This window comes from Aeromonas sp. V90_14 (assembly GCF_029967615.1).
GTDB lineage: Bacteria > Pseudomonadota > Gammaproteobacteria > Enterobacterales > Aeromonadaceae > Aeromonas > Aeromonas hydrophila.
Window position 1 is genome coordinate 1 of record NZ_JASCAS010000001.1, and the last position, 115,343, is coordinate 115,343.

Sequence of the window (115,343 nt, forward strand, 5' to 3'; positions counted from 1 at the left end):
CGTCGGCCCCGAAGGCCGGGTTGAACTGGGCCTGCACATTGGCCGCGCTCAGGGTGGCACTGGCCACTCCGTCGCTGCCGGCACCACCCAGGCTGACCAGGCTTTCGTCTACGGACACAGAGCCCAATCCTTCAGAATTGGTAGTAAGGGTGGCGCTGGGAACATCATCCAGAATGACCACATCCAGGCTGCCGCTGGTATTGTCACCATCGGTATCAACCAGTACGACACTGAAACTCTCACTAAGCGAATTATCATTGGCAGGTTGGGTATGGGTTTCACTCCCTCCCAAGGTGTAGCTGTAGTTCACGCTACCAGTGCCGGTCACGGGATTGTAATTAATGCCGTTAACGATCAGTTGGTTACCTAGTGGGCTGGTAATGGTTTGCGGGAAGGCTGTAACGGCTTGCCCATTGGTGACCAAGGCGACGCCTCCCAGCGTCAGACTCTGCACACCATCGGCAGCACTGAAGGTAAAAATACCGCTCTGAGTCACAGCGGCTGCATTCGGATTACTCCCTCCTGCCAATGAGGCTTCATTTAATGTCAGTTCTCCGCCCTCCAGCTGCAGACCGGCAAGCTCAACCGGCTCATCAACAGGAGTGATCGTGATAGTCAGTATGGACTGTACTGAATCTGCACCATCTGTGACGGTGTAACTCACCGCCGGCACTGGGCCATCATAATTGGTGGCTGGCGTAAATTGATAACTGCCATCAGCATTGACCAACAGGGTACCGACCCCTGCCAGAGTGACGGGTGTACCCAGAGTCGTGTTGGCAACCCCACCCCAGCTAAATCCGGTGACAGTAGCAGCCTGAGGCCCATCATTATTAACTGTGTTGTCAAGTAAATTGCCCGATACTGCCGCATCCTCCGTCACCACGACGTTCTCATCCTGATCAGCAAGATCATTGACTGGCGTGATAGTGAGTTCCAAGGTGGATTGGACCGTATCGGTGCCATCGGTAACCGTGTACACGACAGGGGGAACAGCACCGTCGTAGTTGGGTGCAGGGGTAAATGTGAAGCTGCCATCGCCATTGACGACAAGCGTACCGATCCCGTCGATTGTCACACTGGTTCCGACAGCCACATTGGCGTTGCCTCCCCAGCTGAAGAGCAGAACCGACGCAGCTGACGGCCCATCGGTATTGACCGTGTTGTCCAGCAAATTGCCGTTCAATACACCGTCTTCCGCCACAACCAGCTGCTCGCCCTGATCCGTCAGTTCATTCACCAGCAAGGGCTCTACTACTTGCTGTGTATCTACGACCGGCTCTGTCTGATATGTGGTGTCAAAGCCTGCAGCAGCAATGGTTGCATCACCAATACGGTCAATGGTGACAAAGCCACCATTGCCACTGGCACCGGCCACACCACCGATCCCGCCACCACCACCACCGGCGGCAGGTGCCCCACCGGCAGCAGAAGCTTCAAAGTTTTGTGTCGGGTCTACCCCTTGCAGAATTGATTTTTGCAATGCAGCGATATCAGGAGAAGCCGCAGTACCCGCATCAGGGGCTTGAGGTTGACCAGGGGCTGGTGCGTCATGAGCGGGAGCATCTGGAGTAGCGGCGGCAGGAGAATCGTCATAGGGAGCCAATACCAGTTTGGCGTCATCTGCAATATTAAGCTTGGCTCCCGGCTGGAGGATCTCGCCTTTTTGCAATGGGCGGCTGCTTCCATCAGCCAGCACGATTTGAACATTGCCTTCAATGGAAGAAACCACAACCGTTTTGTCGATGATTTGAGTGCGCATATCCTTTGCTCCAACGTGACAGATCTCGATGCCTACACCATAGATGTCTGTACGCTTCGCATCCGTTGCAAAAATGTATTGGATTTGTTCCGTCTTAGGGGGGGGCAATGTATTAAATCGAAGGGTCTTTTTTATAATGTCAAATCAATCACTTGGTTGAACCTCAAGCGAATCCCAAACAGAGAGGTGCCCTAAAAATACCTATTCTTATTCATCTTTAGAATAAAAAAAGGGCCCTTATGGGCCCCTTTTGATTTGATAACGTTCAAGCTAGTGGGAATGCGGGATGAACAAAACCCTGATAACCATCGATATGCAATTTGGCAAGCAGCTCAACCTGATGTTGATCTTCAACCCGGGTCGCAATGGTTGTGACTCCTGCATTGTGAGCGGCGCGGCACACTGCTGCCAAGAAAGAGGTATCCGCCCCCGGCTCCATCACCTGACTGGTATAGCCATGATCAACCTTGACATAGGCTGGAGCCAGCTCTTCCAGATATCCCAGTGACTGGAAGTGACGTCCATAATGATCCACCCCCCACTGGAATCCATGTTCTTGCAAGGCCTTCACCAAGGCGGTGACATGATCTTTATGCTTCATGATGGCGGCTTCCGGGATTTCAAACAGCAGCCGTTCTTGCAGCTCTGCATGATCCGTCAGATAGCTGGTCAACCACGCCCTGAACTCATCGGAGCACAACGAGCCAGCGGTAATATTGACCGCCAAGACCAGATCCGCCTGTTGCTGGAGCAATGGAATAGAAGCTTCAAGTATCGCCTGATCGAATTCGCCGCCCAATTTGAACTGTTCGATGGCCGGCAAGAATTGACCGGCAAAATAATCGGTGCCATCACGAGAAATAGAGGCAAACAATTCCGCATGCAAACGAACGCCGTTATCAAATCTGCAGGCAGGTTGCGCCTTGAAGCGCCACAAGTGCCGAGCGATGGCATCTTGTACCAGATCGCGCCAAGCCAAACGTCCCATCAGTCCTTGATCAACACCGCCCTCCATGACTACTGCGCCACGACGTTCATTACGCGCTTTGCCCAAGGCGTTGTCGGCCTTGGTCAGCAGCGCTGACAAATCGTCATTGCCATCCCTGCCTGCAATACCGATAACGGAGAGTGCACCGCCCTCCCCCATGGGGTTCACAACCAGGTCGGCAATGCGACTATTGATCACTTCCGCCAAATCTTTCAGCTGTGCCAGATCATCGGTAGGACACAGCAAGGCATATTCCGTGGCCGAAATCCGCGCCAGTGCCGACCCATCCCAGCCTTTCAACTGCTCCTTCAGAGCCTGTGCTATCGACTTGACCATGTTGTCACGAGCGGCAAACCCCTCCTCACGGTACAGGTCATCCAGCATATCGACAGCGACCAGCATGACGCCGCCTTGTCCCGCCTCGGCAATCCATGCGTTTACCTGACCCACGAAATAAGCCCGGTTGCCCAGGCCGGATACGGCGTCCACATAAACCCGCTCCCGCAATTTTTCAGCCTCATCAGCCTGTTCCTTGAACTGCAGGGCCAGCTTGCTGGAAAGCGTATTGATGGCTTGTACCACCTGTTTCAATTCATGGGTTTTTGGTTCAGGAATGGCGTGGCCAAAGTGGTGCAGTTCGATCTCCACTGCCTGCTCGCAGATCTGCTTGAGCGGCTTGAGCAAATAGTTGAGCGCACGCATCAACAAAATGGTGGTGATGAGAAAACCTATCAGAAACCAGCTCGCCAGTTCGCTCATGCCACGCCACAGCTCGTAGTAGGCTTGCCCGGGGTGACCAACAACCTTCAATTTGCCCAGTTGCAGCCAGCCGGAGGTCAGAATCGATTCGTTGGATACTTCCGGAAACAGACCCAAATTAATGAACCACTGCGGCACCCCCTGAATATTGTTGGTATTTTCCTGCTCAATGACATCCTTGGAAGCCAACAAGTCCAGACGGACCAAGCGATAATATCCCCCATCAAATATCGCCTGGATGACGGATTCAGCCCCCACCTTGTCACCATTTTCCAGATAAGGTGTCAACGCCAATCCCAGGGATGTGGCGGTGTTGATGACTGTGGTTTCCTGCTGCTGCGCCAGATAGGTACGAGTCGAGTTGAATTGCACCCAATAGGTGGCTGCAAACAACAACCCGAACAGGATCAACATGGTGGCCAGTAATTGTCTGTAGAGCGTCATAGGTTAATCATCCAAATTCAACACAGGCTGAGCCAATCGCCCCGAAGTCATGCGATTGCGTAAATCATTCCATAATCCCAGGCGTGAGGACTGTCCAGCCAGTTCCCCTTGACCACGCGCCTTCATCAACCACAAGTGACTACCGTTAAAGCTGTATATCGGCATCAGATCCCGGCGCTGGCTGGCTGGCCGGATCGACCCAATCAAGTTATCCAAAATCACGGGGACTGAGGATGGCGTGTCATAGTAAGCAACCACCATATGAAACTGGTTGTAATCCAGTGCCTTGACATAGACCATCCGCATTTTTTCATCCGGCACCCCCAATTCCAGCAGGGTAAAGTACTTTGAAATGCTGAAGTCTTCACAATCACCACCCGCCGCGCCTAAAAATTCCAACGGGGTCGCCCAATAGTCTTTTTTGCGCCACAACTTGATGTCGTCAATAAAACGCATCTGGTTGAAAAACTGGTTTACCTTCTCCAGTTTCTGGCGATCCGTCAGACCGGCGGCACGATTCTGCATGACCAGCGTACGCCAAGTCGTGACCCGTTTGCCGGCTCTGACACCGTACGTTTCCTGTGCCCGCTGTACCAGTTTGAGATCTTCGGGGGTAAGAGGCTGGCTGGCAGAAAGCAGCAGAGGTAGAGAAACCAACAGCAGCCAGAGTGACCAGCGCAACCAGCGCGCGCGCAAAAACGGAGCCAAACCGAAGCTTGACGCCATGTCGACACTGCCTGCCCGATACTGCTCAGTCACATGCATCTTCAAAAGATCCATTGGCTGTTACTACGCTGGCCAGAAGTGGCCGTCAGAGACAAGGGATGGCGGCAGCCCGGCTGCAGCCATCCCTTTCACTCGCATCAAACCTGATGCGCACTCCATTACTGTTTAGCTTGCCAATCGGCCGGCTGCTTCACATTAAACGCATTGAGCAGACTGCCAGTGGCATTGAGGATCCGATAATCCGCCAGCAAGGAGTCGTACTCTGCCGTGATGTAGCTGCGACGGGCCTCAAACAGTTCGTTCTCGGTGTTCAGTACGTCCAGCAAGGTACGCTGGCCCAATCCGAACTGCTTCTTGTATGCCTGTACGGTGTCATAGCTGGCATCCACGTGCTCTTTCAGGAAGGTCTTCTGTTTGGTCAAAGACTCTTTGGCGTTCCAAGCGAGGCGGGTTCCCTCTTCAACCTGACGGAAAGCATTCATATGAATATCTTTCGCCTGAGAATAGAGAGCGGACGTCGCCTTGCTTTGCGCCAGATCGGAACCACCACGGAACAGGTTGTAACGCATGCGCACCATGGCGGTCAGATCGTCATTGCGTCCCTTGACTGCATCAATGTCCTCGTTCCAGTTCTGATCCACTTCAAACGTGACGTTGGGATAAAAACCGGACTTGGAGCCTTCATGCTGATACTTGGCGGCTTCGATATCCTGCAAGGATGACAGCAAGGTCGGATGCACCTCGGTCGCCGTCTTCAATGCGGCATCCAGGCTGCTCGGAATGAGCTGAGCATCCGGCACCGGCTGTACCAAATCTTTTGGCATCTCGTTGACTACCCGGATGAACTCGCTCTCGGCATCCCGGTAGTTGTTTTCGGCAGCAGCCTGATTGGCATAGGCTCTGGCAACACGACCATCAATCTGAGTCTGGTCTGCCGTGGATCCCAAGCCAGAATCGGTTCGCTTGCTGATGTCGCTGCGGATCTGCTCGTGAGTTTCCAGGTTCTGTTTGGACAGCTCCAAAATCTCCTGCTGACGCAGCATGTTGAGGTAAACCTCAGCCACGCGCAGGGCTGTATTCTCCGCCTCGGAGATCATGGCCAGACGCTGGGCATTGGCTTCAGCATCGGTACGAGCCACGTTGCTGCTGACGTTGAAACCATCAAACAGCATCTGGCGCAGACTGATGCCGGCCTCTTTACGGGTCATGGAATCATCGATGGTGGTCGAATTCGCACCGGCTGCACGAGTTGACGGGCTGTCAGTCTTCTCATAGCCGACACCGCCGCGCAGATCGATGGTGGGATAGTAACCACCTTTGGCCCCATCATGCTGATACAGTCGCGCCTGATAGAGATCAAAAGCTTCCTTGATTTTGGGATGGGTAGCCAGTGACTGTGCCACTGACTGTTCCAGTGTTTGGGCCTGGGTAAGGCCCGGGAACAGCACGGCGCCACTTACTAACATGGCAACAATCGTCTTCTTCATGGTATCTCCAGTCATGTTGTTTTTAGATTGTTGGCTTATCGTTCTCTCAGTGCCGACTGCTTTGCCCGTAAAATCGGCTTAAGCAAATAGTCTAGGACACTTTTTTTACCAGTAATAATATCTGCACTGGCTAACATACCGGGGATGATGGGAAGTGCGTTAAGCTCATCGCCCAAGTAACTTTTCTCGGTGCGTACTCGTACCAGGTAAAAGGAGTTGCCATCTTCATCCTGGATCGAGTCAGCACTTATCTGTTCAACCTTGCCATGTAATCCTCCATAAATTGTGAAGTCATAGGCAGTAATCTTGACCACGGCCTCCAGCCCTGGCCGCAAGAACGCGATATCTTTGGGCGACACTTTGGCCTCGACCAGCAGAGTGTCTTCCAGTGGAACAATTTCCATCAGATCCATACCGGGTTGCACCACACCACCCAGCGTGTTGATCTTGAGCTTCTTGATGGTGCCCTTGAGCGGCGCAATGACGCTGGTGCGATCCACTCGATCCCGCAGCCCAACCTGGCCTTCGGACAGCTGGCTCAATTTGCCTTGCCGTTCATTGAGCTCGGTCTGTGAATCGGCCCGGAATTTCAAGGCAATGTCGTTGCGCTTGGAGATGGTCTCCCGCAACACGGAATCGAGCTTGGGAATAAGCAGCCGGTTGCTCTCCAATTCCCCCTGCATTTCGTTGACCTGACGTTCCAGCTTGATGAGCTCGACCTGAGGTACTATCCCCTCCTTGGCCAAGGGGCGGCTGATATTGAGCTCCTGCCGCGCCAGATCCACGCTACGCGCCACCGTCCTGATCTTGGCGTTGAGCTCTATGGTCTCCTGCTCTTTCTGTTCAATCTGTTGCCCCAGAATATAGAGCTGGTTGTTCAAATTGTTGAGACGCTCATCCTGAACTGATTTTTCTCGAGCCGCATATTCGGCAAAGACGTTTTCGAAACCATCAGGGAAATCGATGGGCTGCTTGTCGACCACGACCTGTTCGCGCCACCCCAGATTGGGGCCGGTCTTGACCACCACGCTCTGGATTTCGGAGCGCAGCCTGGCAATATCCCCCTTGAGGGTCACCAGCTCCTGCTCCCGTTCACGAAAATCGGAGCGGAAGCGGGTGTCATCGATGCGCAAGAGCGGCTGCCCTTTTTCAACGATGTCACCCTCTTTGACGAAGATCTCCTTGACGATCCCCCCCTCCAGATTCTGGATCACCTGCAACTGACGGGAAGGGATGACCTTGCCCTGTCCAACGGTGACCTCATCGAGCTCGGCCCAGGCGGCCCAGACGATGGCGCTCATGAAAAACAGGAAGCAGGCCCACAGCAATGCCCTGGCTCGAGTCGGGGTACTCAGCAGTACCGCAGCCGCACCGTCATCGACGAATTCGAGGTGCTCCGGCGCCGGCAGTACGGTATCGGATGGCGCCTTCTTGAACAGTCCAAATTTAGCCATTGGACGCCTCCTGCACACGCACCTTGCCCTCTTTCAACTGTTGCAGCACAGCCTCTTTGGGCCCATCGGCCACCACCTGCCCCTGTTCAACCACGATGACCCGTGAAGCGACATCGAGCATGGAGGTTTTGTGAGTGATCAGGATCAGGGTCGTTTCCGGCCCCAATCGTGCCAACTCATGCTTGACCTGCATCTCGGACTGGTTATCCATGTTGGAGGTGGGTTCGTCCATCACCAGAATGGGGGGGTCGTTGAGCAAGGCTCGCGCCAGCAGGATGGCCTGACGCTGACCACCCGAGAGCTGGCGGCCCCCCTCGCCGATCTGCCGATCCAGCCCGTTGGGATCCCGATTGGTAAAATTGGTAACGCCGGCCCGTTTGGCGGCCCGCATAACCCGCACATCGTCCACTAGCGGATTGCCCAGCATGATATTGTCGCGTACCGAGCCAAAAAACAGGGTCACGTCCTGCGGGACACAACCTATGTTGCGCCGGATCACCGAGGCCGGCAGCTGATCCAGTTCAAACCCATCGAGTCGTACCGAGCCATCGGTGGGCCGATACAAGCCCATCAAGATCTTCTCGAGCGTGGTTTTGCCCGCCCCGATCCGGCCTATGATGGCCACCTTCTCGCCCGGCTCGATCCGCAGATTGATGTTGTGCAGGGTGCTGGTTTCCATCCCCGGGTACTTGAACGATACATTGTCAAACTCGATCCGACCGGAGATCACGGGATGGTGGATGTACTGTTTGCCCTCTTCCTGCTCACCCGGCGTCACCATGATCTTTTCCAGGATTTCCAGTGCGGACTTGGCTTGGTTGTAGCGGGTGGAGAGCACCGACAACTGCACCATGGGCGCAATGGCACGGCTTGACAACATGACGGCAGCAATCATGCCCCCCATGGTGACCAACCCTTCCGAGATCTGATAAACGCCGACAATCACCAGTGCCACCGTCACCACCTGCTGGATGTAACTGGCCAGCGAAGACATGGAGTTGGTGATGCGGCGGGTCTGTACGCCCCAAGTCGAGATATGGGAGACGGCCTGCTCCCAGCGATGCTGGAACATGCTCTCGGCCCCGAAAATCTTGACGGTCTCAAGGCCTGAAATGCTCTCGATCAGATTGGCATTCTTCTGGGAGGCAAGCCGCGATCCCTCTTCGATGGACTGCTTGAGCGGCGCTTGAATATAGAAGCTGTAAATAATGAGGATCAGCATGGCGACGATCGGTACCACGACCATGACCCCGGCGAAAATCCAGATGATGAACAGGAAGAAGACAGCGAACGGCAGGTCAATGAGGGTAGAGACGGTGGCGGAGGTAAAAAATTCCCGTACCGATTCAAACTCCTGCAGATGTTTGGCAAACGCACCGGTGGAGGCCGGCCGCGACTCCATCCGCATTCCCATCACCTTGGCGAAGATCTTGGCCGACAACAGCACATCCGATTTTTTACCGGCGATGTCGATGAAATAGCTGCGCAGCTGGCGCATCACGAAATCGAAGGTGAACACTACCATGGCCCCGACGGCGAGCACCCAAAGGGAATCAAATGCCAGATTGGGCACTATCTTGTCGTAGACGTTCATGGTGAACAGCGGGCTGGCGATGGCAAACAGGTTGATCAGGATGGACGCGATCAGTACGTCCCGATAGATGCCACGGGATTCAAACAGAGTGCTCCAGAACCAGTGCCCGTCACGGGTCTCCAGTACCTTGGGGGAGCGCTCATCAAATTTGAACTGCTTTTTGACAAAAAACAGTCGACCCAGATACTCATCACCCAGCTGGGCCGCACTGAGCCACTGGGCTGCATCTCCCGCCTGAGGAAAGATGACCTTGCCTTGACTCCTGTCTTCATTCCACTCCAGCAGAATGCAGGCGCCGCCATTGCGCATCTGCAACACGCAAGGCAGCAACAAGGGGGAGATTTCGGCAAGCGGCTGGATCACTTCCCGGGCCGACAGCCCGCCCCGCTCGGCGGCACGGCTAAACAGGTTGGGCGTCAGCAGGCCGGACACCAGTGGCAAACCGGTCGTCAGGGCATCCTTGCTGTTGGGCACCCCATAAAAGCGGGTCAGAAAGACCAGGCACTCCAACAACTCGTCAATACGGTTAGTTTCTGCTTGCATAGCATCCTGTCACTGCATGATTGGGCCGGCTCTATCGCCACACCGATATTCAAGCTTCACGGGCGCAGTTTGGCGCAGACGATCCCGTGACATAAAGAACAGAGCTCCCCGAGAAGGGATCAACAGCCTGATACACATTAAGCACAGGTACATGACACTGAATGTCATTGGCAGACCTGATAGGCATTACACCCAAAGGCGAGACGGGCAGTTTGGTTGCGGATCGCGACACAAGATGGCGCCATATCCGATATATCCCGTCCAAATTGGAAATAATACAAGCTTATTGATAATGATATCTTTTTCAAGCCAAGTACTATATCAAGACAATTTTACCGAAACTATACCGCAAAGACTGAATTTCATCTAATAACTCACTGTTTTTTTGATGAAATCTGATTACCTAGTCGATATTGCCGGAAATCGAAAAAGGGCGCCCCAGCGCATGACCCTGGGCGCCGGAGCGGGCCAGTTCACTAGCAATGTCAGCCATGGCTGTCCAGCGATTCTCGCACCAAGCCGGCGCCAACAGAGTCGGACGGCGTGCCGACGCCGAGATCCGGTGGTACACCACCTCGGGCGGCGTGTGCTGGATCATGGCAACCGCCGCTTCCACATACTGCGCCAGGCTCGGCACCTCCAGTCGACCCGCCTGCCACGCCTTGCCAAGGGTACTTCCCGCTACCACGTGCAGCGGGTGCATTTTTATCCCCTCCACGCCCGTCTCCACGATGCGCTGCAGCGTATTCAGGCTGTCCATGGCGACTTCACCGGGCAGACCGACGATCAGGTGGGCGCACACCTTGATGCTCCGTTGATGGGCCCTGGTCACAGCATCAACATAGGCAGCATAGCCATGGCCCCGGTTGATGCGCTGCAGCGTCTTGTCGTTGGCACTCTGCAGCCCCAGCTCCAGCCACACCTCGTAACCCCGGGCCTGATAACCGGCCAGCAGGTCCAGTACCGCATCCGGCACGCAATCTGGGCGCGTCCCCACGCACAAGCCCACCATGTCGCTCACCGACAGCGCCTCTTCATACATGCGCTGCAGGTACTCCACCTCGGCATAGGTGCTGGTATAGGCCTGAAAGTAGGCGAGATAACGTTTGGCCCGGGTCACTTCATCCCGGCGAGCCAGCAGTTGCTGCACCACCGAAAGCTGCTGGGCCGACTCGTCGGCAAAGGAGGAGACATTGCAGAAGGTGCAGCCGCCACGGCCCAGCGTACCGTCCCGATTCGGGCAGGTGAAGGCACCGTGAATGGAGAGCTTGTGGATCTTCTGGCCATGGCGTTGCTTGAGATCCTGGCCGAATGTATTGACGAGTTCGTGTAACTGCATGACACCTCCAGTAAAGGGGCGTCATTGTACGAGCTTGGCCGCGCGCAGCGCTGCGCTGGATCAAGGGAGGAGAGGGTCGGGAAAACATATAAATATTCACCAATAACCGGATAAATATCAGCAAATGGGTAGTTATCGACGCTTTCGAGACTCATCCCCAATTTGACGAAGGCTCAACACCACCACAAAACCATCTTCTAACAGTTTGTTGAATAATGAAAATTTCCTCATAGACGGTGGTTTGGCAAATGCAAGTCACCTGCTTCGTTATTGTGATCTCGGCCATTCACTTGTCGAGTGGATTGGTAAAATTACTACAAATCCTTGCCCCCATTGAGTCAACCAGCAAAGTCCAATATGACAATACAAAATTCCACAAAAACAAAAATAACCAGAGCAATCGCCAGTTAATACCCCATATAGACCCGCACCCCGACATTTTGTTATGAGTTTGTGATAATGAAAACAGCCGGGATGTCCAATTGACCTTGCCGAAAAATCCCATTAGTTTGGAGATTCGCCACCTCAGGCGGACGGAACCACAAGAGCCAATCGCAATTTATGCAGTCTGTTGATGACAGTGCGATGCAAGGCCGAGCAAGGGAGAAATGCAATGTCACTATATGATCCAAAGCTGGAGAGGGATAACTGTGGCTTCGGCCTGTTGGCCCACATGGAAGGTGAAGCCAGCCACAAGCTTGTCCGTCTCGCGATGTCAGCATTGGCTCGCATGCAGCACCGTGGCGGTATCTCCGCCGACGGCAAGACCGGCGACGGCTGCGGTCTGTTGCTGCAAAAACCCGACAGCTTCTTCAGAGCTGTCGCCGAAGAGAAGGGATGGCACCTGGGCCGCAACTACGCGGTCGGCATGCTGTTTCTCAACCCCGATCCCGTCTTGGCGCAAGCCACTCGCGACATCATCGACGAAGAGCTGGAAAAGGAAACCCTGAGTCTGGTCGGTTGGCGCAAGGTGCCTATCGATACCAATGTACTCGGCCCCATCGCCAAGGCCTCCCTGCCCAGTATCGAACAGGTCTTTGTCAACGCCCCGCCCGGCTGGGTCGACAAGGATCTCGAGCGCCGCCTTTATATCGTGCGCCGCCGCATCGAGAAACGCATCAGCGACGACTACTTCTATGTGGTCAGCCTTTCCAATCTGGTCACCGTCTATAAAGGACTGTGCATGCCGGTGGACTTGCCACGTTTTTATCTGGATTTGGCCGACATTCGCATGCAGGCGGCCATCTGCGTGTTCCACCAGCGTTTCTCCACCAACACCAGCCCGCGCTGGCCGCTGGCGCAGCCGTTCCGCTATCTGGCCCACAACGGCGAGATCAACACCATCGCCGGCAACCGCCAGTGGGCCAAGGCGCGCAGCTACAAGTTCGCCACCCCGCTGATCCCCGATCTGCAAGAGGCCGCCCCCTTCGTCAACACCACGGGGTCGGACTCCTCCAGCCTCGACAACATGCTGGATCTGTTCCTGGCCGGCGGCATGGATCTGTTCCGTGCCATGCGCCTGTTGATCCCGCCTGCGTGGCAGAAGCACCCGAACATGGATGACGACCTGCGCGCCTTCTACGACTTCAACTCCATGCACATGGAACCCTGGGATGGCCCGGCCGGCATCGTCATGACCGACGGTCGCTACGCCACCTGCGCGCTCGATCGCAACGGCCTGCGTCCGGCCCGCTACGTCATCACCAAGGACAAGTTCATCACGCTGGCCTCCGAAGTGGGCACCTGGGATTACACCCCGGACGAAGTGCTGGAGAAGGGCCGGGTCGGCCCGGGCGAGCTGTTCGTGGTGGATACCAGCAACGGCAAGATCTGGACCAGCTTCGAGATCGATGACGATCTCAAGAGCCGTCACACCTACAAGCAGTGGATGGACAAGCACTGCAAGCGGCTGGTGCCGTTCGAGCAGATGGATGACGCCAGCACCGGCGCCCGCGAGTTCTCCGACGATCAGCTGAAAACCTATCAGAAGCTGTTCGGCTACTCCTATGAGGAGCTGGATCAGATCATCCGGGTACTGGGTGAAAACGGCCAGGAAGCGGTGGGCTCCATGGGGGATGACACCCCGATGGCGGTGCTCTCCTCCAGCCAGCGCACCCTGTACGACTACTTCCGCCAGATGTTCGCCCAGGTCACCAACCCGCCCATCGATCCGCTGCGGGAAAACCACGTGATGTCGCTGGCCACCTGTATCGGCCGCGAGCAGAACGTGTTCAACGAGACCTTCGGCCACGCCCACCGGGTGCTGTTCCAGTCGCCGATCCTGCTCTACTCCGACTTCCACCAGTTGCTGGCACTGGAAGGGGAGCACTATCGCCATCAGGTGATCAGCCTCAACTTCAAACCCGAAGAGGGATTGGAAGCGGCCATCCTGCGCATCTGTGAAGAGGCCAAGGCTGCCGCCAAGGCCGGTACCGTGCTGTTGATCCTCTCGGATCGGGACGTCAGTGCCGACACCCTGCCCATCCCGGCCGCCATGGCGGTGGGGGCGGTGCAGCGCACCCTGGTGGACAACAACCTGCGCTGCGACGCCAACATCCTGGTGGAGACCGCCAGCGTGCGCGACCCGCACCACTTCTCGGTGTTGCTGGGCTTTGGCGCCACCGCCATCTACCCCTACCTCGCCTACGAGACGCTCGCCAAGCAGGTAGAAGAGGGCGTGCTCAAGATGAGCCTGCGCCAGGCCATGCTCAACTACCGCAACGGCATCAACAAGGGGCTCTACAAGGTGATGTCCAAGATGGGCATCAGCACGGTGGCCAGCTACCGCTGCTCCCAGCTGTTTGAAGCGGTGGGTCTGGCCAAAACTGTGGTCGAGATGTGTTTTCGCGGCGTATCGAGCCGCATCCAGGGCGCCGATTTTGCCGACATCCAGCAGGATCAGTTCAATCTGGCCCGTCAGGCCTGGCTGGCTCGCAAGGCCCTCACTCAGGGCGGCCTGCTCAAATTCGTCCACGGTGGCGAGTACCACACCTACAACCCGGACGTGGTGCAGACCCTGCAAGTGGCGGTGCGCTCCGGCAACTACGCCGATTACAAGGAGTACGCCCGTCTGGTGAACGAGCGGCCCGTCGCCACCCTGCGCGATCTGCTCACCCTGAAGAAGGTCGACAACCCGGTGGCACTGGAGCAGGTGGAGCCGGCAGCCAAGCTGTTCCCCCGCTTCGACTCCGCCGCCATGTCCATCGGCGCGCTGGGCCCGGAAGCCCACGAGGCGCTGGCGGTGGCCATGAACCGTTTGGGCGGTCAGAGCAACTCGGGTGAAGGCGGCGAGGATCCCAAGCGCTTCGGCACCGAGAAGAATTCGCGCATCAAGCAGGTGGCCTCGGGGCGCTTTGGCGTCACCCCCCACTACCTGATGAACGCCGACGTGGTGCAGATCAAGGTGGCCCAGGGCGCCAAGCCCGGCGAAGGGGGCCAGCTGCCCGGTGACAAGGTGACGGCCCAGATCGCCAAGCTGCGTTACTCGGTGCCCGGCGTGACCCTGATCTCGCCGCCGCCTCACCACGATATCTACTCCATCGAGGATCTGGCCCAGCTCATCTTCGACATCAAGCAGATCAACCCGAACTGCCTGGTGTCGGTGAAACTGGTGTCCGAGCCCGGCGTTGGCACCATCGCCTGCGGCGTAGCCAAGGCCTATGCGGACTTCATCACCGTCTCCGGCTACGACGGCGGCACCGGCGCGAGCCCGCTCACCTCGGTCAAATACGCCGGCTCCCCCTGGGAGCTGGGCCTGGCCGAGACCCAGCAGGCGCTGGTCGCCAACGGCCTGCGTCACAAGGTGCGGCTGCAGGTGGATGGCGGTCTCAAAACGGGTCTCGACATCATCAAGGCGGCCATCCTCGGCGCCGAGAGCTTCGGTTTCGGTACCGGCCCCATGGTGGCGCTTGGCTGCAAATACCTGCGTATCTGCCACCTGAACAACTGCGCCACCGGCGTCGCCACTCAGGATGAGAAGCTGCGCCGCGAGCACTTCACCGGCCTGCCGGAGATGGTGATGAACTACTTCAAGTTCATCGCCGAGGAGACCCGCGAGCTGATGGCCCAGCTCGGCGTCACCCAGCTGACCGACCTCATCGGTCGCACCGACCTGCTGGAAGCGCTGCCCGGCCTCACCGCCCGTCAGGCCAAGCTGGATCTCTCCGGCATTCTGGCCAGCCCGGTGGCACCGGCAGGCTCCAGCCTGTTCAGCCAGCAGCACAACCCCACCTTCGACAAGGGACCTTTGAACCTCAAGATGGTGGAAGATCTACTGGAGGCGGTGGAAAACATGAGCGGCGGCGAGTTTCGCTACGACATCCGCAACACCGACCGCTCGGTGGGGGCGCGCCTGTCCGGCGAGATCGTCAAGCGGCACGGCAACCAGGGGATGGCAGCCGATCCGGTGAAGGTTCACTTCAACGGTACCGCAGGCCAGAGCTTCGGCGTCTGGAACGCTGGCGGCCTCGAGATGATCCTCACGGGTGATGCCAACGACTACGTGGGCAAGGGGATGACCGGCGGCAAGCTGGTGATCAAGCCCCACGTCGGCGTGGCGTTCAAATCCCACGAGGCGGCCATCATCGGCAACACCTGCCTCTACGGCGCCACCGGCGGCAAACTTTACGCTGCGGGTACCGCCGGCGAGCGCTTCGCGGTGCGCAACTCCGGCGCGCTGGCGGTAGTCGAGGGAATTGGCGACAACGGTTGTGAATACATGACCGGCGGCATCGTCACCGTGCTCGGTACCACGGGCGTCAACTTCGCGGCGGGCATGACCGGCGGCTTCGCCTACGTGCTCGACGAGTGCGGTAACTTCGCCAAGCGCACCAACCCCGAGCTGGTAGAACTGCTGGACGTGGCGGACCTCGCCATCCATCAGGAACACCTGCGCGGCATCATCACGGCGCACCTCAACGAAACCGGCAGCTCGCGCGCCGAGGAGATCCTGGCCAACTTCGACTCCTATGTGCCCAAGTTCAGGCTGATCAAACCCAAGTCCAGCGACGTCAAATCGCTGCTTGGCCACACCAGCCGTTCCAGTGCAGAACTCAGAATCCAGGCGCAATAAGGAGGGAACCCTATGAGCCAGAACGTATTTCAGTTTATCGACGTGCAGCGGGTCGACCCGCCCAAGAAGCCGCTCAAGATCCGCAAGATCCAGTTCGTGGAGATCTACGAGTCCTTCAACCAGGCCCAGGTCGGCATGCAGGCGGATCGTTGCCTCGACTGCGGCAACCCTTACTGCGAGTGGAAGTGCCCGGTGCACAACTACATCCCCAACTGGCTGAAGCTGGCCAACGAGGGTCGCATTCTGGAGGCGGTGGAGCTCTCCCACCAGACCAACAGCCTGCCGGAGGTGTGTGGCCGGGTCTGCCCGCAAGACAGACTGTGTGAGGGGGCCTGCACCCTCAACGATCGCTTCGGCGCCGTCACCATCGGCAACATCGAAAAATACATCACCGACAAGGCGTTCGAGATGGGCTGGAAACCCGATCTCTCCAAGGTGGTCAAGACCGGCAAGCGAGTCGCCGTCATCGGCGCCGGCCCGGCCGGCCTCGCCTGTGCCGACGTGCTGGCACGGGGCGGCGTCACCCCGGTGGTGTTCGACAAATATCCGGAGATCGGCGGTCTGCTCACCTTCGGCATCCCCTCCTTCAAGCTGGAAAAAGAGGTGATGCAGCGTCGGCGCGAGATCTTCGAGGGGATGGGCGTAGAGTTTCGCCTCGAGACCGAAGTGGGCCGCGATGTCACCTTCGCCGACCTGCTCGGCGAGTTCGATGCAGTCTTCCTCGGGGTCGGCACCTACAAGTACATGAAGGGCGGCTTTGCCAATGAAGAGGCACCGGGAGTCTATGACGCCCTGCCCTACCTCATCGCCAACGCCAACCGGCTGCTGGGCTTTGAGAAGGCGCAAGCCGATTACATCGACTTCGCCGGCAAGCAGGTCGTGGTGCTCGGCGGTGGTGATACCGCTATGGACTGCGTGCGTACCGCCATCCGTCAGGGGGCCGACAAGGTGATCTGCGCCTATCGCCGCGACGAGGAGAACATGCCGGGCTCCAAGCGGGAGGTGAAGAATGCCCGCGAAGAGGGGGTTGAATTCATGTTCAACCTGCAGCCGGTCGGCGTCGAGCTGGACGCCCAGGGCCGCACCTGCGGCATCAAGGTGGTGAGCACCGAGCTCGGCGCCCCCGATGCCAATGGCCGCCGCAACCCGGTGGTGATCGCCGGCTCCGAGCAGGTGCTGGCTGCCGATGCGGTGGTGATGGCGTTCGGCTTTCAGCCCAACCCCCAGCCCTGGATGGCAGAGCACGGCATCGAGCTTGATGGCCGGGATCGCATCAAGGCCTCGGAGCAGGCCGAGCATGCCTTCCAGACCAGCAACCCCAAGGTGTTCGCCGGTGGCGACGCGGTGCGTGGCTCCGATCTGGTGGTCACCGCCATCTATGAGGGCCGCAAGGCGGCCGAAGGGATCATGGACTACCTGGCCGTGTGATCTGCCGTCGCAACCAAGCCATCATGCAAACAGCCCCGCTCGTGCGGGGCTGTTTTTTATGTCGCTCTCGATCAGGCAGTACCGGCTAGATGCTCCAGCTCTCCGGCAGCCGCTCGGTGAGGGTGGAGATGTATTCGAAGGTACGTGCCCGCTTGGGGGTGGTGAACATCTGGCGCGCACTGCCCGCCTCCACCACCTCACCCGCCTCCAGAAAGATCACCTGCTGGGCGATCTGGGCCGCCAAGCGCAAGTCATGGGTGGCGATCAGCATGGTGGTGCCCTCACTGGCCAGCTGGCGCAGCACGGCCACCACCTCCTGGGCAAGCTCGGGATCCAGCGCCGAGGTGGGTTCGTCACAGAGCAGCACCTTGGGGGCCGGTGCCAGTGCCCGGGCAATGGCCACCCGCTGCTGCTGACCGCCGGAGAGGGTGGCAGGCACCGCCTGGGCCTTGTGCCTGAGCCCCACCTTGTCGAGCAGTTGCAGGCCGCGCGCCGCCGCCCTCTCCCTGGGCCACTGCAACACGGTCACCAACCCTTCCATCACGTTCTCCAGCACCGTCATGTGCGGGAACAGCTGGAAGTTCTGGAACACCATGCCGGTCTGCTGGCGCAGGGCCAGCACGCTTTGCCGTGACAGATGCCGGGTAAAGTCGAGCTCGCTGCCCCCCAGCACCAGCTGGCCCGCGTCGGGTCGCTCCAGCAGGTTCACGCAGCGCAGCAAGGTACTCTTGCCGCTGCCGGAGGGGCCGATCAGGGCGGTGACGCTGCCCGCGGCCATCGCCAGCCCCACCCCTTTCAACACTCGCTGCCCCGCAAACTGTTTCTCGATGCCACTCAAGCGGATCATAGGGTGACCTCCCGGGTCTCTTTATATGCCAGTCGCTGCTCCAGCTTGTCTTGCAGGGTGGAGAGCACCGAGCTGAACAACAGGTAGATGAGGGCCGTCTCGACATAGAGGATGAGCGGTTCATAGGTGACGGAGGCGAGCCGCTGAGCCGCCTGAAACAGCTCGGGCACGGTCACCGCCGCCGCCAGTGAAGTGTCCTTGACCAAGGAGATGAAGGTGTTGGAGAGCGGCGGCACCGCGATGCGCGCCGCCTGCGGCAGGATCACCCGCCACATCACCTGGGGCCAGTTCATCCCAATGGAATAGGCCGCCTCCCACTGCCCTTTCGGGATCGCCGCCAGGGTGGCACGGATGATCTCCGAGCTGTAGGCACCGATGTTGAGGGTGAAGCCGATCACCGCGGCGGTGAAGGCATCCAGCACTATGCCGGCGCTCGGCAGACCGTAAAAGATCAGAAACAGCTGCACCAGCAGCGGGGTGCCCCGAATAAGCCAGACATAGAAGCGGACCAGCATCATCAGCGGGGCCGGACCATATAATCTGGCCAGCGCCACCGACAAGCCGAGCACGATTCCCAGCACGAAGGTGATCAGGGTGAGTGGCACGGTAAAAATAAGCCCCGCACTGAGCAGGGGCCAAAAAGAGTCGATCATTAACTGCAACCAGGCCGGCACGTTAATATCCTCAGTTGTTATTATGTTGCCGCGATATTATTGCGAGACGTCGGTACCGAAATATTTCTGCGATATTTTCTGATATTCGCCATCCTGCTTGGCATTGCGCAGCGCCTGATTGATGGCGGCCAGCAACTCGGGTTGTCCCTTGGCGAGCAGGGCGGCAGATTGATCCCCCTTGGCCTCGGTGGCCGCCACCTTCAGCTTGGCGTCCGGCTTCTGTTTCTTGAAGTCGAGGAAGGAGAGACTGTCGTTGATGGTGGCATCTACCCGCCCGGTCAGCACCAGTTCAAGGGACTGGTTGAATCCCTCGGTGGCCACCACCTCGGCGCCCGATGACTTCGCCAGCTGGGCAAAGTTGCTGGTCAGCGACTGGGAGGATTTCTTGCCCTTCAGATCGGCAAAACTCTTGATGCTGTGGTTGTCGCTGTGCACCACGATCACCGCCTTGGAAGTGATGTAGGGGTCTGAAAAATCATATTTTTTCAGCCGCACAGGGGTGATGGCTACTTCGTTGAGCACCAGGTCGTAGCGCTTGGCGTCCACCCCGGCGATGAGCCCGTCCCACTTGCCCTCGACGAACTGCGGCTTCACGCCGAGACCGCTTGCAATCAGCTCGCCGATCTCCACGTCAAAGCCCACCAGCTTGCCGCTCTTGTCGTGATAGGTGAAGGGAGGATAGGCCCCTTCGGTGCCGATCTTGATTACCCCGGCCCGCTGGATCTCGGCAAGGCTTGACTGTGCCTGTACCGAGGTCATCAGTGCCAGCGGAAGTGCCGCCATTAAAAACAGGGAGTGTCGTTTTTTCATTATTCACCTCGTTATATTTATGAACATCCAGAACGCTTGCCAACCACCACAAAATAAAACCAGCCGGTTATCATGTGTAAATTAATTATCGGCAGAGATAACTTGCATAATGCTTGCTGGCGGTATGGATGAAACATAACGTGGCTCATGGCATGACCCAACCATGAAATACGGGGATATTTAGCGAAATAATGGATAACGGAAAATAATGGCCGGACTGGCCGAGGAATAGCCCGCTGGCGGCGCTCCGCCAGCGGAAACCATATCAGGCGGGTTGCGACTCCCGTGGGATGGCGGTGACCCAGTGACGACGCCAGTGCGGCGCCTCGTAGAGATCGGGCCAGAATTCGGTCTGATGGCAGATGGTATTGCCACGCACCGTGTGGAAGGTGATGGCACGCGCCTCGACTTCACCGTCGGTGATCACCACTTCGGTCACCACCTCCCGCCCCTGCTCCAGCAGGCGGACGACGTCGAAATTCCAGGGCCCGGCCGCCGGGTAGCGTCGATTGATCTCGACGAAGTTGGCCCGCCCCTCGATCCGCTCCCCCGACTGGGGCCAGTCACAGAGGAAGTCATCGCTCAGCCACCTGGAGGCCTTGACGAAATCGTTGCTCTGCATGGCCTGCCAATAGGCCTCCACCACTGCTTTTGGTTCCATGGTCTTCTTTTCCATGCCTCTCCCCTACAACCGCACCACCAGCCACTCCCCCTTGCCCACCGGCACCAGCGAGGTCGCGAAGGCCGGCTCCTGCTCCACCTCTGCCATCCACTCGGCCAGCTCCTCCCGATGGGAGATGGCATTGTCCACCACCAGTAACCCGCGGGGGGCCAGCAGGCGCTGGATCTCGGGCCACCAGGCCTGGTAGTGCTGGCGATCGGAGTCGAGGAAGATGAGCGGGTAAGCGGCCGTCGGCAGGGTGGGCAACAGCGTACCGGCTTCCCCTGCCAACTGCTCAATCCAGGGTTCGAGCCCGGCCCGCTGAAAGTTGGCGGCCGCCATGGCCCGTTTGCCCTCGTCCAGCTCGATGGTGGTGACCCGGCCTCCCAGCCGTTTGACTGCCTCGGCCAGCCAGAGGGTGGAGTAACCGTTGGAGGTGCCGATCTCCAGCACCGCATCGGCCCCCCTAGTTTGTACCAGCACCGCCAGCAGCTCGCCGGTATCGCGGGTAATGTTGAGCATCTTGCTGCCACGGGACTGTTGCGCGCCGTCATTCTGCTCGCCAAACAGCTCCAACTCCCGTTTCAGTTGTTCCAGTGCCATGTCTCCTCCTTGACGGTGTAAACGAGTCGGCCCGGTGCATGGCATGGCTGGACCGCCCCTCATGTTCATCATTTTGCTGCCGGCCCGCTCGGTGGCGTATCCCCCAGCAGGTAGCGGGGACCCTCGCCCTGCCCGGCGGCCTGATCATCCGGATTGTAAAGTGCGCAGTGCTCCAGCGAGAGGCAACCGCAGCCAATGCAGGCGCCGAGCTTCTCCTTGAGCTGCTGCAGAGCCGTGATGCGCCGATCGAGCAGGCTCTGCCACTGGCCGGCAATGCCGTCCCAGTCGCGGCGATCCGGGGTGCGCCCCTCGGGCAGACCGGCCAGGGCCTCCCCTATCTCGCCCAGACTCAGCCCCATGCCCTGCGCCACCCGGATGAAGGCGATGCGGCGCAGCACATCCTGCGGATAGAGCCGCTGGCCCCCTTCGCTGCGCACGCTGCCAATCAGCCCCTTCTGCTCGTAGAAACGCAGGGCGCTGGCCTTGACGCCCGAGCGTTTGGCTATCTGGCCGATGGCCAGCCATTTGCGTTCCATCGCCACGCTTGACCTCAAGTTAGCTTTAACTTGCACAATCCTGTCTCCCCTTATGAAAGGAGTCAAATGATTATGCATCATCTTCATCATCTGCTCGATGCCAATCGAGCCTTTGCCCTCAACGGACGCGGCACCACCAACCACTGCCCGATGGCATTGCACGCCCTGCACGAGATGGGCGCCAATCCCCGCCAGCTGCAGCAGTTCTTCGCACACTGGCAGGCCAACTATGCCCTGCCGGGGGGTGAACAACAGCAGGGGGATGAGGAGGAGCTGCAGTTTGTCCGGCTGCGTCAGCAGTTGGCAACACGGCTGGCCGACGAGGGGTGGCTGCCCACCTTTGCCACCCTGCTGGAGCAGGGTCTCTCGCCGGCCGGCGGCGCCTTCCATCCGCTGATCCGCTTTGCCTGCGCGCTGGAAAATGGCCATCAGGGAGAGCAGGCCGCCGCATTGGCCGCCTGGCAGTGCCGACCCTTGCAGGTGCCGGCCGGGCAGCGGGCGCCGGTGCCGGATATCGACGCTCTGCTAAGCGCGCTGGCCCGGCAATGGGAAGGCGCACGCTGGCAGGGCGAGTGGATCACCGAGCGACTGCGGCAGGTGACGGATGCGCCGACCTGGGCGAGCGGGTTGCCGAGCGGGGTATCATCATCGGATCTGCTGGTGCAGCTGGCCGACGCGGCCCTCGCCCTCTACTGGCAGACCGGCAATTTTACCGTGCTGCACATGGTGACCGGCAGCCGCGCCGCCGCCATCGTCGCCAGCCACCTGCCCGCGCCATGGCAAGGGTGCTGGCAAACCCTGATGTGGCAGGCGGTGGCGGCCGCCTATGTCACGGTCGGTGCGCCGTCACTGCAGGTGCCGGTCTGGCCCGATACCGGCAAGTTGTCGTGGCAAAAGGTGCTGGCCCGGGCAGTGGCGAGTCTCGACGACCATGTGATCAAGCTGGTGCATTGCTGCTGGCGAGAGGGGCTCGCCAGGCCTTTGCTGGCAGACCGTTATCTGGCGGTGGCCGCCCGCGCGGCAGGGCTGCTGGCGCCGCTCACCGGGCCGGATGCCATCTAGGTAGTACGCAGGGGCCGCCCTAGGAGGCGGGCAGCCGGGTGAAGTGAATGACGGGGCAGCGGGGAGCCACGCCCCGGGTCAGGGTCAGCGGCTGGGCGCGGTAGCTCAGTTGGTAGCGGCCGGGGCGGGAGAGATCGTAGACCAGGGTCAGATCCGCGTCGGCCTGGCTCTGCTGACCGGCTCCCAGCAAGAAGAAATCCTCGCCGCCCGGGTTGCCCCGCTTGGCCAGCGGGCCCTTGTAGGGTATCGGCCTATCATCGAGGGTGAGATCGATGGCATCGGCAAACCAGCCTTCGAACGGTGTGAACCAGCTCAGCACCTCGAGCGGCCCCTCCCCCCGATTGGTCAGGGTCATCACCAGCGGCAGCGGCTCGTTGACCCGGCTTTGTGCCTTGACCGACAGATCGCACTGCAGGGGGGCCAGCGCCAGGGTGGTCAGCAAGAGTGTCATCATGGTCGCTCCTTCCTGTGACAAACGGCATGGACAAGAAGGGGCCTTGCGGCCCCCGGTCGGCAAATCAGTTTTCGCTCGGCGTATTCTCGGCGAAGTACTCGTGGTTGTCGGCGTTGTTGAGCGCCTTGACCGGATCCGTCTTCGCCAGGTTGCGGGCATTGGCCTGACCGTAACCCAGATCGTCGGTGCCCGCCACCACGTTGAAGTGGCTCAGCTCGTGGACGATGGTGCCGGCACGGGAATCGGTCCCGCTGACCGGTGCGGTCCAGAAGCTCTTGCACAGGTAAACCTTGTAGGGCTGATCCGGATAGACATAGGCAAAGTAGCTCTGCTTGCAACCGCAGTCGAAGGTGAGCGGCTTGTTGTCGATGGCATCCTTGATCTTGCTGAAGTGGGTCTCGGCCTGATCCCAGCGCGATGCATCATAGGCACCAAACCAGCTGCGATAACGCTGGCCTTCCGGCTTGTCCACCGCCAGGTAGCTGCTGGAGTTGTTGGTGATGCCGCTGGCGGCATCAAGCGCTGCCAGGATATCGCTCTTCTGGGTGTTGGTGCAGCGACCGCTGAAGCTGACCGAGGCGGTCACCGCCTGCGGCTCGGCCAGGGGGGCCGCCTTGGCCAGCACCCGCTCGTCACTCACTCCGTCCACCCACAGGGTCACCGCATTGGATTCGCTCGCCTGGGCCTGCTTGGCCTTGGCGACTTTCGCCTCTTGCGGCAACGTCGGCAGCAGGTAGCGGATGCTGTACTGGCCCTGGGCGCTCATGTCGTAGAGACCGGAGACCTCGGCCTGCACCGTCAGGCTCTGGCCGGCCTTGAGCAGCTGGAAGTCCTTGTCGGTCGGGGCTGCCCGCTTGATCAGGGCCCCCTCGTAGCTGACCGGCTGGCCGTCCCGCTCCACCAGGAACAGGGGGGCATCTTCGCTGCCCGGCAATTGCCATTTGAGCAGGCGGACCGGCTTGTCCCCGCTGTTGGTCAGGGTCAGGTTGACGCGCACGTCGTCACTGTTGCCATCCACCAGGGTGAGCTGGGCATCGAGCCCTGCGGCGCAGAGCGGGGAGGCCAGCACGCCGGCCAGCAACAGGGCAATGGGAGTCGCTTTCATCATGTTTCCTCATTCATTGAGTGTCGCCTTGTCAGGCGGTTTGCTTCCTTCAAGGCCCTCTTTGGGGCCCACTCACCCTAGAGCAGTTTTTTTCCGCGACCATCCCACCATATGGGGGACGCCCCCCAGGATAGGGGGGAATGCCCAATGTCCCCGCTTGCTGCGACAAGAGTCGCGGCCCCCTCCCCTTTCCCCTGCCTGCCACCCCACCCCGCGCTCATAAAAAACCCCGGCACCGGGCCGGGGTCTCAGACAGATGGAGCACTCCCTGTTCAGGGGCCCACCAGCAGCGCCAGCGCTGGCTGCGCGTTGCCCGGCACCAGCCGGTAAGCCTTGTGGTGCTTGACCAGGGTGGTCTTCTTGTTGCCCTGGCTCAGCAGCAGGCGGTGGGCAAAGGCCGCCCGTGCCAGCCGGGCCTCGTCGCCGCGCACATAGAGGGTGAGCGGCTTGATAAGCTCGCCCGCCTCGATGTGGCCCTGATACTCACTGGCGCTGATGATGAGGCTCGGCTGACCGCCCGATTGCAGACGCAGCTTGGCGCTCACCTCGCTGTCGGTAATCACTAACCAACCCTCGGCCGCGAGCTCGGCCAACAGGGCGGCCAGCCGGCTGCCAAGCCCGGTCGGCTCGGCCATGGCCCGCTCATACTGGCCCATGATCCGCTCAAGCAGTCCCTTGAGATCGGCGCCGGCCCCCAGGGTGCGGCCAAGCTGCACCCAATCCTTCAAATCCTCCATCACCAGCCGGGAGAAGCGTTTCTCCTTGAGGGAGTCGGCCATCCAGGTGCAGAGAAAGTGGCTCTCTTGCGCCGGGGTACGCTTGCCAGCCTTCTGCTCGGCGGTACGGGCCAGTTCGGCCAGACTCTGGCTGGCCATCTCGAACAGGGCCTGATTGTAGGTAGGAGCGGTCATAAGCAATCCTTGAGTCGACCACCAGGGGTCAACACCGATGACAGAGATGGCAAAGGCGCCAGTGGCGCCTTTGCGGTTCAATAGAGCGGCCTGCGCGCCTTATTTCGGCTGGCGCGGCTTCTTGGCGGCAGCCAGGCGCTTGAGGCGCTGGCCCTGCAGCTTGGCCTCGGCCATGGCCTGGGCGGCGGCGTTGTCTTCCCGCTGCGGGCGCTTGCCGAAGCGGCGACGCTCCTGTAGCTGCTTGATCAGCTCGTCGCGGCTGCTCACCTCGTAGCCCGGCACCATGATGCGGCGGATCTTCTGGCCGATCAGCGCCTCGATCTCCAGCAGGGTGCGCTCTTCCTCGCGGCTGACGAAGGAGATGGCCATGCCGCTCTTGCCGGCGCGGCCGGTACGGCCGATGCGGTGCACGTAGTCTTCCGCCAGGAACGGCAGATCATAGTTGACCACGTATTCGAGATCCGGGATGTCCAGGCCACGGGCGGCCACTTCGGTGGCCACCAGCACCCGCAGCTTGCCCTCGGTGAACTCGCGCAGGGCGCGGCGACGGCTGCCCTGAGCCTTGTCGCCGTGCACCACGGCCGACTTGATGCCGTCGAGGTTCAGCTCGGCCACCAGCTCGTCGCAGCTCTCGCGGGTACTGGCAAACACCAGCACCTGCGGCCAGTTCTGCTTGCCGATGAGCTCGGAGAGCAGCTCGCGCTTGCGCTTCTGCTCTACCGGATAGACAGTGTGGCTGACGGTATCGGCGGTGGAGTTCTGCTTGTTGACGCTCACTATCTGGGGCTTGTCCAGCATCAGGTTGGCCAGTTTTTTCACCGCCTCGGAGAAGGTGGCGGAGAACAGCAGGTTCTGACGGGTCTTGTTGACCGCCTGCAGGATCTGCTGCACATCGGCACTGAAGCCCATGTCGAGGATGCGGTCCGCTTCGTCCAGCACCAGGCACTCGACACCGGAGAGGCTCAGGTTGCAGGCGGTGAGGTGCTCCAGCAGCCGACCCGGGGTCGCCACTATGATGTGAGCGCCCGCTTTCAGCTTGCGCGCCTGCACGTCTTGCTTGCCGCCGCCCACCAGGGTCAGCACGCTGATGTCCAGATATTTGGCGAAGTCATTGATATTACCAGCGATCTGGGCAGCCAGCTCGCGGGTCGGGGTCAGGATCAGCACCCGGGCGTTGGAAGGCTGCACCGGCGCCGGATTGTCCACCAGCCGCTGCAGGATGGGCAGGGCAAAGGCAGCGGTCTTGCCGGTGCCGGTCTGGGCGCTGGCCAGCACGTCACGACCGCGGCGAATGGCCGGGATCGCCTGCTGCTGCACAGGGGTCATCTCCTGATAACCGCACTCTGAGATGGCGCGCAAAATCTCTGGGGCAAAATCGAACGATTCAAATCTCATAATGGGTTCCTGTGTTCCAGCTGGACTGTGGCTGGCTTGGTTAGCTCGGCATGAGCGAAAAGTCGGTGCAGACCACCGACGGCTGTGCCTGACATCAAGTCAGAGAGTGGCCGGAAAATGGCGGGCGCGAAGTGTAACAGATAGATGGCGCAAATTCTGCCTCAAATACGCGCCCTTTTCATGGAGCCAGGGCCGCCTGGCTGGCAAGGCGAACACGCCCCGCCAGCAGCCCTTCATGCCCGTGCGGGAGTTCAGCCACCTCGACCATTCTGGGCCAGGAAGTCTCTTTGGAACAGGCACATGCGAATGGCGGTGCGATATTGACCATCGATGAAGAACTCCTCTTTGAGCTCCCCTTCCGGCTCGAAACCCAGCTCCTGATAGATGTGGATCGCCCGGGCGTTGTCCCGATCGACGATGAGATAGAGCTTGTGCAGGTTGAGCACGTTGAAGCCGTACTTCATCGCCTTCAAGGTGGCGGTCTTGGCATAGCCCTTCCCCTGATGGGCAGGGGCGATGATGATCTGGAATTCGGCGCGGCGATGGATGCTGCGGATGTCCACCAGCTCCACCAGCCCCACGTTGTCCCCCGCCACCTCGAGGATGAAGCGGCGCTCGTGCTGGTCGTGGATGTGCTTGTCATAGAGCTGGGCCAGTTCCATGTACGCCTCGTAAGGCTCCTCGAACCAGTAGCGCATGATGCTGGCGTTGTTGTTGAGTTGATGGACGAACTTGAGATCCTCGCGCTCGAGGGGGCGAAGGGTCAAGGTGTCATGGGATGACATAGAGTACCTGCTTGCAGAGTGAAGGGACGCCGGCCAGCCAGGGGCGGCGGCGCCATGAAGAATGAGAGCAACAGATGGCAGGGCCCCTGCCCCGGCCGGTCAGCGAATGCGGTTGGTCGGGCGTTTGAGCAGCCGGATGGCAATGGCGGCCATGGCGATGACGAACAGACCGAGGGAGGTCACCAACAGGCACTTGGTCAGCAGCTCGTGATACTGGGCAAACACCGGGGCCGCCATCACCGCCTTGCCCACCAGGCTCAGCACCAGGGCCCAGAGGAAGGCGCTGGCAAAACTGGCGATCATCACCCGCGGCAGGTGCAGCCGCGAGACCCCCATCAGCATGGGTGTCAGCACCCGCACGAAGGGCACGAAACGGGAGGAGAACATGGCCCAGAAGCCGTAGTTGTGCAGCAGGCGGGAGGCCCGTGGCAGGCTGCCATCCGGGATCATCCGCTCCACGTGCCCCATGAAGGCGGTGCCGTGCAGCGCTTGCCCCTGCACATAGGCGATCAGGCTGCCAAGCCCCGCCGCCAGCGGCATGTAGAGCAGCGTCACCTCGGGGCCGAGCACCCCCATCCCCACCAGCCCGCCGGCCAGCAGCACCAGGCTGTCGCCGGGCAGAGGCAGAAACACGAAACTCGATTCAAGAAAAAGGATCACCACCAGGCAGGTGACGAGCAGGCCCACCGCCTGCATCTGGATCAATTGGTCAAAGTCCTGTTGCCATATGGCAAGCAGCATGTCCTGCATCTGGTGACTCCCATCAACTTCGTGAGCATCCATCCTGGACGGCCTGACGGCCTCCGGTGCGGCAGACCCTCCCTGTCGCCAACCCCTTTTCTCCCTGAGGGTGGCCCGTTATACACCCGGCCAAGTGAACAAGAAATTAATACAGGTCATGGATAGGGGAGATAATCGGCCAGGGCCATCAAAAAAATCGGGCCAGCTCCGGCTGGAGGGGCCCAGACAGCAAAATGGCGTCAACTGCGCTTGAGGCGCTGCAGCTTGGTGAGAGTGAGCAGGGTCTGAGCCGAGAGATCGCACACCGACAGCACGAAGGCGAGTTCATCGGGATGCCATATCTCGCTCAGCCTGGCCCGCTCGGCAATGATGAAGCCGAGCAGCTCATCCCCCTGCTTGAGGGGGGCCATCAGGATGGTGCCGGAGAGTCCCTCCAGCCCGAGCTGGGCCAGCATGGCGCCAAAGCGCGTCAGATCGTAGGGCTCGCGCAGGATGAGGCAGGGTTCATGCTCGGGCTTGGAGACCTCGTAGCGCCCCTGGATCAAGGCATAAGGAAGGTGAAAGCCCTGCTGGTGATGGAGCTTGGGCAAAAAGAACAGATCCTGGCAGTACATGCTCTGCTTGTCTTCGGCACTGAACCAGACGCTGGACCGCGCCGCGCCGGTGCCGGAGCAGATCGCCTCGTTGATGTGGCGCGCCGCCTGGCCCGGATCCTCGCCACTCAGCAGATCGCTCTTGGCCAGATGAATGAGGGCGCCGTGCTGCAGTTTCTGGCGGGCTTCGCTGTCGAGCTGGCGCTGACGCAGGCTGTCCAGATGATCGAGCATCCGATTGCAGTCGATGGCCACTTGGGAGATCTCGTCATTGCCCTCCACCAGCAGCCGGCGCACCGCGCCGTCGTCGCCGATGAGCCGCAGATTGGCGCTCAGCCGCTGCAAACGGGCGGCGATATAGCCGTTGAGGATCAGCAGCACCAGAGCCCCGAACAGCAAGGTCCCCAGGCTCAGCAGCCAGAAGATGTGGCGCTCGATGGCCTTGCCCTCCAGCATCAGATCCCGTGGCAGGGTGAAGCGAAAGATAAGAGGGGAGTCCTCCTGCAGGGTATCAATCTGGGCCAGGGTGAGCAGTCGCTCCTCCTGCGGCAGGATCAGGCTGTCGTTGGCCCTGAGCCGGGCCAGGGTGGTGACCCCCAGACTGGTGGCCAGCTGCTGCGGGCTCAAAAAGGAGAGCGAGAGATTGGTGCGCTTTTGCAGCTGATGGACCAGCCGGGTGGTGAAGGCCTTGAGCAGCAGCAGGGTGCCGCGACTCGGCCCCTCCCCCTCGCTGGTCAGGATCTGGGTGGCGGCCAGCAGGTAGTAACGCTCGCCGTCAAACCAGATGCCGGCGTTGGGCTTGAGGCTGCCGTAACGCACCAGATAATCGGTCAGAGGCGCCAGCTGGGCCGGCGTCTGCGTCACCAGCTGGCCACCATGATAGGCAAACGCCGCCTGCGGCTGCTTGTCGGCATCATAGAGCGCCACCAGATCCACCCCCAGGGTCTCGAAGGTGCGCACATTGAGATTCGCCGCCAGATAGGCGGGATCGCGGCTCACCATGTAGGCATAGGTCTCGTCCCACTCGGACCAGTCCTGCCCCAGCATGGTGAGCTGGCCAAGCTCGGCCTGCACCACGGCCCGGACCCGCTCGCGGTTGCGCTCCACGCTCATGCGCTCCAGCTCGCCGAACTTGTTGCCGACCACATAATGAAGGCCGACATAGCCGACCCCCAGCAACAGCAGCAGCGTCAGCACTATGGTCAGCGTAATCTTGCGGCTGATCTTCATCTTTACCCACACTCCCGGACAAGTGACCCATTGAGTTTAATGGATTTTGCCTCTACGCCTGTCCCTTGCGCGAAAAAGCTCGCCAGAGCGACCAGCCTGCGGCGCCATGGCGTGAATGGGCACAAATGGCGTCATCCGGCTCACGGTTGGGGCTGCCAAGCGAACAAAAAATCGCTACAGTGTAACCGTGCCTCATCGGAAGAGGCTTCACGGGATCCCGGCATGTTCACACCTCTCACCCTTCCGCTTCGCCCCGCCCTGCTGCTCGGCCTGCTGTGCAGCTGTCAGGCCATGGCCGACGACGACTCGCTGGTGCAGCAGCGCGCCAACGCCGTGGTGTCGCTGATGACCTTTACCGTGGTACCCGACATCACCGCCAGCAACATCAACATCGGCAGCGGCACCAACCAGTCGGCGGCGCTCAACATGACCCAGGTCGGCGGTGGCGCCACCATGAGCGAGAGCGTGCCGATTTATCTGGAAGGGACCCTGGGGTTCAGCCGCTACGATCCCCAGTTCGTGGTCAGCAACGGCAGCGAGAGCCGCACCGTTCCCACCAAGTGGAACAGCCTGACGGCCACCGGCGGGATCGGCTGGGACATAGGGCTGCACCGGGACAGCCACGGCGGCAACTGGGTGCTGCGCCCCATCGGCAACGTCACCCTCGGCACGGTGGCGAGCGATCTGCGCATCGGCAACTGGCTGCTGGGCCAGTACACCGGCAAGAACCTCGATTTTCTCGACGGTGGCCGGCTCGACGTCTACGGCCTCGGTGGGGCCATGATGCTGGACTACGAGCTGTTTTCCCCCGGCCAGGACATCGACGCCGAGCTGCGTTACTCCTATCAGCACCTGCAGAGCTTTGGCGGCACTGCCGCCAGCGTGACCGGCCAGGCCAACGCCGAAAACCTCGGCCTCTATCTGCGCCGCCGCGCCCCCATCGGCAGTCTGACGCTGCTGGGCAAACCCGTGCGCTACGTGATGGAGGGGGCCCGCACCGAATACCTGGGCGAGCAGCGCGGCCTGCTCGGCTTCAACTCCCTCAACTCCCTCGGCCTCGGGGTGGAGCTCGACAGCAGCAAGTACGATATCTTCGTCACCCGCACCCGGCTGGTGGCCCGCTATATGTTCAGCCACAACACCAGCGGCTACGGCGTCGGGCTGGCGATGAGCTTCTAGGCCACTCCCTGCGGCTGCTTCCCTCTCTGGCGTTGGCACAAAAAGAGTGATGCGCCGCTCAGTTGGTGCAAGCCGTCACACATTCCCTCTGGTCAACTCGCTACAGTAGTTCACTTCGGCACCCCATTTTCCGGATGGCGCCAATCCTCTGGTGCCAAACCAGGCTCACACCATAAGAGTGCCCCGTCACCAGGGAGAGGTATCGGGAGCGAGGAGAGATGACATGGACGTTACCGCCCTGATGGCCGTTCTGCTGAACCAGCTCTGGTTTCTGCTGCCACTGTTGTTGCTGGCCACCATCGCCAAGAGCCCCTGGTTCAAGGGCATGATCGGGGAGTGGCTGCTCAATCTCAGCATCCGGCTCTTTCTCGATCGGCAGGAATATCATCTGCTGAGCAATGTCACCTTGCCGCTCGAGCAGGGCAGCACCCAGATCGATCAGGTGCTCGTCTCCCGCTTCGGCGTATTCGTGATAGAAACCAAGAACATGAAAGGGTGGATCTTCGGCAATCCCAGACACAAGCGCTGGACCCAGCAGCTGTTTCGACGCCGGCACGGCTTTCAAAATCCGCTGCATCAAAACTATCTGCACCTGATGACCCTCAAATCCCTGCTGGGGCTGGCGGATCACCAGTTGCATTCCATCGTCTATTTTATTGGCGACTGCACCTTCAAGACCCCCATGCCGGAGAACGTCATGCGTCGCGGACTGGTCAGCTATATCAAGAACAAGACCACTCCCGTCTTGAGCACCGCCGACGTCGTTCGGATTGTCGACACCATTCAGCAAGGCCGCTTGGCCGCCAGTTGGAAAACCCATCGGCAGCATGTCACCCAGCTCAAGGTGCGTCATGCCGACCCATCCGCCAACCATGTTTCCACCCGCGCACCTGTCAGGCAATCCGTTGCAAACCCACCCTCACAAAGCGTATCGCCACCGGACAATCCACCCCCGATCTGCCCCAGATGTGGCAGCACCATGGTATTGCGCACCGCAACTCGGGGGGAGAACAAGGGCAATCAGTTCTGGGGGTGCAGCGGATTCCCAAAATGCAGGGGCGTGACTCTGTTACACAGTCAGTCCCCTTAATCAGAGAACACTATCTCGAATCATTAAACGGACCAGAGTCATTGAAGCTGTGCAGGGGATTTATTTTATATTTACACCCTATCGCCGCTTTAAAACCCCTTGGTCTAGATACATCAGCACATTTATGGAGCAATAACATGCAAGTATTTCTAGATAAATTAATGGCTCGTTTGCACAGCCGATATACAACTATTTTTTCTCACTACTACCCTGCACATGGATCTACCGGCTTCACCGAACGGAATCTCACCAACAACTTTGTTTCTGCGCTTGAAAGCCTCTATCCCGGCTCATGCTTCTCATGGTTTGAAGCTCCAATAAGCCTCACGGAAAAGAAACATATGGACGCCGTAGTTTTCACGGAAACGGAGCTATTTCTTATTGAGGCTAAGCGCTTTACGGCACCTCAATCAAAAACCAATAGCGTCAGGAATGATATTGAACGAATGCAGTCCAATGAAGCACTCCTGTTGCTTGAAAAGGGGCTAATTAACCCAATACAGCGCCAGCATTATGCCGTAGTGCTGGCTGATGTCTGGACAGAAACTAAAGGCAAGCAGGATATCTTTGATACTTGGCCAGCCTGCCTAAATAGCGGTCCATTTCTATATAGTAAAACACTGGAGTTTTCTGATCTTCCTGTCGAAGGAGAGTGGAAAAACAATTACAAGATACTGGTTGCGGTTAAACAGTTAACTTGACGCCATGATATCTACATAAAACAAAGGCGGCCCATTGGCCGCCTTTGTTATTGCAGTTACAGCGACCCCAGTCGCTTCAGGCAGGTTTGCTGGCGCCACTGCACCCGCTTGGCAAACCAGGCGGTGGTGAGGTTGCGGGTGATCTTGGGGCTCTTGAGAGAGATGCCCGGCAGCACGGCGCGGGGCAGCCGGCTGCCCGCCTTGCGATCGGCCAGCACGAAGACCCTGTGATAGAGATCGCTTTGGGCAAAATCGCTGGTGTCGCCGAGCTTCAGGCTCTGGTGGATGGCCTGCTGGCTCATGCTGAGCTGGCCGGCGATGGTATGTACCGCCAGCTCGGTCTTGCCCGGCAGCTCGGAGTCGTAGCGAATGAGATCCCCATCCAGCGCCAGCGGCTTGCCGCTCAACCGGCTCACCGCCGCCTGGAAGGCTGCGTTGCGGCTGGCGTACCAGCCGGCATTGAAGTCGGCATAGCGGTAGAGGTGATCCGGATACTGGGCCGGGTAGTTGAGCAGGTGGCGGGTGCCGAACCAGATGCCACCACGGCGACTGAACACCTCGTGGCGAATGGACTCCTTGATCGGGTAGGGATAGCCATCGGTATTGGCCTCGGCAAAGGCGATGCTCACCTGCATGGGGCCGCCGGTGCGTACCGGGTTCATGTTGCCAAACAGGGTCTTGCCCATGGGCACCTCCCCTATCATGTCCTCGAAGATCTCGCTCATCTCCCGCTCGGTGCGCAACTTGTCGATACGCTCGGCGTAAGTTTTGCCGGTGGGCGAGTTGATGGAGAGCGCGGTGCGCACCACGAACTCGGGGATCAGCAGCTTGCTGGCGCGGGCGTTGATCTCCTTCCAGGCGATCTTGCCAAGGCCCGGCACCACGGGGTCGGCCTGAAAGGTGGACTCCTGCTCCGCCACCGCCAGCACGGAGCAGACGTTCTCGTCGGTCACCGCCAGATCCTGTTTGGCGAGAGCGGTGACGATATCCTGGGCCCAGCCGTTGCGATCCACGGTGCGGGCCGGCAGCAGCCGCACGATGCGCGACTGCATGCTGGCGGGCGCCCGGGGGGCCTTGGGCAGCGGGGTGGGCTTGGCGATGGCCGGCCCGGTGACGGCGGCGCTGCCAGGCTTGCTGGCATCGCCCTGACTGACGGGTTCACTGGCACAGGCGGCCAGCAGCAAGGTGGCCAGCAGCGGGGCCAGATAATGACGACAGACGATGAGATGAGACATGAATGCTTCCCGGTGGATGAGGCGTCCCGGCACCCGCAAAGGGTATCCGGACGCAGACAGGCAGGGCATTGTAGAGGATTGAGACGGGGAGCAGAAGCCATCAATGACAAGGGCCCCCGCCTGCGTGGCGAGGGCCCCCAAGGGTCGAGACGGCGCCGGGATCAGGCGCTCTGGCGCAGCGCCTCTATCTGGGCGGCGCCATTGATCACCGCCTGCAGGGAGGCACTGACCACGTCGCGGCCGATGGCCACCCCGCAGGTGCGGGTCCCGTCGACACTCAGCAGCACGTAGGCGGCGGCGCGGGACTCGGTGCCGGCGCTTAAGGCATGCTCGGAGTAATCCAGCACGTCGATATGCATCCCGGTCTGGCGCTGCCAGCCGTTGACCAGCGCCGTGATGGCCCCCTCCCCTTCACCACTCAATTGCAGCGAGCCGGTCGGGGTCTGCAGCTCGAGGCGCAGGCTCTCCTGGCTGTCGCGACCGAGTTGGAAGCGACCGATGCGATAGCCGTGGGCGGGCTCGAAATAGTGGCGCTCGAACAGGGTGCGGATCTGCTCCGGGCTTATCTCGCTGCTGCAAGCCTCAGCCTGTGCCTGTACCCGGCGGCTGAAGTCGATTTGCAGCCAGCGCGGCAGTTGCAGACCAAGGTCGCGCTCCAGCAGGTAGGTGACGCCGCCCTTGCCGGACTGGCTGTTGATGCGGATCACCGCCTCGTAGCTGCGACCGAGATCGGCAGGGTCGATGGGCAGGTAAGCCACGTCCCAGTAGTGATCCGGCTTCTCCGCCGCCAGGGATTTGCGGATGGCGTCCTGGTGGCTGCCGGAAAACGCCGTGTAGACCAGCTCGCCGGCATAGGGGTGGCGCGGGTGCAGGGCAATCTGGGTGCAGGCCCCCACGGTGGCAACGATGGCATCCATGTCCGCCAGGTTGAGTTCAGGGTCGATCCCCTGGCTGTAGAGGTTCATGGCCATGGTGACGATGTCCATGTTGCCGGTGCGCTCGCCGTTGCCGAGCAGGGTGCCCTCGATGCGATCCGCCCCCGCCAGCACCGCCAGCTCGGCGGCGGCCACCCCGCAGCCCCGATCGTTGTGGGTGTGAATGGAGATGCTCACCTCCGGGCGCGCCTTGAGGTGGCGGCAGAACCACTCCACCTGATCGGCAAACACGTTGGGGGTGCTCACCTCCACCGTCGCCGGCAGGTTCAGGATCATCGGGCGGGCAGCCGGGCGCCACTCGTCAATCACGACGTCGCACACCTCGACGGCAAACTCCACCTCGGTGCTGCTGAAGCTCTCCGGCGAGTACTGAAAGCTCCACTCGGTACCCGGATTGCGGGCCGCATACTCCCGCACCCAGCGCGCCCCCTGCACGGCGATGGCCTTGACCCCTTCGCGCCCGGAGTTGAACACATAGTTGCGCTGGGTCGGGTTGACCGAGTTGTAGACATGAACGATGGCCCGCTTCGCCCCCTTGAGGGCCTCGAAGGTACGGGCAATCAGATCTTCGCGCGCCTGCACCAGCACCTGGATGGTGACGTCGTCCGGAATGAGATTGCGATCGATAAGTTCGCGCACGAAGTCGAAATCGGGCTGGGAGGCGGCCGGAAAGCCCACCTCGATGTGCTTGAAGCCGATGTGCACCATCAGCGCCCACATCTGCAGCTTCTGGGCCACCGTCATCGGCTCGACCAGCGCCTGGTTGCCGTCGCGCAGATCCACCGCGCACCAGAGCGGGGCCCGCTCCAGCACCCGGTTGGGCCACTGGCGATCCGCCAGATTGATGACGGGGGCACGGCGGTATTTGCGATGATCGAAGCTCATATTCTGATTCCCTTGGCAGATGTCCTGGCGGTACGGCTGGGCTGATTGACGGGGACAAGGAGGGGAAGCGGGTTGGCGCGGTAACGCTGGCCCTGGCCGGTCGTGCGGCGGTAGCCCCACGCCCGGTTTCCTGTGGCCCCTTCCGGTAAGTGGGGGCCGGCCGCACAACCCGATAAGGCTGCGGGCCCGATCTGCTCGCCCTGCGTTGGCAGGCGCAGACGACCTGGGTCGATAAATCCTGTGACGAGAAACCAGTATAGAGAGGCGACGCGGGCGAGAGATTGCAAAGAACGCTGTCAAATACATCTATTGCGCAATCATTGCGACACTTTCTGCTGCACAGTGGTGAATATCACCCTGAGCCTGTTGCTCGGTGATGTCCGTTGCCATCACAGCCCAATCTCTTTGCCAATAAAAAACCCCGCCATCGCTGGCGGGGTTTTATCGAGCCACGAAGGAGGCGTCCCTCCTTCATCACGCGGTCTTAGCGGCTTTTCAGCTGGCTTTCGACCTTCTGGTGCAGCTCCTGCACCGAGTTGACGTTGGCGGTGGCATCCACGCTGATGGCCATGCAGGTGGCAAAGGCGGCGTGCAGCGTGGTGGTGTAGGCCACCTTGTGCTGCAAAGCACCGCGACGCAGCTGCTTGGAATCCTGGATGGCCTGACGACCCTCGGCGGTGTTGACGATGTAGGTGTACTCGCCATTCTTGATGCGATCCAGAATGTGCGGACGGCCCTCGTGCACCTTGTTGACCAGGCGCGGGTTGATGCTCGCCTCCCCCAGGGTCACGGCGGTGCCGTGGGTGGCGTCGAGGTCATAGCCCAGCTCCAGCAGCTTGGCGGCCAGGTTCACCACCCGCTCCTTGTCGCTGTGGCGAACGGAGAGCAGGGCACGCCCTTCGCGCGGCACCTGGTGACCGGCCCCCAGCTGCGCCTTGGCATAGGCCTCGGCAAAGCTGCTGCCCACGCCCATCACTTCGCCGGTGGAGCGCATCTCCGGCCCCAGCAGCGGATCCACGCCCGGGAACTTGGCGAACGGCAGTACCACTTCCTTCACCGAGTAGTAGGGCGGGATGATTTCAGTGGTAAAGCCCTGTTCCTTCAGGCTCTGACCGGCCATCACGCGGGCGGCAATCTTGGCCAGCGGGGCACCGGTGGCCTTGGAGACGAACGGTACGGTACGGGCGGCGCGCGGGTTCACCTCGATGAGGTAAATTTCGTTGTCTTTCACCGCGAACTGCACGTTCATCAGACCGACCACGCCAAGCTCCAGCGCCAGTTTGCGCACCTGCTCGCGCATCTCGTCCTGAATGGCCTTGGACAAGGTGTAGGGCGGCAGGGAGCAGGCGGAGTCACCGGAGTGAATGCCGGCCTGTTCGATGTGCTCCATGATGCCGCCGATGACCACATCGGTGCCATCGCAGATGGCGTCCACGTCCACCTCGGTGGCGTCGTCCAGGAAGCGGTCCAGCAGTACCGGCGACTCGTTGGAGACGCTCACCGCTTCGGCGAAGTAGCGGCGCAGGTCCTGCTCGTCATAGACGATCTCCATGGCGCGGCCACCCAGCACGTAGGAGGGGCGAACCACCAGCGGGTAGGTGATGCGCTCGGCGGTCAACACCGCCTGCTCCAGCGCGGTGACGGTGCCGTTCTCCGGCTGCTTGAGGCCGAGGCGCTCGACGGCAGACTGGAAGCGCTCGCGATCTTCCGCGCGGTCGATGGCATCCGGGCTGGTGCCGATGACCGGCACGCCGTTCGCTTCCAGGGCGCGAGCCAGCTTGAGCGGAGTCTGACCGCCGTACTGGACGATGACGCCCTTGGGCTGCTCGACCCGCACGATTTCCAGCACGTCTTCCAGAGTCACCGGTTCGAAGTAGAGACGGTCGGAGGTGTCGTAGTCGGTGGAGACGGTTTCCGGGTTGCAGTTGACCATGATGGTCTCGTAACCGTCTTCGCGCAGGGCCAGCGCCGCGTGTACGCAGCAGTAGTCAAACTCGATGCCCTGCCCGATGCGGTTCGGGCCGCCACCGATGACCATGATCTTGTCACGGTTGGTGGGGTTGGCCTCGCACTCTTCGTCATAGCTGGAGTACATGTAGGCGGTGTTGGTGGCGAACTCGGCGGCGCAGGTATCGACCCGCTTGTAGACCGGGAAGATGTTGTGGCGGGCACGCAGCTTGCGCACTTCCCCTTCGGCCACGCCGAGGATCTTGGCTAGGCGGGCGTCGGCAAAGCCCTTGCGCTTGAGGGCGCGCAGGAAGTCGGCATCAAGACCGGCCATGCCGCGCTCTTTTACCTGCTCTTCGAGTTTGACCAGCTCTTCAATCTGCACCAGGAACCAGGGGTCAATCTTGGTCAGCTTGAACACGCCGTCCATGGAGAGACCGGCGCGGAAGGCGTCGGCGATGTAGAAAATACGCTCGGCGCCGGCATCCTGCAGCTCGTGGCGGATGCGGGTCAGGGAGTCAGGGGCGTTGAGATCCACCATGGGGTCGAAGCCGGTCTTGCCGGTCTCGAGGCCGCGCAGCGCCTTGTGCAGGGACTCCTGGAAGTTGCGGCCGATGGCCATCACTTCGCCGACGGACTTCATCTGGGTGGTCAGGCGGTCGTTGGCGCCGGCGAACTTCTCGAAGTTGAAGCGCGGCACCTTGGTGACCACGTAGTCGATGGCCGGCTCGAAGGAAGCCGGGGTGCGGCCGCCGGTGATGTCGTTCATCAGCTCGTCCAGGGTGTAACCGATGGCAAGCTTGGCGGCGATCTTGGCGATGGGGAAGCCGGTCGCCTTGGAGGCGAGCGCAGAGGAGCGCGACACCCGCGGGTTCATCTCGATGATGACCATACGGCCATCTTTCGGGTTGATGCCGAACTGGACGTTGGAGCCACCGGTCTCGACGCCGATCTCGCGCAGCACCGCCATGGAGGCGTTGCGCATTAGCTGGTACTCCTTGTCGGTCAGCGTCTGGGCTGGCGCGACCGTGATGGAGTCACCGGTGTGAATGCCCATGGGGTCGAAGTTCTCGATGGCGCAGACGATGATGCAGTTGTCGTTGCGATCCCGTACCACCTCCATCTCGTACTCTTTCCAGCCGATCAGCGACTCGTCGATGAGCAGCTCCTTGGTCGGCGACAGGTCCAGACCGCGCTCGCAGATCTCGACGAACTCTTCCGGGTTGTAGGCGATGCCACCACCGGAGCCGCCCATGGTAAAGGAGGGACGGATGATGCAGGGGAAACCCACCATCTGTTGCACGCCCCAGGCCTCTTCCATGTTGTGGGCGATGCCGGCACGCGGGCACTCCAGGCCAATGCTGCGCATCGCCTTGTCAAAGCGGGAGCGATCTTCTGCCTTGTCGATGGCATCGGCGGTGGCGCCGATCATCTCCACGCCGAACTCGGCCAGCACGCCGTGCTTTTCCAGATCCAGCGCGCAGTTGAGTGCGGTCTGGCCACCCATGGTGGGCAGGATGGCGTCCGGGCGCTCTTTCTTGATGATCTCGCGCACCACTTCCCAGGTGATGGGCTCGATGTAGGTGGCGTCGGCCATTTCCGGGTCGGTCATGATGGTGGCCGGGTTGGAGTTGACCAGAATGACGCGGTAGCCCTCCTCGCGCAGGGCCTTGCAGGCCTGGGCGCCGGAGTAGTCGAATTCGCAGGCCTGGCCGATGACGATGGGGCCGGCGCCGAGGATCAGGATGCTCTGTAGGTCGTTACGTTTTGGCATGGCTTCTCTTTTCCTCTTAAGCGCGATACTGCTTGATCAATTCAATAAAGTGGTCGAACAGACCGGCACAGTCGTGCGGGCCCGGGCTCGCTTCGGGGTGACCCTGGAAGCTGAAGGCCGGACGGTCGGTGCGATGGATGCCCTGCAGTGACCCGTCGAACAGGGAGACGTGGGTCGCGCGCAGGCAATCCGGCAGGGTCTGCTCGTCCACCGCAAAACCGTGGTTCTGGGCGGTGATCATGACGGTGTTGTCGTCCAGGCTCTTCACCGGATGGTTGGCACCGTGGTGGCCAAACTTCATTTTGATGGTCTTGGCGCCGGAGGCCAGACCCAGCAGCTGGTGACCCAGGCAGATGCCGAACACCGGGATATTGGTCTTGAGGAAGGCCTCGATGGCCTCGATGGCGTAGTCGCACGGCTCGGGGTCACCGGGGCCGTTGGAGAGGAAGATGCCATCGGGGTTCAGCGCCAGTACCTCGGCAGCCGGGGTCTTGGCCGGCACCACGGTCAGGCGGCAGCCGCGGTCCACCAGCATGCGCAGGATGTTGCGCTTGACGCCAAAGTCATAGGCCACCACGTGGTATTTGAGCTGGTCGGCAGCCGGGGTGACGTGCCCCTTGCCAAGCTGCCAGCTGCCCTCGGTCCAGTTGTACGCCTCGCCAACCGTCACCTCTTTGGCCAGATCCATCCCCTTCAGGCCGGGGAAGGCGCGGGCCTGTTCGAGGGCATAGGCTTCATCAACCTGTTTCCCGGCCAGAATGCAGCCAGCCTGGGCGCCTTTCTCGCGCAGGATGCGGGTCAGTTTGCGGGTGTCGATGTCGGCGATGCCAACGATGTTGTGAGACTTGAGGTATTCGGAGAGGGATTGCTGATTGCGGAAATTGGAGGCAAGTATCGGAAGGTCCCGGATGATCAATCCCTGCGCGTGGATTTGACTGGACTCTTCATCTTCGCTGTTGGTGCCGGTGTTGCCTATATGGGGGTAAGTGAGGGTGACTATCTGACGGGAATAAGAGGGATCGGTAAGGATTTCCTGATAGCCCGTCATCGACGTATTGAAAACCACTTCACCAACGGAACATCCCTCGGCGCCTATCGACACGCCTTTGAACACAGTTCCATCTTCCAGCACTAGCAATGCAGTGTGATTCAAGACAACCTCCAGTTATTTAGCTTTAAATTCAGCAATTTACCTGGGTGTTGCGGGCTCGGTTCCGGCCTTGGACAGGACTCGAACCCGGCAGATTTCTGGCAAATTGGGCGCATTCTACTTAAAAACGATCGCATTTCAACGTCTTTTCTCATCTGAAATGCATCTAAATTCAATAAACAAGCAACATTACCCATTATCTATGCACTCAATCGCTTTGCAACCCCCACCCTGAAAAGAAAAGGCAAAAGTTGCTGCCAATCCAGACCAAGAGGCCAGCATTGATACAAAAACCAATTTTTAATCCTTAAAAAACAATGCAATGAAGTTTCATATAAAAAATCTCAACGCCTGCAAGCAGCTTTTTTAGGGAGGATGAGTGGCCTTGAAAAATGTAAAACGTTTTTCTGTGTTTGAATTTTTAGTCTGTTTTGATGGATGTAAAAAAATGCCCTTGCAGGGGCTATTGAGGCCCAATTTCGTTACCAGCCGATGACATTTGTGCAATGGCAGATCCGGCGCAGCAGCAGAGAAGAAGGGTTTAGGCCACTTCGCATTAAAATCGCTGCGTAATCGCCATTTATACAAAATCACCAATAAAAAACCCCGCATGAGCGGGGTTTTTAGCAGACGAACGGGCCGGGCAGCCCCTTCGGGCGCACCACGGGGACCTGGGTGTCAGTGGATGTGGTTACTTGAGGCCGAGCACGTCCTGCATGTCATAGAGGCCGGCGCCCTGCCCCTTGAGCCATTTGCCGGCGCGTACCGCACCGTTGGCGAAGGTGAGGCGGCTGGAGGCCTTGTGGCTGATCTCCACCCGTTCGCCGATGTCGGCGAACATGACGGTGTGTTCCCCCACCAGATCGCCGGCGCGAATGGTGGCAAAGCCGATGGTGTTGCGATCCCGCTCGCCGGTGATCCCCTCGCGGCCGTAGACAGCGCACTCTTTCAAGTCACGTCCGAGCGTCTTGGCCACCACCTCGCCCATGGAGAGCGCGGTACCGGACGGGGCATCCACCTTGTGTCTGTGGTGCCCCTCGATGATCTCGATGTCGGTGTAATCCCCCATCACTTTGGCGGCCTGCTCCAGCAGCTTGAACACCAGGTTGACGCCGACCGAGTAGTTGGAGGCGAAGACGATGCCAATCTCGCCGGCGGCGGCCTTGAGCGCCGCCTTGCCCGCGTCGTCAAAGCCGGTGGTACCGATCACCATCTGCTTGTGGTGGGCCCGGGCGAAGGCCAGGTTGGCCAGGGTCACCTCGGGGCGGGTGAAGTCGATGATGAGATCAAACTCGTCCCGTACCTTGTCCGGGCTGTCGCTGATGATGACGCCGAGCCGACCCAGCCCGTTGAGTTCGCCGGCATCCAGCCCGATCACGGCGGAGCCCGGTCGCTCCAGCGCCGCCCCGACCACCACGCCCTCGGCATGGCTGATCGCCTCCAGCAGCACCTTGCCCATACGACCATTACAGCCCATCACGGCCACACGGATCGGATTGTCCATCTCCACCCTCTCATCTCTATTAAGGAAAGAGACCGTTTTACCAGCCTGCGCCCGCTTTGAAAAGCCCGCCGTGGCCGCCGTTAGTCACCCGAAAATTCAACGACATATCTCTTTAAATCCGAATATTTGACGGATTTAATCAATTAAGCAAAATCACCAGACAAAAAGCAGCATCCATCTGGACGGCTATCTTGACCGGGCGGGCACGACTCACTACTGTAGACGCCCCATAGCGGCAGGATGCCCGCCACGCTCACCCCACTGCGGGCTGGCTGAGACAGGGAGGTCATGTTCAACCATCGAGGAACACATGATCCAGACTCAACCCAGCGCCAGAGCCCTGCTGCCTCTGCTGGTCTTTCTTGCTCTCTTTATCGGTACCGGCACCTGGCTGACCCTGCAGGGGGTCGAGTTCGCCTTCTATCAGCTGCCCGCCCCCGTCGCCGCTCTCCCCGCCGTCATGCTGGCGCTGGTGCTGGGCAAGGAGGGGTTCAACAAGAACCTCGAGACCTTCTTCAAGGGGGTCGGTGACAGCAACATCATGGCGATGTGCCTCATCTATCTGCTGGCGGGTGCCTTCGCCACCGTGGCCAAGGCCACCGGCGGGGTGGATGCCACGGTCGCGCTCGGCCTCTCCCTCATCCCCGGCTGGTTCCTGCTGCCGGGGCTGTTCCTCATCTCCGCCTTCATCGCCACCGCCATGGGTACCTCCATGGGGACCATTGGCGCCGTGGCACCGGTGGCGCTCGGTGTGGCCCAGGCCGCCGGCATCGATCCGGTGCTGATGGCGGGCACCATCCTCTCCGGCGCCATGTTTGGCGACAACCTCTCCATCATCTCCGACACCACCATTGCGGCCACCCGCAGCCAGGGCTGCGAGATGAAGGACAAGTTTCGCGAGAACTTCAAGATTGCCGCCCCGGCCGCCATCGGGGTGATCCTGCTCTATCTGACCCTGGGGTCGGTCGGGGATGCCCCTGCCACCGAGGCCCATGTCGAGCTGCTCAAGGTGATGCCCTACCTGCTGATCCTGGTGCTGGCCCTCTCTGGCATGAACGTCTTCATGGTGCTGGGGCTCGGCATTCTGGCAGCCGGCGGGGTCGGTCTGCTGGGGGATTACCCCCTCGGCCAGTTCAGCAAGGACATCTATCAGGGCTTCACCGGCATGCAGGAGATCTTCCTGCTCTCCATGCTGATCGGCGGCCTCGGCGCCCTGATGGAGCGCCAGGGGGGGCTGGCCTGGATAAGCTGCCGCATCAGCGCCCTCATCGCCCGTTTCACCCGTCAGCATGACGGCGAGCAGAACGAGAAGGCGGCCGAGCTCGGCATCGCCGGGGTGGTGAGCCTCACCAACCTCTGCACCGCCAACAACACGGTGGCCATCATAGTCGCCAGCAAGGTGGCCAAGGAGCTGGCGGATCACCACGGGGTCACCCCGCGCCGCGCCGCCTCCATGCTCGACATCTTCTCCTGCGTGGTGCAGGGGCTCATCCCCTGGGGCGCCCAGGCACTGCTGCTGGGCTCCATCTTCGCCCTCTCGCCGCTGGCGGTGGTAAGCATGAGCTTCTACCCCATGGCGCTGGCGCTGGCCGCCCTAGTGGCGGTGTTCGTCAAGCACCAGATGCGCAAAGCCGCCCACGCCTGATGGTGCGGTCGCCGGGTCCCCCGAGGATCTGGCGGCCGAGCCGCGCTGTTCAACCCGGCGCGGCCTTGTTAAGGTGATCGCCTGTCAGCGCGATCCGCTCGTTGCCCCGCCCGTTCATCAGAGGAGCCCCCATGCCGGATACCCAGCCTGAAAGACAATCCCTGCGCCAGCTCATCCGCCAGCGCAGAAAGAGCCTGACCCAGGCCGAGCAGCAGCAGGCGGCCCAGCAGCTGGTTGCCCAGTTCAAGCAGCATCCCGAGATCCTGGCGGCCAGACGCATCGCCCTCTATCTGGCCAACGACGGCGAGCTCAATCCCCTGCCCGCCATCCACTGGCTGTGGGCCCAGCAAAAAGAGGTCTACCTGCCGGTGCTGCACCCCTTCACCCCGGGCCACCTGCTCTTCTTGCGCTACACCGCCACCAGCCCCATGACCCGCAACCGTTATGGCATCGCCGAGCCGGAGCTCGACATGCAGCAGGTGGTGCCCCACAGCATCCTCGATCTGATTTGCACGCCGCTGGTGGCGTTCGATGCGGCGGGCAACCGGCTCGGCATGGGCGGCGGCTACTACGATCGCACCCTCGCCTGCTGGCATGAACATCGGCTCGGCCCCAAGCCGCTGGGGCTCGCCCACGACTGCCAGCAGGTGGACGCGGTACCGCAGGAAGAGTGGGATGTACCGCTGCCCCAGATCATCACCCCCAGCCGCTGCTGGCACTTTCCCGGCTAGGACCATCCGCCCCGTCTGCCGCACTCGTCGCTCCCTGCTGACGCAGCCATGGTGCAATGACATGGCGCAATAAACAGGCAAACGATTTACATCTTGCGAGTTTTTGGCCCGGAACGTGAGCTGGGTGGTCGCTCTGGGGGGGCGGCTTGGATATAATGCGGCCGCTTTTTTCCAAAGGATCGATCATGACTCAAGATGAAATGAAGAAGGCGGCCGGTTGGGCTGCGCTCAAGTATGTGGTTCCCGGCACCATCGTCGGGGTAGGCACCGGCTCTACCGTCAACCACTTCATCGATGCACTGGCGACCATGAAGGACGAGATCAAGGGGGCAGTATCCAGCTCCGTGGCCTCCACCGAACGCCTCAAGGGCTTCGGCATCACAGTGTATGACCTCAACGAGATCGACGCCCTCTCCGTCTACGTGGACGGTGCCGACGAGATCAACGGCACCCGCGACATGATCAAGGGCGGCGGCGCAGCCCTCACCCGCGAGAAGATCGTCGCCGCCGTGGCCGACAAGTTCATCTGCATCATCGACAACACCAAGACGGTCGACGTGCTCGGCACCTTCCCGCTGCCGGTGGAAGTGATCCCCATGGCCCGCGAATACGTGGCCCGCGAGATCAGAAAGCTGGGCGGCAACCCGGTCTGGCGTGAAGGGGTGGTCACCGACAACGGCAACCACATCCTGGACGTGAAAGGCATGGCCATCACCGACGCCAAGGGGCTGGAAGTACAGCTCAATGCCATTGTCGGCACCGTCACCAACGGCCTGTTCGCCCACCGCGGTGCAGACGTGGTGCTGATTGGTACTCCCGACGGGGTCATCACCCAATAAAGTTGCCTGCCAAGAGGCAGCTCAACGGCATCATGGTCGGCACCGTCACCAACGGCCTGTTCGCCCACCGTGGGGCAGACGTGGTGCTGATTGGTACTCCCGACGGGGTCATCACCCAATAAGGTGCCTGCCAAGACACCCCAATGAAAGACGGCGCCCCATGGCGCCGTTTTTATTGGTTGCTCAATGAGTTGCAAACCCTCGTTTACAACTATCGTTGAAAACTTCAAAGAATTTGACTTTCGTCACAAATATTCCCTCTCCCAAACGTTTTTGCTACTTTACGGTTTTCTTCACACACCATATCTGCACTCACTTTTGCAAACATAGAGGGATCGTCATGACCGCCAAGTTTTCATTGGACAAGGATAAAATCAAGGTACTGCTGCTGGAGGGGGTTCACCCCAACACGGTGGAAACCTTTCGTGCCGCAGGTTACACCAGTGTGGAGTATCTGAAGACCTCTCTCTCCGAAGAAGATCTGATCGAGCGCATTCGTGACGTGCATTTCGTGGGGCTGCGCTCGCGCACCCAGATCACCGAGAAGGTGCTGGATGCCGCCAACAAGCTGGTGGCCATCGGCTGCTTCTGCATCGGCACCAACCAGGTCGAGCTCGACGCCGCCCATCTGCGCGGCATCCCGGTGTTCAACGCCCCCTTCTCCAACACCCGCTCGGTGGCCGAACTGGTGCTGGGCGAGATCCTGCTGCTGCTGCGCGGCATCCCGGAGAAGAACGCCAAGTGCCATCGCGGTGTGTGGGAAAAGCTGGCCAACCGCTCGGTGGAAGCCCGTGGCAAGAAGCTCGGCATCATCGGCTACGGCCACATCGGCACCCAGCTCGGCATCATCGCCGAGAGCATCGGCATGAAGGTCTACTACTACGACATCGAGAACAAGCTCTCGCTCGGCAACGCCATCCAGGTGCCGAGCATGGTCGAGCTGCTCAACATGTCCGACGTCATCAGCCTGCACGTGCCTGAGACCGCCTCCACCAAGGATCTGATCGGTGCCGAGCAACTGCGCATGATGAAACCGGGCGCCATCTTCATCAACGCCTCCCGCGGCACTGTGGTGGATATCGATGCCCTGGCCGATGTCATCAAGAGCGGTCACATCTCCGGCGCCGCCATCGACGTCTTCCCAAGCGAGCCCAAGTCCAATGACGAGGAGTTCCTCACCCCGCTGCGCGGGCTGGACAACGTGATCCTGACCCCCCACATCGGCGGCTCCACCCAGGAGGCCCAGGAGAACATCGGGCTGGAAGTGGCCAACAAGCTGGTCAAATACTCGGACAACGGCTCCACCCTCTCCGCCGTCAACTTCCCCGAGGTCTCCCTGCCCGGCCACAAGGGCTCCAGCCGCCTGCTGCACATTCACCGCAACCAGCCCGGCGTGATGAACCAGATCAACCAGATCTTCGCCGACGAGGGGATCAACATCGCCGGTCAATACCTGCAGACCAGCAGCCACATCGGCTACGTGGTGATCGACGTGGAGACCGAGCACAGCGAGAAGGCGCTGGCCAAGCTCAAGGAGATCGGCGGCACCATCCGTGCCCGGATCCTGCACTGATTGGCCTGCAGAGCCGTCCAGCAAAAAGCCCGTCGTGATGACGGGCTTTTTTATGCTGCAGCGCCTGAATCCTGTTCGCCCCCAGCTCCCCTCGCGGGAGAAGGGGTTGGGATGAGGGGAGAAGAGACCTCCCTCACCCAGTCATCTCCCAAAGGAAAGAGCAATGACGCGAGAGAAAATGCGGCCTGACTTACCACCAACCCAGCAGGTTGCGTCCCACCAGGGCGCCCCACACCAGGGCGTTCAGGGCCAGCGCGATAAAGACGGCGGCGGAGCCCAGATCCTTGGCGCGACCGGAGAGCTCGTGATGTTCGGAGCCGATGCGATCCACCACCGCCTCGACCGCGGAGTTGAGCACCTCGACGATCACCACCAGCCAGCTGATGCAGACCAGCAGCAAGATTTGTTCGAGGGTATCGCCGATCCAGAACGCCAGCGGCATCAACAGCAGGATCAGCATCAGCTCCTGCCGGAAAGCGGCCTCGTTGATCCAGGCTGACTTGAGCCCCTTCATGCTGTAACCGGTTGCATTGATGATGCGGGTGACCCCGGTTGCCCCTGGCTTTGCCACGCTATCTACCTCATTTGGAATCGTTTTGGGGCTCACATCCTATCAGAGCCCCTCGAGGTTTCCATCAGGGGTTTTTTGCTTTATTTTATCCCTTTGCCTCTTCGGCACTCAGTCATTGCTACTGCCCACGCCACCCATTTCGAGAATCGAGTCGTATGTCCATTCACACCGATGAATTGCGCACCCGTCGCCTGGAGTCCCTGATCACTCCCAGCGAACTGGCGCACGCCTTCCCGTTAAGCGACACCGTTGCCCAGAATCTGCTGGATGCCCGCCGCGAAGTGGAAGCGATCCTGGCCGGTGAGGATCAGCGCCTGCTGGTCATCGTCGGTCCCTGCTCCATTCACGATCCGGCCGCCGCCCACGAGTACGCCCTGCGCCTCAATGCCCTGCGCGAGCAGTATAAAGAGAGCCTGTGCATCGTGATGCGCACCTATTTCGAGAAGCCGCGCACCATCGTCGGCTGGAAAGGCCTCATCAATGATCCGCGCCTCGATGGCAGCTTCGACGTCAACGAGGGGCTGAAACTGGCCCGCAAGCTGCTGGTGGACATCAACGCCCTCGGCATGCCCACCGCCACCGAGTTCCTCGACATGGTGACCGGCCAGTACATCAGCGACCTCATCACCTGGGGTGCCATCGGCGCGCGCACCACCGAATCCCAGGTGCACCGCGAGATGGCTTCCGCCCTCTCCTGCCCGGTCGGCTTCAAGAACGGCACCGACGGCAACACCCGCATCGCCATCGACGCGGTGCGCGCCGCCCGTCACAGCCACATCTTCTATTCCCCGGACAAGGACGGCAAGATGACCATCTACCGCACCGCCGGCAACCCCTATGGCCACGTGATCCTGCGCGGCGGTCACCGCCCCAACTACGACACCGCCAGCATCGATGAAGCCTGCGAAGCGCTGGCCGACGTGGGCCTGCCCGAGCGGCTGGTAGTGGATTTCAGCCACGGCAACAGCATGAAGGATCACCGTCGCCAGCTGCTGGTGGCGCAGGACATCTGTGATCAGCTGCGCCGCGGCCGCACCGGCATCGCCGGCATCATGGCCGAGAGCTTCCTGGTGGAAGGGCGGCAGGATGTGGAGAACGGCTGCGCCGTCACCTTCGGCCAGAGCATCACCGATGCCTGCCTCTCCTGGAGCGACACAGAAACCCTGCTGGCCATGCTGGCCGAGGCCGCCCTGGTGCGCCTTGCCAAGCAGCAGGGTTGAGTGCGGATGACGAACGCCGACTGGCGGATAGTGCCTCTCGATGAGACGCTGCTGGCACAGTGGGCAACCCTGCGCCAGCAGCTGTGGCCGCACCACGAAATGGCGGCCCATCTGCAGGACGGGGCCGAACTGCTGGCCGCAGCCCATCTCAACGCCTTTCTGGTGCTGGATGCGCAGAACCAGGCGGTAGCCTTTGCCGATGCGGCCCTGCGCCACGATTACGTGAACGGCTGCGAGAGCAGCCCGGTGGTCTATCTGGAAGGGGTCTATGTGCAGCCGGCTTCACGCCGGCGCGGGTTGGCCCAGGCCTTGATCGCCCGGGTGGCCCAGTGGGGCCGCGAGCTCGGTTGTCGCGAGCTGGCCTCCGACGCTGCCATCGACAACCTCGCCTCCCAGCAGTTGCACCAGCGACTCGGCTTTGCCGAAACGGAGCGGGTCGTCTTCTTCAAAAAGGCCCTCGGCTGACGCCAGGGCCTTGCTTGTCTCTCACAGGCTCGGCATAAACCAGACCCGGCCGCCCGCCTCGATGCGATCGGTCTTTATCTGAAACACCTGCGCCAGCAGCGCCTCGTCCACCAGCTCGACGCCCCCCTCCCGCACCACCCGTCCCTGTTGCAGACAGAGCAGGCGATCGGCCCAGTCGATGGCCAGGTTGATGTCGTGGATGGCGAGCACCACCAGCAACCCCTGCCCGGCCAGCTGCTTGAGCAGCCGCAGCAGCGCCAGCTGATGGTGCAGATCCAGCCCCGCCAGCGGTTCGTCCAGCAGCAATACGCGCCCGCCCGGATTGAGGCTCGGCCACACCTGCAGCAGGGTGCGGGCGATCAGCACCCGCTGCTGCTCCCCGCCCGACAGGCGGCTGAAGTCCCGCGCCAGCAAGGCTTCCAGCTCCAGCGCCTGGCACAGCGCCTGAATGGCCTCGTTCTGTCTGGCCGCAGGTTGAGCCTCATCGAGCCCCAGGCTCAGCACCTGGAACACCGGAATATGGAACAGCTGGGGCTGGCGCTGGGGCAGCATGGCCCGCCGCTGTGCCAGCGCCGGCCAGCTCAAGTCCGCCAGCGACGCCCCGCCGATGCGCACCTCCCCTTGCCCCGGCAAGAGGCCGGCCAGGGCGCCGAGCAGGGTCGACTTGCCGCTGCCGTTGGGGCCGAGCAGGGCTACCAGCTGGCCCCCCTGCCAGGCAAGGTCGAGGGGTGCGAGCCGGTTGGCGACGGCCAGGGCGCGGGCCGCCAGCAAGGGGGGCTGGCCCCCGAGGAGATCAGGTGCTGGCATGGGCATCTTGCCTCAACAACAGATAGATGAAGAGCGGGGCGCCGACCGAGGCGGTGATGACCCCGATGGGCAGCTCCCCCGCCTGCAGGGCGGAGCGGGCGATGAGATCGGCCGCCAGCAGCAAGGCGCCGCCCCCCAGCGCCGAGGCGGGCAGCAGGAAGCGCTGATCGCTGCCGCCACAGAGCCGCAGCAGATGGGGCACCACCAGCCCGACGAAGCCGATGACACCACACAGCGCCACCGCCATGCCGGTGAGCAGGCACACCGCCAGCACCAGCCGCACCCGCATCTTGTCCACATCGAGCCCCATCAGGCGGGCCTGGGTCTCTCCCAGCAGCAGTTGCTGCAGCGCCTTGCCCTGCCAGCCGAGCCAGCCGAGGGCGAGCGGGAACAGCAGCCACCACCAGGCCAGTTGCTGGCTGCCGTAGGCCAGGCTACCCATCATCCAGAACATGAATTCACGCAGGGAGCCGTCATCGGCAAAGTACATCAACCAGGTCATGGCGGCATTGGTGAGGATGCCGATGGCGACCCCGAACAGCAGCAACCGGGCGTGGCCGAGCCGGGCCCGGCGCGCCAGCCGAATGAGCAGCATGGTCACCAGTAGGGCGCCGCCAAAGGCCGCCAGCGACAACCCCCAGCCCGGCAGATAGACACCAAGGGCCTTGGCCACCGCCATCGCCACCATGGCGGCCAATCCCGCCCCGCTCGAGACGCCGAGCAGGCCGGGTTCGGCCACCGGGTTGTGCAGCATCACCTGCAGCACGGCGCCGCCACAGGCGAGCGCCGCCCCCGCCAACAGGGCCAGCAGGGCGCGCGGCAGACGCAGCTCCAGCAGGATGCGCTGCTCGAGATCCCCCAGCGGCTGCCAGGGCAGCAAGACGAATTCGCCCCAGGCGAGGGAGCAGAGAAACAGCGCCAGGGTCAGCAGCAGCAGACCGAGCAACCAGCGCCGCTGCCAGCGCTGCTGGCGGGCGAGCAAAGAGAGATACACAGAGGCTCTCCGAAGGTGAGAACGAGCCAGCGCCAGAGCTTGTCGAGCAGCTGGCGCGAGTCATGAAAAACGCATGATAACAGCGTGTTACTACCCGAGGTCAAGGCTGGTAAGGCTTCGCGAGGGCGGCGATCTCGCCGCTTGCCACCAGCTCCTGCAGCGCCAGTGCCAGCGGTTGCTGCAGCGCCTGATGGGGGGAGTGCTTGCTCATGCCCAGATAGAGCACCACAGGTTGCGGCGGCTGATAGGCCGCCTTGAGCAGGCCGGCCTCGTTGTCCTGGCTCAGGGCGTAGTCCACCTGGCAGTCGGTGCCGATCATCAGCGGCAGGTGGCCGCGCTGCACCATGCGCAGCAGCTGATCCTCGGTGGGCACCCCGTGCTTGTCGAGCCGGTTGTCGGCATCAAAGGGGGCAAAATAGGCCGAATTGAGCACATAGCCCACCTTCTTGCCCTGCAGGTCGGCGTAGGTGCGCAGGGTCGATACCGCCGCCGCCTTGCCGTAGAAGGCCGGCCGGCACTGATAGTAGGCCGGCTGCAGATAATCGATGAAGGCTGCCCGCTCCGCCGTCATCGCCAGCCCGATCATCAGGTCCACCTGGCCGGTCTGCATCTGCTTGAGCGCCCGCCCCCAGGGCACCCGTTTCACCTCGAAGCGGATGCCGCTGCGGCGCTGCAACTGCTGCAAGATGTCCATGTCCAGCCCGCCGAAGCGGCCGTCCGGCTGCACGATCCGAAACGGCGGCCAGACATCGGTGGCCACCGTCAGGGTCGGCGCCCCATGCACCAGGCAGGCAAACAGCAGACCAAGCACACCCCAGCTTGTCTTGCCCATCCCGTACAACCCTCTGTGACTTCATCCTTGATGGATTAAAAATACCCTGCCGCCCCACTTATGAAAACCCGTGGTTCGGAGATAAAATGCGATTGATTTTAAAGGAGAACCTAATGAACCCTATCTTTACCAGCATCGGCCTGCTGCTGTGCAGCAACGTCTTCATGACCTTCGCCTGGTATGCCCACCTCAAGAGCATGAATCACAAACCCTGGATCATCGCCGCCCTGGTGAGCTGGGGCATAGCGCTGTTCGAATACCTGTTGCAGGTGCCGGCCAACCGCATCGGCCACACCGTGCTCTCCGTCGGCCAGCTCAAGATCCTACAGGAGGTGATCACCCTCACCGTGTTCGTCCCCTTCTCCATCTTCTATCTGAAAGAGGATCTGAAATGGGATTACCTATGGGCCGGCCTGTGCATCCTGGGCGCGGTGTTTTTTGTTTTTCGCGAGAAACTCACCGGCGCCTGACGCTGTACACTCAATGACATTCGATGTAATTGCATCTGCTTGATAGACGAGGCAAAACCAATGGAATTGCGAGACATGCTACAGATCCTGGCCAAGCAGGATGGCTCCGACCTCTATCTGTCGACCGGCGCCCCCCCTTGCGCCAAGTTCAACGGCGGCCTGCGTCCGCTCAGTGAGACGCCGCTCGAGCCCGGCGAGGTGGCCAGAATAGCCGACGCCATCATGGACGGCGAGCAAAAGCAGCAGTTCGAGCGGGAGCTGGAGATGAACCTCGCCATCTCGCTGCCCCAGATCGGCCGCTTTCGGATCAACATCTTCAAGCAGCGCAACGAAGTGTCGCTGGTGGCGCGCAACATCAAGACCGAAATCCCCCGCTTCGAGGATCTGAAACTGCCCCCCGTGCTGCTCGACACCATCATGGAGAAGCGCGGCCTGGTGCTGTTCGTCGGCGGTACCGGCTCGGGCAAGTCCACCTCGCTGGCGGCCCTCATCGACCATCGCAACCGCAACAGCGGCGGCCACATCATCACCATCGAGGATCCGGTTGAATTCGTGCACCGCCACCGCAAGAGCATCATCAACCAGCGCGAGGTGGGGGTGGACACCCGCAGCTTCCACGCCGCCCTGAAGAACACCCTGCGCCAGGCGCCGGACGTGATCCTCATCGGTGAGATTCGCGATCGCGAGACCATGGAGCACGCGCTGGCCTTCTCCGAGACCGGCCACCTAGCGATTTCAACCCTGCACGCCAACAACGCCAACCAGGCGCTGGACCGCATCATCAACTTCTTCCCGGAAGAGCGCCGGCCCCAGCTGCTCAACGATCTGGGCAACAACCTCAAGGCCTTTGTCTCCCAGCGGCTGGTCAAAACCAGCGACGGTGGTCGCCGGGCAGCGGTGGAGATCATGCTGGGCACCCACACCATTCGCGACATGATCAAACGCGGCGAATTTGGCGGCCTCAAGGAGGTGATGGAGAAGTCCAAGGCCCTCGGCATGGTCACCTTCGACAGCGCCCTGTTCGATCTGGTGGTAGAGGGGGTGATCGACGAGGAGGAGGCGGTGAAGAACGCCGACTCGGCCAACAACCTGCGCCTCAAGATCAAGCTGTGGAAGGAAAAGGGCCAGATCGCGAGCAGCAGCGATGCCACCGGCTGGAGCCTCGAGCCCACCAAGGACGAGAAAGACGATCTGTTCTGACCTCGCCCGCCTCTGACAGTACCTGCAAACACCCGCTTCGGTGGGTGTTTGCACAAGAAACGCCCGCATCTGGCCGCCCTTCAAGGCCACCGCCTTCCCCGCCAGCCCAGCGCCGCCGTGACATCTGGTGAACTATCGCGCCATCTGCGACAGATTTTGTCATCACAAATGACAAAACCATCACTTCACCGAAAAGGCGTGTGAGAAGTGTGAGTGAAAGCACTTTCATACTGGCTTCAAAGGAGGCAGTATCAAGGAGTTCTATCAATAAAGGGGTATTCAATGTTGTTACAACCTGCCAATACAGCACAGTCCAGACAGTTGCTGAACGAGACCATGGCCTTGGTTCTCGCAGGAGGGCGGGGCAGTCGCCTCAAACAGTTGACGGACAACAGGGCGAAACCGGCAGTGCATTTCGGCGGCAAGTTCCGCATCATCGACTTCGTACTCTCCAACTGCATCAACTCCGGCATTCGCCGGGTCGGGGTGGTGACCCAATACAAATCCCACAGCCTGCTGCGCCACCTGCAGTCCGGCTGGTCCTTTCTGCGCTACCAGATGAACGAGTTCATCGACCTGCTGCCCGCCCAGCAACGGGTGGACGAGGTCAACTGGTATCGCGGCACCGCCGATGCGGTCTACCAGAATCTGGACATCATTCGCGATCACGGCCCCAAGTATGTGGTGGTGCTGGCGGGGGATCACATCTACAAGATGGATTACGCCGCCATGCTGCTCGATCATGTCAACATGGGGGCCAGGGTCACGGTGGCCTGCATCGAGGTGCCGCGGGATGAGGCGAGCGCCTTCGGGGTGATGGCGGTGGATGGGGATCGCAAGATCAACGCCTTCGTCGAGAAACCCGCCAACCCACCCGCCATGCCGGGCAAACCGGACACCGCGCTGGCCTCCATGGGGGTCTACATCTTCGAGGCCGACTACCTCTACCAGTTGCTGGAAGAGGATCTCGCCAACCCGGCCTCCCACCACGATTTCGGCATGGACGTGATCCCGCGGGTGGTGCAAGAGGGCACCGCCTACGCCCACCCGTTCAGCATGTCCTGCGTCGGCTGCTGCCCACAAAAGCGCCCCTACTGGCGCGACGTGGGCACGGTGGATTCGTTCTGGGAAGCCAACATGGATCTCGCCTCCGTCACCCCGGAGCTCGACATCTACGATCAGGACTGGCCCATCTGGACCAGCCAGAACATGACCCCGCCCGCCAAGTTCGTGCAGGACAGAAACGGCCAGCACGGCATGACCATCAACTCCATGTTTGCCGGCGGCACCATTGTCAGCGGCTCCTTCATCGTCAGCTCGGTTCTGTTTACCAATGTGCGGGTCGACTCCTTCTGCACCCTGGATCAGGCGGTGATCTTCCCCGGGGTCGAGATAGGCCCGGGCTGCCGGCTGCGCCGGGTGGTGATCGACAAGGGCTGCAAGCTGCCGGAAGGGCTGGTGGTGGGGGAAAACGCCTGCGAGGATGCCCGCCGCTTCTACCGCTCCGAGCAGGGCATAGTGCTGGTCACCAAGGAGATGCTGGCCAGATTGTGATGCCGAACAGTCATAGCAGAGGGAGTCAAAATGGCTCCCTTTTTACATTTGCTTACCGCTCGCCCCTTGCCTGACAGGTTGCCGGGCATGCTACTCTGCGCTCGGCCCTGCCTTCGTCTCACCATGGAATCGCATATGAAAAAACTGGATGTTGCCCGCCTTGCCAGCCTCGCCGATGAGGCCGCCCACTCCCCGCGCCTGCGCATGAACCACAACCTGCATCAGGAGCTGGCCGACCCCATCCAGCGCCTGGCCATCGCCATGGAGCCGGGCACCTATATCCGCCCCCATCGCCACCTGCAGACCTGGGAGCTGCTCACCTCGCTGCAAGGCCGCTTCGTGGTGCTCAACTTCGACGACGAGGGCACCGTCATTGCTCGTGCCGTGCTGGGGGAAGAGACCTCGGTGCTGGAGACCCCCGTCGCCAGCTGGCATGCGGTGCTCTCTCTGGATCCCGGCGCCGTCATCTTCGAGGTCAAGCACGGCCCCTACGCCCCCTTTCGGGAAGAGGACTTCGCCCCCTGGTCACCGGCGGTGGACGACTTCGCCGGCCAGCAGGCGCTGATGGCCTGGTATCGCCATGCCGAGGTGGGCCAGCGCTGGCCGGGGCGCTGATCTGCCCCCCACCCTTACGCGAACACTGCCAACACGGCGAACACGCGCCAATAAAAAGACCCGCCAGCGGCGGGTCTTTTTATATCTGAATGCGGGGGTTCGGGCGTGAGCTCAGCCCTTTTGCACCAGACCAATCTGGCCCGGCTCGCACCATTCGAACATCACCTCCTGGCTCTTGCCGCAGCAGGAGCCGCCACACACCTGGGTCTCTCGCTTGGCGACCCGCCCCTTGCGCATCCAGACGCCGAGCATGGCCTCCACCGCATCTTCCGAGGTGTGGAAGTGGCGGGCCAGCTCGCGCCGGCTCACCTTCTGCTGCGCGGCGAGGTACTCCCCCAGCTCGCGCAGGATCATAGGGTCACCACCTTGCGGGCGACGATGTCGCCGTGGCGACGACCGGCCCACCAGAGCAGCAGCAGGGAGCCGCCGTAGCTCGCCACCCAGAACAGGCTCTGCTCGGGGTGCGCGGCAAAGGTGGCCAGCTGATAGAAGACGGTGGCACACATGAAGGCCATGTAGTTGCACCAGGCGGCGGTCAGCAGGGCCCACTGGCGGCCGGTCTCCCGCACCAGGGCGCCCATGGCGGCGGCGCAGGGCATGTAGAGCAGCACGAACAACAGGTAGGCAAAGGCACCGGCCGCGCCATCGAAGTGGCTCTGCATGTTGCCGTAGGTGGAGACGTCCACCTCCTGCGCCTCGGCGGCAGCCTTCTGGTCATCCAGGTTGCCCACCGCCAGCCCCATGGGGTCGGTCGGGTCGATGTCGGCCAGATTGGTGGCGACCGCGGCGATCGCCTCCTGGAAGCTGTTCACCAGGGAGAACTCGCTCGCCTCCTCTTCCCCGTCGCCGCTGCCGGCGTAGAGGCTGTTGAGGGTACCGACCACCGCCTCTTTGGCGAAGATGCCGGTGACGATGCCGACCGTGGCCTGCCAGTTGTCATCGCGCACGCCGATGGGGTGCAGCACCGGGGTCACCGCCTGGCTGATTTTGCTCAGCACCGAGCTCTCCTGCTCCTGGTGGCCGAAGCTGCCATCGGTGCCGAGCGAGTTGAGCACGCTCAGCACGGCGACCACCAGAACTATGGTTTTACCGGCGCCGAACACGAAGGATTTGAGCTTCTGCCAGGTCTTGATGCCGACGTTGACCGGGCGCGGCCACTCGTAGTCCGGCATCTCCATCAGCATGGAGTCGCTCTTGCCCGGCAGCAGGGTGCTGCGCAGCAACAGGCCGGTGAGCACCGCCACCAGGATGCCGATGAGGTAGAGACCGAACACCAGGTTCTGGCCCGACTCGGGGAAGAAGGCCACCGCGAACAGGGCGTAGACCGGCAGGCGGGCACCGCACGACATGAAGGGGGCCATGGCCGAGGTCATCAGCCGCTCACGCTCGGAGTTGAGGGTGCGGGTCGCCATCACCGAGGGCACGGTGCAGCCAAAGCCCATCAGCATGGGGACGAACGCCTTGCCCGGCAGGCCGAGGCGGCGCATCAGGGCATCCACCACGAAGGCGGCGCGGGCCAGGTAGCCGGAGCTCTCCAGCACCGCCAGGAACAGGTAGAGGCAGCCGATCACCGGGATGAAGGTGGCAACGGTCTGCAAGCCCACCCCGAAGCCGTCCGCCAGGATGGCCCCCAGCCAGTCCGGCGCATGGATCAGCCCCAGCAGGTGGTGCACCCCGTCGACAAACAGGGCGCCGCCCATGATGTCGAAGAAGTCGATGAAGGCGCTGCCCACCTTGATGGCGAACATGAACATCAGGTACATCACCAGCAGGAAGAAGGGGATGCCAAACCAGCGGTTGAGCAGCACCCGATCGAGCCGCTCGCTCTGGGCCGCAGTGAGCTTGCCCTTCTGCTGGCACGCCTGGGCGGCCCACTGGTGAATGTGGCCGTAACGGATGTCCGCCAGTTGCAGGTCCACATCCTGCCCGTGGTGGGCGCGGGCCACCACGTTGGCGGCGGCGGCCTGCTGGCCGGGCAGCAGGGTCTCCTGCATCACCGCATCCTCTTCCAGCAGGCGCAGGGCGCGGCCACGGGTGGTGAGGTGGTGCGGGGCGAGCAGGGTCTCCAGCTCCGCCAGATCTTTTTCAAGCTCGCTACCGTAGTCCAACAGCAGCGCCGGCTGCGGCTGGCCGATAAACTGCTGGATCTGGTTCTTGAAGACGGCGACCTGCTGGCGGTTGTGGGCCGAGAGGGCCACCACCGGGCAGCCGAGGGTGCTGGCGAGCTTGCTCTCGTCGATGGTGATGCGCCGCTTTTGCAGGATGTCCATCTTGTTGAGCACCACCACCATGGGCAGCCCCAGCTCGCGCAGTTGCAGCGTGAGGTAGAGGGAGCGCTCCAGGTTGGCGGCATCGATGACGTTGAGCAGCAGATCCGGCTGCTGGCCCTCCACGAAGCGGCTGGCGATCTGCTCGTCCAGGCTCCCCTCCTGGTTGGCCAGGCTGTAGATGCCGGGCAGGTCCATCAGTTTGTAGTCGTGGCCCTGGGCGCTGAATTCGCCCATCTTCTTGTCGACGGTGACGCCGCTCCAGTTGCCCACCTGCTGGCGGGCCCCGGTCAGGGCGTTGAACAGGGAGGTCTTGCCGCTATTGGGGTTGCCGACGGTTACCAGGGAGTAGTTCATACCGGTTCAACCTCGATAGTGCTTTGACCAAGACGATTGTTTTGTGAGGTGTATTTCATACCGGCTCGACCTCGATTTGCTGGGCAAGGCTTTTTTGCATGGAGAGGCAGATCCCCTGACACTGGATCTGCAGCGGATCCCCGAGCGGGGCCGCGCGCAAATAGATGACTTCAGTCTGGGGCAACAAGCCCATCACCATCAGCTTGCGCCGCAGGGGACGGGTCAATTGATTCATGTTCTTGATGCGAGCACTCTGTCCCGGTGACAACTGCGCGAGTACCATGACTGACTCCTGAAGTTAAACAATAATAATTCTCTTTTACTTGGGGCATTATAATCCGTGTTTTCAACGCTTATTTGAGTAAAATCAAACTCCGCTTAGCTAACCCACAAATAACTGCCATGAGTCACGACAGCAACAGCCGCCTGGTTTACAGCACGGACGGCGGCATCATCAAAGAACAGAGCCAGCCGCAATCCGCCTCCCCCTTCCCCACCGACGGGGTGGTGCGCATCCGCCGCGAAACCAAGGGGCGCAAGGGCGCCGGGGTCATCACCATCCACGGCGTCCCGGCCGAACAGCAAAAGAGCATCGCCACCCTGCTCAAGAAAAAGTGCGGCACCGGCGGCGGCCTGAAAGAGGGGGTGATCGAGATCCAGGGAGACAAACGGGATCTGATCAAGGCCGAGCTCGAGAAGGCCGGTTTCAGCGTCAAGCTGGTGGGCGGCTGATCCCCGCGCCGCCCGGCTTGCGTCACTTTCGCTTTTTCCCTAGAATGCCCGCTCCCATCGAGGGGGAGTAGTCTCGCCAGCCGGCCCCAAACCGGTTCGCGACCCTGATCAACATACTTGGTGCCAACTCACCATGGTCAGGGTGATCCACGCCAGCCGCGGATTTGACAAGACCTTTGACGGGCCAGTGCCAATACCGGGGACGGATGGCGCAGGCTTGTCTCAGGTATAACAATTCCGTCCCCCGGTCATTTTTATGGAAGCCTTGTTAACCTCAACCCTCAGCGTGGCCATCGCCGAAATCGGCGACAAGACCCAGCTGCTGGCGCTGTTGCTCATCTGTCGTTTTCGCAAGCCCTGGCCCATCATCGCCGGCATGCTGGCAGCCACCCTGCTCAACCACGCCGGCGCCGCCTGGCTTGGTGAGTTCATCAGCCGCTGGCTCGATCCCAAGGTGATGACCTACCTGGTGGCCGGTGCCTTCATTGCCATGGCCGCCTGGATCCTGGTGCCGGACAAGATGGACGACGAGGAGAGCCCGCTCGACAAATACGGCCCCTTCATGGCCACCTTCGTGCTGTTCTTCATCGCCGAGATCGGCGACAAGACCCAGATCGCCACCGTGCTGCTGGCGGCCAAATACGACTCGCTGACCCAGGTCATCACCGGCACCACCCTCGGCATGATGCTGGCCAACGTGCCGGTGGTGCTGCTCGGCAAGCTGGGGGCCGATCGCCTGCCGCTCAAGGGGATCCGCATCGCCTGCGCCATCCTGTTTGTGGGCCTCGGGGTGAGCACCCTGCTGTTCGCCTGACCCGGCCGGGTCAGAAGGTGGCGAGGCAAGGGTGAGCACTTGCCGACGCCACTCCCGCGCCCATGTCGTGTCCTTGCAAGCCCCGCCCTTTGGCGGGGCTTTTTGCATCCGCTTGCCGGGCTGGTCGCGCCCGCAGACGGGGGCTGCCAATCGGCGCCATGGCCGTGGCATAATGCGGCAAACCTGATGGAGCATCCCATGCACTTCACTTCAAGACAGACGCTGCTCGACTGGGTCAGGCGTGGACGCCTCGCGCGGGCCAGTCTGCCCGCCGCCCTCGCCCTGTGCGAGCTGCCCCCCGGCCCTGCCCGCTGGCAGTGGCTGTTCGATCGGCTGCTGCTCTGGCTTGGCAGCCTGTGCCTCGGCGCCGGTCTGGTGTTCTTCGTTGCCTTCAACTGGCAGGAGCTGGGCCGCCTCTCACGCCTCGCGCTGCTGGAGCTGCCGCTGCTCGCCATGCTGCTGTTGCTGTGGCGCAAGCCCCTCGCCGACAGTCAGCGCCAGGCGCTGCTGCTCGCCATCGCCCTCAACATAGGCGCCCTGCTGGCGTTGGTGGGGCAGACCTACCAGACCGGCGCCGATCCCTGGCAGCTGTTCGCCACCTGGGCGCTGATGCTGCTGCCGCTGGCGGCGTTCGGCCAGAGCCCGCTGCTGTGGACCTTGAGCTGGCTGCTCGGCCAGCTGGCGCTGGTGCTCTACTGGCGGCTCGGCCTGTTCAACTTCTTCTTCGCCTTCAACGAGGAGGCCCTCGGCTGGTGCCTGACCCTGTTCAACGCCGCCCTCTGGGGCATATTGCTGCTGGTGCCCGCTCACTACCGGCTGATGCCCTCCTGGCTGGCGGGGCTGGCCGCCGGGTTCGGCGTTACCCTGCTGACCCTGCTGGCGCTGTTCGATGTCGCCTCCCCCTGGGTCTGGCCGGCCTGGCTCGGTTGGCTGGCGGCCGCCTACCTGCGCTGGCACCACAGATTCATCGCCGGGCTCGCCATGGGCTGCCTGAGCGTCATCGTGGTGGTGCTGACGGCGCTCGGCAAATGGATGGAGCCGGACGTGGACGGCTTCCTGCTGCTCTGCCTCATCGCCATCGGCCTGTCGGTGGCTGCCAGCCGCTGGCTGCAACAACAACGGAGGCCCCATGAGTGATCTGACCCCCTGGCAGCGACTGCAACGGGCCCAGCTGGTGGAGGGGGATGCCCCCCGTGACGACCAGCCCCACTGGTCGAGCCGCTTTCTGCTCGGCATGGTGGGCTGGATTGCCGCCCTGTTCCTGCTGTTCTTCCTGTTCATGTCGTTTTCCCAGCTCACCCGGGATGCCGACAGCGCCCTGCTGATGGGCGTCGTGCTGATGGTCATCGCCTTTTGCCTCAACCGCTTCGCCACCCGCAGCGATCTGTGGGATCAGTTCGTGCTGGCACTGGCACTGGCCGGCGATGCCTGGCTGCTCTACGGCCTGCTCGATCGGCTGGATCTGCACTCGGCCCCGCTCTGGTTCGCCCTCGCCCTGCTGTCGCTGGCCATCGCCGCCCTGTTCGAGCACTGGCTGATCCGGCTGTTTCACAGCTTCGCCGCCGCCATACTGCTCACCCTTGCCCTCGCCTGCCTCGGCCTGCAACTGCTGGCCCTGCCGCTGGTGATGACGGCGGTGGCGCTCTGCTGGCTGCAGGCCGAGCGCGATCCACTGCGCCATCAGCTCTATGAATCCCTCACCCTGGGGCTGGCGCTCTCCCTGCTGGTGCTGGGGCGCCTGCACCACCCGCTGTGGGACGGCGGCGCCAGCATGCTCGACGAGCTGGGCCACTCCCGCCTGCCGCTCTGGCTCAACCCGCTGCTCTGCGCCGCCCTGCTGCTGGGGCTGATGGTCCGGCTGAAACTGCCGCTGCTGTACGGGCTGCCGCTGGTGATGATCAGCGCCCTCATCCCCGGCATGGGGGCCGGCGCCCTGGTGCTGGTGCTCGGCTTCTATGCCGGCAGCGTCGGCCTGATGACCCTGGCCGGCCTGCTGCTGGTCGGCTTTGGCTCCCTCTATTACTACGATCTGGGGCTGACCCTGATGACCAAATCCTGGCTGCTGCTGGGCTCGGGCGCCCTGCTGCTCGGCGCCCGTCAGCTGCTCAAACGGCTGAGCCTGCGGAGCCCCTCATGAGACGACTCGCCCTGCTGCTGACCGGCCTCGCCATCCTGGCGGCCATCAATGTCACCGTCTGGCGCTACGAGCGCGCCATGAGCAGCGGCGAGGTGGTGCTGTTGCGCCTCGCCCCGGTCGACCCGCGCTCCCTGATGCAGGGGGATTACATGCGCCTCAACTACGAGCTGGCTCGCCAGCTTGGCAACCGGCAACAGGATGAGGCCCCCGCCGACACCCTGGTGATCCGCCTCGACGAGCAGCAGGTCGCCAGCTGGGTGGAAGGGGGCAAGCCGGATCAGCTGGCCCGCGATGAGCGGCGGCTGCAGGTGCGCCGCAGCGACGGCCAGTGGCTCATCGGCCCCGACGCCTACTTCTTCGAAGAGGGCTCCGGCGAGCAGTACGAGGCGGCGCGCTACGGCGAATTTCGCCTGCAGGAGAGCGGCAAGGCGCTGCTGGTGGGGCTGCGCGACGAGCAGTTGAAACCGGTGGGAAATACCAGAGCGCGCTGGTAACTACTGGCAATATCAGGCTTTTTTGCCCACACTAGGGCAAGATGATCGCCCGCGCTACGCCAAGGAATGCCCATGAGGATAAGGTTTTGCGGTTGCCTGCTGCTGTTGTCATGCCTTGGCACGGCGCAGGCCGAGCTCGGCAAGCTGGAGTACCTGACCGAGGAGTATCCCCCCTACAACTTTGCCGACCAGGCCGGTCAGCCCAGCGGGCTGGCGGTAGAGCTGCTGCAACTGATCTGGCAGCGTACCCAGACCCCCGCCCAGCCCATTCGCATCCTGCCCTGGGCGCGGGGTTACTACCTGCTGACCCAGAAACCCAACGTGGTGCTCTTCTCCACCGCCCGCACCGACACCCGCGATCCCCTGTTCAAGTGGGTGTGCCCCATCGGTTACTCCGAGTACGTGCTGCTGGCCCACAAGCGCCGCCCCCTCACCCTCAGCGCCGTCGAGCAGATCAACGACTACCGCATCAGCGCCGTGCGCGCCGATGCCTCCGAACAGCTGCTGCTCAACCGCGGCATGGACGAGAGTCGCATCATTTCCGCCAACCGGCTGAGCCAGGCGCTGAAGATGCTGGTGTCGGGCCGCGCCGATCTGCTGGCCACCGGCAAGCTGGCTGGCTATGACGCCATCAAGGCGCTGCAGCTCGATGCCAATGACTTCACGGTGGCCTTCGTGCTGGATGCCGAGGAGCTCTGCTACGCCTTCAGTCGCCAGGTGGATGACGGCGTCATCAAGCAGTTCCAGCGTGCCCTCACCCAGGCGCTCGCTTCTTCGGAATATCAAGGACTGCGGCTCAAATACCTGCCCGCCCCCTGAGCAAGACCCTATACCTCTCGCCGCCAGTGCGCGGCGAGTGGCGATTTGGCGGGCTTTGATAACACTTGAGAGTGACGCAACACCCCACCAGGATGGCCAAAATGAAAAAATGGACCGGATTCGCCGCACTCGTGTTTGCCACCCTGGCCCAGGCCAGTCCCGAGCTTGGCAAGCTGCACTACCTCACCGAAGAGTACAAACCCTACAACTTCTCCAACGAATCCGGCGCCCCCACCGGGCTCGCCGTCGAGCTGCTGCAGCAGGTCTGGCAGAAGACCAACACCCCGCAGCAACCCATCACCATCATGCCCTGGGCGCGGGGTTATTACTTGCTGACCCAGAAACCCAACGTAGTGCTCTTCTCCACCGCCCGCACCGAGGCGCGGGATCCGCTGTTCAAGTGGGCCTGCCCCATCGGCTATGCCGAAATCGTGCTGATGGGGCTGGCCAAGAGCCCGGTCAACATCGCCAAGCTGGAAGATGCCGAAAAGTACAACATAGGGGCGGTGCGGGCCGACGTGGGGGAGCAGCTGCTGCTCAACAACGGCTTTGACGAACAGAAGATCATGACTGCCAATCGCCTGCCCCAGGCGCTCAAGATGCTCACCTCGGGCCGGGTCGATCTCATCTCCACCAACAAGACCACCATGCTGGATCTGATCGCCTCCCAGCAGCTGGATCCCGCCCAGTTCAAGGTGTTCTGGATGCTGAGCTCGGAGCAGTTCTGCTTCGCCTTCAGCCACCCGGTGAGCGACGAGCTGGTCAAGGAGTTCCAGAGCGGCCTGACCCAGGTGCTGGCCAGCAGCGAGTTCCAGCAGATCCAGGCCAAGTACTTCCCCGCCCGCTGAGGGGCGGCATGAAAAAGGGGCCCGCCGGGGCCCCTTTTGTTTGCCTGTTTTCGCCTGCGCAGTCAGCTCGGCCGACGGCGCTGGCGCTTGACCTCGTACATGCAGGCATCGGCCAGCCTCAGCGCCTCATCCACCGTGCTGCTGGCCGGATCGATGGCCACCACCCCCACGCTGGCGCCGGGATAGTGCAGCAGGCCGGCGGGCACCTCGAGCTGCACCAGGCTCGCCTCGAACAGGCGGCGCTGAAAGCCCTGCACCGCCGCCTCCCGCGTCTCTTCGCCGCACTGCGGCCCCATCCCCACCGCCACGAACTCGTCGCCCCCCACCCGCGCCAGCAGATCGCTGCCGCGCAGCACGGTTGACAGCGCCGCGGCGACCCGTTGCAGCAACAGGTCGCCGGTGTCGTGGCCGTGGGTATCGTTGATGGCCTTGAAGCCGTCGAGATCGATGAAGCCGAGCAGCAGCGGATGCTCGACCCGCTCCGCCAGTGAAAACAGCCGGTTGAGCTCGTGCATCAGCGCCCGCCGGTTGGGCAGCCCGGTCAGCGGGTCGCTCAGCGCCTGGCGCGACAGCTCGTGGTTGGCCTGCTGCAACTGCTGCAGCAGCTGTTCGCGCTCTACCTGCTCGGCGATAAGCCGGGCAAAGAAGGCGATCAGGTGATCCGATCCCGCCGTCAGCGGCTTGTGTTTGGCACTGGCGGCGCACAGGGTGCCATAGAGGGAGCCCGAAGGGGTGCGTACCGGGCAGCTCAGGTAGGTGCGAATGCCGAGCGCCTGCGCCGCCTGGGAATCTCCCCAGCAGCTCGCCACATCGTCGGTGTAGAAACGCCCCTCGTCGAGGGCCCGTCGGCAGAGGGTATCGCCCCAGGCCACCGAGGCCCCTTCGGGGATCTGCAGGTCGGCGGCGTTGCGGGCAAAGCGGATATGTTGGGTGTCGTGACCAAGGTCGATTTCGGTCAGATAGGTGGATTCAAGCCCGGTGACCGTTTCGAGCATCTCCAGCAGCGGGCGGGTCAGGCTCTCCAGATCCCGCGCCCCGGTCACTTGCAGCGACAACGCCTGCAATATTCTGTCCATGCACACCTCCCTGCTTGCATGTCTATTGCTGAAACGATAGCCAACCTCGGGGGCCCTTCACAAGCCGCGCCCGCCCGCCGTGGCACAAATTTTGCGGTTTTGGCGTCCTTTGTCGTCGAACGACCCTCGATTGTCCGGCAACGCGCTCCGTTTGCAGCCAACACGAAGTCGGCCAGACCTGAGCCATGGTGAGCGCCCCTATTGAGGGCAGCGGCACCTGTCGTGCGGCATTATTGGATGCGGCGGCTTGGCTGTGAATGCCGTCGAGGGCTGGGGGCCCCTGGCGCTCATTGCCTTTGTCGGTGGCGCGGTCCCGCTCTGCCCCTCACTCTGTCCGGTGCTCTGCTTATTTTGCTTATCAGCCAGACGCGGCGCTCATCTTCCATCACACCCCGGCCGCAGGTCAACCGCCGGTTGCCACTTTGCAGCAAAGGAGAAAAACCATTTAATTCTGATAGTTGCATCACTAATTTCATGGATTTGGATGGCCCCGCCGAGGCGGGTTCCGTAAGATGACCATCGGCCCCTGTTGGCCCCGAGTATTCATGGATGGTCAAGGGCGCAAGGTGGCGGCGACAGTCAGGGGCGGCAGCGTATTTGGCAGATAGCGCGCGGACTGTGAGCCCGCCGCCCTGTTTGGCCCAACACCCAATACGACTCGGCACTATCCGGGTTATTTGACCCTCATCAGGCGATGGCGGATATCACCCAGCTCGACCTGGATCACCTGGGAACGCTGCATGGCATCGACTCGCTGCAGCATGTCGGCGCTGTACTGCTTGCGCCGCATCCACTGCATGGGCTCCTCGAAGCTGCCTTCGTTGACGATAAAGGTATCCGTGTAGGTGTCGTTCACTATGCTGACCACCCAGATGCGCTGCTGAAACTCCGAGAGTTCGGCAAAGAGCGCGGCGCCACGAGTTGCCAGCCAGCGCCCTGCCCGAGTGATCCTGTTTTTACTGCCAACGAGCCGGTTTGCCATAACTGATAAGGGTTGGATAAAGGACGGTTGGGCATCCTAGCATTCCAGAGGATGGGGCACCAAGCAGCGGGAGTGCACCTCTCCCACCACGAGATGAGGCGCAGGGTGCAATAAGCCTGTAGGGTCGATTAGCGAAGCGTAATCGTCCGCGGTAACCATCCCCTCTCCCCTTGCGGGAGAGAGGTAGGGTGCCAATAAGCGAAGCGCATTGCACCGGGGTAAATGATCTCCTCGCCCCTTGGGGGAGAGGGCTTGGGATCAATGGGTGGGGTCGATTAGCGGAGCGTAATCGTCTGCGGTAACCGTCCCCTCTCCCCCTGTGGGAGAGGGTTAGGGTTAGGGTGAGGGGTTGGGTAACGTCTCTGCCCTGCAACAAGGTATTGGCATGGCTTCGCCATGCAGGACACGAGGACTCCGTCCTCGACGGGGTTTCGCCGCCGCTGCGCGGCTTGGCGAGTGACTTTTCTTTGCGTGGCCAAAGAAAAGTCACCAAAAGAAAGGCCACCCCCGCTTGTTCGCCCTCCTGCGTCGGGTTTCCTCGGTTCAGGCAAAAGGTCTGGCGGAACGACGCAGACGGTACATCCTTGTACGCCTGCGTCTGCGCCGTCGTCCATGACGGCGCTCCTGACCCTGTACCCTCACCTCGGCGAACAACAGGGGGCACAACCTAACCCGTAATCTCGAGGACTGTTAATAACATCCTGTATATTAGGGGAGTTAAAGAGAATAAAGGTAAACATTTAACGCAGACAACAAATTATTTCTCGATATATTCGATTACTTTTTACCAATCGTAATCTGACCAATCAGTTGGTATTATAGATAAATTTAGAGGTTATTCATGACAAGTATCATTCACAACGAACCAGAATATTGGATTGGACGAAAAAGGCAAGATGACGAGGGATATCCATCAAAAAGATTCAACTCTGACAATAGTGACTCTCAATATCAAAGAGATAGAGCCAGAATTATACATTCTGCAGCATTCAGACGATTGCAAGCAAAGACTCAGATCCTTGGTATTGGGGAGAGTGATTTTTACAGAACTAGATTAACCCATTCACTAGAAGTTGCTCAAATAGGATCTGGGATCAGTGAATTCCTTCATGAGAAATATGATTCCAATGAAGATATAAAGAGATGGCTGCCATCACTTAGCTTAATAGAAACTATTGGATTAAGTCATGATTTAGGGCACCCTCCCTTCGGCCACGGTGGCGAAGTTGCATTAAATTATGCAATGATAAATAAAGGAGGCTTTGAGGGTAATGGGCAGACATTAAGAATCATAACAAAACTGGGGGAATATTCACCACTCAATGGGATGGATCTGACAAGGAGAAGTATTCTAGGTATATTAAAGTATCCTTCACCATATAGTAAAATGCATAATTATAAAAAGTCTCCATCTAACGTACAGATTCCACCTGTGAACTTAGATAACTACCACCCACCAAAATGTTATCTAGACGATGAAATTAATGATATTGATTGGGTGTTGCACTCAATCCCACCAAATGACATACAAATTTTCACCGAAATTCAGCATAACGAAAATAAGCATCACAAGACAAAATATAAATCATTTGATACCAGTATAATGGAATTAGCCGACGATATATCATATGGCGTTCATGACCTGGAAGATGGAATTACTCTAGGGTTAATAACTAAAGACATGTGGGTTAATCAGGTTGTATCCGAAATAGAAGGTTTCAAAGAAAACAAAATAATAGATGAGCTCAACTTTTATACAGAAAAATTATTTTCAAGCTCAAATAAAGATAGAAAACACGCGATAAGCAAACTGATTGGTTATTTTATCTCATCTATATCAGTAAAGAAGAAAAACTTATTTGAAACAGAACTTCTAGATTTAGGTGTAACACTCCCAGATGACAGCCAAAAGATTCTAGAGTCACTAAAGTCATTAGTTATGAGCAGAGTAATAAAAACCCCCGAAGTACAAGTGTTAGAATACAAAGGACAACAAATTGTTCTCAGACTTTTTGAAGTGCTTAGTTCCAATCCAGAAAGACTTCTACCTAGAAGTACATTTGACAAGTATATAATCGCTAAAAATAAAGAACGTGTGATTTGCGATTATATTTCAGGCATGACTGATAATTATGCCACAAAACTATATCATAAATTATTTACACCTAGTAACGGTTCTATTTTTGATAAACTTTAAATAACACAGCATTATTAATACCCATGAATTACTGCTATTGGTATTAGCACAGCCAATAGCAGTAAATAACACTATTTACAATGCTGTAGTTTATTTTTATGCATTCAGACAAATATATCTAATACTTAATATAAAAGCACACCATTACATTAATAGACTAACTTTCAATAAACACCCCACATAATATCATGAACAATATACTTAAAATTCTTACAAAAGACATGGACTGGGAAATAAAAGAGCAATGCGAAAGAAGATACCAAACATTGTTAAGCCAATTCAATTATTTAATTGCGACCCAAAATGAACACCTTATGTATTCCTTTAACAAAGGATGGTTTCCTGAAAAGTACCATATTTTGCTTTCATTAAACTCTTTTTTCCAAAGTGTTATTGGCCCATTAACTAGTTCTGCGCAGGGGATTTCCAACTTGGGCCTAGGAAGCAAAATTACAATAGCATATGGTAAAACTATAAAGTTCAACTCTAACCGGAATCTAATCATAAATGAAATGGCTACAGACTTTCATCACATCATAAATAAATTAGGCTTCAATTATTTTTTGTTAAATAAAAATAAAGCAAGTGATATTGTTTTTAGCGTCGCGAAGGACTTGAGAGATGAAGAACTCAACTAATGATTGGCTTACAACTACAGAGAAAATCATTACTGACTTTTCAAAAAAACACACGACAACATACAATAAAAAGAAAAGAGAGATTTCTGCATCATTCGAAATAGGTTGTTTCCACGCGTTACTACGCTTCTATGAGTCTCAAGGCTTTTCCCTTCACATAGAGAATTTGGTTAACAATGAATATAGATATCTTACTACTCCAAATGGAAACCCAAGTAACTTTTCTTACATCTCAGCCAGAGGTACAGATGGGGATTATGAAATACGACAACAAGTAAGAATCAAGTCTCATTTAGACAGTGATATTGCATTTTCACCAGACATTGTCGTTCTCAATAAAAACACTTTAATATCCAAATCAAAAGATATTGATTATGCTTCAGGTAAAAGACCTTTTTACTCTGTATGCAGCGAAGATGTTATAGCGGCTCATGAATGTAAGTCTATGATACCATTTCCAGAACTTCTTGTTTCATTCATTGGTATGTTCATAATTGCCCATCAATGGGCTAGCCATTTAAATGACGGAGAATCACCACTACATCATGATGGAGTTCATTTAGCACCAACAATGTTTGTTGGCGGTGCAGCCAGTGCATTACACCTAAGAATGATAACGTCCCTACAAAATGTCTATCCAATAAATATTATTGTTGGCTTACATCAAGGAACATGGGACTTAACAGGAAACCATAAAAAGATAAATAAATTGCTGTTCAATAAAAAAACAAACACTCCGATTATAGAGGAAATGCTCACTTTAGATTTAGATGATATTCCATTTTAGGTCGTTCCTTGGCACTGCTCTCCCCCTACGGCGTAATAAACAGTCGACCAGAAAGATAAAGCCACGGGCGGGCACAGTATTTGGTTCCCCCTGCAAACCGCCGAGTCGAGTTCAACTGGTCAGGAGCGCCATCATGGATGATGGCGCAGCCGCAGCCGGCACAGGGATGTGCCGTCTGCGGCGCTCCGTCCGACCCGTTGGATGAGAGGAGGGAACCCGCGAAGCGGGCGGTTTGCCGAGGGGAAGACTTTTGGTGTTATTTGCCAAAGAGAGCGGGTCTTTCAAAAGTCACTCGCCAAGCCGCGCAGCGGCGGCGAAACCCCTTCGAGAGCAGAGCCCTCGCCTCTTTTAGGCTGAAAGCCAAACCCTCGGCTTGCCCGCCAGACAGGCGAGCCAAAGAGGTTAGCCCCCTCACCCTAACCCTCTCCCGCAAGGGGAGAGAGGATCAGAGCGCAAGCCACCGAGGCTTAAGAGGTGTCGAGGGAAAATGCACAAACAAAAACCGCAGCCCTTGGGCTGCGGTTTTTTTATTGGCTCAACCTGTTGGCCTAGGCGCCAACAAGGCCACCGGCCTTAGGCACGGCGCCAGCTGGTCTTGCCGGCGCTGTCTTCCAGCACGATGCCCATCTCGGTGAGACGGGCTCTAGCGGCATCGGCCGCGGCCCAGTTCTTGTCGGCACGGGCCTGATTGCGCTGGGCGATCAGTTGCTCGATTTCGGCAACCTCTTCATCTGCTTCATCACCCTTGAGGAAAGCGTCCGGATCCTGCTGCAGGATGCCGAGCACGGCGCCCAGCTCGCGCAGGCGGGCGCCCAACGCGGCAGCAACGGCCATGTCTTCACCCTTCTGGCGGTTGATCTCGCGCACCAGGTCAAACAGGGCTGAGTAGGCTTCCGGGGTGTTGAAGTCGTCGTCCATCGCCTCCTTGAAGCGGGCCACCTGCTCGTCGCCACCGGCAGCGGCGGCCGCCGGCAGATCGCGCAGGGCGGTATACATCCGCTCCAGCGCGGCGCGGGCCTGCTTCAGGTTGTCTTCCGAATAGTTGAGCTGGCTGCGGTAGTGGCCAGACATCAGGAAGTAACGGACGGTTTCGGCGTCGTAGTGGGCCAAGACGTCACGGATGGTGAAGAAGTTGCCAAGGGACTTGGACATCTTCTCTTTGTCCACCATCACCATGCCGCTGTGCATCCAGGTGTTGACGTAGTCGCCACCGTGGGCGCAGCAGGACTGGGCTATCTCGTTCTCGTGGTGCGGGAACTGCAGATCGGAGCCGCCGCCGTGGATGTCGAAGTGGTTGCCAAGGTGCTTGGAGTTCATGGCGGAGCACTCGATGTGCCAGCCAGGACGGCCCGGGCCCCAGGGGCTGTCCCAGGTCGGCTCACCCGGCTTGGACATCTTCCACAGCACGAAGTCGAGCGGGTTGCGCTTGGCATCCACCACATCAACGCGAGCGCCGGCCTGCAGTTGCTCCAGATCCTGGCCGGAGAGCTTGCCGTAGTCGGCGTAGGAGTCGACGATGAACATCACATCGCCGTTGTCGGCCACGTAGGCGTGCTCTTTATCCAGCAGGGATTGCACCAGCTCGATGATCTCGCCGATGTGCTGGGTGGCACGCGGCTCGACGTCCGGGCGCACCATGCCGAGGGCATCGAAGTCGGCGTGCATGTCGCCGATCAGGCGCTCGGTCAGATCGTCACAGGTGACGCCGGTTTCGGCGGCGCGCTTGATGATCTTGTCGTCCACGTCGGTGACGTTGCGCACGTAGTTGAGCTGATAGCCGCTGTAGCGCAGGTAACGGGCGACGACGTCGAAGGCGACGAAGGTGCGGCCGTGGCCGATATGACAGTGATCGTAGATAGTGACGCCACACACATACATGCCCACCTTGCCCGGGTGGATAGGTTTGAATTCTTCTTTTTGACGAGTGAGTGTGTTGTATATCTTCAGCATCTTATGACCACTGCCTGTGAGTAAAATGGCCTGCCATTCTACCCGCATCGCGCGTAGAAAACGAGGCAGAAAACGTGCCGGATCAGGCGCACCATCTATGCCGCAGGGCCCTGATGGGCTAGAATTGCCACCACTTTATGCCATACACCTGCGGGCACCTCGTCGCCCGCACCAAATGAAAGGACATATCATGGTCACTCTGCACACCAATCACGGCGACATCACCCTCACCCTGAACGCTGAAAAAGCCCCGGAAACCGTGGCCAACTTCCTGCAATACTGCCGTGACGGTCACTACGACAACACCATCTTCCACCGCGTCATCGACGGCTTCATGATCCAGGGCGGCGGCTATGCCCCTGGCTTCGAAGAGAAAGACACCCGCGCCCCCATCAAGAACGAAGCGGCCAACGGCCTGTCCAACAAGGTCGGCACCATCGCCATGGCCCGCACCATGGAGCCGCACTCTGCCAGCGCCCAGTTCTTCATCAACGTGAACAACAACGACTTCCTCGACTTCAAATCCGCCACCACCCAGGGCTTCGGCTACTGCGTGTTCGGTGAAGTGACCGCCGGCATGGACGTGGTCAACAAGATCAAGGGCGTCAAGACCGGCAACTACGGCCGCATCCACCAGGACGTGCCGACCGAAGACGTGGTGATCACCAAGGTGACCCTTGCCGAGTGATCTCTGCCTTCTGCGAGATGAACTGACTGCGGCCCCGGCCGCAGTTTTTCCATCTGCGAAGGCCGGCCCCATCGACTGGCGCCGTCTCGATTACCTGGCCCACGGCAACCCGCGCCAACGCTCGGCCCATGCCCTGCTCACGGCCGGGGTGCGGAATGCGCTGGCAGCGCAGTGCAGCGATCTGGCGCTGGTGAGCACGGTCGCCATCGGGCTCGACCGCCCCGGCAGCGATCTCGACATCGTCTGCCAGCATCCGGAGCCGGCCACGTTTGCCGCGGCGCTGGCAAGCCAAGGCTGGCGGGTTGCGCAAAAGGGCGCTGACATCTGGCTCGCCGAGCAGACCCTCACCGGCGCCGATGCCCACCCTTGGCCCCTTGAGCTCTACCTCACCCCAGAACCCCTCGAGCGCCTCAACGGCTGGCGCCACCTCAGCCTGATGGCTGCGCTGCTTGAGCAGTTCGGCGCGGCGTTTTATCACCAAGTGCTGCGCCTGCGCCTTGATGAAGGGCTCAAAGGGGAAGCGGCCATCTGCCACTTGCTGGGCCTTGCCGGCGACCCGTATGCCGCGCTGCTCACCCTGGAGGGCGGCGAGCTTGCCTCACTGGCGTGGCAGCCGAGGGCGACGGGCACCCACTTCACTGCTAACTCCAATACCAATACCAGTTCCACTTCCAGCCACCTCGACAGGGCCCAGCGCACTTTCTCATGAGCACCCTTTTTATCAGCGACATTCACCTGTGTGCCCAGCGGCCCGACATGACCGCCGCCCTGGTGCGCTTTCTGGCGCACGACGCCCCCGGTGCCGATGCCCTCTACGTGTTGGGCGATCTGTTTGAATTCTGGATTGGCGACGACGATCCCAATCCCCTCCACGGCGAGGTGGCCGACGCCTTTGCGGCCCTGAGCCAGCAGGGGGTGCCGCTCTACTTCATTCACGGCAACCGCGACTTCTTGCTGGGCCAGACCTTTGCCAAGCGCGCCGGCATGACCCTGCTGGGGGATCCCTGCGTCATCGAGCTCTACGGCGAGCGGGTGGTGCTGAGCCACGGCGATCTGCTCTGCACCCTGGATGAGGGCTACCAGAAGTTTCGCCGCATCACCCAGCTCAAGTGGCTGCGCTGGCTGTTCCTGCGCCTGCCGCTCGCGCGCCGCCAGGCCATCGCCCACAAGATGCGTGGCCAGAGCCAGATGGAAAATGCCCACAAGAGCCAGACCATCATGGACGTGACCCCGGCGGCGGTGGACGAGATGCTGCGCCAGCACGACTGCCGGATGATGATCCACGGCCACACCCACAGGCCCGCCATCCACGACTTCAACCTCGACGGCGCGCCTGCTCGGCGCATAGTGCTGGGGGACTGGTTCGAGCAGGGCTCGGTGCTGATCTGCCGCCCCGGCGAGCAGCGCCTCGAGCAACGCGCGCTGATCTGAATTAGCCGGCTGGCTGGCGGCAATAAAAAAGGCGGGAAGATCCCGCCTTTTGTTTGCCTGCGATCTACCTCTATAACGGCTACATCACCGTCATCTGCCCCGCGTAGAGGATGAAGTAGCGCAGCAGCAATATCCCCACCAGGCTCAGGCTGCAGATAAGCGCCAGCCGGGCCGGTTGATGAGCCTTGGCCGGACTGCCCACCAGCCCCAGCAGCTGGGGCAGCAGGATCCCCAGCCCGATGACCCCGAACCAGAACACCTGGGACCAGAAGCCGCCGCCAATGGCCGCCCACATCGCCGCTTCCCGCTGGCCGCCACCAAAATAGAGGCCGGTGAAGAAGCAGAGCAGCAGGAACAGCTCGATGGCGACGATGGGCCGCTCGAAGCGGTGCACGAAGCTCACCCCACGGCTGTGGCCATTCTCCCGAAACAGGGTGACTGCCAGCAGGATAGTGGAAGCCACCCCCGAGCTGATGCCGGAGACCAGAAACAGCGCCGGCAGGATCGGGTTGTTGAGCATGGGGTAGGTCTTGAGGGCTGAAAGCAAAAAGCCGGTGTAGGCACCCAGCAGCACGGCCAGCAGCAACAACAGCGGCGCCAGCAGCCGCTCGATACGGGCGAGCCAGCCTATCAGGCCATCCACAAAGGCGAGCTTGTCGGCCAGCAGCCGTCGGCGCAGGGCCTCGATCTCGGCTCTGAACACCACCGCCAGCCAGGCGAACAGCACCGCCATGTAGATCTGGAACAGCATGACCCCCATCGACATCACGGAGTCGAACTGGTAGTGGAACATCAGCTTCCAGAAGGTCCAGGGGCGGGCCAGGTGGAAGATGAGGATGAGCAGCCCCAGGATCACCGAGACCGGCGCCAGAATGGCAGTCGCCTTGATGATGCCGCTCTCGCTGCCGGCTCCCTGTCGGCGCAGCAGCACCGAGAGGGTGGCCGAGCCTGCCGAGATGCCGAGCAGGAACAGGTAGATGGCGATGGGGCCATCCCACACCAGCGAGTCGAAGTGAAACGCATCATGCCACATGGTGCCTCCCTCCTGTCAGCCGGTCTGCGTCATACGGATGAGATGGGATCATGACTTCACCTCCCCTTTCGGCACCCGGTACATCTTGGGCGAAGTACCGAGGAACTGCTTGTAGCGATAGGTGGTCTCCTGCACCAGCCGCCGGCTGATGGGGCTGTTGGGATCGTCCAGATTGCCGAACACCAGCGCCTTGGTCGGGCAGGCTTCGACACAGGCCGGCTGCTTGCCCGCCGCCAGATTGGTCTTGCGGCAGAAGTCGCACTTGTCGGCAACCCGGGTGACCGGGTTGATGAAGCGCACCTGATAGGGGCAGGCGGCCAGGCAATAGCGACAGCCGACGCAGAGGTCGGGGTTGATGTCGACGATGCCATCCTCCGCCCGGATGTGAGAGGCGCCGGTCGGGCAGACGTGCACGCAGGGGGCGTTGTCGCAGTGCTGGCAGGATTTGCGAAAGAAGCGGTACTCCTGCGCCGGATACTCCCCCACCGGGCCGCTGCGCAGGATCTGCAGGCGGGCCACTCCTGCCGGCACCTGATTCACCTCGCGGCAGGCGTCCATGCAGGCGGTGCAGCCGATGCAGGCCGTCTCGTCGTGGATCATGCCGTAGCGCACGCCCTTGATGGTCATGCTGTTGGCCAGGGCGCGCGGGGCCCCCGTCAGCAGGATCAGGGCGCCGGCGCTCATGCCCACCATGAAGTCGCGGCGGGTCGTGTTCATGAGCCCTCCTTGACGGCGCCGCCCAGATCGGCCTCGTGCTGCTTGCGGTGACAGTCGACGCACAGCTTGATGCGCGACTTCTCGGGGATCCCCACCATGGGCTCCTTGGCCGGGTGCAGCTGGTGACAGCTGGTGCAGCTGATCCGGGTGGCATGCACGTCGTGGGCCCACAGGGCCTTGCGCAAATCGTCCGGCTCATGGCAGCTCATGCAGACGCCGTTCTGCTGGCTCAGCGGGAAGGCGTCATTGCCAAAGCGCATCACATCGACCATGCCGCCGCGCTGTTTACGGTGATCGGCCGACGCATTGCCGTGGCAGTTGGTGCAGGTGACCTGCTCCCCCGTGTTGGGGTTGGTGACCTGACCATGCTTGCCGTGCATCCCCTCCTCCCCGTCGTGGCACTTCTCGCACTTGGCGAAACGGGCCGCGGCCTTCTTGGCGGCGGCTTTCTTCTTTTCCGCCTTGGCCTGCCGTTCAGCCAGGGTGGGTTGCTCTGCCTGCTCGGCACTGGATGTGGCACTCGGCGCCGCTGGCGTGACATCGGCTGCCTGCGCGCTGGCCAGCGCCAGCTGACCCGCCCCCAGGGCGAAGGAGGCGAGCAGCAGCCACTTGATGATCTTTTTCATAGGAAACTCCGAAACGGTGGCACCCGAAGGGTGCCGTCTGCCCGCCTGGCAACCAAAAGGAGCTGGTGACAGCTCCTTTGACGGTCATGAACACGAGACCACACCCCGTCAGAAGCGGGGTGGCTGCGTCAACGGGAGGGGCAGCGACGTTACTGCTGACTTGCGTAGTACTCGGCCAGCGCCTTGAGGTCGGCATCGCTCATGGCGATGATGGCCTTGTTCATCTTCTCGTCGTTGCTGCGCTTGCCGGCCTTGAACTCCTGCAGGGAGGTCAGCAGGTAGCCCTTGGGCTGACCGGCGAGGATGGAGGCCTCGTCTTCGGCCACCGAGCCGCCTTCGGAGTGGCACTTCTTGCAGCCGGAATCGTCGTGCAGTTTCTGACCCGCCTTGGCCAGCGCCGCATCGAACGGCTGCTTCATCGGCTTGTAGGGCAGCTCGGCATAGTGCGCCGCCAACTCGTCGATCTGCTCGTCGCTAAGGCCCTTAACAATGTCGGTCATGTTCCCCTTCTTGCTGGTATCACCGGTGACATGATTAACGGTCTTGGCCGGCCGGCCGTCCAGGTAGGTGCGCATCTGCTCGGCAAGATTTGATTCTGCCAGCCCTGCAATAGTCGGAATATCGTTCTGGGTACTGATCCCCTGATTTCCATGACATGAGTTACATGTATCCACCAATGAGTCCAGGCTGGCATGTGCAGTGCCAATAGAGCCCAAAAGCAACGACAGTCCCAGTATTTCCAGCTTCACACTGCGTTTCATTTCTTATCCCTCTTCCAGAAAAGGTCTATAAACCCCAGTAAAAACAGACATTTTTATACTCAAGGTTGATTTTCGATCCGTTTTTGAGACTTAGATCAACGCCATCTAATATATAAACCTTACAATTAAGATGGAAATGATTTATACCGTATTTAGTCCTCTTTTGACCCTTAAGTGGTATCTTTTTGGGAATTTTTTGAGCTGGCTCATATATGGAACAATAAGTCCGATAAAAAAGGATAAAACAATGAAATACTGGAAAGTATTGGTGGCTGCAGCAATGGTGTTCACCCTCTCCTCCTGTGGGGGCGGCGGTGATGGCAATGACCAGACGGAGCCACCTCCCCCTCCTCCGGGAACCCCAGATTCACTGGTGATCTCGGCCTCCACCCCACAACTTGGCGAGAGCGGTCAGCTCTCGGTGCAATTCAAGGTAACCGACAAGCAAGGCAAGGGTTATGAGCTGGGAACCACCCTTCCCTCCTTCACCCTGGCCAAGGTGATCCCCGGCCGCGACGCCAAACGGGAAGACCCTGTCATCTGGAAGAGCTTCATCTACAGCACCAAGAACAACCGGCCCACCGGCGAGAACGGCGGCAAGCTGGAAGCCCTTGGCAATGGCCAGTACCGCTATACCTTCTCCTTCAATGCCACCACGGTGCGCGACCCTTATCCGAGCGATTCGCAGGACAACAACGGCTTGATCCGCTGGGATGAGGCAGCGACCCACCGCCTCGGCATCTACTTTGGCGGCAGCAACGGCATTCCGGTCACCGACTACGTGCTGGACTGGGTACCGGCCGGCACGCCGCCACTGCTGACCCGCGACATCCTGGAGCAGCAGAGCTGCGACAGCTGCCACATGAAGCAGCCGATCCACCACAGCAACCGGGCCGATCCCAAGCTCTGCGTCACCTGCCACAACGAGAGCGTGCCCGGCAGCGGACGGGGCGATCTGACCACCCTGGTGCACAAGCTGCACGGCAACCTGGATGCCACCGCCACCAAGCTGGTGAGCCACTTCCCGCAGGATCCGCGCAACTGCGACACCTGCCACAAGGGCGTCACCCCGACCACCCCGGATGCCAACAACTGGCAACACGCCCAGGAGAAACCCTGCGGTGCCTGCCACGCGGACTCCACCACGGCGACCGGCTACGTCAGCCACATCAACGGCAAGATCAACAGCGGCACCCTCTGTACCCAGTGCCACGCCGAGACCCCCGGCAACACCAAGTCTCCCAGCAGCGTGCACATGGGCTACCTCGCCAACGAGGCAGCCGGTCGCGACAAGCTGGTGTTCAAGTTTGACGACGTGCGCTACGCCGCGCCCAACATCGAGGTCGAGCTGACCGTGACCGCCAACGGCACGCCGGTCGAGACCATGGACGGGGTGCTCAAGTACATCAAGTACGGCGATCTGGCCAAGGCTCCCTACGTGCTGGTCAACTGGGATCAGGGCAGCGGCTTCGAGCTGGGCTACACCAACCCGCAGACCTTCGTCGCCGGCAACAAGATCGACTTCACCAAGTGTGAAAGCCAGGGCGGCGGCAGCTTCCTGTGTCGCAAAGAGGTGGGTAACGAGGTGACCGGCACCCTGGCGGCCACGGTCGCCGAGCTGCAGGTGTGCGTGGCCCGCAAGGCGGATCGCAACGGTGCCTTCGCCGCCGGGGATCTGCTCCCCTGCAGCAGCACCGCCAGCGCCCTCTCCTACGTGGCCATCAACCCGGTCAAGGCCTACTTCCGGGTCGAAGGCGGGGTCGACGGCAGCTATGTGCTCAAGGCAGGCGCGGATCTGGCCTCCTGCAACGGCTGTCACAAGGATCTGGCTGTCCACACCGAGGGCAACGCGGGCTCGGCCCACGCCTCCAAGGACTTCGCCCAGTGCACCAGCTGTCACAACGCCACCCGCACCTCCTTCTATGCGGGTGTGCCGGGGGATCTGAAGTACCACGTGCACTCCTTCCACGCCTTCGGCTCCCATCGCAGCGGTGATGCCACCTTCCCGGGCAAGCTGAACAACTGCGAGTCCTGCCACACCAAGGGTCAGTACAACCTGCCCAACCAGCAGAACGAACGACCCTCGCTGGTGGCGACCACGGCGGACAACAAGCAGCCCAAGTTCTTCAGTCCGACCCTGGTGGTCTGCGCCAGCTGCCACCTCAAGTCACCACTGGGACTGGTCAAGCCGGACAACCCGGTCGCCGGGGATGAGTGGGCCACCCACATGAAGAACAACGGCGCCATCTTTGGTGCAGAGACGATAGAGGCCGCCACCGGAGTTGAACAGTGCGCGTCCTGCCATGCCGTCGGGCAGGAGCAGGGCGTCGACAAGGTTCACAAGGTGTATGACTTCCGTTGAGACCACCAGGCCAGGGGGATGCCTCCCCCCGGCCCTTTGCCGTTGAAGGACACGATATGAAAAGAATCACCCCGCAGTGGCTCCTGGCGGGTTTGCTGGCACTCGGTTGCCTGCCGGTCTGGGCCAAGAGCGATGCCCAGCCGGCGGCCGATGCCGATCCGCGCCTGCAGGTCGAGGCCACCCTCGACCAGAAATTCGACCAGGGCAAATACTCCCCCAAGGGGGCCGATACCTGCCTCAAGTGCCACGATGCCGACTCGCGCAAGCCCGCCACCGGCATCTTCCACAATGTGCACGGCAACCTCGGCAACCAGAACGGGCCGATGGCCGACAAGCAGTGTGAAGCCTGCCACGGCCCCGCCGGCAACCACCCGCGCAATCCCCGCAAGGGGCAGAAGCGTGAACCCATGATCACCTTCGGCCCCGATTCGCCGGTCCCGGTGGAGAAGCAGAACAGCGTCTGCCTCTCCTGCCACACCGATACCCAGCGGATGGGCTGGCATGCCAGCGCTCACGCGGTGGAGGATATCTCCTGTACCAGCTGCCACAGCCTGCACCAGGCCAAGGATCCGGTGATGGACAGCAAGCTGCAGGTGGAGACCTGTACCAACTGCCACGCCCAGCAAAAAGCCGATCTGCACAAGCGCACCAGCCACCCCATTCTCAATGGCGAGCTGCCCTGCTCCAGTTGTCACAACCCGCACCAGTCGCAGAACGAGGCCAGTCTCAAGCAGCCCAGCCTCAACGAGAGCTGCTACGAGTGCCACGCCGAGAAACGGGGCCCCTTCCTGTGGGAACACGAGCCGGTGACCGAGGATTGCTCCCTCTGCCACAGCCCGCACGGCTCCATCAACCAGGCGCTGCTCAACAAGCGGGTGCCCCAGCTGTGTCAAGAGTGCCACAGCGTGCCCCATGCCAACGTCTCCATCCCCGAGGGGGATCTCAAGGTGCGTGGCGGCAGTTGCCTGAACTGTCATAACCAGATCCACGGGACCAACCATCCCAACGGTCAATCACTGCGGCGCTGAGGAGAGAAGTCATGAAATACTCAACACTTTGGCTCTCCCTGCTGGCGGTCTGCTCGGCCCAGGCGGCCGAAGAGCCGCTGGCAGTCGGGGATTACGCCCTGCAGCAGAGCAAACCGGCCAAGACCGAACGCTGGAGCTGCAAGTCCTGCGAGCGCGATGAGGGCTGGTTTGGCGAGGTGGGGCTGGGTGCCGGCTATGCCAACGACGATGGCGCCACCCGCTTTCGCAACTGGGTTCCCAGCCAGCAGGACAGCGGCATGCTCGGCATCTTCAACGCCGACCTGCAATATCGGGGAGAAGGTTCCCGCTACGGCAGCCTGGAGGTGAAAAACCTCGGCATGGAGCGCTTCAGCCTGGCGACCGAACAGGGCCACTACGACGGCATGCGCGCCCGACTGGGCTACTCGGAATCCCCCTTCTACTGGAGCAGCCACGGCCGCAGCGTCTATCAGCCGGGCGAGAGCCCGCTGACCCAGGGGTCGCTGGCCGAGTTCGACAAGGAGGTGGTGCGCAAGAAGCTGACCGCCGGGCTCGCCTACACCCCGAAGAGCCCGTGGCGCCCCTACGCCGACTTTTCTCATGAGAAAAAAGAGGCCACCCTCGCCTACTACCAGTCGAGCGTGCCTGGCATCGGCAGCGGGCCAGGCCTCTTGCCCAAGCCCGTCGACGGCAGCTCGACCACCCTGGTCAAGAGCGGCGTCAGCTACCTGGGAGAAGGCTGGCTGGTCGATCTCGCCTACAACGGCTCCCTCTACCGTACCGATGACACGGCGCTCTACTATGGCAGCGTCGCCGACCCTTACGCCAACGAGCGCGCCTACGAGCCGGACAACAACTTCCACCAGCTGAGCCTATCCGGCCAGTACAACTGGGATCGGCAGAGCCTGACCGGCCGCGTGCTCACCAGCCAGGCCACCTCCAACGGCAGCCTGACCGCGTTTCGCAACGCCCCCATCACCCAGGATGACTTCCACGGCGAGGTCAGCACCCTGCAGGCCGATGCCAAGTGGGTAGGCCGTTTTGGCCGGGATCTCACCCTGCGCGCCGGCGGCGAGTATCGGGACCGCAAGGACAAGTCCGATGAATACGCGGTGGTCGGCAAGCAGCGCGGCAAGAGCGATCGCACCCGCAGCAAGGCGGATCTGGCGGCCGACTACCGACTCAGCCGCTCGGTCAAGCTCACCACCGGCTATCAGTACAAGGCCGATCAGCGCGAACAGGCCGACCGGCAGGATACCGATGAGCACACCCTGTTCCTCAAGGGGCGCTACCGCCCGGCCGGGGCGCTGCAACTGGGCGGCAAGCTCGCCTGGAGCACCCGCGACGGCTCGGACTGGCGCCACGACAGTGCCGGTGGCAACGGCAGCCCGACCCTGCGCCAGTTCTATCTGGCGGACAGGGACAGGGTCGAACTCAGGGGGGATCTCGGCTATCAGTTCAGCGAGGGGATGGATGCCCGCCTCGAAGGGTGGTGGGCCAGGGATGACTACAAGGAGCCGGACATAGGGCGCAGCGAGGGCAAGGATTATGGCATCGACCTGACCCTCAACCAGCAGTTCGACGACAACCTGAGCGGCCACCTGTTCAGCAACCTGCAGTGGATCACCTCCAGCCAGAACCATGCCTACACAGGCGCACCGGACTGGGATCCCTACAGCACGGCGGTGCGCGACGAGATCACCACCCTCGGGCTCGGGCTCACCCAGAAGAAGGCGTTTGACCGGGATCTCGAGCTCGGGCTCGATTACAGCTTCGCCTATGGCCGCGGCAAGACCGACGCCAGCAAGGGCTATGACTACCCGGATCTGACCAGCAAGCAGCACCGGCTGGAAGGCTACGCCCTCTATCAGCTGACCAAGCAGCATTCGCTGCGCTGGGATGTGCGCTACGAATACTTCCAGGACGTGGATTACCTCTACACCGGCGAAGAGCGCAACCTCGGCAACCTGAACCAGGACTACAACGGCTACTTCACCGCCGTCTCCTGGCTCTACAAGTTCTAAAGGCGCGATTGCGCGCCGTACAAGGGCAGACACCCTGTGTTGTCAGCCCAAGCATAAAGAGGGGAGCCCAGACTCCCCTCTTTCATCATCTCGTCTTTGTTCTCTTGATTGCCCCTTCACTCTGTCGGGCTCGACATGGCATCAGCCGGTATAAGTCGGCTCCAGCGCATAGTGCTTGAAGCAGGCCTCCAGCTGGCTGCGCGCCTGCGGTGCCACCTCGATGAACTCCAGCCCGTATACCTCGCCCTCTTCCGCCTGACGGGACCACATCACCCTGGCCTTGATCGTCAGCGGCGTCTGGTTGCGATACAGATCGATGGAGGGCTTGGGGGTGTAGATCTTGAGCTCCACCTCGGCGCGCTTGTCCAGAGCCAGGGGCTGTACCGTGCGCAGTCGCAGGCCGGTGACGCTGAAATCCTCGGTGATCGACTCATGGAACCCACCCCCGGCCTGTACCTTCACCATCATGTGCTGGTACATGCGCGGCGCCCGCCGCAGCTCATGATCGCTGCGATCCGCCCCGCTCTCGGCCTCGAAGCGGAACTGCTCCATGATGTCGCGCAGCTGGCTCGACTCCTGATAGAGGGTGCGGCTGATGATCCCGGTGGTCTGCACCTTCTCGGTGTTCTCCGCGAGCGCATGCAGCAGGTCGTGCAGGTGGGCATTGAGCGAGGAGAGCTTGCCCATCTGCTCGTCGCTGGTGCCGCGGATCTGATCCGCCGCGCCGACGCTGCGCTCGATCTCTGTCATCAGGCCGTTGATGGACTGGCTCGCCTCGTGCGCTTTGTCCATGGTCAGGTGAGTGCGGGCGATGACGCTCTTCACCGAGGTCTCGTTCTCGCCGATGAGCCGGCTCAGGGTCGTGACGATCTCGTTGATCTCCTTGGTGGCCTGACCGGCATTGTTGGCCAGCTTGCGCACCTCGTCGGCCACCACCGCAAAGCCGCGGCCATACTCCCCGGCCCTGGCCGCCTCGATGGCGGCGTTGAGGGCCAGCAGGTTGGTCTGCTCGGTGATGGCGGTGATGGACTGGGTGATCACCTGAATGCGCTGGCTCGCCTCGCTCAGCTGACGGGTCTTCTGTTCCGCCTGCTGCGCCTCGGTCACGGCGTGGCGCATCTCTTCGATGTTTTCACTCATCACCCGGGTGCTGCGATGGGCGCTCTGATAGGCCAGCTCCGCCTGCTGCCCCACCTGGCTTGCCAGGCCGGAAACCGCCTCGGCCGCGCAGGAGAGGTCATTGCTGGCGCGGGTCACTTCCGTCGAGTGGTGCTGCTCCAGCTGGGATGCGTCGGTGATGGTTCTCGAGATATCGGAGATCTGATAGGAGGACTGGGCCAGCTGCCGGGTCCGCAGGTCTATCTGGCGCATGTGGCGACTGAGCTGCGCCGCCATCAGCCGCATGGCCCCGAGCACGCTGTGATTGTCTGCCGAACGGGTCTGGATGGCGACGGTGAGGTTGCCCGCCGCAATCTCGGCGGCCACCCGCGCGGCATAATCCGGCTCACCGCCCAGGGTGCGCATCAGGTGACGGTACTGAATAAAATAGGCCAGCGCCACGAACAACAGGGAGACCAGCCCGGCCACCAACCCCATCAGCAGGGCCAGCGCCTTGGCCTCGTCACGGCTGGCCACGGCACGGGTGATCCGGCTGTCCAGCTGATGATTGATGCGCTCAAGCCGCTCGTTGATGTTTATCACCATGTGATCAAAGCCACCCTGGCTGCTCATCATCAGGTTGCCCGCCGCCTGACCCTGGCGACTGTAGGTATCCACCATGACAACCCCTTTCTCATACAGCCCCTTGACCGTCTCCTGCATCGGCAGCAGCTCGTCGCTCAAGTCCGGCAGGCTGCGCATCAGGGTATTGAGATTCTGCAAGGCGGTATCGCGAAACGTGGCCGCCTCGGCGAGGCCCTCTTCCGTGTTGCCGGTCACCGCCGCATCTGTGATGAACTGCTGGATCTGCACCAGGTCATAGCGCGTCTCCTTGAAGATGAGGTGAGCCTGATTGAAACGCTCGACCTTCTCCTGTGCGCGCAGCTGGGCCTGGCTGCTCCACAAGGAGACGATGGATGCCACGATCAGCGGCACCGCCACCAGGATCCCCCCCAGGATCATCATCCGTTTGACCGAATGCCTTCCTCGGGGCGCATGCGACACTGCATGTGCCTCGGTCTGGTCGAAGGCGGTGTCCTGCAAGAGTCCTTGTGCAGTAGCCATGGCATCACCTCATCCTGGTAGCAGAGCGTCATTGGGCCATCGCAGCAAGGCATTCAGCTGCAAAGAGCCGATCCGTTTTGTCGACTCAAGCAAAACCCAAGCCAGAAAAAATGGCCTGGTTTTCCCCCTCTTCCGCCCCCAATGCGGGCAACTTGCCACAAGGCCCGCCCAAGGCGAGCAAAACGCGATGCAAACTGCAATAAAAGCGGTATTTTCTGCTCGAGCAGCCCCCTCGGACCACCACGCCTTGCCCTGATCGACCCATCCCCCCTTTATCATGCCCGGCTCACAGACACGGCCTCCCGGCCTGGGGTGAGCCGCCGCCAACGCCCGGCCATATTGACGATCAGCACACTATTGCCAGGTACTCAGCTCAGGGGTCAACACCATCCGTTGGCGCACCATGGCGTATTAGGCCTGGTTTTTGTATGGAGTAGCCCGAGTCAGTGGTCGGCGGGTGTTGCACTCACAAGCGGAGCCTTATGCCTGCAAGGTGTAAGAGGTGGATTGAAGGCTCATTGAATGATTTGACCTGGTTGGGGAGTTTCTATGTTCAACGCAAAACTCAAGAACGAGCTGGCAGCAGAAAGAGCAAGGGCCTTGCAGAGCGAGGCGCTGAACCACGCCATGCATGGTCACCTGCCGATGATCGAATTCACCCCCGAGGGCCATATCCTCGATGCCAGCCCGCTGTTTCTCAGCACCGTCGGCTACAGCCTCAAGGAGATCGTGGGGCAGCACCATGCCATCTTCTGTCGAAAAGAGGACTCTGGCTCCCCCTCCTATCGGGAATTCTGGAGGAAGCTGGCCAATGGCCACAGCCAGCAGGGCACCTTCCAGCGAGTCGGCAAACACGGCCAGGAAATCTGGCTGGAAGCAACCTACTTCCCGGTCAGCCAGGATGGCAAGGTCAACAAAGTCGTTAAAATCGCCTCCGACGTGACCTTGCAACATGACCTGCTCATGACGCAGAAAGCGATATTCGAAGCGCTGGATCGCTCCCTTGCGGTCATCGAGTTTGAGCCAACTGGCGTCATCATCAACGCCAACCGCAATTTTCTCGACACCATGGGCTATCGACTCGATGAAATAAAAGGTCGTCAGCATCGTATGTTCTGTGATGAGTTGTTTTATCGGGAACACCCCGATTTCTGGCAGGAACTGGCTCAGGGAACCTTCAAATCGGGGCGCTTTCAGCGCTTTGACAAGCAAGGTCATGAAATCTGGCTGGAAGCGACCTACAACGCAGTGCGGGGTAGCCATGGCAAGGTGATCAAGGTCATCAAGTTTGCCTCCAACATCACCTCGCAAATCAAAAAAGATCAGGCCGTGCAAAATGTAGCCAAAGTGGCCAACGAAACCTCCGTCACCACCAAGGCTTCCGCCATCAAGGGTGAGGACATGCTGACCACCGTCGTCTCCACCTCGGACAACATCGTCACCCAGATGGAAAATGCCAGTACGCTGATGAACAAGCTGCATGCCCAATCCCAAAATATCACCGCCATCGTTTCAACCATCAGCAGCATTGCAGATCAGACCAACCTGCTGGCACTCAACGCCGCCATCGAAGCCGCGCGAGCCGGTGAACAAGGCAGAGGCTTTGCCGTCGTGGCTGATGAAGTTCGTCAGCTGGCGGCAAGAACCTCTCAATCCACCAACGAGATAGCGAGCGTGGTCAGCCAGAACCAGCAGCTTACCCATCAGGTCAGCGAACAGATCCAGTCCGCAGCAGATGGTGCCATCCATGGACAAAGGCAGATCGATGACGTCGCGAAAGTGATGCAAGAGATAAGGAATGGCGCCGAAGAAGTGTCGACCATCATCTCGGAACTCTAGAGAAAGCAGCGAGGGTCACCTTAGGAGCTCAACCCTCTAGTAAACGAGAAACAGGCTGCTCACCCAGGTGGTGCACGACCTCACCAACCAGGGTTACACCAACCGCCTCCAGCTCGAGGTGAAACTCGACGAGCTACCGGAATAAATCTGTGTGGGTCAAATGTGGACACTGGGAGAAAACAAAAAGGCCGCTATTGCTAGCGGCCTTAGTAAGTCTTTTATTTTAATGGTGCCCGAGGCCGGAATCGAACCGGCACGACGCGAACTTAGAGGGATTTTAAATCTGATTTGGCCCTATGAGAAAACATATCACCTACATAAAAATCAAAGAGTTAGTGAACCAGTGATGACCAAAAATGACCACCTATTTAAAATTATTTCACCACTCTGTCGCCACTTTTTCTCATGCTAAAAGCATGGGGCAAGATTCACGCCTATCGTGCCGAGTCTCAACCGCCTCTTTACACATACCACATTAACAGAATGTATAAATAAACGGTTGAGAGCAATCACCATTAACAATCACTTTATCAAAGCAGTTGACAGGCTTTGATATTTCCCCCTAATGAAAATGGACACGTTCGAACCATATTTAATAAAATGCTTCTCACATAAATGCCAAGATAAATATCCAAGAGCAATAGACACAAACAGTGATGATATTTGATTAAACCAAACACCATGGGCACTAAAATAGTGGGCCATCACTTGTTGAACTGGAAAACCCCACAGGTAAACACCATAAGAAATATCAGCTTTTGGTTTTAATTTCAAGATAAAATCTCTTGATGAAGCATAAAGTATAAACAAGAAAATAGATGCATATGCAAAATATGATGAGTAAATAGTACCTCGCAGCACAATATAAAGCACTGCGAATCCAAGACAAGGTGCAAAGCGTATTGCTATCAGCTCTTTATTAAGAGCAAGCATTGCGCCGAATGCAAAGCATGGCGCTAAAAAATCCACCTCATGATTTGGCACAACCCAAGGAAACAACATTCTTGAGCTCAAGAATGGCTCAATCAAAATAACCAAGAATATGGCTACACTAAGTTTCTTTGAGCTCAGAACCCCAACTGCATACAGCGCAAACAACAAGATATATGCAAACACTTCATAGGGTATTGTCCACAACGATCCATTTACCGTATTCGGATATGGATTATCCACAAAAACACCTGGAAGAGTAAACTGAATATTCATTCCAGCAATTTTTAATACATAATCATATACCTCTTTCTGGTGGAAGTAATCCACAAGTGATAAAGAGGTAAGCATCGGACCTATCACAAAGGCTGTCACTATACTTGACAGGATTAGAGCTGGCCAAATTCTGAAAAAACGAGATATAACAAAACGAAGTAAATCACCATTATTTAATAGTGAGTTAGTAACTACCAAGCCACTAAGAAAGAAAAAAACTTTCACTGCTATTGAACCAGAATAGTCAACCTGCATTAGGCGACCTATAATATCGGACTTTCCTAGTTCAGGAGATATAGCATAAGCATGGCCATAGATAACCATACTTGCGGCAATAACTCTAAAGATATCTATGTTATTGTTTTCTTTCCTTAACAGTTCAGATAATTTCAATTCCTCCCCCTTAAAATAACAAATATGTAAAAAATGAGAAATCTATATGAGCCCCCTTGATGCCCAACAGACTGCAGATTGTGACAGCTTATCTTGTGTGGCTCAGTCGTTTACTGACTCATTTAGCGACATATGATCTAATCCTTCTACCCAGAAGTACAGAAGAAAGCCTCATAACAATCAAAATCAGCTGAGGCCACAGACACTCAAAGGATTCAGCCTGTAGTGGTCAACTAAATCCGGACACTTGATTAAGCCGATCCTCGGCCTCTGCTGGCGGTATCCCGTCATTGTGTTGATGTGGACGCCGCCAGTTGTAGTAATCCATCAGGTAATAACTGCTATCCCGCTCCGCTTCCCGCAGGCTCACGGATCCCGTCGCAGGAAGCCACTCTGACTTCAGGCTTCTGAACAACCGCTCTATCCGGGCGTTATCCCAGCAGTTTCCACGCTGGGTCATGCCATAGCGCCACAGTCGTTGCCGAAATGCCCGGCTGCCATATTGGCTGCCCTGGTCGGAGTGAAACAGCACACCGGATGCGCAACCCCGCTGCTGATAGGCCATCTCCAGTGCTTTGATTGCCAGCTCTGCATCAGGCTTGTCAGACATCGCCCAGCCCACGACTCGCCGGGTATGAAGGTCAAGCACCACTGCTAAGTAATGCCAACGAGCACTTGTCCAGACGTAGGTGATATCGCTACACCACACCTGATTGGGTTGCGGAACATCAAATTCGCGGGCCAGCAGATTCGGAATATCCGGTCGTTCAGAGCATGCAACCTTATAACGGTGTGCGCCCGGCTGTTTGGATGCCAGCCCGGCTTCCTTCATCAGGTTACGGACTTTGAATCGGCCAATCTGATACCCCAGCTCTTGCATCATCGACATCAAGGCACGGCTGCCTGCGGAATCCCGGCTCTCTTTGAACAAACGGCGCAACTCGCTTCGTTGTTTCATCCGCTCACGGTTAATCGTCCGCTTGCGGGCTAAATAGCCGTAAAAACAGGACTTGGGAACATCAAAAGCGCAGCAGACCAGGGTGATGGGGGCTTGCTCCCTTAATCGATCTATCAGCGCGTACGTGTGAACTCGTCCGCCATCAAGAGAGCTGTAGCCTTTTTTAGAATGGCTTTTTCACGTTCAAGTCGGTTGATGCGGGCTTCCAGTTCCTGGATTTTCTACTGCTCTGGGGTCAGAGCCTTGCTGATAGGAGTGGTGCCAATTCGTTCGGATTGAAGCTGCTGAACCCATCGACGAAGCACGGTTTCGCCAACATCCAGTGAACGGCTGGCTTCGGAGACGGAATAGCCTTGGTCGAGCACCAAGGATGCGGCTTCGAGTTTGAATTCAGCAGTAAATGAGCGACGTAGTCTTGTCATTGAACACCTCTGATCATGGTGGCGACTGTACCACCTAAAATGGTGTCCGGGATGATTAGACCACTACAGTTGGGACGAAGCGCAGGTTGTTCGCAACGAGTAGCAGGAAGTAGTAAGTCGCTTAGACAAGAAATGGACAAGAAAGGAAAAGTGAGAGAGGGGAAACGCTGGGGAGCAGAAACAAAAACGACGCAATAAAGCGTCGTATCTGTTTAATCTGTAAGGCTTTTGTCTTCAATTTTAATGGTGCCCGAGGCCGGAATCGAACCGGCACGACGCGAACGTCGAGGGATTTTAAATCCCTTGTGTCTACCGATTTCACCACTCGGGCACCGTAATCGGTATCAAGCTCGCGCCGCGGGCTTGTCAATATGGAGGCACGTTCCGGAGTCGAACCGGACTAAACGGATTTGCAATCCGCTGCATAACCGCTTTGCTAACGCGCCATGCAAAAGAGAGAAACTCTCTATTGTCTGAATTTGGAGCGGGAAACGAGACTCGAACTCGCGACCCCGACCTTGGCAAGGTCGTGCTCTACCAACTGAGCTATTCCCGCAATGGTCTGGCTGACTGCCTGACTACGAGGACGCATTCTAGCGATGTTCCTCGCCCAGTCAACCAAAAATGTTTAATACCCTGATCGTTCGGGTGTTTTTTGCCCTTTTCCTGCATTTTCAACGTTCACGGCCGTTTCCCTGCCCCAAGTGCGGGGAAAAGGTGCTTAGTACCAACGCAGACTAGAAGCGGGAGTGGTAGGTCAGATCGCCCCAGGCGGCCTTCATGTACTGGAACATGGACCAGAAGGTGAGCACGGTGGCCACATAGAGCAGCACATAGGCCAGCCATACCATCCAGATGTCGTACTGCCAGATGAGACCGGTGAGCGACACCATCTGGATCATGGTCTTCCATTTGCCAATCCAGCTGACCGCCACCGAGGAGCGCTTGCCCAGCTCGGCCATCCACTCGCGCAGGGCGGAGATGATGATCTCGCGGCCAATCATGGTCATGGCAGGAATGGTCACCCAGATGGTGTTGTAGTGCTCGACGATCACCACCAGCGCCGCCGCCACCATGATCTTGTCGGCCACCGGATCGAGGAAAGCGCCGAAGGCAGTGGACTGGTTCAGCTTGCGGGCAAGGTAGCCGTCAAACCAGTCGGTCGCCGCCGCCAGGATGAAGACGATGGCCGCCGCCAGATAGGACCACTGATAGGGAAGGTAGAACAGGATGACGAAGACGGGGATGAGCAAGATCCGAAAAAACGTCAGCAGATTAGGAATATTTGTCATTATTTTCAGCCACTTCTTGTATGCCGCTACATGGTAGCCCCAAGCCGATCACGGATGCAACCGGACAGGCGCCCGCCTTGGTCTATGAATCCATCAACAACCTCAGGATGCGGGCCATTATGGCATTTACGGCCCCCCTGCGTCACGGCTCTTGTGTGCCGGGATCCCCGAAGTGAATGAACCCAGGGTGAATGATGTGACTCAACTCGCCCCTTGCCGATACCTGGGGCGACATCCCCTGTTCGCCATCAGGGCAAACAGGGGCAACATAGGGCGCATTCACCCCTTCTCGGCAACCAATGGCTAGAGCGAGTGCAGGGCGTCGTGGATGGACTGGGCCAGCTCCTGGCTGATGCCGGGCACCTTGGCGAGCTCCTCCACCCCGGCTTTTTTCACCTCCTGCAGCCCGCCCAGGTACTTGAGCAGCGCCTGCCGCCGTTTCGGCCCCACCCCCGGAATGTCCTCCAGGGTGCTGGTGGTGCGGGCTTTCGCCCGTCTTGCGCGGTGGCCGGTGATGGCAAAACGGTGGGATTCATCGCGAATGTGCTGAATCAGGTGCAAGGCGGGCATATCTGCCGGCAAATGCAGCTCTTCGTGACTCTCCCCCAGGATCAGGGTCTCCAGCCCCGCCTTGCGGGTCACCCCCTTGGCGATGCCCACCAGGAGCGGATATTTGCCCCCCAGAAACTCCAGCTGGCGGGCCAGGATCTCCTCGGCACGGCGCAGCTGGCCAAGGCCGCCATCGATAAACAGCACGTCAGGCACCTTGTCCGGCTCCTGCTGCTTGCCAAAACGCCGCTCCAGCGCCTGCTCCATGGCGGCGTAGTCGTCGCCACCGGTGATGCCGTCAATGTTGAAGCGACGATATTCTGATGAGAGCGGCCCCTCCCGGTTGAACACCACGCAGGAGGCCACGGTGCGCTCCCCCATGGTGTGGGAGATATCGAAGCACTCCATGCGGGCGATGGGGCGCTCCAGCTCCAGCAGCTCCTCCAGCTGGTCATAGCGGGCGGTGGTGGTGCTCTTGTGGGCGAGCCGCGAGCGCAGCGCGGTCTGGGCGTTGATGGAGGCGAGCTTGATGAAGCGGGCCCGTTCGGCGCGGGTACGACTCACCACCCGCACCTTGTAGCCGGCGGTCTGGCTCAGGGTCTCGGCGATGACGTTCTCGTCTTCGAGCGCCACGTCGAGCAACACCTCGCTCGGGATCTGCCGTCCCCCCTGCCCCGACAGATAGAACTGCAGCAGGAAGGATTGCACCACCTCGTCGAGCTGGGTATCGGCCGGCACTTTCGGGAAGTAGCTGCGCGAGCCCAGCACCTTGCCCTGGCGGATGAAGAGCACGTGGATGCAGGCGGTCCCCTGCTCGAAGGCCACCCCCACCACGTCGAGCTCGTCCAGCACGTTGCCGCTCACCGACTGCTGCTCGGTCACCCGGCGCAGAGCCTGGATCTGATCCCGGTAGCGGGCCGCCTCCTCGAAGCGCAGATCGCCGCTGGCGGACTCCATCTTGCCCACCAGCTCGCCTATCACCTGCTGGTTCTTGCCCGCCAGAAACAGCTTGGCCAGCTCCACCTGCTGGGCATACTCGGCCTCGCTCACCAGCCCGGCCACGCAGGGGCCGGCACAGCGCTTGAGCTGGTAGAGCAGGCACGGGCGGCTGCGGTTGGCATAGACCGCATCCTCGCACTGGCGCACCGGGAAGATCTTCTGCATCAGGTGCAGGCTCTCGCGCACCGCACCGCCAGAGGGATACGGGCCGAAGTACTCCCCCTTTACCTTGCGGGCACCGCGATGAACGCCGATGCGCGGATGCTGGTGCGCGGTAATGATGATCCAGGGGTAGGATTTGTCGTCGCGCAGCAGCACGTTGTAGCGAGGCTGGTACTGCTTGATGAGGTTGTGCTCGAGGATCAGCGCCTCGGTCTCGGTGTGGGTGACCGTCACCTGCACGTCGGCGATCTGGCGCACCAGGGTGCGGGTCTTGATGCTGTCGACGTTGGCCCGAAAGTAGGAGGCGAGCCGTTTTTTCAGATCCTTGGCCTTGCCCACGTAGATGACGGTGCCGCCGCTGTCATACATGCGGTAGACGCCGCTCTGGTGGGTGACGGCACTGAGAAACGCCTTGCTGTCGAAGAGAGGTTCAGACGAGGTCATGCTGGCTCCGGCAACGGGGATCGAGGTGCTGGATCTGGGGGATCGCGGCAAACGGAAGATCGAAAGAGAGGCTCATCGGCAACCTAGCTCAACGGATAAAAGCAGAAGACGGCACAGAGCATACTGCGCCAGACCGGCAAAAAGCAAAAAGGCGGCACAGGCCGCCTTTGATGGCTACACGCCGCCCGTTACAGGGTATCGGCATCCAGCATGCCATAGCGAATGGCCAGATGGGTCAGCTCCACATCGCCATTGATGTTGAGCTTGCTGAACAGCCGGTAGCGGTAGCTGTTGACCGTCTTCGGGCTCAGGTTGAGCTGCTCGGAAATATCGGTCACCTTCTGCCCCTTGGTGATCATCATCATGATCTGCAGCTCGCGCTCGGAGAGGGACTTGAAGGGGTTCTCGTCGGCCGAGGCAAACTGGCTCAGGGCCATCTGCTGGGCGATCTCCGGGGAGATGTAACGCTGACCGGAGTGGACCAGGCGAATGGCGTGGATCATCTCGTCCGGCGCGGCCCCCTTGGTGAGATAGCCGGCGGCACCCGCCTGCATCACCTTGGTCGGGAACGGATTTTCTGAATGAATGGTCAGCACTATGATGCGCACATCGGGCCGGATCCGCAGGATCTTGCGGGTCGCCTCCAGGCCGCCGATGCCCGGCATGTTCATGTCCATCAGGATCACGTCGGGATGGTGCTGACGACAGAAAGTGACTGCGGTTTCCCCGCTCTGCGCCTCGCCCACCACCTTGATCCCGCGGACATCTTCCAGAATGCGTCTTATCCCTGTACGCACCAACTCATGATCATCGACCAGGAATACATTAATCACCCAAACACCCCGTTTTTTATCTCGTTATATGCCAGTTAGGGTTAACACGGCGTCTTGCATCATAACCAAACTCGCTGATTTGGCAAACCATGGCCGGGAAAAGTTTGAAAGTGCTCATAAATGGTGTTTTGAATCAAATAATTATATAAAGATTAAACACAAAAAACGGCGCCCGCAGGCACCGTTCAGAGTCATTTTTGCTGTTGTCGGCATCAGTTCGCCAGCAGCGCGCGCACCTTGTCCAGATCGGCCTGGGTATCCACCCCGACCGGCGGTGCCTCGAGCGCCTGGGCCACGTGGATCTTCTCCCCGTACCAGAGCACCCGCAGCTGCTCCAGTGCCTCGATCTGCTCGAGCAGGCTCGGCGCCCAGTCCACATAACGCTGGATGAAGCCGGCGCGATAGGCATAGATGCCGATGTGGCGCTGGTAGTGATCGCCAATCTGCTCGCGACTCGCGGCAAAGCGATCCCGATCCCAGGGAATGGAGGCGCGACTGAAGTAGAGCGCGTAGCCCTCCTGGTCGGTCACCACCTTGACGGCATTCGGGTTGAACACCTCTTCGGCGTCCTGGATCGGCACCGACAGAGTCGCCATGGGCGCCGTGGCGGCGGCCAGGTTGTCCGCCACCTGGCGGATGATGACCGGCGGAATGAGCGGCTCGTCCCCCTGCACGTTGACCACTATGGTGTCGGCGGCAAAGCCGTAGTGACGGCACACCTCGGCCAGCCGCTCGGTACCGGACTGATGATCCTTCGAGGTCATGCACACCTCGAAACCGGCCTGCCCGGCGCAGGCGGCCAGCGCCTGCTGCACCCGCTCGTCATCAGTGGCGACGATCACCCGATCGGCGCCCGACTGCAGAGCCTTTTCCACCACGTGCTGCACCATGGGCTTGCCGTGGATGTCGGCCAGCGGCTTGCCCGGCAGCCGGGTGGAGGCGTAGCGGGCCGGAATGACGACGACGAAGCTCATGACGACAGCTCGTCGCTGCTGAGCGGACGGGCGCGGTTCTCCAGCAGCACCGGGATCCCCTCCTCCAGCGGATAGGCCAGCTTGTCGAAGCGGCAGACCAGCTCATGCACGGCCTTGTTGTAGTGCAGCTTGCCCTTGCAGACCGGGCAGGCAATGATGTCGAGCAACTTGATGTCCAAAGCCAAAACGATACTCCTTCAACGATGTCGCGCCGGCGGTTTCATCACGCCGGCGATGGATGTCGAACAACCAGATATTGCATGCGGGGCATGATAAGCCCCTGCTCCCCCACGCGGGCGAGAGAGATTAACCTTGTGCCTTGGTTGCGCCTTGCCCCTTCCAGCTCCCGCCCAGCTTGTGCAGCAGGGTATCGAGCAGGGAGGCGGGCAACTCGGCGCTGACCGGCAGATACCACCAGTTGTCGAGGGCAAAAGAGCGGCACTTGACCGCATCCTTCTCGGTCATCAGCAGCGGCTTGCCGGCAAAGCGGCCCACCAGCTCGTCCCGATCGAAGGGGTGGTGATCGCCGTAGGCCACCCGCTGATCCAGCTGGTAACCGAGCCCCTCGAGAGTGGCGAAGAAACGGGGCGGATGACCAATTCCCGCCAGCGCGTCGACCGGGCCCGCCAGCGGCGTGGCCAGCGGGGCCTCGTCGCATACCCGACGGGGAGCGTCGGCCACCAGCCTCATGGGATACTCTCCCCGCCCCGGCTCGCCGCCGTTGCAGATGATGGCGTCCACCCGCTTGAGCCGGGTGACCGGTTCGCGCAGCGGCCCCATGGGCAGCAGGCAAGCGTTGCCGAAACGGCGCGCGCCGTCCACCACCACCAGCTCGATGTCGCGGGCCAGCGCATAGTGCTGCAGGCCATCGTCGGTGATGATGATGTCCACTTCGCCGCTCTGCTCCAGCAGACGCACCGCATCGGCCCGCCTGGGCGCCACCACTACCGGGCAGCCACAGCGCCGGGCAATCAGTACCGGTTCATCCCCCGCCTGCGCCGTGGTGCTGGCGGCATCGAGCCGGTACGGGTAATGGGGCGCCTTGCCGCCATAGCCGCGGCTCACCACGCCGGGACGATAGCCGCGGGCCTGCAACTGCTCCACCAGCCAGACCACTACCGGGGTCTTGCCATTGCCGCCCACCGAGATATTGCCCACGACTATGACCGGCAAAGAGGCACGATAGCCCTTGCGCCAGCCATGACGATAGGCGTAACGGCGGGTACCGCTGATGACGGCAAACAGCAGGGCAAAGGGGGCCAGCAACCAGCGCCAGCCACTCTTTGCATACCAGAGCCGCTCCAGCATCAGGCGTTGCCACCTGCGGTGGCATGGCCGAACTGGATGGCGCGCAGCTGGGCATAGGTGCCCTGCTGGGCCATCAGCGCCGCGTGGTTGCCGCGCTCGACGATATGGCCTTCATCGATCACCAGGATCTCGTCCGCCTTCTCGATGGTGGAGAGGCGGTGAGCGATCACCAGCGAGGTGCGCGCCTTGCACAGCTCGTCGATGGCCGCCTGGATGTGGCGCTCAGACTCGGTATCCAGCGCCGAGGTAGCTTCATCCAGCAGCAGCACGGGAGCATCGCGCAGCAGGGCGCGGGCGATGGCGATGCGCTGGCGCTGACCGCCGGAGAGCGACGCACCGTTCTCGCCGACCACTGTGTCATAACCGTTGCTCATCTTGCTGACGAACTCGTCGGCGTGGGCGATGCGAGCCGCCTGCTTGATCTCGTCGAGGCTGTATTTCTCTTCCGCGGCGTAGGCGATGTTGCTCGCCACCGTGTCGTTGAACAGGTGGACATGCTGTGAGACCAGGGCGTACTGCTTGCGCAGCTCGCTCAGGCGGTAATCGCGGATATTGACGCCATCCAGCAGGATCTCCCCCTGCTCGATGTCGTAGAAGCGGGTCAACAGGCTGGCGATGGTGCTCTTGCCGGAGCCGGAACGCCCCACCAACGCCACCGATTTGCCCGCCTCCACCTTGAAGCTGACGTTGTGCAGCGCCGGGGTGTCCTTGGTCGGGTAGGTGAAGGTGACGTTGCGAAACTCGATCTCGCCGCGGGCGCGCTCCAGGGTACGGGTCCCGGTATCCTGCTCCGGCTCGGTGTCGAGCAGGCCGAACAGGCTGTGGCAGGCGGTGATGGCGCGCTGGAACTGGTTGTTGACGTCGGTCAGGCTTTTCAGCGGCTTGAGCAGCATCATCATGGAGGTGATCATGACGGTGAAGGTACCGGCAGTCAGCTCGCTGCGCACGCTGTCGATGGTGGCCACATAGAGGAAGGCCGCCAGCGCGATGGAGGCAACCATCTGCACCACCGGGCTGCCGATGGCATCGGCGGCGACCATCTTCATGGTCTGCTGGCGCATGTTGTTGCTGACCTTGAAGAAGCGCTTCTCCTCCACCTTCTGGCCACCGAACATCAGCACCTCTTTGTGCCCCTTGAGCATCTGCTCGGTGGAGGTGGTGATGTCACCCACCGCCTGCTGGATGTGGCGACTGATCTGACGGAAACGGCGGCTGATGAGGCCGATGATGATGCCCACCACGGGCCCCACCACCAGGAAGATCACCGACAGCTGCCAGGAGTGCCAGAACATCAGGCCGAGCAGGCCGATCACGGTCGCCCCTTCCCGCACCAGGGTGACCAGAGTGGTACTGGCAGCCGAGGAGACCTGGCTGGCGTCATAGGTCACCTTGGAGAGCAGGTGACCGGTATTCTGGCGGTCGAAGAAGCTCATCGGCATCGCCACCATGTGATTGAACACCTGCTGCTGCAGGCGCATCACCACGTGGTTGCCGACCCAGGCCATGCAGTAGTTGGAGAGGAAGTTGGCGACGCCGCGCAAGGCCACGATACCCAGAACGAAGAAAGGCATCCACTTGAGCACGGTCGGATCGTTGCCGTTGATCCCCTGATCGATCAGCGGCTTGATGGAATAGACGAAGGTGGTATCCACGGCGGCGTAGCCCAGCATGCCGATGATGCCGCCGATCAGGCCAAGCTTGCGGTCACGGACATAGCCGAGCAGACGCTTGAAGACAGGCCAGCTGTCTTGTGAGGTTTCTTGTTGCATGAATAGCCGTTAATAAGGGAAATGACGGGCTATTCTAGCCAAAGCGCAGGATTACACCAAGCAGTGCCCATCACCAAGGCGGGAAATCACGGCCGTTATCCCAGCCAAAGCCGGGTTTACGCTCAGCGATCAGGCCAGAATGCAGGCCGCCACCAGTCACCATGGCGGCGAAACCAGGGGCCCTGCTCCCGTTCGGCCCGGATCCGCAGCCCACCCGGCGCAGGCTCGACCAGGATCTCCCCATCCAGTCCGGTGACCCATTGCTGCGCCTCCTGGTAGCGGGCCACCACCTCGGGGCGGGGAAATCCCCACTGGTTCATGAAGCCGGCGCTGTGCACCACATAGCGGGGGGCCACCGCCGCCACGAAGGGCGCCGTGGAGGAGGTGCGGCTGCCGTGGTGAGGGCTCACCAGCAGGGTGCTGGCAAGCCCCTCCCCTTCCAGCGCCAGCAACCGCTGCTCTGCCTGCCGCTCGATGTCGGCACTGAGCAGGATGCGCCGCTCCCCGTCGCGGATCTGCAGCACACAGCCGTCGTTGTTGTGGCCGCGCCCCGGTTGCTGCGGCCAGAGCACCGCCATCTCGAGCCCCTGCCAGCGCCACTGCTGGCCACGCCGGCACAGGGCCGTGAAGCGGCTGAAGTCGAATGACGAGAGCTCGTGGCGCACCGGCAGAGCCTGCAGGATGGCGCGCCGATTGCCGGCGTGATCCCGGTCCTTGTGACTGATGATCAAATAATCCAGCACCCGCACATCGAGCCGGTTGAGCAGCGGCAGGATCACGGCATCCGCCATGTTGTAGCCGCCCGGGTAGCGATCGCCGGTGTCGAAGAGGATGCCACGCTCACCCCGGGTGATCAGTACCGCCAGCCCCTGCCCCACGTCCAGCACCCTCAGTTGCCAGTGGGTCGGCGCCGGCCAGGCCGCCAGCAGCAGGGCCACACCCCCCGGCAACAACAGCGGACGACCGCCCGGCACATGCCAGGCGCACCAGAGCAGGGTCAGCAGCGCCGTGAGCGGCAGTACCCAACCCGGCACCGGCCACCAGAGCTGCCACTGGCTGGCCAGCCGGGCCAATGCCCACAACACCCACTGCAAGCCGACATCGGCCAGCCAGAACAGCAGGTGGGCCAGCTCCCCCGAAAGCGGCGCCAGCAGCACCCCGATGAGTGCCAGCGGTATGATGCCGATGCAAAAGAGCGGCAATGCCAGCAGATTGAGCAGCAGCGACAGCGGGGCAATCCCCTCGAACAGCGCCAGTTGCAGTGGCAGCAACCCCAGCAGCAACAAGCCCTGCAGGCGAATGAGCCCGGGTTTGGCCTCCAGCAGGCTCGCCACCAGCAGCAGAGCCACCGCCAGGAAGGAGAGCCAGAATCCGGCCGAATAGAGGGCAAAGGGATCCCACAGCGTGAGCACCACGAAGGCCCACAGCCAGATGCGATGGGCCGGCCACTCCCGCCGTCGCCAGCGCAGCAGACTCCACACCAGCACCATGATAAGGGCCCGTTCGGTGGCCACTGCGAAACCGGCCAGCCAGCTGTAGAGGGCGGCAAACAACAGGGCGACCAGAATCGCCCCCCGCAGCCCGAACAGCCGTCCCAGCCACCAGCCGAGCACCGCCACCAGCGCGATGTGCTGTCCCGAGATGGCGATGATGTGGGTCAGCCCGCTGCCGCGAAACAGGCTCCACTGCTCATCCGTGATGCCGCCCTGCTCACCGAAGGTGAGCGCCGCCAGTAGCGGGCCCTGACTCAGATCCTGCCAGCTGGCGGCAGCCCGAGCCAGCCAGCGCTCGCGCAGCCCCGTCTGCGCCGGCTCAATCTGGATCACCCGGCGCAGGTTGCCGGTGGCGGTGATCCCCTTGCCGAGCAGCAGGCGCCGCCCATCCATTCCCGCCTCGTTGGCCAGGCCGTGGGCCGGTTTGAGAGAGACCACCAGAGTGAGGCGGCTGCCTGCCGTCATGGCGGGCAACGCCTGGTAGACATTGATGCGCACCAGCGGCGCCGGAGTGAGCGCCTGCTCGTCGAGCCTGTTCACTCGCAGCACCAGTCGGATAAATTTATCGCCCTCGGGTTCTGCACTTTGCAGCTGTGCGGTTATGATGTGGCTCGTTTTTTTGCCGAGCTGATCCAGCCAGGCAAGCCGGTAGTGCAAACTCCCCTGCATCCAGAGGATGCCGCATAGCAGAAACAGCAGCCGCCAGCAGCGGTAACCGGCCAGGGGGAACGCGAGCAGCAGCATCAGGCCACCCCATTCCCATGAAGGCAACCATGGCCAAAGCAGTGAGGAGCTTGCCCCGAGGGCAAACGACAACAGACGCAGATCCATGGTGCAAGTATTTAGCAAGGTTTCAATATGCCCAAACGACTCATACAACGCTGGCTGCCTGATCCGGCGACACTCAAGGAACACAAGCACTTGCGGCTGTTTGGCAAGCTGCTGCTGGATGCCAACCTGTGGCACCTCAATCGGCGCTCGGCGGCCGGTGCCTTCGCGGTGGGGCTGTTCATGGCCTGGGTGCCGCTCCCCTGCCAGATGTTGCTGGCGGCCGGCGGCGCCATCGCCTGCCGGGTCAACCTGCCGCTCTCGGTGGCCCTGGTCTGGCTCTCCAACCCCTTCACCATGCCGCCGCTGTTCTACGGCGCCTATCTGACCGGCTGCCAGCTGCTGGGGCAATCCTCCCAGCACATCGAGATCGAGTTCACCTGGGCCTGGCTGGTGTCGGTGTTCGAGACCGTGGCCCCGCCACTGCTGCTGGGTTCGCTGGTGCTCGCCCTGCTCAGCGCCCTCATCGGCTACGCCCTCATTCGTACCTGCTGGCGCATCAGCACCGTGCGCCAGTGGCAGAAACGCAAGGTGGCCCGCGCATGCTGAATCGCTGGTTCGCCCGCTTCAAGATTGACCCCGATACCCTGCGCCAGCAGAAATGGTTCTCGCTGTTTGGCGAGCGCCTGCTCGCACCCGCCCTCTGGCAAGGGGGGCCGCGCGCCCTGAGCGGGGCGGTGGCGGCCGGCATCTTCGCCTGCTGGTTTCCCATCCCCATGCATTCACTCATCGCGGTCGGGCTGGCGCTGGCGTTCAGCCTCAACCTGCCGCTGGCGCTGCTGGCGGTCTGGTTCAACAACCCGCTGACCCTGCCCTTCATGTACCTCTACGCCTATCGCACCGGTTGTCTGGTGCTGCACAAGACGCCGGAGCCGTTCCACCTCAGCTGGACCCTGCACTGGCTGGAGCACGAGGCGGCCACCCTGGTGCCCCCCTTCCTGCTCGGCAGCCTGCTGCTGTCGGTGCTGACCGCCGCCACCGGCGGCCTCCTCACCCTGCTGCTGTTGCGCCTCGGCAAGCTGGTCCGCCCCCGCTGATCCCCCCCGCCTCGTCAGCCTCTGGCGCGCTGACGAGGCACTGCCTTGCCATCCCCAGATCCTGCCACCACACTCCTTGTAACCCGTTGTTTTTCGTCCCCCATTTGCCACAAGGAGCCCACCATGGCCGAACCGCTCACGCTGGCCCATGCCAATGGTCATCCCCTCTCCCTGCTGCCAGCCATGGCCAATCGCCATGGCCTCATCACCGGCGCCACCGGGACCGGCAAGACCGTCACCCTGCAGGTGCTGGCGGAGGGGTTCTCCCGCCTCGGCGTGCCAGTCTTTCTGGCCGACGTGAAGGGGGATCTGAGCGGACTGGGCGCCGCCGGGGCGGGCTCGGCCAAGCTGGACGCTAGGCTGGCCCAGCTCGGCATCCCGGCCCCCGCCTTTGCCGCCAGCCCCACCCTGTTCTGGGATCTGTTTGCCGAACAGGGCCACCCGGTGCGAGCCACCGTCTCCGACATGGGCCCCCTGCTGCTCGCCCGCCTGCTCGGCCTCAACGATACCCAGAGCGGGGTACTGGAGCTGGTGTTCAAGGTGGCGGACGACGAGGGGCTGCTGCTGCTCGATCTCAAAGACCTGCGCGCCATGGTGCAGTTTGCCGGTGACAACGCCAAGTCGCTCACCACCCGTTACGGCAACGTCTCCACCGCCTCCATCGGCGCCATCCTGCGCAACCTGCTCACCCTGGAGAGTGCGGGCGGCGATCACTTCTTCGGCGAACCCATGCTGGACATTCAAGACCTGTTGCAGACCGATGAGGCTGGCCACGGTCATATCAATGTGCTGGCCGCCAGCAAGCTGACCCAATCCAGCCGGCTCTATGCCTGCTTCCTGCTCTGGCTGCTCTCCGAGCTGTTCGAGCAGTTGCCGGAGGTGGGGGATCCGGACAAGCCGGTGCTGGTGTTCTTCTTCGACGAGGCGCACCTGCTGTTCAACGACGCCCCCAAGGCGCTGCTGGAGAAGATCGAACTGGTGGTGCGGCTCATCCGCTCAAAAGGGGTGGGCGCCTACTTCGTGACCCAGAGCCCGGCCGACATCCCCGACAGCGTGCTGGGGCAGCTTGGCAACCGGGTGCAGCACGCCCTGCGCGCCTTTACCCCGAGTGACCAGAAGGCGGTGCGGATCGCCGCCAACACCCTGCGCGCCAACCCCGCCTTCGATGCCGCCGGCGTCATAACCGAACTCGGTGTCGGCGAAGCGCTGGTCTCTCTGCTCGACGAGAAGGGGCGGCCCAGCATGGTGGAGCGCGCCTTCATCGCCCCGCCGGCCAGCCGCATCGGCCCCTTAAGCGACGCCGAGCGGCAGGCGCTCATTCAGGGCTCCCTGCTGCACGGCCGCTACGAGACGCCGGAGGATCGCGAGTCTGCTTTCGAGCGGCTCAACGGCGGCAAGGTGACAACCACTGGCGAGCAAGGCCGCGAACAGTCATCCAGCGGGGAAGGCGGCCTGCTCGATGCCCTCAATGGCATCCTGTTTGGCCGCACCGGCCCCCGTGGCGGCCAGCACGACGGCGTGGTGCAGACCGCCGCCAAGAGCGTAGCCCGCACCATCGGCAGCGAGGTGGGTCGCCAGCTGGTACGCGGCGTCCTTGGCTCTCTGCTGGGGGGCGGCAAGCGCCGTCGCTGAGACCAGCACCAGGAAATCAAAAAGCCCGCCGGGTCTCCCCGGCGGGCTTTTTACTGAACGGATGCCGATGGTGGTGCTTACAACACCTTGGCGATCGCATCGCACAGGGGATCTATGTTGGCACGGGTGATACCGGCCACGCTGATCCGACCCGAGCCGACGATGTAGATGGCAAAGTCGCTCTTGAGGCGCTCCACCTGATCCTTGGAGAGACCGGAGAAGGAGAACATGCCGTTCTGCTCGCGGATAAAGCTGAAGTCCTGGTTCACGCCGCGCGCCGCCAGTTTTTCCACCAGCAGCTCACGCATCTCGCGAATGCGCACCCGCATGGCCGCAACCTCTTCCACCCACTCGGCATAGAGGACCGGATCGCTCACCACGGCGGTGACGACGGCAGCGCCGTGTGACGGCGGGTTGGAGTAGTTGGCACGAATGACGGTCTTGACCTGAGTAAAGGCCACATCGGCAATCTCCTTGGTCGCACTGACCAGGGTGAAGGCGCCGACCCGCTCGTTGTAGAGGCCGAAGTTCTTGGAGAAGGAGCTCGCCACCAGCAGCTCGTCGTGGCACTCGGCGAAGATGCGCAGACCTTCGGCATCCTCTTCGATACCACGGGCAAAGCCCTGATAGGCAAAGTCAAACAGCGGCAGCCAGCCGGCGGCAGTACTCTGCTTGGCCAGTGCACGCCACTGATCAGCTGTGGGGTCGATACCAGTCGGGTTGTGGCAGCAGCCGTGCAGCAGCACCAGGTCGCCTGCCTGCACTTCAGCCAGCGAGGCCTGCATGGCGGCAAAATCGAGGCCCTTGCTGGCCGCATCGTAGTACTTGTACCACTTGACGGAAAGGCCGGCAGCCTGGAACACGCTGACGTGGTTGGCCCAGGTGGGATCGGAGATCCAGACAGTCTTGGCCAGCCCGTTGCGCACCACGAACTCGGCGGCGATGCGCAGGGCACCGGTACCGCCCGGCGCCTGAGCAGTCTTGGCCCGGCCGCTGGCGACCAGCGCAGAATCTTGCCCGAACAGCAGTTGCTGCACGATGCGGCCATATTCGATATTGCCTTCGATACCGAGGTAATTCTTGGTCTTCTCGTCGGTCAAGAGCTTCTGCTCGGCTTTCTTGACGCAGTGGAGAATGGGGGTGGCACCGGTCTCATCCTTGTAGATCCCGACTCCCAGGTTGATCTTGTGGCTGCGAGAGTCAGCACGGAAGGCTTCGGTCAGGCCCAGGATCGGATCCGCTGGGGCGGCAACAACCTTTTCAAACATGGTATTCCCTGTATTCCGTTGAGTTCGTTGGCTGGCAAAGCGTGTTGGCACACCGTCCGTGACACGCAAAACACGTGGCAAACAAAAGCGCCCATCTGGCGAGCGCTTCGTCAACTCTTTATATCACCGTGCAGAGTGGGGGAAAACCGCTTTTTCGGCCGGATCTGCGGCAATCTCAACCGATGGCATGCCACTGCGGCGCCAACGCGCACACCTCGGCAGACAAGCCACCATTGGACTCAACCAAACCGCTACAAACTGCTAACAATGACTTGGGGATCCGGCTCGGCTCCCAAGGACGGGAATCGATCAGCGGCAGGGCATAAGCCGCCATGATGGGAGCCAGCGCAGTGGGCAGCCACCAGCTGGCCGGACGCCCCAGCCGTTGGGCTAGGGTCAGCACCCGATCCACCCCGCTCGGGTCGAGGGAGGTAAGATGACTCCACTGCACCTGGGGCGGCAGAGCGGCGATCACTTGCTGCAGCGCCTGCTGCGCCGAGGCGGGAGCCCAGACCAGCAGGGTCCCCGCTGGCAGCATCAGCTCGGCAAAGGCACCGACGCTGTCGGTGGTGATCACCCGCAGCAGCTCCCCCTCCCCCCACAGGATCTTGCCAAGGCTGGCCAGGTTGCGCTCGGGCAGCGCCACCTCGCCGAGCGCCTGCAACCAGGGGGCGGCATCGAGCAGGGTGCCGCCGCTGAAAAAGAGGCTGAACGGCTCAGAGGCGCGCAGGCGCAGCAGCTGATCGGCACAGAGCCGGATCCCCTTGTCTTCAAAATCGATCTGCTCGTTGGGGGAAAAGCTCACCTCGCTCTTGCGATAGAGAGCGGCGAGCACCCGCTCGTTGACCTGTTCCGCCAGCTGCCACCCCTGCCCATGCAGCCACTCCTCCGGGGTCGGTGGTGCCGTGGCGATCTCGGCCAGCGTCAGTTCACGGGTCAGGTAGCGGCGGCCGGCGGGTGTCAGCTCATAGTGGTGGTTGCCCAGCGCCAGCAGCAGCTGGTTGTCCTTGAGCAGGCCCAGCAGGGGTTGCCACTGGCGGGCGCGGACCACCGAAGTGGGGTTGTCCAGCAGCTGGCGGGCCAGTTCCCGCCACTGCGGGTGACTAAAGTCAATCAAGCGTCATCCTTCCCTGTCTGCCGAACATCCTGCAACGAGCTGAATAATCTAGCGATTCGCTGACCGGGAGCCAAGTACAGAAAAGAGACAACGTGAACTGGCGCAAGCCAAACAGGAGAAGGAGAGGATGATCAACAGAGGAGAAGAGAGACAATCAGGTGGGAAGCAGATAAAACAAAACGGCCAAGCAAGCTTGGCCGTTTATCAACTAAATCAGCGCAGGGGCTGGATTAGAAGTTGTATTGCAGGGCAACAGTGAAGTCGTCGTCCTTGCCGCTAACACCGTTGATCTTGTACTCGGTGTAGGCTTTCAGCTTGGAGGTGAAGGAGTACTGCACGCCCAGCAGAGTGGCATCCATCAGGTCCTTGTAGGAAGAACCGCTCAGGTTGGCATTCTCTTTACCTTCTTTGAAGTTGTAGCCGGCCAGGAAGGTCCAGGCATCAACGTTGTAGGTAGCAGCCAGTTCGTAACCACGGCCTTCATCTTTGTAGCCAGTGGTGTCGTTCTTCACGTCAGCCTGGGTGTAAACACCGGCGAAGTTGAAGCCGTTGATAGCGTAGTGTGCGCCCAGAGCCCACTCGGATTTCTTACCGGTAGCGTCAGTGGTTTTGCCTTCCAGGTCGGAGTAAGCATAACCACCGTTGAAGCCCAGACCGAAGTCGAAGTCATAACCAACGGCAGCAGCGTAGGCATACTTACGCTTCACGTCCGGGAAAACGGTAGTCTTGATGCCACCAGCAACGTCAGCCACTTTCACAGCTTGGTCATCGTTGGTCTGGTAGGACACTTTGCCCTTGAAGCCACCGATGGCGTTGGAGTAGATCACCTGACCTTCTTGACGACCGTCATAGAAGTTACCTTCGCTGCCCCACTCGTTGAAGATATCGGTCGGTTCCAGTACGTCGTAGAACGCGGTATCGGTCTGACCGAAAATGATCTTGCCGTACTGGGTGCCGTCGAAACCAACGTAGATGTGACGGGAGTCAAACTTGTTGGCGGAGTTTTCAGCAGAAACTTGCCACTCGGTCTTGGCGATACCGGACCAAGTGTTGTTCAGAGCAATCTTGCCGGACCAGCCCAGACGGGAGGAACCTTTCAGCTCACCATCAACATCTTTGTAACCGGAAGCAGCGGTAGAGTCAGCTTCGTTGGTGTCACCGTAGTAGTTAGCCTGAACACGGCCGTATACGTCAAAAGTGGTACCGTCTTTGTCATAAACCACTGCAGCGTTAGCGGCAGATGCGAACAGAGCCGGGATAGCAATAGCCAGAATTGTCTTTTTCATAGTTTCCAATGCCTACTGTAATTAAACACTAAGTCGTTGTTATTCCCTGTGTTAGCGATGTACTTTGCATCACTATGGCGCCGAGACTAGCACCGGGTTTTCCAATCCGCAATGAAAAAACTTGGAACTTTTTACGAAAAGCATAGTCATAGCGGAAAAATTGTGACCTGAATCCCACATTGTTTGCACGTCATGGGAAAACGTTTACAGTGATAACCGCTGGTATTATTCGGTCAGATTGGTGATTTATCACACAATATCGGTGCCACGCCCTATATAAAGAAGAGGAGGTCGGATCTGTGCGTTGCCACATGCCTCGACCCGGGTTGCCAGTTGCAGGTATCCTGTTCCCCTTCACCCTGTGCAACGGTCATTTTTTTCATGCTGTCTACCCGTCTCAAAACCACCATTCGCAATACCTATCGACAAATTGCCGATGGCTTACCCGGTTTTGTGCCGCGCAAGGAGCAGAATTTTCTGGTGGCCGAGATAGCCAAGACACTGACCGGGGAATATGACAAACAGCGTCGCATCCTGGTGGCCGAAGCCGGCACCGGCATCGGCAAGTCTCTCTCCTATGCCCAGGGGGCCATCCCGGTGGCACGGCTCACCCAGAAGAAGCTGGTGATCTCCACCGCCACCGTGGCGCTGCAGGAGCAGCTGATCCACAAGGACCTCCCCTTCTACCACCGCCACAGCGAACTGCCGTTTCGCTTCATGCTGGTCAAGGGGCGCCAGCGCTACTGCTGCGAGCACCTGCTGGAACAGGCCGCAAGCGGCAGCGAGATGGCCAACTTTGAGTTCGACTTCGGCAGCCTCAGCAAGCACAAGCCATCAGAATCCGACAAGAGCTGCTATCAGGCGCTGTGGCAAGCCTACACCGACGGCAAATGGGATGGCGATCGGGACAACTGGCCCAAACCCATCACCGATCTCTGCTGGGATCGCATTGCCGCCGACCGCCACACCTGCAACAAGGCACTCAGTCATCATCAGCACTGCCCCTTCCACCGCGCTCGCAACGACATGGATGCGGCCGATGTGCTGGTGGTCAACCACGCCCTGCTGCTCTCCGACCTCACCATGGGGGGCGGCATCATACTGCCGCCGCCGGACGAGTGTATCTATGTGCTGGACGAGGCCCACCACCTGCCCACCATCGCCCGCGATCATGGCGCCGCCTCGGCCAGCGTCAAGGGTTCGCGGCGCTGGCTGGAGAAGCTGGCGCAGGGTGCCGGCAAGCTGGCCAGAACCCTCAACAAGGAGAGCCTGCTCGATCCCCAGCTCAAGCTGCAAGATGCGCTGGCCTCCCTGCAGCCGGATCTGAAGGCGCTGGAGCAGTGGCTCGCCGCCAACGACCGGCTGTTCAATGAGGAAAAACACTATCGCTTCGCCGATGGCGTCTTGCCCGACCCTCTGCCGATGCTGGCGGAGAACCTGAAGGAGGCGAGCAAGAAGGCACTGCGGGCGCTGGACAGAATGCAGGGCGCCATTGGCGAGGCGTTGAAGGATGGCGAGATCCGCCGCAAGGAGGCCGAACCCCTGCTGGCGGAGAGCGGCTTCTATCTGCAGCGGCTGGAGGGGTTCTGCGCCCTGTGGGAGATGCTGGGGCGGCACGTGGCACAAGGCAAGACGCCGTTGGCCCGCTGGATGGTCAAGAGCGATGACGGCGACATCTGGCTGCATGCCTCCCCCATCGAGGTCGGCTATCTGCTGGAAGAGTGGCTCTGGTCCAGGTGTCTGGGCGCCGTGCTGGTGTCGGCGACCCTGACCGCCCTCTCCTCGTTCAGCTATTTTCGCCATCAGGTGGGGCTCAAAGAGCACGACGGCACCCGCTATCTGCGGCTGCGCTCCCCCTTCGATTACCAGAAGGCCGAGCTCTATCTGCCCAAAATGGAACACGAGCCCAGCGCCCCCGCCTTCACCCAGGAGCTCATCAGCACCTTGCCCCGCCTGCTGGCAGGCAAGGAGGCGAGCCTGGTGCTGTTCTCCTCTTACCGGCAGATGAACGAGGTGGCGGTGGGGCTGCGGGCCAAGGGGCTCTCCCTGCTGGTGCAGGGCGAAGCCTCCCGCAATGCCCTGCTCACCCTGCACAAGCAAAAGTGCGATGGCGGCCAGGCCAGCATCCTGTTCGGCACCGGCAGCTTTTCGGAAGGGCTGGATCTGCCCGGCCACTACCTCACCAACCTGGTGATCACCAAGCTGCCATTCGCGGTGCCCAACTCGCCGGTGGAAGAGGCCACCGCCGAGTGGGTCGAGAAGCGAGGCGGCAACCCCTTCCTGCAGCTGACGGTGCCGGAGGCCTCCCGCAAGCTCATTCAGGCCTGCGGTCGTCTCATCCGCAAGGAGGCGGACAGGGGCCGGGTCACCATCCTCGACCGACGTCTATTGACCAAGCGTTATGGCAAGGGGCTGCTCGACGCGCTGCCCCCCTTCAGCCGTCGGATTGAGTAAGGCAAGGGTCGATTGGCTCGGTCAGAACCCGTGCCGTGGCTTGCGTTCGCTTTAAACATCGGGGCCGAGAGGCAACCCAGGCGCCATAAACGCCTATTGCTGCCCTTGGGCAAACCTGTAAAAATGAGCCCCTGTTTTTCAGTGGGCACTCGCCGACTGTTCAAGGAGATGAAATGAAACTGACTGTTCTGGTGCCGGCCCTGGCTGGTCTGTTGTGGGCAGGTAGTGCCCTGGCCGATGCCCAATTGGAAGTGACCAACCCCTACGTCGTACAGCTGATCGATGGCCAATCCATCAATCCCAAGCTGCTCGACAAGACCAACACCTTTCCCCTCAAGGCCGGCAAGCACCAGCTGGTCGTCGCCTTCGAAGGCAACTTCTCCAGCCGCAGTGACATCAAGCTGGTGACCGCCGAGCCGCTGGTGATCAACTTCACCGCCGCCGACAATCAGAAGCTGGTGCTGGACTACAAGAAGCCGCGCAACGAAGCTGAAGCCAAGCTGTTCGTCAAAGAGCAGAAAGTCGCGCTGAAAGACAAGAGCAGCAACCAGGTCGTCGCCAGCGAGCAGTTCGTACTGCCGAAAGTCGAAGGCTTCCAGCTGACCCGTGACTATCAGCAAGAGCTGCTGAACATGGGCAAGGCCTTCAACCAGCCGGCCACTGTTGCCGTCTCCACCGCCGCCGTCATGGCCGCCAACAGCGCCCCGGTGCAAGTGGCCCCCAGCAAGGCTCAGAGCAACCCGGAAGCCCTGACCCAGCTGCAAAACTGGTACAACAAGGCCGATGCGGAAACTCGCAAAGCCTTCCAGATCTGGGTGATCCAGCAGCAGTAATGGCGCGCGAGCACTCGTTTCGTGCGACAAGGGGAGCCTGGCTCCCCTTTTTCATATCTGCCTCTCCAGCAAGGCCCTGCCGTCATGTCACTGCGCATCTTCTATCACCCCCTCTACTCCGCCCTGGCCCTGCCAGCGCGCCATCGCTTCCCGCTGGCCAAGTACCAGGCACTGTTCGAGCGGCTCGGCAGCCTCGGCTATCCGCTGGCAGAAGCCGCCCCCGCCAGCCCTGAGCAGATCAAACGGGTGCACGATGCCGCCTATGTGGAGGCCGCCCTCGCCGGCACCCTTGATGCCGGCGCCATCCGCCAGCTCGGTTTTCCCTGGTCTCCCCTGTTGATGGAGCGCACCCTGCGCTCGGTGGGGGCTACCCTGGCCGCCAGCCGCCATGCCCTCGAGCAGGGTTGCGGCCTGCAGATCTCCGGCGGCTATCACCACGCCCACCGGGATGTTGGCAGCGGCTTTTGCCTCTTCAACGATCTGGTGATCGCCGCCCAGATGTGCCTGGACGAAGGGCGCTGTGAGCAGGTATTGATCGTCGATCTCGATGTCCATCAAGGGGATGGCAGTGCTGCACTGTGCCAGGGGCGGCGCGACATCATCACCCTCTCCCTGCACGGGGAGCACAACTTCCCCCGCCACAAGCCCGCCTCCCACATGGATTTTCCCCTGCCAAGCGGCATGACGGACGATGCCTATCTCACCACGCTGGCAGAGGCGCTCAACCTGGCGCTGCGACTCTACACCCCCGACCTCATCCTCTATCAGGCCGGGGTCGATGTGCATAAGGACGACGAACTTGGCTATCTCACCTTGAGCGATGAAGGGGTCCGCCAGCGCGATGCCATGGTCTTTGACTGCGCACTGCGGCACGGGCTGCCCATCGCCGCCGTGCCGGGCGGCGGCTACCGGCGTGACTGGCAGCAGCTGATCCCGCTGCATATGTCCTTGTTTGAAGAGGCCAAAAAGCGCTACGGCTAGCCGTTTATCTCTTCGTCAATCTCTGCCTGACAACCGTTGCAAACAACAAGGCGGCCCTGGGGCCGCCTCTTCTTTATACCGGGTACCCTATTGATACCGGAAACCATAGCACCACCGTCTTGCACCCCTTCTCGGGAAGCGAGACTGGCGTCCTGCCGCCCCGTTCAGGCGTGGGCCACCGGCGTCGGGTGTTCACCCAGCTTGCGCAGCAACATCAGCAGATACACGCACGACACGCCAGCGATCACGATGAACAGCTGATTGTCCGAGTAGTGCTGCATCAACAGCGCGGTACAGGCCGGGCCCAGCAGGCTGCCGATGGTGTAGCTCAGCAGCAGCGCCTGGTTCATCGCCACCAGCTGATGGTGCTCGACCTTCTCGCAGGCCCACGCCATGGCCACCGGGTAGAGGGTGAAACCGGCGGCGCCCAGCACAAACAGCGCCGGGCCCATCGCCACGCCGCCGAGCATGGCGCAACACCCCAGGATCACCACCAGTACCTGTACCCGCAGCACCGGCAAGCGCCCGAACCGATCCGCCAGACGGCCCACCGGCCACTGCCCCAGGATGCCCGCGCTCACCATCACCGCCATCCAGTAGCCAATGCCGGCATCGCTCACCCCGCGGTGGTTCAGATAAAGCGGCATCAGGCCGTACAGCGACCCCAATACCATGCCGGAGATGATGCAACCATCGACCCCGAGCCGCGCCTGCCGCAGCCGCAGCATCGGCCAGACCCGGGTGCTCCCTTGCTGCTCATTGCGCTCACTGACGATGCGGGTGAACAACAGCGGCAGGATAGCCGCCAATATCAGCCCGGTCGCCCAGGGCAGTACCTCCATCAGGCCGGTCGGCAGCTTGCTGACCAGCAGTTGCCCAAGCACGGTCCCCAGGTAATAGACCATCATGTAAGCGGCCAGCAGCCGCCCCCGATTGCGCGCGTTGCCACTGCACATCAGCGCGCTCTCCACCACCACCCAGATCATGGCGCAGCCGATGCCGGCGAGGAACCGCCAGCCGAGCCAGCTCCAGAAACCGAGGGTAATGCCGAGCCCGACACAACCAATGGCAAAGAGGGCGGAGACCAGGTAGTAGCTGCGGTTGAACCCGTAGCGTTTGATCAGCGCCCCCGCCAGCAGGGTGCCCAGCAGGTTGCCGCTGAAATAGGAGGAGCTGACCATGCCCACCTGCCAGGTCGGCAGATTGTCATGGGCCAGCCAGAGCGGCACCAGGGTGTTCAACACCGCGATGGCCAGCGTGAGCAGCAGCAGGCCGCAGAGCAACAACAGCACTGGCCGGGTGTAGGTGGTCATGGGTAATACCGTGAGAAGAGTCAAAATGCGAGCGCATCATGCCACCGCCAATGCCATTGTCAATCGGCGTTAATTGGCGCAGGGGATGTTTTTTCACGCCGGCAGTAAAACCTCATTTGGCACCGCTCAGCGCTTGCTCGGCAGCCCGGCTCATCCCCTTGATTAACGGGTAGTTTGGCGGTCTTGATGGGGCATGACCGGTCGATCATCCCCATCGACCTTGCGCGGCGCCATGAACATGATGGCGGGCGGCGGGCAGCGGCACACAAGAGTACGCGACCGCAGTGGCCAAGCCGCCCCGTCACTGATGCTCAATCAGCCCAACAACAAAGAGGCGACCCCAGGGTCGCCTCTTCGTGAGAACCAGGCATAACGCCGGTTAGCGCTGACGCTTCTTGGCGTACTTGCGACGTGCCCGCGCCTGACGCTCCTCTTCCCGCTCCGCCTTCTCCTTGGCCTTCTGTTCGGCCTCGGCCTCGGCTTCCACAATCTCGACGCTCACCATCGCCGGGGTCTCCAGCGAGATGCGACCCAACAGGCCTGAGCGGAACTCGTTGACCAGGATCTCGGAGGCCTTGTGCAGATCGGCCAGGCCGCCCTTGCGCATGAAGCCGCGCTGGCGGGCGATGAGCTCCAGCAGCTCGATCTCGGTTTCCGGCAGCTCGCTCAGCTGATAGCGCGCCTGGATCCGCTCCGGGTAGGCCTTGATGAAGTAATCGGCGGCAAACATGGCGATGTCGGCGTAGTCAAATACCGTGTCCTTGATGGCGGCGGTGATCGCCAAGCGGTAGCCACAGGAGGGCGGATTGAGCTTGGGCCACAAGAAACCCGGGGTATCGGTCAGGATGACGTTGTTGTCGAGCTTGATCCGTTGCTGGGACTTGGTCACCCCCGCCTCGTTGCCGGTGCGGGCGATGATGCGCCCGGCCAGGGTGTTGATCAGGGTGGATTTGCCCACGTTGGGAATGCCCATGATCATGGCGCGCACGCCGCGCAGCTCCAGATTGCGCTCCGGCAGCATCTCGTGGCAGAGGGTCAGCAGCTGCTTGATCTTCTCCGGCTCCTGCTGGGTCAGGGGCAATGCCTTGATCCCCTTCTCCTGCTCCATGTGGGCCACCCACAGCTCGGTGATCTCGGGGTCGGCAAGATCCGCCTTGTTGAGCACCTTGATCACCGGAGTATCGCCGCGCAGCTCGGGCACCAGCGGGTTTTCGCTGGAGAAGGGGATGCGGGCGTCGAGCATCTCGATGATGACATCGACCTGGGGCATGACCTCGGCAATCTCTTTGCGGGCCTTGTGCATGTGGCCGGGGAACCAGTTGATGGACATATCCGTTACTCTCATCTAGGGACTGCGGGCGCTGGCTTGCGGTGGTGCGAGCGGCGAGCGGTGGCGGACGCAGGGCGTCGCAAGGGGGCGCATTTTACCTGCACACGCCCTGATTTGACAGGCCATTCTAGCCGCCAGCCCGCAATCCAGCCAGATTCTCCCCCACCCGGCCCCCTCGCCCACCGGCATCCCGTGCTCCGGCTGCATTAATATAAGCCATTGATACAACATAACATTCACGTAACACCTTCATCGGATTGTCATCCCGTTTCACTAAAAGTGTCATCTGCGACCTCTAGGCTGCGCTCAGGTTTTACAAGGAGCGAACCCCAATGAGAAAGATGGCAGGACTTGCATTGATGATCGGCGCCGCCCTGGCTGCCGGCTGCAACTCCAACAACGACAGCAGTGCGCCCGCCCCCGGCGCCAAGAACGTGATCTTCTTCCTCGGCGACGGCATGGGTCTCAATACCCTGACCGCCGCCCGTATCTACGGCGTCGGTGAAGAGGGCAGCCTCACCATCGATACCCTGCCGGAGACGGCCTTCATCAAGACCTTCTCCCACGACGCCCAGGTGACCGACTCGGCCCCCTCCATGTCCGCCTACATGACCGGGGTCAAGAGCAACAACGGCGTCATCAGCATGGATAGCGACGCCACCCAGGAGAGCAACTGCAGCAAGAGCGGCGGCAAGCCGGTCACCACCTTGCTGGAGCTGGCCAAGGCCGCCGGCCGCGGCACCGGCGTGGTCACCACCACCCGGGTGACTCACGCTACTCCGGCCGCTACCTATGCCCACCTCTGCAACCGGGATCTGGAAGCCGACATCGCCGCCCAGCTGGTGCCCGGCGGCGCCGGTTACAACAGAGCCCTCAAAGAAGGGGTGGACGTGGTGCTTGGCGGTGGCAGCAGCTTCTTCCTGCCGAAGGCAGACAAGGGCAAGCGCGAGGATGGCCGCAACCTCATCGATGAAATGAAGGCCAAGGGCTACCAGTTTGCCGGCAATCTGGAGGAGTTGAACAAGGCCGAGGCGGGCAAGCCGCTGCTGGGGCTGTTTGGCTCAAGCCACATGAAATATGACCTGGACCGGCCCGCCAGCGAGCCTTCCCTGGCCCAGATGACCCTGGCTGCCATCAAGCAGCTCAAAGACCAGAAACAGGGCTACTTCCTGATGGTGGAAGGGGGCCGCATCGACCACGCCCTGCACGACACCAACGCCAAGCGTGCCCTGCAGGACACCCTCGCCTTCGACAACGCCATCAAGGCGACCCTCGACGAGGTGAAGAAAACCGATCCCGAGCTGAAAAACACCCTGATCGTGGTCACCGCCGACCATGACCACACGCTAGTCCTGAATGGTTACGCCAAGCGTACCGGCAAGACCACCGCCGACAACCCCGGCGTGCTCGGGCTGGTGAAGAACTACGAAACCGGCGAGCCGAGCAAGGATGCCGATGGCATGCCCTACACCATCATCGGCTTTGGCAACGGCTACAACCGGGTGGACGGGCCGCGCAGCAGCGTGGCGCCGCTGGACGACGCCACCGTCTCCGCCAACGACTATCACCAGGAGGTGGTGGTCAAGGTGGGCGAAATAGGCAACGAGACCCACGGCGGCACCGACGTCTTCCTCGGTGCCATCGGCCAGGGAGCGGACAGCTTCCACGGCTCACTCGACAACACCGCCGTGTTCGGCAAGGTCAAGGCTGCGGCCGGGCTGTAAGGAGCATTCCC

94 protein-coding genes, 3 tRNA genes and 1 pseudogene are annotated in these 115,343 nt (G+C 60.7%); 40 read left to right on the forward strand and 58 right to left on the reverse strand.

Annotation, left to right across the window (positions count from 1 at the left end; translation table 11 throughout):
• From QLG02_RS00005 to QLG02_RS00035, 7 genes are all read right to left on the reverse strand, one after another.
• The coding region (locus QLG02_RS00005; RefSeq protein WP_282464177.1) for a retention module-containing protein at positions 1-1,762 on the reverse strand (1,762 nt) is incomplete at its 3' end.
• A gap of 265 nt (positions 1,763-2,027) precedes the next feature.
• Positions 2,028-3,953 carry a LapD/MoxY N-terminal periplasmic domain-containing protein gene (locus QLG02_RS00010; RefSeq protein WP_139389980.1) on the reverse strand — a complete coding sequence of 642 codons (1,926 nt, stop codon included), beginning with the start codon at positions 3,951-3,953 and terminating at the stop codon, positions 2,028-2,030.
• A gap of 3 nt (positions 3,954-3,956) precedes the next feature.
• Positions 3,957-4,679, reverse strand: coding sequence for a transglutaminase-like cysteine peptidase (locus tag QLG02_RS00015; RefSeq protein ID WP_024945793.1), 723 nt, complete (start codon positions 4,677-4,679; stop codon positions 3,957-3,959).
• A 158-nt stretch (positions 4,680-4,837) separates the two neighbouring features.
• A complete protein-coding gene (locus tag QLG02_RS00020) occupies positions 4,838-6,166 on the reverse strand; it encodes a TolC family outer membrane protein (protein WP_011706511.1) in 1,329 nt (442 codons plus the stop codon).
• A gap of 35 nt (positions 6,167-6,201) precedes the next feature.
• Positions 6,202-7,620: an HlyD family type I secretion periplasmic adaptor subunit gene (locus tag QLG02_RS00025; protein ID WP_011706512.1), complete on the reverse strand. Its 1,419-nt coding sequence runs from the start codon at positions 7,618-7,620 to the stop codon at positions 6,202-6,204.
• Entirely contained in the window at positions 7,613-9,757 is a 2,145-nt protein-coding gene (locus QLG02_RS00030) for a type I secretion system permease/ATPase (protein ID WP_118880918.1), read from the reverse strand. The genes QLG02_RS00025 and QLG02_RS00030 overlap by 8 nt, the downstream gene beginning before the upstream one ends.
• Positions 9,758-10,160: 403 nt before the next feature.
• Entirely contained in the window at positions 10,161-11,096 is a 936-nt protein-coding gene (locus QLG02_RS00035; RefSeq protein ID WP_282464178.1) for a TIGR01212 family radical SAM protein, read from the reverse strand.
• 613 nt (positions 11,097-11,709) lie between these two features.
• Between QLG02_RS00035 and gltB the strand changes: the two genes are divergently transcribed.
• Together gltB and QLG02_RS00045 are read left to right on the forward strand one after the other, a co-directional pair.
• A complete protein-coding gene (gene gltB, locus QLG02_RS00040) occupies positions 11,710-16,167 on the forward strand; it encodes a glutamate synthase large subunit (protein ID WP_282464179.1) in 4,458 nt (1,485 codons plus the stop codon).
• A gap of 12 nt (positions 16,168-16,179) precedes the next feature.
• The gene (locus QLG02_RS00045; protein ID WP_029300081.1) at positions 16,180-17,595 is read left to right on the forward strand and encodes an FAD-dependent oxidoreductase; all 1,416 of its coding nucleotides are present in this window, start codon (positions 16,180-16,182) and stop codon (positions 17,593-17,595) included.
• Positions 17,596-17,680: 85 nt separating this feature from the next.
• Here QLG02_RS00045 and QLG02_RS00050 read toward each other — a convergent pair whose 3' ends face one another.
• The 6 genes from QLG02_RS00050 to soxR all read right to left on the reverse strand — a co-directional run bounded on the left by QLG02_RS00050 (position 17,681) and on the right by soxR (position 21,726).
• Positions 17,681-18,442: an amino acid ABC transporter ATP-binding protein gene (locus QLG02_RS00050; RefSeq protein WP_077097645.1), complete on the reverse strand. Its 762-nt coding sequence runs from the start codon at positions 18,440-18,442 to the stop codon at positions 17,681-17,683.
• Positions 18,439-19,095 carry an amino acid ABC transporter permease gene (locus tag QLG02_RS00055; RefSeq protein ID WP_282464180.1) on the reverse strand — a complete coding sequence of 219 codons (657 nt, stop codon included), beginning with the start codon at positions 19,093-19,095 and terminating at the stop codon, positions 18,439-18,441. Before QLG02_RS00055 ends, QLG02_RS00050 begins: the two co-directional genes overlap by 4 nt.
• Positions 19,096-19,152: 57 nt before the next feature.
• Positions 19,153-19,926, reverse strand: a complete 774-nt coding sequence (locus QLG02_RS00060) for an amino acid ABC transporter substrate-binding protein (RefSeq protein ID WP_282464181.1) — start codon at positions 19,924-19,926, stop codon at positions 19,153-19,155.
• A 265-nt stretch (positions 19,927-20,191) separates the two neighbouring features.
• Complete coding sequence (locus tag QLG02_RS00065) at positions 20,192-20,602, reverse strand: nuclear transport factor 2 family protein (protein ID WP_348994618.1); 411 nt, start codon at positions 20,600-20,602, stop codon at positions 20,192-20,194.
• A gap of 9 nt (positions 20,603-20,611) precedes the next feature.
• Entirely contained in the window at positions 20,612-21,190 is a 579-nt protein-coding gene (locus QLG02_RS00070) for a class I SAM-dependent methyltransferase (protein WP_282464182.1), read from the reverse strand.
• Positions 21,191-21,258: 68 nt separating this feature from the next.
• Positions 21,259-21,726, reverse strand: a complete 468-nt coding sequence (gene soxR, locus QLG02_RS00075) for a redox-sensitive transcriptional activator SoxR (RefSeq protein WP_017410890.1) — start codon at positions 21,724-21,726, stop codon at positions 21,259-21,261.
• Positions 21,727-21,792: 66 nt separating this feature from the next.
• Between soxR and QLG02_RS00080 the strand changes: the two genes are divergently transcribed.
• A complete protein-coding gene (locus QLG02_RS00080) occupies positions 21,793-22,788 on the forward strand; it encodes a questin oxidase family protein (protein WP_282464183.1) in 996 nt (331 codons plus the stop codon).
• Between the two features lie 19 nt (positions 22,789-22,807).
• On the opposite strand, the gene QLG02_RS00085 is transcribed toward QLG02_RS00080, so the two are convergent.
• From QLG02_RS00085 to QLG02_RS00115, 7 genes are all read right to left on the reverse strand, one after another.
• A complete protein-coding gene (locus QLG02_RS00085) occupies positions 22,808-23,242 on the reverse strand; it encodes a protease (RefSeq protein WP_282464184.1) in 435 nt (144 codons plus the stop codon).
• 64 nt (positions 23,243-23,306) lie between these two features.
• The gene (locus QLG02_RS00090; protein ID WP_029303884.1) at positions 23,307-24,350 is read right to left on the reverse strand and encodes a M35 family metallo-endopeptidase; all 1,044 of its coding nucleotides are present in this window, start codon (positions 24,348-24,350) and stop codon (positions 23,307-23,309) included.
• Between the two features lie 269 nt (positions 24,351-24,619).
• Positions 24,620-25,258 carry a DUF2913 family protein gene (locus QLG02_RS00095; protein ID WP_282464185.1) on the reverse strand — a complete coding sequence of 213 codons (639 nt, stop codon included), beginning with the start codon at positions 25,256-25,258 and terminating at the stop codon, positions 24,620-24,622.
• Between the two features lie 99 nt (positions 25,259-25,357).
• Positions 25,358-26,653 (reverse strand): DEAD/DEAH box helicase, encoded by a 1,296-nt coding sequence (locus QLG02_RS00100; RefSeq protein ID WP_282464186.1) that lies wholly within the window; start codon positions 26,651-26,653, stop codon positions 25,358-25,360.
• A gap of 251 nt (positions 26,654-26,904) precedes the next feature.
• Positions 26,905-27,438, reverse strand: a complete 534-nt coding sequence (gene speG / locus QLG02_RS00105) for a spermidine N1-acetyltransferase (protein WP_016351180.1) — start codon at positions 27,436-27,438, stop codon at positions 26,905-26,907.
• A 99-nt stretch (positions 27,439-27,537) separates the two neighbouring features.
• A complete protein-coding gene (locus tag QLG02_RS00110; protein ID WP_011706529.1) occupies positions 27,538-28,188 on the reverse strand; it encodes a DedA family protein in 651 nt (216 codons plus the stop codon).
• Between the two features lie 230 nt (positions 28,189-28,418).
• Positions 28,419-30,002, reverse strand: coding sequence for a CHASE4 domain-containing protein (locus QLG02_RS00115; protein WP_282464187.1), 1,584 nt, complete (start codon positions 30,000-30,002; stop codon positions 28,419-28,421).
• Positions 30,003-30,224: 222 nt separating this feature from the next.
• Here QLG02_RS00115 and QLG02_RS00120 point away from each other — a divergent pair, with 222 nt between their 5' ends.
• From QLG02_RS00120 to QLG02_RS00130, 3 genes are all read left to right on the forward strand, one after another.
• Positions 30,225-31,181 carry a hypothetical protein gene (locus QLG02_RS00120; protein ID WP_282464188.1) on the forward strand — a complete coding sequence of 319 codons (957 nt, stop codon included), beginning with the start codon at positions 30,225-30,227 and terminating at the stop codon, positions 31,179-31,181.
• A gap of 223 nt (positions 31,182-31,404) precedes the next feature.
• Positions 31,405-32,271, forward strand: coding sequence for an NERD domain-containing protein (locus QLG02_RS00125; protein ID WP_282464189.1), 867 nt, complete (start codon positions 31,405-31,407; stop codon positions 32,269-32,271).
• A gap of 137 nt (positions 32,272-32,408) precedes the next feature.
• Positions 32,409-32,972: a hypothetical protein gene (locus tag QLG02_RS00130; RefSeq protein WP_282464190.1), complete on the forward strand. Its 564-nt coding sequence runs from the start codon at positions 32,409-32,411 to the stop codon at positions 32,970-32,972.
• A 56-nt stretch (positions 32,973-33,028) separates the two neighbouring features.
• On the opposite strand, the gene QLG02_RS00135 is transcribed toward QLG02_RS00130, so the two are convergent.
• From QLG02_RS00135 to dapB, 5 genes are all read right to left on the reverse strand, one after another.
• Positions 33,029-34,207 carry a DUF1615 domain-containing protein gene (locus QLG02_RS00135; protein WP_282464191.1) on the reverse strand — a complete coding sequence of 393 codons (1,179 nt, stop codon included), beginning with the start codon at positions 34,205-34,207 and terminating at the stop codon, positions 33,029-33,031.
• 161 nt (positions 34,208-34,368) lie between these two features.
• Complete coding sequence (gene leuA, locus QLG02_RS00140; RefSeq protein WP_282464192.1) at positions 34,369-36,027, reverse strand: 2-isopropylmalate synthase; 1,659 nt, start codon at positions 36,025-36,027, stop codon at positions 34,369-34,371.
• Between the two features lie 484 nt (positions 36,028-36,511).
• Positions 36,512-39,748 (reverse strand): carbamoyl-phosphate synthase large subunit, encoded by a 3,237-nt coding sequence (gene carB / locus QLG02_RS00145; RefSeq protein ID WP_017410880.1) that lies wholly within the window; start codon positions 39,746-39,748, stop codon positions 36,512-36,514.
• A gap of 16 nt (positions 39,749-39,764) precedes the next feature.
• The gene (gene carA / locus QLG02_RS00150; protein WP_016351187.1) at positions 39,765-40,901 is read right to left on the reverse strand and encodes a glutamine-hydrolyzing carbamoyl-phosphate synthase small subunit; all 1,137 of its coding nucleotides are present in this window, start codon (positions 40,899-40,901) and stop codon (positions 39,765-39,767) included.
• A gap of 688 nt (positions 40,902-41,589) precedes the next feature.
• Positions 41,590-42,402: a 4-hydroxy-tetrahydrodipicolinate reductase gene (gene dapB / locus QLG02_RS00155; protein ID WP_282464193.1), complete on the reverse strand. Its 813-nt coding sequence runs from the start codon at positions 42,400-42,402 to the stop codon at positions 41,590-41,592.
• A gap of 310 nt (positions 42,403-42,712) precedes the next feature.
• Between dapB and QLG02_RS00160 the strand changes: the two genes are divergently transcribed.
• From QLG02_RS00160 to serA, 4 genes are all read left to right on the forward strand, one after another.
• Positions 42,713-44,047 carry a Na+/H+ antiporter NhaC family protein gene (locus QLG02_RS00160; protein WP_011706538.1) on the forward strand — a complete coding sequence of 445 codons (1,335 nt, stop codon included), beginning with the start codon at positions 42,713-42,715 and terminating at the stop codon, positions 44,045-44,047.
• Positions 44,048-44,178: 131 nt separating this feature from the next.
• Positions 44,179-44,778 (forward strand): 5-formyltetrahydrofolate cyclo-ligase, encoded by a 600-nt coding sequence (locus QLG02_RS00165; RefSeq protein WP_282464194.1) that lies wholly within the window; start codon positions 44,179-44,181, stop codon positions 44,776-44,778.
• Between the two features lie 185 nt (positions 44,779-44,963).
• The gene (gene rpiA, locus QLG02_RS00170) at positions 44,964-45,617 is read left to right on the forward strand and encodes a ribose-5-phosphate isomerase RpiA (protein WP_011706540.1); all 654 of its coding nucleotides are present in this window, start codon (positions 44,964-44,966) and stop codon (positions 45,615-45,617) included.
• Positions 45,618-45,957: 340 nt separating this feature from the next.
• On the forward strand, positions 45,958-47,190 hold the full coding sequence (serA, locus tag QLG02_RS00175) for a phosphoglycerate dehydrogenase (protein WP_024946386.1): 1,233 nt from the start codon (positions 45,958-45,960) through the stop codon (positions 47,188-47,190).
• Between the two features lie 190 nt (positions 47,191-47,380).
• Here the strand turns inward: serA and QLG02_RS00180 are convergent, their stop codons facing one another.
• Positions 47,381-47,761, reverse strand: a complete 381-nt coding sequence (locus tag QLG02_RS00180; protein ID WP_011706544.1) for a diacylglycerol kinase — start codon at positions 47,759-47,761, stop codon at positions 47,381-47,383.
• Between the two features lie 155 nt (positions 47,762-47,916).
• Between QLG02_RS00180 and QLG02_RS00185 the strand changes: the two genes are divergently transcribed.
• Together QLG02_RS00185 and aac(6') are read left to right on the forward strand one after the other, a co-directional pair.
• Positions 47,917-48,981: a 3-deoxy-7-phosphoheptulonate synthase gene (locus QLG02_RS00185; RefSeq protein ID WP_017410874.1), complete on the forward strand. Its 1,065-nt coding sequence runs from the start codon at positions 47,917-47,919 to the stop codon at positions 48,979-48,981.
• Positions 48,982-48,987: 6 nt separating this feature from the next.
• Positions 48,988-49,446, forward strand: a complete 459-nt coding sequence (gene aac(6'), locus QLG02_RS00190; RefSeq protein ID WP_282464195.1) for an aminoglycoside 6'-N-acetyltransferase — start codon at positions 48,988-48,990, stop codon at positions 49,444-49,446.
• Between the two features lie 21 nt (positions 49,447-49,467).
• Here the strand turns inward: aac(6') and QLG02_RS00195 are convergent, their stop codons facing one another.
• The 3 genes from QLG02_RS00195 to QLG02_RS00205 form a co-directional block, all read right to left on the reverse strand.
• Positions 49,468-50,253: an ATP-binding cassette domain-containing protein gene (locus QLG02_RS00195; protein ID WP_181014921.1), complete on the reverse strand. Its 786-nt coding sequence runs from the start codon at positions 50,251-50,253 to the stop codon at positions 49,468-49,470.
• Positions 50,240-51,247, reverse strand: coding sequence for a vitamin B12 ABC transporter permease BtuC (btuC, locus tag QLG02_RS00200; protein ID WP_103828718.1), 1,008 nt, complete (start codon positions 51,245-51,247; stop codon positions 50,240-50,242). Before btuC ends, QLG02_RS00195 begins: the two co-directional genes overlap by 14 nt.
• 100 nt (positions 51,248-51,347) lie before the next feature.
• On the reverse strand, positions 51,348-52,079 hold the full coding sequence (locus QLG02_RS00205) for a transporter substrate-binding domain-containing protein (protein WP_029300033.1): 732 nt from the start codon (positions 52,077-52,079) through the stop codon (positions 51,348-51,350).
• A gap of 113 nt (positions 52,080-52,192) precedes the next feature.
• Here QLG02_RS00205 and QLG02_RS00210 point away from each other — a divergent pair, with 113 nt between their 5' ends.
• From QLG02_RS00210 to QLG02_RS00225, 4 genes are all read left to right on the forward strand, one after another.
• Positions 52,193-52,549, forward strand: coding sequence for a DMT family protein (locus QLG02_RS00210; RefSeq protein WP_005302630.1), 357 nt, complete (start codon positions 52,193-52,195; stop codon positions 52,547-52,549).
• A gap of 60 nt (positions 52,550-52,609) precedes the next feature.
• Positions 52,610-53,749 carry a type IVa pilus ATPase TapW gene (tapW, locus tag QLG02_RS00215; RefSeq protein WP_011706550.1) on the forward strand — a complete coding sequence of 380 codons (1,140 nt, stop codon included), beginning with the start codon at positions 52,610-52,612 and terminating at the stop codon, positions 53,747-53,749.
• A gap of 282 nt (positions 53,750-54,031) precedes the next feature.
• Positions 54,032-55,303 carry a glucose-1-phosphate adenylyltransferase gene (gene glgC, locus QLG02_RS00220; protein WP_011706551.1) on the forward strand — a complete coding sequence of 424 codons (1,272 nt, stop codon included), beginning with the start codon at positions 54,032-54,034 and terminating at the stop codon, positions 55,301-55,303.
• Positions 55,304-55,438: 135 nt separating this feature from the next.
• Positions 55,439-55,918 carry a WbuC family cupin fold metalloprotein gene (locus QLG02_RS00225; RefSeq protein WP_282464196.1) on the forward strand — a complete coding sequence of 160 codons (480 nt, stop codon included), beginning with the start codon at positions 55,439-55,441 and terminating at the stop codon, positions 55,916-55,918.
• Positions 55,919-56,029: 111 nt separating this feature from the next.
• On the opposite strand, the gene QLG02_RS00230 is transcribed toward QLG02_RS00225, so the two are convergent.
• Genes QLG02_RS00230 through QLG02_RS00240 form a run of 3 tightly spaced genes read right to left on the reverse strand, consistent with a single transcriptional unit; the run spans position 56,030 to position 58,825 of the window.
• On the reverse strand, positions 56,030-56,272 hold the full coding sequence (locus tag QLG02_RS00230; protein ID WP_011706553.1) for a FeoC-like transcriptional regulator: 243 nt from the start codon (positions 56,270-56,272) through the stop codon (positions 56,030-56,032).
• Positions 56,269-58,542, reverse strand: a complete 2,274-nt coding sequence (gene feoB, locus QLG02_RS00235) for a Fe(2+) transporter permease subunit FeoB (protein ID WP_282464197.1) — start codon at positions 58,540-58,542, stop codon at positions 56,269-56,271. Before feoB ends, QLG02_RS00230 begins: the two co-directional genes overlap by 4 nt.
• 55 nt (positions 58,543-58,597) lie before the next feature.
• Positions 58,598-58,825, reverse strand: coding sequence for a FeoA family protein (locus QLG02_RS00240; RefSeq protein WP_005302641.1), 228 nt, complete (start codon positions 58,823-58,825; stop codon positions 58,598-58,600).
• Between the two features lie 119 nt (positions 58,826-58,944).
• On the opposite strand from QLG02_RS00240, the gene QLG02_RS00245 reads away from it, so the two are divergent.
• From QLG02_RS00245 to QLG02_RS00275, 7 genes are all read left to right on the forward strand, one after another.
• Positions 58,945-59,274 (forward strand): stress response translation initiation inhibitor YciH, encoded by a 330-nt coding sequence (locus QLG02_RS00245; RefSeq protein WP_282464198.1) that lies wholly within the window; start codon positions 58,945-58,947, stop codon positions 59,272-59,274.
• A gap of 256 nt (positions 59,275-59,530) precedes the next feature.
• Positions 59,531-60,088, forward strand: a complete 558-nt coding sequence (locus QLG02_RS00250) for a TMEM165/GDT1 family protein (protein WP_010633534.1) — start codon at positions 59,531-59,533, stop codon at positions 60,086-60,088.
• Between the two features lie 198 nt (positions 60,089-60,286).
• The gene (locus QLG02_RS00255) at positions 60,287-61,225 is read left to right on the forward strand and encodes a DUF2157 domain-containing protein (protein WP_282464199.1); all 939 of its coding nucleotides are present in this window, start codon (positions 60,287-60,289) and stop codon (positions 61,223-61,225) included.
• Positions 61,218-62,225 carry a DUF4401 domain-containing protein gene (locus tag QLG02_RS00260; RefSeq protein WP_282464200.1) on the forward strand — a complete coding sequence of 336 codons (1,008 nt, stop codon included), beginning with the start codon at positions 61,218-61,220 and terminating at the stop codon, positions 62,223-62,225. The genes QLG02_RS00255 and QLG02_RS00260 overlap by 8 nt, the downstream gene beginning before the upstream one ends.
• A complete protein-coding gene (locus QLG02_RS00265) occupies positions 62,222-62,719 on the forward strand; it encodes a GDYXXLXY domain-containing protein (protein ID WP_282464201.1) in 498 nt (165 codons plus the stop codon). Before QLG02_RS00260 ends, QLG02_RS00265 begins: the two co-directional genes overlap by 4 nt.
• A gap of 72 nt (positions 62,720-62,791) precedes the next feature.
• Positions 62,792-63,538, forward strand: coding sequence for a transporter substrate-binding domain-containing protein (locus tag QLG02_RS00270; RefSeq protein WP_017410863.1), 747 nt, complete (start codon positions 62,792-62,794; stop codon positions 63,536-63,538).
• Between the two features lie 101 nt (positions 63,539-63,639).
• Positions 63,640-64,386: a transporter substrate-binding domain-containing protein gene (locus QLG02_RS00275; RefSeq protein ID WP_282464202.1), complete on the forward strand. Its 747-nt coding sequence runs from the start codon at positions 63,640-63,642 to the stop codon at positions 64,384-64,386.
• A gap of 62 nt (positions 64,387-64,448) precedes the next feature.
• Here QLG02_RS00275 and QLG02_RS00280 read toward each other — a convergent pair whose 3' ends face one another.
• Positions 64,449-65,462, reverse strand: a complete 1,014-nt coding sequence (locus QLG02_RS00280) for a sensor domain-containing diguanylate cyclase (protein WP_282464203.1) — start codon at positions 65,460-65,462, stop codon at positions 64,449-64,451.
• 673 nt (positions 65,463-66,135) lie between these two features.
• The gene (locus tag QLG02_RS00285; protein WP_076361387.1) at positions 66,136-66,444 is read right to left on the reverse strand and encodes a hypothetical protein; all 309 of its coding nucleotides are present in this window, start codon (positions 66,442-66,444) and stop codon (positions 66,136-66,138) included.
• Between the two features lie 841 nt (positions 66,445-67,285).
• Here QLG02_RS00285 and QLG02_RS00290 point away from each other — a divergent pair.
• The 3 genes from QLG02_RS00290 to QLG02_RS00300 all read left to right on the forward strand — a co-directional run bounded on the left by QLG02_RS00290 (position 67,286) and on the right by QLG02_RS00300 (position 70,066).
• Positions 67,286-68,641 (forward strand): anti-phage deoxyguanosine triphosphatase, encoded by a 1,356-nt coding sequence (locus QLG02_RS00290; protein WP_282464204.1) that lies wholly within the window; start codon positions 67,286-67,288, stop codon positions 68,639-68,641.
• 188 nt (positions 68,642-68,829) lie between these two features.
• The gene (locus QLG02_RS00295) at positions 68,830-69,279 is read left to right on the forward strand and encodes a hypothetical protein (protein ID WP_282464205.1); all 450 of its coding nucleotides are present in this window, start codon (positions 68,830-68,832) and stop codon (positions 69,277-69,279) included.
• Positions 69,263-70,066, forward strand: coding sequence for a hypothetical protein (locus QLG02_RS00300; RefSeq protein ID WP_282464206.1), 804 nt, complete (start codon positions 69,263-69,265; stop codon positions 70,064-70,066). The genes QLG02_RS00295 and QLG02_RS00300 overlap by 17 nt, the downstream gene beginning before the upstream one ends.
• 573 nt (positions 70,067-70,639) lie before the next feature.
• Here the strand turns inward: QLG02_RS00300 and cysS are convergent.
• Complete coding sequence (gene cysS / locus QLG02_RS00305) at positions 70,640-72,016, reverse strand: cysteine--tRNA ligase (protein ID WP_201974769.1); 1,377 nt, start codon at positions 72,014-72,016, stop codon at positions 70,640-70,642.
• 190 nt (positions 72,017-72,206) lie between these two features.
• Between cysS and QLG02_RS00310 the strand changes: the two genes are divergently transcribed.
• From QLG02_RS00310 to lpxH, 3 genes are read left to right on the forward strand one after another with little or no spacing between them, the layout of a single operon-like run.
• Positions 72,207-72,704, forward strand: a complete 498-nt coding sequence (locus QLG02_RS00310) for a peptidylprolyl isomerase (RefSeq protein WP_005302674.1) — start codon at positions 72,207-72,209, stop codon at positions 72,702-72,704.
• Positions 72,694-73,413, forward strand: coding sequence for a DUF4269 domain-containing protein (locus tag QLG02_RS00315; protein ID WP_282464207.1), 720 nt, complete (start codon positions 72,694-72,696; stop codon positions 73,411-73,413). Before QLG02_RS00310 ends, QLG02_RS00315 begins: the two co-directional genes overlap by 11 nt.
• On the forward strand, positions 73,410-74,135 hold the full coding sequence (gene lpxH, locus QLG02_RS00320) for a UDP-2,3-diacylglucosamine diphosphatase (protein WP_282464208.1): 726 nt from the start codon (positions 73,410-73,412) through the stop codon (positions 74,133-74,135). Before QLG02_RS00315 ends, lpxH begins: the two co-directional genes overlap by 4 nt.
• A gap of 79 nt (positions 74,136-74,214) precedes the next feature.
• Here the strand turns inward: lpxH and nrfD are convergent, their stop codons facing one another.
• From nrfD to QLG02_RS00340, 4 genes are all read right to left on the reverse strand, one after another.
• Entirely contained in the window at positions 74,215-75,168 is a 954-nt protein-coding gene (gene nrfD, locus QLG02_RS00325; protein WP_282464209.1) for a cytochrome c nitrite reductase subunit NrfD, read from the reverse strand.
• A gap of 48 nt (positions 75,169-75,216) precedes the next feature.
• A complete protein-coding gene (locus tag QLG02_RS00330) occupies positions 75,217-75,885 on the reverse strand; it encodes a 4Fe-4S dicluster domain-containing protein (RefSeq protein WP_017782363.1) in 669 nt (222 codons plus the stop codon).
• The gene (gene nrfB, locus QLG02_RS00335) at positions 75,882-76,511 is read right to left on the reverse strand and encodes a cytochrome c nitrite reductase pentaheme subunit (RefSeq protein ID WP_282464210.1); all 630 of its coding nucleotides are present in this window, start codon (positions 76,509-76,511) and stop codon (positions 75,882-75,884) included. The genes QLG02_RS00330 and nrfB overlap by 4 nt, the downstream gene beginning before the upstream one ends.
• Before the next feature lie 149 nt (positions 76,512-76,660).
• Complete coding sequence (locus QLG02_RS00340) at positions 76,661-77,272, reverse strand: c-type cytochrome (protein ID WP_021469996.1); 612 nt, start codon at positions 77,270-77,272, stop codon at positions 76,661-76,663.
• A 247-nt stretch (positions 77,273-77,519) separates the two neighbouring features.
• On the opposite strand from QLG02_RS00340, the gene QLG02_RS00345 reads away from it, so the two are divergent.
• Genes QLG02_RS00345 through QLG02_RS00355 form a run of 3 tightly spaced genes read left to right on the forward strand, consistent with a single transcriptional unit; the run spans position 77,520 to position 82,665 of the window.
• On the forward strand, positions 77,520-79,634 hold the full coding sequence (locus QLG02_RS00345; protein ID WP_282464211.1) for an OmcA/MtrC family decaheme c-type cytochrome: 2,115 nt from the start codon (positions 77,520-77,522) through the stop codon (positions 79,632-79,634).
• A gap of 56 nt (positions 79,635-79,690) precedes the next feature.
• Complete coding sequence (locus QLG02_RS00350) at positions 79,691-80,662, forward strand: DmsE family decaheme c-type cytochrome (RefSeq protein WP_282464212.1); 972 nt, start codon at positions 79,691-79,693, stop codon at positions 80,660-80,662.
• Positions 80,663-80,673: 11 nt separating this feature from the next.
• Positions 80,674-82,665: an MtrB/PioB family decaheme-associated outer membrane protein gene (locus QLG02_RS00355; RefSeq protein WP_282464213.1), complete on the forward strand. Its 1,992-nt coding sequence runs from the start codon at positions 80,674-80,676 to the stop codon at positions 82,663-82,665.
• Positions 82,666-82,806: 141 nt separating this feature from the next.
• Here QLG02_RS00355 and QLG02_RS00360 read toward each other — a convergent pair whose 3' ends face one another.
• On the reverse strand, positions 82,807-84,888 hold the full coding sequence (locus QLG02_RS00360) for a methyl-accepting chemotaxis protein (RefSeq protein ID WP_282464214.1): 2,082 nt from the start codon (positions 84,886-84,888) through the stop codon (positions 82,807-82,809).
• Positions 84,889-85,437: 549 nt separating this feature from the next.
• Here QLG02_RS00360 and QLG02_RS00365 point away from each other — a divergent pair.
• The gene (locus QLG02_RS00365; protein ID WP_201905123.1) at positions 85,438-86,727 is read left to right on the forward strand and encodes a methyl-accepting chemotaxis protein; all 1,290 of its coding nucleotides are present in this window, start codon (positions 85,438-85,440) and stop codon (positions 86,725-86,727) included.
• A gap of 522 nt (positions 86,728-87,249) precedes the next feature.
• On the opposite strand, the gene QLG02_RS00370 is transcribed toward QLG02_RS00365, so the two are convergent.
• The 13 genes and pseudogenes from QLG02_RS00370 to QLG02_RS00430 form a co-directional block, all read right to left on the reverse strand.
• Positions 87,250-88,326, reverse strand: coding sequence for an acyltransferase (locus QLG02_RS00370; protein ID WP_282464215.1), 1,077 nt, complete (start codon positions 88,324-88,326; stop codon positions 87,250-87,252).
• 229 nt (positions 88,327-88,555) lie between these two features.
• A pseudogene (locus QLG02_RS00375) lies at positions 88,556-89,706 on the reverse strand (IS3 family transposase).
• 244 nt (positions 89,707-89,950) lie between these two features.
• Positions 89,951-90,037, reverse strand: a tRNA-Leu gene (locus QLG02_RS00380).
• A 41-nt stretch (positions 90,038-90,078) separates the two neighbouring features.
• Positions 90,079-90,152 (reverse strand) — tRNA-Cys (locus QLG02_RS00385).
• Between the two features lie 34 nt (positions 90,153-90,186).
• Positions 90,187-90,262: transfer RNA gene (locus tag QLG02_RS00390), tRNA-Gly, on the reverse strand.
• Between the two features lie 181 nt (positions 90,263-90,443).
• The gene (pgsA, locus tag QLG02_RS00395; RefSeq protein ID WP_011706577.1) at positions 90,444-90,998 is read right to left on the reverse strand and encodes a CDP-diacylglycerol--glycerol-3-phosphate 3-phosphatidyltransferase; all 555 of its coding nucleotides are present in this window, start codon (positions 90,996-90,998) and stop codon (positions 90,444-90,446) included.
• A 303-nt stretch (positions 90,999-91,301) separates the two neighbouring features.
• Positions 91,302-93,152 carry an excinuclease ABC subunit UvrC gene (gene uvrC, locus QLG02_RS00400; RefSeq protein ID WP_011706578.1) on the reverse strand — a complete coding sequence of 617 codons (1,851 nt, stop codon included), beginning with the start codon at positions 93,150-93,152 and terminating at the stop codon, positions 91,302-91,304.
• A 188-nt stretch (positions 93,153-93,340) separates the two neighbouring features.
• Positions 93,341-93,985, reverse strand: a complete 645-nt coding sequence (gene uvrY / locus QLG02_RS00405) for a UvrY/SirA/GacA family response regulator transcription factor (protein ID WP_011706579.1) — start codon at positions 93,983-93,985, stop codon at positions 93,341-93,343.
• A 212-nt stretch (positions 93,986-94,197) separates the two neighbouring features.
• On the reverse strand, positions 94,198-94,959 hold the full coding sequence (kdsB, locus tag QLG02_RS00410) for a 3-deoxy-manno-octulosonate cytidylyltransferase (protein WP_049047862.1): 762 nt from the start codon (positions 94,957-94,959) through the stop codon (positions 94,198-94,200).
• Entirely contained in the window at positions 94,956-95,144 is a 189-nt protein-coding gene (locus tag QLG02_RS00415; RefSeq protein WP_011706581.1) for a Trm112 family protein, read from the reverse strand. The genes kdsB and QLG02_RS00415 overlap by 4 nt, the downstream gene beginning before the upstream one ends.
• Positions 95,145-95,265: 121 nt before the next feature.
• Positions 95,266-96,267, reverse strand: a complete 1,002-nt coding sequence (lpxK, locus tag QLG02_RS00420; protein WP_282464216.1) for a tetraacyldisaccharide 4'-kinase — start codon at positions 96,265-96,267, stop codon at positions 95,266-95,268.
• Positions 96,267-98,036, reverse strand: coding sequence for a lipid A ABC transporter ATP-binding protein/permease MsbA (gene msbA / locus QLG02_RS00425; protein ID WP_011706583.1), 1,770 nt, complete (start codon positions 98,034-98,036; stop codon positions 96,267-96,269). Before msbA ends, lpxK begins: the two co-directional genes overlap by 1 nt.
• Positions 98,037-98,158: 122 nt before the next feature.
• Positions 98,159-100,450: a DNA internalization-related competence protein ComEC/Rec2 gene (locus QLG02_RS00430; protein ID WP_282464217.1), complete on the reverse strand. Its 2,292-nt coding sequence runs from the start codon at positions 100,448-100,450 to the stop codon at positions 98,159-98,161.
• On the opposite strand from QLG02_RS00430, the gene QLG02_RS00435 reads away from it, so the two are divergent.
• From QLG02_RS00435 to QLG02_RS00445, 3 genes are all read left to right on the forward strand, one after another.
• The gene (locus QLG02_RS00435) at positions 100,388-100,906 is read left to right on the forward strand and encodes a DUF2062 domain-containing protein (protein WP_171283149.1); all 519 of its coding nucleotides are present in this window, start codon (positions 100,388-100,390) and stop codon (positions 100,904-100,906) included. The two genes, QLG02_RS00430 and QLG02_RS00435, sit on opposite strands and share 63 nt — an antisense overlap.
• Positions 100,900-101,394: a DUF2062 domain-containing protein gene (locus tag QLG02_RS00440; RefSeq protein ID WP_282464218.1), complete on the forward strand. Its 495-nt coding sequence runs from the start codon at positions 100,900-100,902 to the stop codon at positions 101,392-101,394. Before QLG02_RS00435 ends, QLG02_RS00440 begins: the two co-directional genes overlap by 7 nt.
• A gap of 123 nt (positions 101,395-101,517) precedes the next feature.
• Positions 101,518-103,026, forward strand: a complete 1,509-nt coding sequence (locus QLG02_RS00445; protein ID WP_282464219.1) for a helicase HerA-like domain-containing protein — start codon at positions 101,518-101,520, stop codon at positions 103,024-103,026.
• A gap of 77 nt (positions 103,027-103,103) precedes the next feature.
• On the opposite strand, the gene QLG02_RS00450 is transcribed toward QLG02_RS00445, so the two are convergent.
• From QLG02_RS00450 to QLG02_RS00460, 3 genes are all read right to left on the reverse strand, one after another.
• A complete protein-coding gene (locus tag QLG02_RS00450; protein ID WP_282464220.1) occupies positions 103,104-104,294 on the reverse strand; it encodes an amino acid aminotransferase in 1,191 nt (396 codons plus the stop codon).
• Between the two features lie 175 nt (positions 104,295-104,469).
• Positions 104,470-105,411 carry a hypothetical protein gene (locus tag QLG02_RS00455; protein ID WP_282464221.1) on the reverse strand — a complete coding sequence of 314 codons (942 nt, stop codon included), beginning with the start codon at positions 105,409-105,411 and terminating at the stop codon, positions 104,470-104,472.
• Between the two features lie 230 nt (positions 105,412-105,641).
• Positions 105,642-106,697: a porin gene (locus tag QLG02_RS00460; protein WP_039215927.1), complete on the reverse strand. Its 1,056-nt coding sequence runs from the start codon at positions 106,695-106,697 to the stop codon at positions 105,642-105,644.
• Between the two features lie 381 nt (positions 106,698-107,078).
• On the opposite strand from QLG02_RS00460, the gene dinG reads away from it, so the two are divergent.
• The 3 genes from dinG to QLG02_RS00475 all read left to right on the forward strand — a co-directional run bounded on the left by dinG (position 107,079) and on the right by QLG02_RS00475 (position 110,965).
• Positions 107,079-109,151, forward strand: a complete 2,073-nt coding sequence (gene dinG, locus QLG02_RS00465; RefSeq protein WP_282464222.1) for an ATP-dependent DNA helicase DinG — start codon at positions 107,079-107,081, stop codon at positions 109,149-109,151.
• Between the two features lie 173 nt (positions 109,152-109,324).
• Complete coding sequence (locus QLG02_RS00470; RefSeq protein ID WP_065478240.1) at positions 109,325-109,984, forward strand: DUF2057 domain-containing protein; 660 nt, start codon at positions 109,325-109,327, stop codon at positions 109,982-109,984.
• An 84-nt stretch (positions 109,985-110,068) separates the two neighbouring features.
• Positions 110,069-110,965 carry a histone deacetylase gene (locus tag QLG02_RS00475; RefSeq protein ID WP_282464223.1) on the forward strand — a complete coding sequence of 299 codons (897 nt, stop codon included), beginning with the start codon at positions 110,069-110,071 and terminating at the stop codon, positions 110,963-110,965.
• 164 nt (positions 110,966-111,129) lie between these two features.
• Here the strand turns inward: QLG02_RS00475 and QLG02_RS00480 are convergent, their stop codons facing one another.
• Both QLG02_RS00480 and ylqF read right to left on the reverse strand, forming a co-directional pair.
• The gene (locus QLG02_RS00480; protein WP_282464224.1) at positions 111,130-112,278 is read right to left on the reverse strand and encodes an MFS transporter; all 1,149 of its coding nucleotides are present in this window, start codon (positions 112,276-112,278) and stop codon (positions 111,130-111,132) included.
• Between the two features lie 379 nt (positions 112,279-112,657).
• Complete coding sequence (gene ylqF / locus QLG02_RS00485) at positions 112,658-113,608, reverse strand: ribosome biogenesis GTPase YlqF (protein WP_016351290.1); 951 nt, start codon at positions 113,606-113,608, stop codon at positions 112,658-112,660.
• Between the two features lie 332 nt (positions 113,609-113,940).
• Here ylqF and QLG02_RS00490 point away from each other — a divergent pair, with 332 nt between their 5' ends.
• Complete coding sequence (locus QLG02_RS00490) at positions 113,941-115,332, forward strand: alkaline phosphatase (RefSeq protein ID WP_282464225.1); 1,392 nt, start codon at positions 113,941-113,943, stop codon at positions 115,330-115,332.
• Positions 115,333-115,343 lie beyond the last annotated feature (11 nt).

Coding starts and splice junctions, on each gene's coding strand:
- QLG02_RS00010 (WP_139389980.1), bottom strand. CDS start 3,953: ATGACGCTCTACAGACAATTACTGGCCACCATGTTGATCCTGTTCGGG.
- QLG02_RS00015 (WP_024945793.1), bottom strand. CDS start 4,679: ATGGCGTCAAGCTTCGGTTTGGCTCCGTTTTTGCGCGCGCGCTGGTTG.
- QLG02_RS00020 (WP_011706511.1), bottom strand. CDS start 6,166: ATGAAGAAGACGATTGTTGCCATGTTAGTAAGTGGCGCCGTGCTGTTC.
- QLG02_RS00025 (WP_011706512.1), bottom strand. CDS start 7,620: ATGGCTAAATTTGGACTGTTCAAGAAGGCGCCATCCGATACCGTACTG.
- QLG02_RS00030 (WP_118880918.1), bottom strand. CDS start 9,757: ATGCAAGCAGAAACTAACCGTATTGACGAGTTGTTGGAGTGCCTGGTC.
- QLG02_RS00035 (WP_282464178.1), bottom strand. CDS start 11,096: ATGCAGTTACACGAACTCGTCAATACATTCGGCCAGGATCTCAAGCAA.
- gltB (WP_282464179.1), top strand. CDS start 11,710: ATGTCACTATATGATCCAAAGCTGGAGAGGGATAACTGTGGCTTCGGC.
- QLG02_RS00045 (WP_029300081.1), top strand. CDS start 16,180: ATGAGCCAGAACGTATTTCAGTTTATCGACGTGCAGCGGGTCGACCCG.
- QLG02_RS00050 (WP_077097645.1), bottom strand. CDS start 18,442: ATGATCCGCTTGAGTGGCATCGAGAAACAGTTTGCGGGGCAGCGAGTG.
- QLG02_RS00055 (WP_282464180.1), bottom strand. CDS start 19,095: ATGATCGACTCTTTTTGGCCCCTGCTCAGTGCGGGGCTTATTTTTACC.
- QLG02_RS00060 (WP_282464181.1), bottom strand. CDS start 19,926: ATGAAAAAACGACACTCCCTGTTTTTAATGGCGGCACTTCCGCTGGCA.
- QLG02_RS00065 (WP_348994618.1), bottom strand. CDS start 20,602: ATGGAAAAGAAGACCATGGAACCAAAAGCAGTGGTGGAGGCCTATTGG.
- QLG02_RS00070 (WP_282464182.1), bottom strand. CDS start 21,190: ATGGCACTGGAACAACTGAAACGGGAGTTGGAGCTGTTTGGCGAGCAG.
- soxR (WP_017410890.1), bottom strand. CDS start 21,726: ATGGAACGCAAATGGCTGGCCATCGGCCAGATAGCCAAACGCTCGGGC.
- QLG02_RS00080 (WP_282464183.1), top strand. CDS start 21,793: ATGATTATGCATCATCTTCATCATCTGCTCGATGCCAATCGAGCCTTT.
- QLG02_RS00085 (WP_282464184.1), bottom strand. CDS start 23,242: ATGATGACACTCTTGCTGACCACCCTGGCGCTGGCCCCCCTGCAGTGC.
- QLG02_RS00090 (WP_029303884.1), bottom strand. CDS start 24,350: ATGATGAAAGCGACTCCCATTGCCCTGTTGCTGGCCGGCGTGCTGGCC.
- QLG02_RS00095 (WP_282464185.1), bottom strand. CDS start 25,258: ATGACCGCTCCTACCTACAATCAGGCCCTGTTCGAGATGGCCAGCCAG.
- QLG02_RS00100 (WP_282464186.1), bottom strand. CDS start 26,653: ATGAGATTTGAATCGTTCGATTTTGCCCCAGAGATTTTGCGCGCCATC.
- speG (WP_016351180.1), bottom strand. CDS start 27,438: ATGTCATCCCATGACACCTTGACCCTTCGCCCCCTCGAGCGCGAGGAT.
- QLG02_RS00110 (WP_011706529.1), bottom strand. CDS start 28,188: ATGCAGGACATGCTGCTTGCCATATGGCAACAGGACTTTGACCAATTG.
- QLG02_RS00115 (WP_282464187.1), bottom strand. CDS start 30,002: ATGAAGATCAGCCGCAAGATTACGCTGACCATAGTGCTGACGCTGCTG.
- QLG02_RS00120 (WP_282464188.1), top strand. CDS start 30,225: ATGTTCACACCTCTCACCCTTCCGCTTCGCCCCGCCCTGCTGCTCGGC.
- QLG02_RS00125 (WP_282464189.1), top strand. CDS start 31,405: ATGGACGTTACCGCCCTGATGGCCGTTCTGCTGAACCAGCTCTGGTTT.
- QLG02_RS00130 (WP_282464190.1), top strand. CDS start 32,409: ATGCAAGTATTTCTAGATAAATTAATGGCTCGTTTGCACAGCCGATAT.
- QLG02_RS00135 (WP_282464191.1), bottom strand. CDS start 34,207: ATGTCTCATCTCATCGTCTGTCGTCATTATCTGGCCCCGCTGCTGGCC.
- leuA (WP_282464192.1), bottom strand. CDS start 36,027: ATGAGCTTCGATCATCGCAAATACCGCCGTGCCCCCGTCATCAATCTG.
- carB (WP_017410880.1), bottom strand. CDS start 39,748: ATGCCAAAACGTAACGACCTACAGAGCATCCTGATCCTCGGCGCCGGC.
- dapB (WP_282464193.1), bottom strand. CDS start 42,402: ATGGACAATCCGATCCGTGTGGCCGTGATGGGCTGTAATGGTCGTATG.
- QLG02_RS00160 (WP_011706538.1), top strand. CDS start 42,713: ATGATCCAGACTCAACCCAGCGCCAGAGCCCTGCTGCCTCTGCTGGTC.
- QLG02_RS00165 (WP_282464194.1), top strand. CDS start 44,179: ATGCCGGATACCCAGCCTGAAAGACAATCCCTGCGCCAGCTCATCCGC.
- rpiA (WP_011706540.1), top strand. CDS start 44,964: ATGACTCAAGATGAAATGAAGAAGGCGGCCGGTTGGGCTGCGCTCAAG.
- serA (WP_024946386.1), top strand. CDS start 45,958: ATGACCGCCAAGTTTTCATTGGACAAGGATAAAATCAAGGTACTGCTG.
- QLG02_RS00185 (WP_017410874.1), top strand. CDS start 47,917: ATGTCCATTCACACCGATGAATTGCGCACCCGTCGCCTGGAGTCCCTG.
- QLG02_RS00195 (WP_181014921.1), bottom strand. CDS start 50,253: ATGCCAGCACCTGATCTCCTCGGGGGCCAGCCCCCCTTGCTGGCGGCC.
- QLG02_RS00205 (WP_029300033.1), bottom strand. CDS start 52,079: ATGGGCAAGACAAGCTGGGGTGTGCTTGGTCTGCTGTTTGCCTGCCTG.
- QLG02_RS00210 (WP_005302630.1), top strand. CDS start 52,193: ATGAACCCTATCTTTACCAGCATCGGCCTGCTGCTGTGCAGCAACGTC.
- tapW (WP_011706550.1), top strand. CDS start 52,610: ATGGAATTGCGAGACATGCTACAGATCCTGGCCAAGCAGGATGGCTCC.
- glgC (WP_011706551.1), top strand. CDS start 54,032: ATGTTGTTACAACCTGCCAATACAGCACAGTCCAGACAGTTGCTGAAC.
- QLG02_RS00225 (WP_282464196.1), top strand. CDS start 55,439: ATGAAAAAACTGGATGTTGCCCGCCTTGCCAGCCTCGCCGATGAGGCC.
- QLG02_RS00230 (WP_011706553.1), bottom strand. CDS start 56,272: ATGATCCTGCGCGAGCTGGGGGAGTACCTCGCCGCGCAGCAGAAGGTG.
- feoB (WP_282464197.1), bottom strand. CDS start 58,542: ATGAACTACTCCCTGGTAACCGTCGGCAACCCCAATAGCGGCAAGACC.
- QLG02_RS00240 (WP_005302641.1), bottom strand. CDS start 58,825: ATGGTACTCGCGCAGTTGTCACCGGGACAGAGTGCTCGCATCAAGAAC.
- QLG02_RS00245 (WP_282464198.1), top strand. CDS start 58,945: ATGAGTCACGACAGCAACAGCCGCCTGGTTTACAGCACGGACGGCGGC.
- QLG02_RS00250 (WP_010633534.1), top strand. CDS start 59,531: ATGGAAGCCTTGTTAACCTCAACCCTCAGCGTGGCCATCGCCGAAATC.
- QLG02_RS00255 (WP_282464199.1), top strand. CDS start 60,287: ATGCACTTCACTTCAAGACAGACGCTGCTCGACTGGGTCAGGCGTGGA.
- QLG02_RS00260 (WP_282464200.1), top strand. CDS start 61,218: ATGAGTGATCTGACCCCCTGGCAGCGACTGCAACGGGCCCAGCTGGTG.
- QLG02_RS00265 (WP_282464201.1), top strand. CDS start 62,222: ATGAGACGACTCGCCCTGCTGCTGACCGGCCTCGCCATCCTGGCGGCC.
- QLG02_RS00270 (WP_017410863.1), top strand. CDS start 62,792: ATGAGGATAAGGTTTTGCGGTTGCCTGCTGCTGTTGTCATGCCTTGGC.
- QLG02_RS00275 (WP_282464202.1), top strand. CDS start 63,640: ATGAAAAAATGGACCGGATTCGCCGCACTCGTGTTTGCCACCCTGGCC.
- QLG02_RS00280 (WP_282464203.1), bottom strand. CDS start 65,462: ATGGACAGAATATTGCAGGCGTTGTCGCTGCAAGTGACCGGGGCGCGG.
- QLG02_RS00285 (WP_076361387.1), bottom strand. CDS start 66,444: ATGGCAAACCGGCTCGTTGGCAGTAAAAACAGGATCACTCGGGCAGGG.
- QLG02_RS00290 (WP_282464204.1), top strand. CDS start 67,286: ATGACAAGTATCATTCACAACGAACCAGAATATTGGATTGGACGAAAA.
- QLG02_RS00295 (WP_282464205.1), top strand. CDS start 68,830: ATGAACAATATACTTAAAATTCTTACAAAAGACATGGACTGGGAAATA.
- QLG02_RS00300 (WP_282464206.1), top strand. CDS start 69,263: ATGAAGAACTCAACTAATGATTGGCTTACAACTACAGAGAAAATCATT.
- cysS (WP_201974769.1), bottom strand. CDS start 72,016: ATGCTGAAGATATACAACACACTCACTCGTCAAAAAGAAGAATTCAAA.
- QLG02_RS00310 (WP_005302674.1), top strand. CDS start 72,207: ATGGTCACTCTGCACACCAATCACGGCGACATCACCCTCACCCTGAAC.
- lpxH (WP_282464208.1), top strand. CDS start 73,410: ATGAGCACCCTTTTTATCAGCGACATTCACCTGTGTGCCCAGCGGCCC.
- nrfD (WP_282464209.1), bottom strand. CDS start 75,168: ATGTGGCATGATGCGTTTCACTTCGACTCGCTGGTGTGGGATGGCCCC.
- QLG02_RS00330 (WP_017782363.1), bottom strand. CDS start 75,885: ATGAACACGACCCGCCGCGACTTCATGGTGGGCATGAGCGCCGGCGCC.
- nrfB (WP_282464210.1), bottom strand. CDS start 76,511: ATGAAAAAGATCATCAAGTGGCTGCTGCTCGCCTCCTTCGCCCTGGGG.
- QLG02_RS00340 (WP_021469996.1), bottom strand. CDS start 77,272: ATGAAACGCAGTGTGAAGCTGGAAATACTGGGACTGTCGTTGCTTTTG.
- QLG02_RS00345 (WP_282464211.1), top strand. CDS start 77,520: ATGAAATACTGGAAAGTATTGGTGGCTGCAGCAATGGTGTTCACCCTC.
- QLG02_RS00350 (WP_282464212.1), top strand. CDS start 79,691: ATGAAAAGAATCACCCCGCAGTGGCTCCTGGCGGGTTTGCTGGCACTC.
- QLG02_RS00355 (WP_282464213.1), top strand. CDS start 80,674: ATGAAATACTCAACACTTTGGCTCTCCCTGCTGGCGGTCTGCTCGGCC.
- QLG02_RS00360 (WP_282464214.1), bottom strand. CDS start 84,888: ATGGCTACTGCACAAGGACTCTTGCAGGACACCGCCTTCGACCAGACC.
- QLG02_RS00365 (WP_201905123.1), top strand. CDS start 85,438: ATGTTCAACGCAAAACTCAAGAACGAGCTGGCAGCAGAAAGAGCAAGG.
- pgsA (WP_011706577.1), bottom strand. CDS start 90,998: ATGACAAATATTCCTAATCTGCTGACGTTTTTTCGGATCTTGCTCATC.
- uvrC (WP_011706578.1), bottom strand. CDS start 93,152: ATGACCTCGTCTGAACCTCTCTTCGACAGCAAGGCGTTTCTCAGTGCC.
- kdsB (WP_049047862.1), bottom strand. CDS start 94,959: ATGAGCTTCGTCGTCGTCATTCCGGCCCGCTACGCCTCCACCCGGCTG.
- lpxK (WP_282464216.1), bottom strand. CDS start 96,267: ATGCTGGAGCGGCTCTGGTATGCAAAGAGTGGCTGGCGCTGGTTGCTG.
- msbA (WP_011706583.1), bottom strand. CDS start 98,036: ATGCAACAAGAAACCTCACAAGACAGCTGGCCTGTCTTCAAGCGTCTG.
- QLG02_RS00435 (WP_171283149.1), top strand. CDS start 100,388: ATGCCCAAACGACTCATACAACGCTGGCTGCCTGATCCGGCGACACTC.
- QLG02_RS00440 (WP_282464218.1), top strand. CDS start 100,900: ATGCTGAATCGCTGGTTCGCCCGCTTCAAGATTGACCCCGATACCCTG.
- QLG02_RS00445 (WP_282464219.1), top strand. CDS start 101,518: ATGGCCGAACCGCTCACGCTGGCCCATGCCAATGGTCATCCCCTCTCC.
- QLG02_RS00450 (WP_282464220.1), bottom strand. CDS start 104,294: ATGTTTGAAAAGGTTGTTGCCGCCCCAGCGGATCCGATCCTGGGCCTG.
- QLG02_RS00460 (WP_039215927.1), bottom strand. CDS start 106,697: ATGAAAAAGACAATTCTGGCTATTGCTATCCCGGCTCTGTTCGCATCT.
- dinG (WP_282464222.1), top strand. CDS start 107,079: ATGCTGTCTACCCGTCTCAAAACCACCATTCGCAATACCTATCGACAA.
- QLG02_RS00470 (WP_065478240.1), top strand. CDS start 109,325: ATGAAACTGACTGTTCTGGTGCCGGCCCTGGCTGGTCTGTTGTGGGCA.
- QLG02_RS00475 (WP_282464223.1), top strand. CDS start 110,069: ATGTCACTGCGCATCTTCTATCACCCCCTCTACTCCGCCCTGGCCCTG.
- QLG02_RS00480 (WP_282464224.1), bottom strand. CDS start 112,278: ATGACCACCTACACCCGGCCAGTGCTGTTGTTGCTCTGCGGCCTGCTG.
- ylqF (WP_016351290.1), bottom strand. CDS start 113,608: ATGTCCATCAACTGGTTCCCCGGCCACATGCACAAGGCCCGCAAAGAG.
- QLG02_RS00490 (WP_282464225.1), top strand. CDS start 113,941: ATGAGAAAGATGGCAGGACTTGCATTGATGATCGGCGCCGCCCTGGCT.